The organism is Pseudomonas sp. RIT-562, assembly GCF_026241895.1.
GTDB lineage: Bacteria > Pseudomonadota > Gammaproteobacteria > Pseudomonadales > Pseudomonadaceae > Aquipseudomonas > Aquipseudomonas mandelii_F.
Genome location: NZ_JAPJIV010000002.1, coordinates 1 through 114,386 on the forward strand (window position 1 = coordinate 1; position 114,386 = coordinate 114,386).

Consider the following 114,386-nt stretch of genomic DNA (forward strand, 5'->3'; position numbering starts at 1 on the left):
TCGAACCGCCTCGACCGCCGCCACCACTGGGCAGGATGCCGAGCATCTGGCAAACGAACACGGTCAGGATGAACAACATGACGAGGAATACAAAGACTCCGGGATGGCGTGACATAAAGTCACTGTCCTGATCCCCGCGGGGTTCATAGACCGTGGACGGCTCGTCCAGTGGATTGCCGCCCAGCACCACCAGCATGGCAGCAACGCCGTCGCTGATGCCTTTGCTGAAATTACCGGTCTTGAACGAAGGCGTGATCACCTGATTGATAATCACCGAACTCTGGGCATCGGTCAGGCGATCTTCCAGCCCGTAGCCGACTTCGATACGCAACCGTCGATCATCCCGCGCCACGATCAGCAGCGCGCCGTTGTTCTTGTCCTTCTGGCCAATGCCCCAATACCGACCCAGTTGATAGCCGAAATCGGCGATGTCCGTGCCTTGCAAGTCCGCGACAGTGACCACCACCAGCTGTTCACCGGTGGCTTTTTCATGGGCCTGGAGTTGCTGGGCCAGTTGCTCGCGAACCGTGGGCTCGATCATCTGGGCGTTATCGACCACCCGCCCGGTCAGCTGGGGAAACTTCAACTCGGCCTGGGCCGCCAGGGCAAATGCCCAAAGCAGCAGCACCAGGCCAACTCTCAACACGCGCATTGGCAACCTCATCCGTGGTAATGCAACTGGATCAGAACTTCACTTGAGGTGCTTTATCGGCGTCGGGGCTGGTCGCCTCGAAGGTTTCGCGCACGGGCAGATCGCTGTACATCACACTGTGCCAGAGACGTCCGGGGAATGTGCGGATCTCGGTGTTGTACTTCTGCACCGCCAGGATGAAATCGCGCCGCGCTACCGCGATACGGTTCTCGGTGCCCTCGAGTTGCGACTGCAGCGCCAGGAAATTCTGGTTGGCCTTGAGGTCTGGATAACGCTCGGACACCACCATCAGGCGACTCAACGCGCCGGTCAGTTGATCCTGGGCCTGCTGGAACTGCTTGAGCTTTTCCGGGTTGTCGAGGGTGCTCGCATCAACCTGGATAGAAGTCGCCTTGGCCCGGGCCTCGATGACCGCCGTGAGGGTTTCCTGCTCATGCTGGGCGTAACCCTTGACGGTCTCCACCAGGTTGGGGATCAGATCAGCGCGGCGTTGATACTGGTTCTGTACCTGGCCCCAGGCCGCCTTGGCCTGTTCGTCGAGGGTTGGAATATTATTGATGCCGCAGCCGGCCAAAAGCGAGGTCAGCAGCATCAAAGCGGCCACCTGCAGGCTCGACCGATAGTGGTGTCGTACGTTCATCTGGTTGACGCTCCCTTGCACATTCCGTTGAAAAAACAACCTGCGAACTTTGAACACAGCTCTTGGGGCATAATCGGCGCCGCTACTGGATTGCATCCTGCCGATGGGCTAAAAGATGCCCCAGGATTAAAACAGTTCAGAAGTTTGCTGCATTTACTTGAACAACAATAGTCGCTCCCTCAATTTTGGCTGACCGGCGCGAAGCACCCGCCGCTTAGGCTTTCGAGAAAACAATTCATGAAGAAGCTGTGTTTGCTGGGCCTGTTCGTCAGCCTGGCCAGTCATAACGTACTGGCCGCCACGACGCCCGCACCTCTGGAAAACAAGGATGCCTTCGTCAGTAACCTGATGAAGCAGATGACCCTCGATGAAAAAATCGGCCAGTTGCGCCTGATCAGCATCGGCCCGGAAATGCCCCGCGAGATGATCCGCAAGGAAATCGCCGCCGGCAATATCGGAGGCACGTTCAACTCGATCACTCGCCCGGAAAACCGTCCGATGCAGGACGCGGCGATGCGCAGCCGGTTGAAGATCCCGATGTTCTTCGCCTACGACGTGATCCACGGCCACCGGACGATCTTTCCGATCCCCCTGGCCCTGGCGTCGAGCTGGGACATGGACGCCATTGGCCTGTCCGGGCGCATTGCCGCCAAAGAGGCCGCCGCCGACAGCCTCGACATCACTTTCGCACCGATGGTCGATATCTCCCGTGACCCGCGTTGGGGCCGTACCTCCGAAGGCTTCGGCGAGGACACCTACCTGGTGTCGCGTATCGCCGGGGTGATGGTCAAGGCATTCCAGGGTGCAGGGGCGAACGCCGCCGACAGCATCATGGCCAGCGTCAAGCACTTCGCCCTGTACGGCGCGGTAGAGGGCGGTCGCGACTACAACGTAGTCGACATGAGCCCCGTCAAGATGTACCAGGACTACCTGCCACCCTACCGCGCGGCGATCGATGCCGGAGCTGGCGGAGTGATGGTAGCGTTGAACTCGATCAACGGCGTGCCGGCCACCGCCGATACCTGGCTGATGAATGATTTGCTGCGCAAAGACTGGGGCTTCAAGGGCCTGGCAGTCAGCGACCACGGGGCGATTTTCGAGCTGATCAAGCACGGCGTTGCTCGCGATGGCCGTGAAGCGGCGAAGCTGGCGATCAAGGCCGGCATCCACATGAGCATGAACGACACGCTCTATGGCAAGGAACTGCCGGGGCTGCTGAAGGCGGGCGAGATCGAGCAGAGCGACATCGACAACGCCGTGCGCGCAGTGCTCGATGCCAAGTACGACATGGGCCTGTTCAAGGACCCGTACCTGCGCATCGGCAAGGCCGAGGATGATCCGGTCGACACCTACGCTGAAAGCCGCCTGCACCGTGCCGAGGCCCGTGATGTGGCGCGTCGCAGCCTGGTGCTGCTGAAAAACCAGAGCGAGACCCTGCCGCTGAAGAAAACCGCGAAGATCGCCCTGGTCGGTCCGTTGGCCAAGGCGCCAATCGACATGATGGGCAGTTGGGCCGCTGCCGGTAAACCCGCGCAATCGGTGACCCTGTTCGACGGCATGAACGCTGCCATGGCCGACAAGGCAACCCTGGTCTATGCCCGCGGTGCCAACATCACCAGCGACAAAAAGGTTCTGGATTACCTGAACTTCCTCAACTTCGACGCCCCGGAAGTGGTGGATGACCCGCGCCCTGCCCAGGTGCTGATCGACGAAGCCGTCAAAGCAGCCAGGGATGCCGACGTGGTGGTTGCCGCAGTGGGCGAATCCCGTGGCATGTCCCACGAATCCTCCAGCCGCACCGACCTGAACATCCCAGCCAACCAGCGCGAGCTGATCAAAGCCTTGAAAGCCACTGGCAAGCCGTTGGTGCTGGTGTTGATGAACGGGCGTCCGCTGTCGATCCTTGAGGAAAAGGACCAGGCTGATGCGATTCTGGAAACCTGGTTCAGCGGCACCGAAGGTGGCAATGCCATTGCCGACGTGCTGTTCGGCGACTACAACCCGTCAGGCAAGCTGCCCCTGACCTTCCCGCGCTCGGTCGGGCAGATTCCGACTTATTACAACCACCTGAGCATTGGCCGGCCGTTCACCCCAGGCAAGCCGGGCAACTACACCTCGCAGTACTTCGACGACACCACGGGCCCTCTGTTTCCGTTCGGTTTCGGCCTGAGCTACACCGATTTCAGCTTGAGCGACATGGCCCTGTCGTCAACCACCCTGAACAAGACCGGCAAGCTCGACGCCAGTGTCGTGCTGAAGAACACCGGCAAGCGTGATGGCGAGACCGTGGTGCAGCTGTACATCCAGGACGTGACAGGCTCGATGATCCGCCCAGTGAAGGAGCTGAAGAACTTCCAGAAAATCATGCTCAAGGCCGGTGAACAGAAGGTTGTGCACTTCACCATCACCGAGGATGACCTGAAGTTCTTCAATACCCAGCTCAAGTACGCGGCAGAACCAGGCAAGTTCAACGTGCAGATCGGCCTGGATTCCCAGGATGTGACGCAGCAGAGTTTTGAGTTGCTGTAGCTGGGAGAAATTGGTTAGAAGCTGTAACGGCTAGCCCTGTGGGAGCAAGGCTTGCCCGCGATGAACGATGACGCGGTTTACCTAACTACCGCGTCGTCTGCATCGCGAGCAAGCTTTGCTCCCACAGTTGCTTTGCTCCCAAATTGGTTGACGGGGACCGACTAGCCCCTGCGATCCAGCAGATTCACCACCAACCGATCCACCCATCCCCAAACCCGCTGCTTCACCCGCCGCCACAGCGGCCTGCGCTGCCAGGCCTCCAGGCTGACTTCCTGACTCTGGGCAAAATCCTTTTCGAAACTGGCCACCACCGCGCGGGTCAACCCCGGGTCCAGGGCTTCCAGATTGGCCTCCAGATTAAATCGCAAGTTCCAGTGATCAAAATTGCACGAGCCGATGCTCACCCAGTCGTCGACCAGGACCATCTTCAAGTGCAGGAAACACGGTTGGTACTCGAAAATCTTCACCCCGGACTTGAGTAGCCGGGGGTAATAACGATGCCCGGCGTAGCGTACCGATGGATGATCCGTGCGCGGTCCGGTCAGCAGCAGGCGCACATCAACTCCCCGCGAAGCAGCTCGGCGCAGCGAACGACGGACTTTCCAGGTCGGCAGAAAATAGGGAGTGGCGAGCCAGATGCGTTTCTGCCCGCTGTTCAGCGCGCGCACCAGCGACTGCAGAATGTCGCGGTGCTGGCGTGCGTCGGCGTACGCCACCCGGCCCATGCCCTCGCCCGTGGAAGGCACTCGCGGCAGGCGCGGCAGGCCGAAGTGCGCGGCGGGTTTCCAGGCGCGGCGATGCCGGTTGGCGATCCATTGGCGGTCGAACAGCAACTGCCAGTCCAACACCAGGGGGCCGGTGATTTCCACCATCACCTCGTGCCACTCGCTGACGTCCTCGCCCGGGGTCCAGAACTCATCGGTGACGCCGGTACCACCGACCACCGCCAGGCTTTGGTCGATCAACAACAATTTGCGGTGGTCGCGATAGAAGTTGCCCACCCAGCGCCGCCAGCTCAAGCGGTTGTAGAAGCGCAACTCGACGCCTGCGGCCATCAGGCGCTGGCGCAGGGCCTGGGTAAATGCCAGGCTGCCGTAGTCATCGAACAGGCAGCGCACCCGCACTCCGCGCTCGCAGGCCTGGATCAACGCCTGGACCATGGCCTCGGCGCAGGCACCCGCCTCCACCAGATACAGTTCCAGCTCGACCTGCTCCTCGGCGCGGGCAATCGCCACCAGCATTCGCGGGAAGAACTGCGGGCCGTCGATCAGCAGCTCGAAGCTGTTGCCTTCACGCCAGGGAAAGATCGCACCGGCCATGGCGGTCAGCGCGCTGTAAAAATCAGTACCGCACCCACCGGTACCGACAGACTGATCGCCGACAGGCCGGCCACCTTGCGCAGGGCTTCAAGGCCTGGAGCCAGGTCGAAGTCCGCGGCATTGATAATCAATGGCTCGAGGGTTACCACCTGGAAGCGCCGATCATCCAGCCGGGTCGCCAGCAGCTCGGCGTTGTAGTCGTGGGTCTTGCCGTGCAGGTTGACGGTCACCGGCAAGCGCAATTCGAGTTGCGCACCGGGCGCGAGGTCGTTGATTGGGCGCAAGTCGATCTGCGCACTGATCAAGGCTTCGGGGAAGGTCTGGATCTCGAACAGCTCTTTGCGCATGCGCTCATCGCGCAGAGGAATGCCGCTGTTTACCGACTCCAGCTCGACTTCCACCTCGGCCAAACCCTTGGGGCTGACTTTGCCGTGCAACACCAGGAAGCGCTGCACTTCGGAAATGTTGGCGTTTTTGGTGCTGATGAACGACAGCCGCGAGGACTCGCCGTCGAGGTACCAGTTGGCCTGGGCGGACGCAGTCGCACCGGCCAGCAGCAGGAAGGCAAGGGTTTTGCAAAGGTGCGGCTTGAACATAAAGACTCGTGGGGCAGATAAACCTGAGCGAACCTTAACCGCCCCTGAGCGCATTGCAAACTGTGACGTCGAAACATCGCACCTGTCACGGCATCAGGCGACAGCCCTGACGCTCGCCCAACCATTGCGCGCTGCTGCTACGACCCATGCCGCTGGCGGTGACACGTTTGCCGACAGCGTCATCGGTAAAACCGCTGGTCGGCAGCCACTGTTTCACATAGCCGCGGCAATACTCTGCGGAATTGTTCATCACATATCGGCACGAGCAATATTCTTTCGCCGTGTAGGCGCTGATGATGCCTGGAAACGCCCACAACGCTACTCGCTCCTGCCAGCCCCAGCCAAGCAGCGCCACCAGCAGAATCAAGCAGAGCGTGGCAAGCGGACGGCGGCGCAGAAAACTGCGGCGGATCATGGCTGCACCTGCCCGGCGACGGCGTGGCGCACGAGCTTGAGCAACGTGTTGTGGTCATAGCTGCCATCGCGATCATCAGCGAAGCGCACGATGACCAGCTTCTCGCCGGGAATCACGTACATTGCCTGGCCCCAATGACCGAGTGCCGCGAAAGTGTCGGCAGGTGCATCCGGCCAGGGGGAAGCGGCACCGTCGACTGCGCGATTCAGCCACCAATGGCCGCCCGGGACCGTGGCATCCTGATGCGCCTTGTAGCCCGCGAATGGCTCGCGGTTGAAGGCTACCCACTCTTTGGGCAATAGCTGTCGATCCCCCCAGCGCCCGTTGCGCGCCATCAACAGACCGACCCGTGCCAGATCCCGCGCAGTGAGGTAGGCGTAGGAGGACGCAACAAAAGTCCCACTGGCATCGGCCTCCCAGGTCACGTGACGAATGCCCAGCGGCTCGAACAATGCGGTCCATGGGTAATCCGCGTAACGCGCTGACCCTACGATGCTTTTCAGCGCCGCAGACAGCAGGTTGCTGTCTCCACTGGAGTAACGAAACGCCAGGCCCGGCTCGGCATAGGTGTCATGGTCAGCCGTGAAAGCGGCCATGTCCGAGTGGCCACGGGTATACAGCATCGCTACCACCGAGGACTTCAGCGGGGCGTATTCGTAGTCTTCCTGCCAGTCGAGGCCGGACGCCCAGTGCAGCAGGTCGGCCATGGTCATCCGCGGATGGTCTGCCAGTGCCGGATAGAATTTCAGCGCCGGGTCCTGCAGCTTGAAGAGGCCTTCGCCATAGGCCACACCCAAAACCGTGGCCATGAGGCTCTTGCTGATCGACCAGGTCAGGTGCGGGGTGTTGGCGGTGGTCGGCGCGGCGTAGCGCTCATACACCAGTTGACCGTCGCGGATCACCAGCAACGCATCGGTGCGGATGCCTTTTCGGGAGGTGTCATCACGCAGTGGGAATGCGTAAGTTTCCAAGGCTTGCAGCGTTGAGCCGCCCAGGGTCGGCCCGGTAGACCATTGCTCGGCCGGCCAGGTTTCGGCGCGGGCAGCGACACTGAGCGTCAGCAGGAAACACAGGGACCAGCCTTTGAACATCGCAGGGGCTCGGAGAGTTGAATCTGCTGAGCCTAGTCGAGGTTGATGACAGTTTTTCAGACTCACCCGCGATGGGGCCGGTCAATCCAAAGAAGATCCCGCCAGTGCCTTGGCCAACCGCTTGCCCCGCGCCCCGGCCGCCAGATCCATCACCGCCTGATCGCGCTGCCACATCGCCGCCCAATGCTGTGGCCCATCCGCCAACGCCAGGCCGATTTCGGCCTTGAGCGCGTCGAACTGGGCGAACACGCCACCCAGCAACACATGTCCAACGGGATTGTTCGGCGCTTGCCGGCTGACTTCGGCACAGCCGGCGAGCAACCCGAGCAAACGCAGTTGCAGCGGCTGCGGCCAGTCACTGTCCTGCCCGACTCCGTACAGCCACGCGGTCATGGCGCTCAACACATAGATGTCTTCCAGGGTGCGGAACGGTTTGACGTACGCGTCCCAGCCATCCCCGGCGAGCAATTCGCACTGGGCGTTTTGCAGAAACAGCCGACAGTGGCTGATGTCCGGCATCAGCGGGATCGCAGGCAACTGTTCCAGGCGAACACCGGGCTCGCCGGGATACACCACCGCCAGACTCAGCCGAGGTTCTTCGCCTGGCTGCTCGCTGCGGGCGGCGACCAGCAGCCAGTCAGCGGCATTGCCCGCCGTAACGAAATCCTTGCGCCCACTCAGGCGTAGATCGACCAGGCGCGTTTGCATGTCCGCCACCCGCAGGCTGCGCTGCTCGGTCGCACATAGCGCGCCGAGGCTCAGTGGCGCACTCGGCCAGAGCATGCGCAACGCAGCCTGATACCCCACCAGGAACGCCAGCCCCGGGGTTGCCATCAACCGCCCGCCGGCCACCGCCAGTTCGAACGGCGTAACGCTCCCCAGCTGCTGCAGCAGGTTGGCAAAGCCTTCTGCCAGATCCGCACAGGCGGGCACTCGATCACCACGTTTCAACAGGTTCTGCCAGGGCATGGAGGGCTCCTCAAAGGCTGTCATACAAGCATCACCAAAGCTTCATGGCGATGACACCGGGGCTACATAGCCTGACTTTGCACAACACGGCCGCATAAAGAAAGTCGATCGACTGCCACCCAAGACGGGTGCACAGCCCGCACGGAGATTCGCCATGACTCAGATCGCCCGCATCCGCGACACCGGCAGTGAACGCCGCTTGCAAGCTGAACGCCTGATCGGCGCCGACGCGTTGCAGGAAGCCCAGGCTTTGCGCTTCAACGTGTTCAGCGGCGAATTCAACGCCAAGCTGAAAGGCGCGGAGTGGGGCCTGGACATGGATGACTACGACGTTCACTGCGCCCACATCGGTGTGCGCGACCTGAATACCGGGCGCCTGGTGGCGACTACCCGCTTGCTCGATCACGAGGCCGCGAGCAGCCTGGGCAAGTTTTACAGCGAAGAGGAATTCAGCCTGCATGGCCTGGTCCATCTGCAGGGCCCGATCCTGGAGATCGGTCGCACCTGCGTCGATCCCGCCTATCGCAACGGCGGCACCATCGCCGTGCTCTGGGGTGAACTGGCCGAAGTGTTGAACCAGGGCGGCTACAGCTACCTGATGGGCTGCGCGAGCATTCCGATGCAGGATGGCGGAATCCAGGCCCACGCGATCATGCAACGCCTGCGCGAACGTTACCTGTGCACCGAGCACCTGCGCGCCGAGCCGAAAAAACCGCTGCCGGCCCTCGCCATCCCCTCCAACGTCATCGCCGAAATGCCACCGCTGCTCAAGGCCTATATGCGCCTGGGAGCGAAGATTTGCGGCGAACCCTGCTGGGACGAAGACTTCCAGGTCGCCGACGTGTTTATCCTGCTCAAGCGTGATGAGCTGTGCCCGCGTTACGCCAAACACTTCAAGGCGGCCATGTGATGAGCCGGTTGCGGGTGTACGCGCGGATTGCACGGGTACTGGTAGTGGTCACGCTGGGATTGAGCATGGCGGGCGTGTTCGGGTTGTTCGAGCGCCTGGGCATAGCTCACTCCATGGCTCGCCGGCAACGCTGGTCGCGTTTTTTCATGGCGCGCCTGGCCAGCGCCCTACCCTTTCGGGTGACAGTCCACGGCGAGCTGCCGCAACAGCCAATGCTCTGGGTCAGCAACCACGTGTCCTGGACTGACATTCCGCTGCTGGGCATGCTCACGCCGCTGTCGTTCCTGTCCAAGGCCGAAGTGCGCACCTGGCCGGTGGCGGGTTGGCTGGCAGCCAAGGCCGGCAGCCTGTTTATCCGTCGCGGGTCGGGGGACAGCCAGTTGATCCGCAAGCAGATGACCCGCCATCTGCAGCAGGCCCATCCCCTGCTGATGTTTCCGGAAGGCACCACCACCGATGGCCGCTCGCTGCGCACCTTCCATGGTCGTCTGCTGTCAGCGGCGATTGATTCCCAGGTGAAGCTGCAACCGGTGGCGATTCGTTATCTGCGTGACGGGGAGCTGGATTCGCTCGCACCGTTCATTGGCGATGACGATCTGCTGTCGCACCTGATGCGTCTGTTTGCCAATGATCGCGGCGAGGTGGAAATTCACCTGCTCAAGCCAATCGCGTGCGAAGGTCGGGAGCGTGCAGCGCTGGCGTTTGATGCGCAGCAGGCGGTGCAGACGGCGTTGTTTGGGTTGACTGCGCAAGCACCACGGGTGCCGATGCGCCCAGCAATCGCTGCCTGATCTCCTGAAACAACAATCTCACTTTGTGGGAGCGGGCTTGCTCGCGAATGCGGTGGGACTGCTAGCATTGGTTTGACAGACACACCGCCTTCGCGAGCAAGCCCGCTCCCACAAGGGCCGGGTGTTGCAGCAAGTTCATGTCACCTGGCAGCCCCGGGCGAAATCCTGCAGCTGCGGATAAAACAAGCGGAAATCTTCGCTCAACGGCTCATATAGCCTGCGCAATTCCTGCATCGCGGCAGCAAGCTCCTCAGGCCGGGTCAGTCTGCGCGAAATCCCCCGCAACACTTGCTCCAGCACTTCGAACTCTCGATAGGAGCCCAACCAGTCATTGGCCACCATGTGCGGTGCAATCCGCGCCAGGCGTTCCGGCAATTGCCGCTCACTGGACAGCACCCGGTACACATCCGAAGTAAACAGCTCCAGCGGCTGCTCGGCATACAGCGCCCAGTCCCGGGCCAGGCAGTGATCGAAGAATACATCGAGCACGATCCCGGCATAACGCCGACGAGTCAGGGAAAAACGCGACAACGAAGCGTCTACCAACGGATGTCGGTCGGTGAACACATCAATGCTGCGATGCAGCTGGATGGCCGCTTCGACCTCCGGAGCAAACTGCCCTTGCAGCCGACCTTTGACGAAGTCGCCATACAGGCTGCCGAGCAATTGACCGGGGCGCTGGCCACCGAGGTGCAGATGTGCGAGATAATTCATGTCGCGCAGCTTAGCACTGCCCACTGAAATCGTTACAGCTCACGTATCGTTATAACCCGATATAGCGAATTATGCGGTCGTCAGACCGAAATCATATTTGTGTATCGCGAAATAACGATTTAAAGTTCGCTTCATCGCGATATAGCGTTTTACTCATCACGAGCCCAATACCATGCCTATCAATCTCGACGAAATAATAAAAGCCCTGGCACACCCAGTCCGGCGAGAAATCCTGCACTGGTTGAAAGACCCGACCGTCGAATTTCCCGATCAGACCCACAGCAACGAACACGGAGTCTGCGCCGGACAGATCGATCAACGCTGCGGCCTGTCGCAATCCACCGTCTCGGCGCACCTGGCGACCCTGCAGCGCGCCGGCCTGATCAGCAGCCGCAAAGTTGGCCAATGGCACTTTTTCAAACGCAACGAGGAAACCATCCAGGAATTCCTCAGCACCTTCAGTAAAGAGCTCTGACCCTTTCCGTCAGCCAGCCAACAAGGAATCAACATGCCCCTCTCGCTCCTCATCCTGGCCTTGAGCGCCTTCGCCATCGGCACCACCGAGTTCGTCATCATGGGCCTGCTGCCCGATGTGGCCGCCGACCTCGGGGTGTCGATTCCAGGCGCCGGCTGGCTGGTGACCGGTTACGCGCTGGGCGTGGCCATCGGTGCGCCCTTCATGGCACTGGCCACCGCCAAATTGCCGCGTAAAGCCGCATTGGTAGCGTTGATGGGCATTTTCATCGTCGGCAATCTGCTCTGTGCACTGGCCAGTGACTACAACGTGCTGATGTTCGCCCGTGTAGTGACCGCACTGTGTCATGGCGCCTTCTTCGGTATCGGTTCGGTAGTAGCCGCAGGCCTGGTCCCGGCCAACAAGCGGGCGTCTGCGGTGGCCCTGATGTTCACCGGCCTGACCCTGGCCAACGTCCTCGGTGTGCCGCTGGGCACCGCCCTCGGCCAGGAAGCCGGCTGGCGCTCGACCTTCTGGGCCGTCACCGTGATTGGCGTGATCGCGCTGATCGGGTTGATCCGCTTCCTGCCGGCCAAGCGCGATGAGGAGAAACTCGACATGCGCGCCGAATTGCGAGCACTCAAGGGCGCCGGTATCTGGCTGTCCCTGAGCATGACCGCGCTGTTCGCCGCCTCGATGTTCACCTTGTTCACCTACGTCGCGCCGCTGCTCGGCGACGTCACCGGCGTGTCGCCCAATGGCGTGACCTGGACCCTGCTGCTGATTGGCCTGGGCCTGACCGTGGGCAACATCATCGGCGGCAAGCTGGCAGACAAGCGCCTGGCAGCGACCTTGATCGGCGTCTTCATCTCGATGGCCGTGGTCTCGACCGTATTGACCTGGACCAGCGTCGCGCTGATCCCTACTGAGATCACCCTGTTCCTCTGGGCCACCGCCTCGTTCGCCGCCGTTCCGGCGCTGCAGATCAACGTGGTGACCTTCGGCAAGGCCGCCCCCAACCTGGTGTCGACCTTGAACATCGGCGCCTTCAACGTCGGCAATGCGCTGGGCGCCTGGGTCGGCGGCAGCGTTATCGCCCATGGCTTCGGCCTGACCCGCGTGCCACTGGCGGCTGCCGCCCTGGCCGTGCTCGCCCTGCTGGTGACCCTGATTACTTTCCGTCAGAGCGGCAATGCCGAACTGGCCCCCGCTACCCACTGATCTCCCACGAGGCTTGTATTTCATGACGACTATTTTCGATCCGATCAAACTGGGCGACGTCGAACTCGCCAACCGCATCATCATGGCGCCACTCACTCGCTGCCGCGCCGACGAAGGCCGGGTGCCGAATGCGCTGATGGCCGAGTACTACGTGCAACGGGCCTCCGCTGGCCTGATCCTCAGCGAGGCCACCTCGGTCACGCCGATGGGCGTCGGCTACCCGGACACCCCGGGCATCTGGTCCAACGACCAGGTGCGCGGCTGGAGCAACGTGACCAAGGCCATTCACGGCGCGGGGGGCAAGATCTTCCTGCAACTGTGGCACGTGGGCCGGATCTCCCACGAGTCGTACCTGGACGGTGAACTGCCTGTCGCGCCAAGCGCCATCCAGCCAAAGGGCCACGTCAGCCTAGTGCGCCCGATGGCCGACTACCCGACTCCACGCGCCCTGGAAACTGCGGAAATCGCCGACATCGTCGACGCTTACCGCACCGGTGCTGAAAACGCCAAGGCCGCCGGCTTCGACGGCGTGGAAATTCACGGCGCCAACGGCTACCTGCTCGACCAGTTCCTGCAAAGCAGCACTAACCAGCGCACCGACAACTACGGCGGCTCCCTGGAAAACCGCGCGCGCCTGTTGCTGGAAGTGACCGACGCCGCCATTGAAGTCTGGGGCGCTGGCCGCGTAGGTGTGCACCTGGCACCCCGCGCCGATTCTCACGACATGGGCGACGACAACCTGGCGGAAACCTTCACTTACGTCGCTCGTGAGCTGGGCAAACGCGGTATCGCGTTCATCTGCTCCCGGGAAAAAGAAGGCGCCGACAGCCTCGGCCCGCAACTGAAAGAAGCGTTCGGCGGCCCTTACATTGCCAACGAACGTTTCACCAAGGACAGCGCCAACGCCTGGTTGGCTGCCGGCAAGGCTGATGCAGTGGCGTTCGGTGTGCCATTCATTGCCAACCCGGACCTGCCGGCTCGCTTGAAGGCGGATGCACCGTTGAATGAAGCGCGCCCTGAACTGTTTTACGCCAAGGGCCCGGTGGGTTATATCGACTACCCGGTGATGTAACTTTCACTGATTCAGACTGAAAGCCCCGACTTGCAAAAGTCGGGGCTTTTTTTTATTCACAAGTTCAGATTAAACATACAGAAATCAACATTAACTTTCGCAATCAACGCCCCTTAGACAAACTGCACACTCCACGCAAAACTCCAACCGTAAACTTATCGAAAGGATTCTAATATGCATGACAATGAAATGTCCGACAGCGAAACCGACAGCTCCGACGAGGATCTATTATCCCTGTTCAATGCCACCTCCATCGGGATGCTTTACAATTTTGCCTACCATTTTGCCAGTGAAGAGAGTCGAGAGATATTGGACGCCCTGACCGGCAAGGCTAAAGTGGAATTTATAAATTTTCTCGATCGTAGCAGGCTTGAGATTGCGTTAAGCCAACAGATCGAACGATGGAGGGAGCACAAGGCGTCGAAACTGACGGGTGTCATAATAAAGATAATCAACAACACCCCCCATACATTTAATATATCCCAGACAAGTCTGCCCCTGAGCAAATCCGAACGCGAAAGTTTCCAGATTAATCCCCACGAGCCGACGGCATTTTTTACCAGGTATGAATACACATTCGCCTACCCCTGGAAAAAGAGAGACATGTTCAATCATTTCGTGGATTTTATCGACGGGGACGTTGGAGTTCGATTTGAGCTTGGTCTGTTCATGGGCATAACGTATGGAATACTGTCGCCAACACATACACCAAAGATAAAAAATAAAACTGCATCGACGGGTAGGTCCAGCGTCAAATGCAAATCCGCTGTCACCCGCGTGAGTGACGATGCCCCCTTCAACTTCGAGATTCAGCTGACTCTAGGCTGAGGATCACCCTCCGAATGGGAGCGGCTCTGGTTCTGGTGCCAGGTCGCTCACACTTGCTCATCGCCACGACACAAATTTCCTACAAAATACAATGGCTGCTACCTGTCATCCCAAAGCTCACAGGTATATAAAAACCCGCCTCTGCAAAAAGCGCCGACAAAAAGCTGATCTTGGCCCGCATCTGTTGACAGGCTCGGAGCGAACTACGCATTTTGTTTCATTTGCGCAGGCTGGGGCTGAAGCGCAGCATGTCCAACCCTGTATCGGCCCAGCGTTCGGCCTCGACGTGCAGCTCGAAGCTGTCCGGAGCCAGCAGCCACTGATACAGGATGCCGTCGATGTAGGCATGCAGGCTGATGGCGGCACGGACGGTGTCGAGGTCCTCCGGCAATTGCCCACGGTTCACTGCGTTGCGCAAAGCGAGGCCTATGCGCACGTTGCAATCCAGACTGGCGGCCTGACGCTGCTGACGCAGGTCGCACATCTCATCGGTGAATTCGCACTTGTGAAACAAGATCTCATTAATGCGCCGGGTTTTCGGGTCCAGGGCAATCTGATGAAACAAATGAATCAGCAGCTGGCGCATGCAGCCCAGGGGGTCGAGCTCGTCTTCGCTCTCGCTGGCCTTGGCCATGTCATCCAGCGGCTCGTGCAAGGTATCGAGCATCGCCTGCACCACATCAGCCTTGTTGCTGAAATGCCAATAAATGGCGCCACGGGTCACGCCGGCCAACGTCGCGATGTCAGCCAGTGTCGTGCGCGCCACGCCCCGCTCGTAAAAGGCTTTTTCCGCCGCTTCGAGTATCTGGCTACGGGTTTCCTGGGCTTCCTCTTTGGTACGACGGACCATGGGCAGTACAACCTCAATCAGGATGCTTCAGCGACGTCTGAATATGCGCTGAATAAAAGTGCAGCGAGCGCTCTTGGGACTCGTCTGCGGCCTACAATCACACCTTTGTGGAGCATTTGTAACGGGATGAGTACAAAGCCAAAGGTATTTACAAACAACCATGAACGTAAGTATATTACTTAGCAAGCTACATATCCACTCAGCACTGATTTTTTAATTTCCACCCTTTCTGGTGTGCCACTGGTGCGCCTGACCCGAGGATTTTCATGCAATTCAAGCCAGCTGTTACCGCTCTGGTCACTGCCGTCGCCCTTGCATCGCTGCTTAGCGGATGCAAAAAGGAAGAGACGGCACAGGCCGCACCACCCCCTCAGGTCGGCGTAGTCACCTTGCAACCACAGTCCTTCACCCTGACTTCCGAGCTCCCGGGCCGCACCAGTGCGTTCCGTATTGCCGAGGTTCGCCCGCAGGTCAACGGCATCATCCTCAAGCGTCTGTTCAAGGAAGGCGCTGATGTCAAAGCCGGCCAGCAGCTGTACCAGATTGATCCGGCTGTTTATGAAGCCACGCTGAAAAGCGCCGAGGCCAACCTGCAGCAGACCAAGTCGATTTCCGATCGATACAAATTGCTGGTGAAAGAACAGGCCGTGAGCCGTCAGGAATACGACACCGCCCTGGCCAACCGCCTGCAGTCGGAAGCGTCGATGCAGACTGCCCAGATCAACGTGCGCTACACCAAAGTCTACGCGCCAATCACCGGTCGAATCGGTCGCTCGAATGTGACTGAAGGTGCCTTGGTGACGAACGGCCAGGCCGATGCCATGGCCGTGATCCAGCAACTCGATCCGATCTACGTCGACGTCACCCAGTCATCCGTGGAGCTGCTTGAGCTGCGCCGCGAACTGGAAAGCGGGCGCCTGCAAAAGGCTGGTGACACCGCCGCTGCGGTCAAGCTGACCCTGGAAGACGGCAGCCAGTACAAGCTGGACGGCAAGCTTGAATTCTCCGAAGTCTCGGTCGACCAGACTACCGGCTCCGTGACCTTGCGCGCCGTGTTCCCCAACCCTGACCACACCCTGCTGCCAGGCATGTTCGTGCACGCCCAGTTACAAGCCGGGGTGAACAGCGCAGCGATCCTGGCGCCCCAGCAAGGCGTGACTCGCGACCTCAAAGGCGCGCCGACCGCACTGGTCGTCGGCCCGGACAACAAGGTCGAGCTGCGCCAACTCAAGGCCAGTCGCACTGTCGGCAGCCAGTGGCTGATCGAGGACGGCCTGAAGGCCGGCGATCGCCTGATCACCGAAGGGCTGCAATACGTCAAACCTGGCGTCGAAGTAAAAGCCAGTGAAGCGACCAACGTAGGCGCCAAGAACCCGGTCCCCGCACAGGCAGCTGACAAGGCTTCCAGCGGCAAAGGGGAGTAACCCATGTCGAAATTTTTTATCGACCGTCCGATTTTCGCCTGGGTAATCGCCCTGGTGATCATGCTGGTCGGGGCTCTATCGATCCTCAAACTCCCGATCAACCAATACCCGAGCATTGCGCCACCGGCCATTGCGATCCAGGTAACCTACCCAGGCGCTTCCGCACAAACCGTGCAGGACACCGTGGTCCAGGTGATCGAGCAACAACTCAACGGTATCGATAACCTGCGTTATGTTTCCTCGGAAAGTAACTCCGACGGCAGCATGACCATTACCGCGACCTTCGAGCAGGGCACCAACTCCGACACCGCGCAGGTCCAGGTGCAGAACAAGCTGAACCTGGCCACCCCGCTGCTGCCGCAAGAAGTGCAGCAACAGGGGATCCGTGTCACCAAGGCAGTGAAAAACTTCCTGTTGGTGATCGGTGTGGTGTCGCGCGACGGCAGCATGACCAAGGACGACCTGTCCAACTACATCGTGTCGAACATGCAGGATCCGATCTCGCGGACCGCCGGTGTCGGTGACTTCCAGGTCTTCGGCTCCCAGTATGCGATGCGCGTCTGGCTCGACCCCGCCAAGCTGAACAACTTCAACCTGACCCCGGTGGACGTCAAGGCCGCCATCGCTGCGCAGAACATCCAGGTGTCTTCCGGGCAACTGGGTGGTTTGCCAGCGGCGCCGAACCAGCAGTTGAACGCGACCATCATCGGCAAGACTCGTCTGCAGACCGCCGAGCAGTTCAACAAGATCCTGCTCAAGGTCAACAAGGACGGTTCGCAAGTGCGCTTGTCCGATGTCGCCGACGTCGGCCTGGGTGGTGAGAACTACAGCATCAACGCTCAGTTCAACGGCGCACCGGCTTCCGGTCTGGCGGTGAAACTGGCCAACGGTGCCAACGCCCTCGACACCGCAAAAGCGTTGCGCAACACCATCGAGACGCTCAAGCCATTCTTTCCCCAAGGGATGGAAGTGGTGTTCCCGTACGACACTACCCCGGTGGTGACCGAGTCGATCAAGGGCGTGGTTGAAACCCTGGTCGAAGCGATCGTGCTGGTGTTCCTGGTGATGTTCCTGTTCCTGCAGAACTTCCGCGCCACTGTCATCACCACGATGACTGTGCCCGTGGTACTGCTGGGTACCTTCGGCATCCTCGCGGCGTTCGGCTTCAGCATCAACACCCTGACTATGTTCGGCATGGTGCTGGCCATCGGCTTGCTGGTGGACGATGCCATCGTTGTGGTGGAGAACGTCGAACGGGTCATGAGCGAAGAGGGCCTGTCACCCAAGGAGGCCACCAAGAAATCCATGGGGCAGATCCAGGGTGCGCTGGTCGGTATCGCCCTGGTGCTCTCGGCGGTACTGCTGCCGATGGCGTTCTTCAGCGGTTCCACCGGGGTGATCTACAAGCAGTTCTCGATCACTATCGTCTCGGCCATGGCCCTGTCGGTTCTGGTCGCCCTGATCTTCACTCCGGCGCTTTGCGCGACCATGCTCAAGGCGATTCCGAAAGGCGAGCACGGCACACCGAAACGCGGCTTCTTCGGCTGGTTCAACCGCAGCTTCGACCGCGGAGTCAGAAGCTACGAGCGCGGCGTTGGCAACATGCTCACGCACAAGGCCCCGTACCTGTTGGCCTACGTGATCATCGTGGTCGGCATGATCTGGTTGTTCACCCGTATCCCAACGGCGTTCCTGCCGGAAGAAGACCAGGGCGTACTGTTCGCCCAGGTGCAGACCCCGGCCGGTTCCAGCGCCCAGCGGACCCAGGTGGTGATCGACGAAATGCGCGAGTTCCTGCTGCGTCCGACCAAGGACGGCGGTGAAGGCGATGCGGTAGCGTCGGTGTTTACCGTTAACGGCTTCAACTTCGCCGGTCGCGGCCAGAGTTCGGGCATGGCCTTCATCATGCTCAAGCCCTGGGACCAGCGGAACGCCGATAACAGCGTGTTCAACCTGGCGACCCGCGCCCAGCAGCACTTCTTCTCATTCCGTGACGCGATGGTGTTCGCCTTCGCGCCGCCTGCGGTACTGGAGCTGGGTAACGCCACGGGCTTCGACGTATTCCTCCAGGATCGTGCCGGTATCGGCCACGAAAAACTGATGGAAGCGCGTAACCAGTTCCTCGGCATGGCGGCGCAAAGCAAGGTGCTGACGCAGGTACGCCCCAACGGCCTGAACGACGAGCCGCAATACCAGCTGGAAATCGATGACGAGAAAGCCAGTGCCCTGGGCATCACGCTCAGCGACATCAACACCACCTTGTCGATTGCCTTGGGCAGTAGCTACGTCAACGACTTCATCGACCGCGGTCGGGTGAAGAAGGTTTACGTGCAAGGCCAGCCCGATTCGCGGATGAGCCCGGAAGACATCAAGAAATGGTTCGTGCGTAACTCCGAAGGAACCATGGTGCCCTTCTCGGCTTTCGCCAAGGGTCAGTGGATCTACGGCGCGCCGAAGCTGTCGCGTTACAACGGCGTAGAGGCGATGGAGATTCTCGGCGCCCCGGCACCGGGTTATTCCACCGGTGAGGCCATGGCCGAAGTCGAAGCGCTGGCGAAAAAACTGCCGGCAGGTGTGGGGATTTCCTGGACCGGCCTGTCCTATGAGGAGCGGTTGTCTGGCTCCCAGGCTCCGGCGCTGTACGCGTTGTCGCTGCTGATGGTGTTCCTGTGCCTGGCAGCACTGTATGAAAGCTGGTCGATTCCGATCGCGGTGATGCTGGTGGTTCCTCTGGGGATCATCGGGGCACTGCTGGCGACCAGCCTGCGTGGCCTGTCCAACGATGTGTACTTCCAGGTAGGCCTGTTGACGACCATCGGCCTGGCGGCGAAAAACGCCATTCTGATCGTCGAGTTCGCCAAGGAACTGCATGAACAGGGCAAGAGCCTGCGCGAGGCGGCGATCGAAGCCTGTCGCATGCGTCTGCGCCCGATCATCATGACCTCGCTGGCCTTTGTCCTGGGCGTGGTGCCCCTGGCGATTTCCACCGGCGCCGGTTCAGGTAGCCAACATGCGATCGGTACAGGCGTTATTGGCGGTATGATCACGGCCACGGTCCTGGCAATCTTCTGGGTCCCACTGTTCTTCGTTACCGTGTCGTCCATTGGTCAGCGGAAAAAAACCGACCAGGATGACACTATTGAAACTCCTAAAGAGGCTGGCCAATGAGCAAGTCGCTACTCTCCCTAGCGGTCGCCGCGTTCGTCCTCGGTGGCTGCTCGCTGATACCTGATTATCAGCAGCCCGAAGCACCGGTGGCGAGCCAGTACCCGCAAGGCCCGGCGTATTCGCCGGCCCAGGCGCCAGGTCAGGCCGCCGCAGAACAGGGCTGGAAGCAGTTTTTCCATGACCCGGTGCTGCAACAGCTGATCCAGGTCGCCCTGGAAAACAACCGGGACCTGCGAGTCGCCGCGTTGAACATCGACGCCTTTGCCGCGCAGTACCGCATCCAGCGTGCGGACCTGTTCCCGGCAGTGTCGGCCAACGGCACTGGCAGCCGCCAGCGCCTTCCGGCCAACGCTTCGCAAACCGGCGAAGCTGGTATCACCAGTTCCTACTCCGCGACTGTCGGCATCAGCGCTTATGAACTCGACCTGTTCGGTCGGGTTCGCAGCCTCAGCGAAGAAGCCCTGCAGCAGTACTTCGCTACTGAAGAAGGGCGTCGCAGCACGCAGATCAGCCTGGTGGCCAACGTGGCCAATGCCTACCTGACCTGGCAAGCCGACAAGGAACTGCTCAAGCTGACCCAGGACACCCTGGGTGCGTTCGAGGAGAGCTACAAGCTCACCTCGCGCAGCAACGAAGTGGGTGTAGCCTCGGCACTGGACCTGGCCCAGTCACGCACCTCGGTGGAAAACGCCCGGGCGCAACTGGCCAAGTACACTCGCCAGGTCGCCCAGGATGAAAACAGCCTGGTGTTGCTGCTCGGCACTGGCCTCCCGGCCAACCTGCAGCCCACCCGGCCCCTGGCTGACGACCTGCTGAGCGATGTACCGCCCGGCTTGCCGTCGGACCTGCTGCAACGGCGCCCGGACATCCTCCAGGCGGAGCACAACCTCAAGGCTGCCAACGCCAACATCGGCGCCGCACGGGCTGCGTTCTTCCCGAGCATCAGCCTGACCGCCAACGCCGGCTCCCTCAGCCCGGACCTGTCCGGTCTGTTCAAGGGCGGCTCGGGCACCTGGTTGTTCCAGCCGCAGATCAACCTGCCGATCTTCAACGCCGGTAGCCTGCGTGCCAGCCTGGATTACTCGAAAATCCAGAAAGACATCGGCGTGGCGAACTACGAGAAGTCCATTCAAACGGCCTTCCAGGAAGTCGCCGACGGCCTGGCCGCACGCCAGACCTACACCCAGCAGTTGCAAGCCCAGCGTGATTTCGTCACCGCCAACCAGGACTACTACCGTCTGGCCGAGCGGCGTTATCGCATTGGCGTCGACAGCAACCTGACCTTCCTCGATGCCCAGCGTCAGTTGTTCAGCGCCCAACAGGTACTGATCACCGATCGCCTGGCTCAGTTGGTGAGTGCAGTGAACCTGTACAAGGCACTGGGTGGCGGCTGGAATGCGCAAACTGCGCAGAACGAGCCAGTGAAGGAAGAAGCGCCGAAGCTGAAGTTGTTCTGATAGCGTTTTTTGCGACATCGAAGCCCACCTCAATGGTGGGCTTTTTGTTGCGGTTCAAAATCAAAGGGTTCGATAACCGCACAAAACCCTTAACGACAGATTGAACTATCTAGTACATTCCCCGCACCATTTGCTCCACAAGACCAATAACACCAGGTTCGACCATGTCCCAGCGCCCTGCCCTGTCCGGCTGATCCCGTTCCGCACCACCCCATTCAAATCGTTCACTGCAGCCTCTGGTTGCGGCATCACTGCGTTGCATCCCCAAGAATTAGAGAGACCCTCGCCCATGACGCCTTCCACTGCGCATTATTTCGTTCCGAGCCTGATCGCCATTGCCATGGCGGCAGCGACCACCACCGCAACCGCCGAGGAATCGGGATTCGTCGAAGGCGCCAAGGTCAACCTGAACCTGCGCAACTTCTACATCAACCGCAACTTCACCAACCCGACCAAGACCCAGGGCAAGGCCGAAGAGTGGACGCAGAGCTTTATCCTCGATGCCAAATCCGGGTTCACCCAAGGTACCGTCGGTTTTGGCATGGATGTGCTGGGGCTGTACTCGGTGAAGCTTGATGGCGGCAAGGGCACCGGTGGCACGCAGCTGCTGCCGCTGGATCACGATGGCCGACCGGCTGACAACTTCGGTCGCACCAACGTGGCCTTCAAGGCGAAGCTGTCGCAGACCGAAGTGAAGGTCGGCGAATGGATGCCGGTGCTGCCGATCTTGCGCTCGGACGACGGTCGTTCGCTGCCGCAGACGTTCCGTGGCGGACAGATCACCTCGAAGGAAATCGCCGGCCTGACCCTGTACGGAGGCCAGTTCCGCGCCAACAGCCCGCGCGACGACAGCAGTATGAGCGACATGTCGATGACCGGAAAGACGGCGTTCACCTCGGATAGATTCAACTTCCAGGGCGGCGAATATGTGTTCAACGAAAAACGCACGCAACTTGCCTTGTGGAACGCCGAGTTGAAGGACATCTACAGCCAGCAATTCGTCAATCTGATCCATAGCCAGCCCGTCGGTGACTGGACCCTGGGCGCCAACCTCGGCTTCTTCTACGGCAAAGACGACGGCGCTGCCCGCGCGGGCGACCTGGACAACAAGACCTGGTCCGGCCTGCTCTCGGCGAAACATGGCGGCCATACTTTCTACATCGGCCTGCAGAAACTCACCGGTGACAGCGCCTGGATGCGGGTCAACGGCACCAGCGGCGGCACCCTGGCCAACGACAGCTACAACTCGAGCTACGACAATGCCAAGGAAAAATCCTGGCAAGTGCGCCACGACTACAATTTCGTCGCTATTGGCATTCCCGGCCTGACCTTGATGAACCGCTACATCAGCGGCAGCAACGTGCAAACCGGCACGATCACCGATGGCAAGGAATGGGGACGCGAAAGTGAATTGGGCTACACCGTGCAGAGCGGTGCGCTGAAGGATCTGAACGTTAAATGGCGCAACTCGAGCATGCGCCGGGATTACAGCAACAACGAGTTCGACGAGAACCGGTTGATCGTCAGCTATCCGATCAGCCTGTTATAAAAACACACCCTGTAGGAGTGAGCCTGCTCGCGATGGCGGTCTGTCAGTGACATAGATGTTGAATGAGCCGCCGCCATCGCGAGCAGGCTCACTCCTACAGGGGAATATCGGAGCGGCCTACTCCCGGGATTCCACGCCCAATTCATCCCAAACCGACTCGGCCAGGTGGAAGGTCGCATTGGCCGCCGGAATGCCGCAGTAGATCGCGCTCTGCATGATCACTTCCTTGATCTCGCCACGGCTCACGCCGTTGTTGGCGGCGGCGCGCAGGTGCAGTTTGAGTTCACCCTCGCGGTTCATGCCGATCAGCATGGCAATGGTGATCAGGCTGCGAGTGTGGCGCGGCAGGCCAGGGCGAGTCCAGATGTCACCCCAGGCGTGGCGGGTGATCATTTCCTGGAACTCCGAGTTGAACTCGGTCAGGGTGGTCAGGCTGCGGTCGACATGGGCGTCGCCCAGTACTGCGCGACGGACTTGCATGCCCTCGTCGTAACGTTGTTTCTCGTCCACAACAATCCCCTTAATCAGCCAACAAAAACGCCAGTACCCGCTCGCTGAACGCGACATCGGCCTGGACGTTGGACAGGTGTGCGGCATGGAATTCGGCATACTCGGCGCCGGCCACACGTTCCTGGATGAAGTGGCTGCCAGCTGGCGGAGTAACCGCATCTTCGGTGCCGGCAATCACCAGCAATGGCACCTTGATCGAGGCCAGTTGATCACGGAAATCGGCATCGCGCACTGCCGCGCAGTTGGCGGCATAACCTTCAGGCGAAGTGGCAGCGAGCATGTCGGTGATGCGGTTGGCGACAGCAGGATTGGCGGCGGCAAAATCCGCGGTAAACCAGCGCGCTATCGACGCATCCCGCAGCGCCACCATGGCCGCTGCACGATCGCGCAAGACCGTTTCAATGCGTGGGTTCCACACCGATGGATCGCCGATTTTCGCTGCGGTATTGCACACCACCAGCTTGAGCAGGCGATCGCCGGCGTTGATCCCCAGCCACTGGCCAATCAGGCCGCCCATGGACAAACCGCAGAAGTGCGCGCGTTCGATGTGCAAGGCATCCAGCAGCGCCAGGACGTCACGCCCCAGCTGCTCGATGCTATACGGTCCCGGGGTCACCAGGGATTTGCCGTGGCCACGGGTATCGAACCGCAGGACCCGGAAATGTTTGGTGAACGCGTCAATCTGCGCGTCCCACATATGCAGGTCGGTGCCCAGGGAGTTGGAGAGCACCAGGACCGGCGCATCCGATGGACCATCGAGTTGGTAATGCAGTTCGCCCTCGGCGAGTTGTACAAAAGCCACAGCTATCTCCTTCAGGCAGTCAATGCAGAATGTTCAGCCACCGCTCGCGCGACCCAGGTCTGGGCCTGGCCGAGGTAGTGGGCAGGGTTCAACAGATGATCGAGTTCAGCGGCGGACAACTCGGCAGTCACTTGCGGTTCTTCGCCGAGGACCGCCCGCAGGTGCCGTTGCTCGGCGACCGCACGTTTGCAGCATTGCTCCAGCACATGGTGCGCGGTGTCACGCCCCACGCGCTGAGCGAGCACAATGCTCACGGCTTCGGCGAGCACCAGGCCTTGGGTCAGGTCGAGATTGCGCGCCATACGCTCGGCGTCCACTTCCAGCCCGTCCGCCATCAGCAGCGCCTGTTTCAGGCTGCCCGATACCAGGCAGCAAATCTCTGGCAGGGTTTCCCATTCGGCATGCCACAGACCGAGGCTGCGTTCGTGCTCCTGGGGCATGGCGCTGAACAGGGTCGAGAGCAGGCCGGGGACTCGCGTCGCGGCTCCGATCAGCACCGCAGCGCCGACCGGATTACGTTTGTGCGGCATGGTCGACGAGCCACCTTTGCCAGGCGCCGAGGGCTCGAAAACCTCCCCTGCTTCGGTCTGCATCAGCAGGCTGACATCGCGCCCCAGTTTACCGAGGCTGCCGGCGATCAAACCGAGCACCGAGCCGAACTCCACCAGGCGATCTCGCTGGGTGTGCCAAGGCTGCTCCGGCAAGCTCAGTTGCAGTTCCGCGGCCAGCGCTTGCGCAATCGGCAGCGCGTGTTCGCCCAAGGCCGCCAGGGTGCCTGAGGCACCACCGAACTGCAGCACCAACAGGCGTGGCTTGAGTTCTTGCAGGCGTTGACGGCTGCGGGTCACCGCCCCCAGCCAGCCGGCGATTTTCATGCCTAAAGTGACCGGGGTTGCGTGTTGCAGCCAGGTCCGCCCAGCCAGCGGCGTGGCGACATGACGTTCGGCTTGGGTCGCAAGGGTCGCGCCCAGCCGGGCCAAGTCGCTTTCAATCAGCTCCAGTGCCCGGCGCAGTTGCAGTACCAGGCCCGTGTCCATCACGTCCTGGCTGGTGGCGCCGAGATGTACATAACGTTCGGCTTCGGCATCGACAGCCGCAATCTGTTTGCCCAGGGCTTTTACCAGCGGGATCGCCGAATTACCCGCCGTGGCGATGGCCTCGCCCAGCGCAGCAAAGTCGTAGTGCTCGGCCCGGCAAGCGACCTGGATCGGTGCTACGGCGGTCTGCGGGATCAGCCCGACTTGCGCCTCGGCCCGGGCCAGTGCCGCCTCGAAATCGAGCATTGCCTGGACGCGGCCCTGATCGCAGAACACTTCACGCATGTCGCGGGCAGTGAAATAGGCATCGAACAACTGATTGCCCGGTCGCTCGTTCATAAACAATCCCTGGAAAGCGTGGGCCGTTAAGGCCCACGGGTTGAATCAAAGGTCGTGATGCAGGTATTTCGCCTGCTTCGGTAGACGCAGGCTGAACAGGAACGCCACTGCCATCATCACCGTCACGTACCAGTAGAATGAGTTTTCCATGCCCACGGCTTTGAGGCTCAGCGCCACGTACTCGGCCGAACCACCGAAAATCGCATTCGCCACCGCATACGCCAGGCCTACGCCCAATGCACGCACTTCCGGCGGGAACATCTCGGCTTTCACCAGGCCGCTGATGGAGGTGTAGAAACTCACGATCGCCAGCGCCAGGGTAATCAGCACGAATGCCAGGAATGGACTGCTGACGCTTTTCAGGCTGAGCAGGATCGGCACGGTGCACAGGGTGCCGAGGGCGCCGAACCAGAGCATCGAATTACGCCGGCCGATCTTGTCCGCGAGCATGCCGAACAGAGGCTGCATGCACATGTAGAGGAACAGTGCGCCGGTCATGATGTAGCTGGCAGTCTTGGCGTGCATGCCCGCGGTGTTGACCAGGTATTTCTGCATGTACGTGGTGAAGGTGTAGAAAATCAGCGAACCCCCGGCGGTGTAGCCGAGTACGGTGATAAACGCGGCCTTATGATCGCGGAACAGCGCACGGATACTGCCGGCGTCCTTGTTCTCGCGCATTTCCTTGCTGGTGGTTTCCTTCAGCGAACGCCGCAGGAACAACGAGATCAACGCGGCCACTGCACCGACCACAAACGGGATCCGCCAGCCATAGGCACGCAAGTCGTCCTCAGTGAGAAATTGCTGCAGGACCACCACCAGCGACACTGCGAGCAGCTGGCCGCCAATCAGCGTGACGTACTGGAACGAAGCGAAAAATCCGCGCTGGCCCTTGAGCGCGACTTCGCTCATGTAGGTGGCGGTGGTGCCGTATTCGCCGCCGACCGACAGGCCCTGCAGCAAACGGGCGAACAGCAGCATGATCGGCGCCCAGACGCCAATGTCCTTGTAGGTCGGCAGGCAGGCAATCAGCAAGGAGCCAAAGCACATCATCAGAATCGATATCAGCATCGAATTCTTGCGTCCGTGCTTGTCCGCAACTCGCCCGAAGATCCAGCCGCCGATAGGGCGCATCAGGAACCCGGCAGCGAACACGCCCGCCGTATTGACCAATTGTACGGTCGGGTTGTCGGACGGGAAGAACGCCGGGGCGAAGTAGATGGCGCAGAAGGCGTAGACGTAGAAGTCGAACCATTCAACGAGGTTGCCGGATGAAGCGCCGACAATCGCGAAGATGCGTTTTTTACGCTCTTCGCCCGTGTAGTGCGCTGTAGTAGCGGTGGGGGTTGTCATTGGTTTTCACTCTTTGGGGACAGTGACAGTCTAGACATACTTTGCAACAGTCCCGTTCCGCAGAAGCTTTGGCAAGGCGAATCCACAAGGTCTGACACAGAAGCTAGATTCACCCTGTAGGAGTGAGCCTGCTCGCGATGACTGTGTGTCAGTAGATACATCTGCCGACAGGTATACAGCTATCGCGAGCAGGCTCACTCCCACATGTGTTGCCTGCCCCGCCCAGGTGATATTTTTTGCAGGGAAGGCTGTGGTGTTTTCAATAATCGAAGAACACCGTCTCCGCCTCAGAGCCCTGCAAAATCACATTCCACTGGTAAACCCCCGCCGCATCCTGCTTCGCCAGCAAAGTGCTGCGACGCTCGGCCGGTACGCACTCCAGCAGCGGATCATCGACATTCGCCGGCTCGCCATCGAAGTAAATCCGGGTCAGCAGATGCTTCACCAGCCCCCGCGCGAAGACCAGCACAACCAGGTGCGGCGCCTGGGTCGTGCCTTTCAGCCCCTGCACGGTACCCGGCTTGATCGTGGTAAAGCGAAAGCGCCCTTGTGCATCCACCGGCACCCGGCCAAAACCTTCGAAGTTCGGGTCCAGGGCCTTGGCCTGGTCATCTTCCGGGTGGTCATACTTGCCGGCGGCATTGGCTTGCCAGATTTCCAGCATGGCGTCGTTGACGAAGTCGCCGTTGCCGTCCACCACCTGGCCGCTGATCGCGACGCGCTGGCCCAGGGTCTGTTCGACGGTCAGGTCTTCGCGGTTCAGCCAGGTCAGGCCGATGTGGTAATAGGGTCCGACGGTGTGGGACGTGGTCGCGTTGAGCGTCATCTTATTTCTCCATCGGCGTGGCTTCACGGCCGCGCAGAACGATGTCCCAGCGGTAACCGAGGGCATAGGAAGGGATGGTTTTCTCCAGATCGAAACTGGCGATCAAACGCTCTTTGGCGCTGGTATCCGGCACGCAGTTGTAGATCGGGTCGTACGCCAAAAGCGGGTCGCCCGGGAAGTACATCTGGGTGACCAGGCGCGTCAGGATGCTCGGCCCGAACAGCGAAAAATGGATATGCGCAGGCCGCCAGGCATTGTGGTGGTTGCCCCACGGATAAGCACCCGGCTTGATGGTCTGGAACTGGTACCAGCCATCGGCATCGGTCACGGTGCGACCGGTGCCGGTGAAGTTCGGGTCCAGCGGCGCGTCATGCAGGTCGCGCGGATGGTTGTAGCGCCCGGCGGCATTGGCCTGCCAGATTTCTACCAGGATACCCGGCACCGGCAGACCGTCTTCATCCAGCACGCGGCCATGAACGATGATCCGCTCGCCCTGGGGTTCGCCCGAGTGCTGGGCGGTCAGGTCATTGTCCTGCTCCTGGAGACGCTCGGCACCGATGGTCGGGCCAGTGATTTCCGACAGCGAATGCGGTAAAAACACCAGCGGCTGCGACGGCGCGCGCAGGTTGGTGGATTGATAGGCAGGGTGCAGGTAGTCCGGCTGAGTGCCCGCTTGCGGGCGGCGGTAACCAGGCTTGTCAGTCATTATGTTTTCCTCTGTTCTTGTTAGCTGACGCGTTCAATCGCCAGGGCCAGGCCTTGGCCAACGCCGACACACATGGTCGCCAGGCCTTTGCTGCCGCCGGTTTTTTCCAGCTGATGCAGGGCCGTCAGCACCAGGCGCGCGCCGCTCATGCCCAACGGATGACCGAGGGCGATGGCGCCGCCATTCGGGTTGACCTGAGGGGCGTCGTCCGCCAGCCCCAGCTCGCGCAATACCGCCAGGCCCTGGCTGGCAAACGCTTCATTGAGTTCGATCACGTCGAAGTCGCTGACCGCCAGCCCCAGGCGTTCGGTCAACTTGCGCACGGCCGGTACCGGGCCGATGCCCATGACCCGCGGGGCAACACCGGCACTCGACATCCCCAGCACCTTCGCGCGCGCGGTCAGACCGTGCTTTTTCACCGCCTCGGCCGAGGCCAGGATCAGTGCCGCAGCGCCGTCGTTTACGCCAGAAGCGTTGCCGGCGGTGACCGTTTTGTCTGCACCGTTGACTGGTTTTAATCTGGCCAGGGTTTCCAGCGTGGTGTCAGCGCGTGGATGCTCGTCCTGGCTGACCACGGTTTCGCCCTTCTTGTGAGCGATGCGCACTTCGACGATTTCTTCGGCGAAATAACCCGCAGCCTGGGCCGCAGCAGTGCGCTGCTGGCTACGCAGGGCGAATGCATCCTGGTCCTCGCGGGAGACTTCATAGTCGTCGGCGACGTTGTCGGCGGTCTGCGGCATCGCATCCACACCGTACTGCGCTTTCATCAACGGGTTGATGAAACGCCAGCCGATGGTGGTGTCTTCCAGCTTCATGTTGCGCGAGAACGCAGCATCGGCCTTGCCCATCACGAATGGCGCGCGGGACATCGACTCCACCCCACCGGCAATCGCCAGTTCCATCTCGCCGCTGGCGATCGCCCGGAACGCGGTGCCGATGGCGTCCATGCCCGAAGCGCAGAGACGGTTGAGCGTGACGCCTGGAATGGATTCCGGCAGCCCCGCCAACAGCAAGGCCATGCGCGCGACGTTGCGATTGTCTTCGCCAGCCTGGTTGGCGCAGCCGAGGAACACCTCGTCCACCGCGTTCCAGTCGACCGATGGATTACGCTCCATCAAGGCCTTGATCGGCACGGCGGCCAAATCATCGGCACGGACCGCCGCCAGGCCACCGCCAAACCGGCCGATGGGGGTGCGAATCGCGTCACAAATATAAACTTCACGCATCAGGCTTCTCCGGGTGCTTGGCCGTGGGCGGCGGCGGTACGGGCTTCCAGATCTCTCAGGGCCTTGAGTTCCACTTCGGTCGGCTCGGCGGTGTGCTCAACCGTGTCAGCGAAGCGAATTGCCCAGCCAGTGGCAGCAACCACTTGCTCGCGGGTCACGCCTGGGTGCAATGCAGTGACCACGAACTCATGGGTGCCGGCTTCCGGCTCCATGATGCACAGGTCGGTAATAATTCCTACGGGACCTGCGCCCGGCAAGCCCAGGCGCTTACGCGAATCACCGCCCTCGCCGTGGCCCACGGAGGTAATGAAATCCAGCTTGTCGACGAAAGAACGCGACGACTGCTTGAGGATAATCAGCACGCTCTTGGCCGAGCCGGCGATTTCCGGAGCGCCGCCGGCACCCGGCAGGCGGACCTTTGGCGAGTGGTAGTCACCGACCACTGTGGTGTTGATGTTGCCGAAGCGGTCAACTTGCGCAGCGCCGAGGAACCCGACGTCGATGCGCCCGCCCTGCAGCCAGTAGCGGAAGATCTCACCGGTCGGGACTACAGTGTCAGCGGTTTCCGCCAGCTCACCGTCACCGATCGACAGTGGCAGGACGCTCGGCTTGGCGCCGATCGGACCCGATTCGTAGATCAGCACCACGTCAGGTGAGGAAGTCAGGCGCGCCAGGTTGGCGGCTTTCGACGGCAGGCCGATGCCGACGAAACACACCGAACCGTTTTTCAGGCGGCGAGCGGCAGCGACGGTCATCATTTCATTGGTGGTGTAAGTCATTACTTGGCCTCCGAAGCAGCGGCCAGCTTGGCCTGGAACTCGCTGAAGTCAGCGCTACCGTGGATGTATTCGTTGATCCACGCGGTAAAGGTGTCACGATCGCGGGCGATCGGATCCCAGGCCTGGTAAAAGCGGTTGTCCCGCTCGTTGTACCCGTGGGCGTAGGACGGATGAGCACCGCCAGGTACGTGGCAGACCGCGCTGAGCGCCCAGGTCGGCAATACGCAGGAATTCATCGGCGCGTTCAGGTCGTCGACTATTTCTTCGACGGTGACGATGCAACGCTTGGCCGCCAGCGCCGCCTCTTTCTGTACGCCAAGGATGCCCCAGAGCAAAACGTTACCCTTGCGATCGGCTTTCTGCGCATGGATCACGGTGATGTCAGGGCGAACCGAAGGCACTGCCGCCAGGACTTCGCCAGTGAACGGGCAAGTCACAGTCTTGATCAGCGGATTGACCTTGGGCAGGTCGGAACCAGCGTAGGCGCGCAGTACCGCGAACGGTAGTCCGGAGGCGCCGGCAACGTAGGCATTAGCCAGGTCGGCATGACTGTGCTCTTCGATTTCCAGTGGATGCGGCCACTGTTTCTCGACGGCATCACGCAGACGATGCAGAGAGCCCACCCCAGGGTTGCCGCCCCAGGAGAAAATCAGCTTGCGCGCGCACCCGGCTCCGATCAGCTGGTCGTAGATCAGGTCAGGCGTCATCCGTACCAGCGTCAGGTCTTTCTTGCCCTGACGAATGATTTCGTGACCCGCCGCCGTAGGGATCAGGTGGGTGAAGCCTTCGAGCGCGACGGTATCGCCGTCATTTACGAATTGCTTCACCGCTTCGTGCAGCGAAAGGATTTCAGCCATGGGGCAGGCTCCCGTTTTGTTATGAACTGACAGTGGATAAAAGGGCGCGATGCGCAGCGCCGGAGTGACTGAAGAGTAAGCCGCAGCCACTGGCCAAACAATCCGATAATCGACTGAGTGTTCGTTTATCGAACAGATTGTTGTTTGGCTATCGTTCTTCCCGACCGCGAATCAGGTCGCATCCGCATGACTGACCATGCCTTTGATTAGCACCGCCGCCGTCGCCAGCGCCGCCGGGATCACCAGTGCTGTCAGCACCTGTTCAAAGTTCCAGCCCAGGCCCAGCAACGTCGCGCCCATCCACGCGCCGAGAATGGCCCCGAAACGCCCAATCCCCAGCATCCACGAGACGCCTGTCGCCCGTCCCTGAGTGGGATAAAACCGTGCCGCCAGTGACGGCATCGCCGACTGCGCGCCGTTGACACACATCCCGGCCACCAGTACCAACGTCGCCAATAGCGTGATGTTGCCCAGGCTCTGCCCCACCGCGTAGGCAAACACCCCGGCCAACAGGTAGAAAGTGCCGATGACCTTGTGCGGGTTGAAGCGATCCATCGCCCAGCCCACACCCACGGCACTCAATACCCCACCAAACTGGAACAGCGCCCCGATAAAGGCTGCCTGCTCCATGCTGGCGCCGCTGTCGCGCATCAGGGTCGGCAACCAGCTGGTCAGCAGGTAGACAATCACCAGCCCCATGAAATAGGTGAGCCACAGCAGCAACGTGCCGGTGCTGTAGGTGCCGGAGAAGATTACTGCGAACACGTTGCGGGCCTTCACGGTTTTCTGCTCCGGCACGCTGAAGCTGGCAGCCTGGGCGACGATCACCGGGTCGATAGGCGCGAGGGTCTGGCGCACTTTATCGGTGCCGCGATTGCGCACCACCAGATAACGCGCCGATTCCGGCAGCCAGAAGAATAGGACCACGGCGAGGATCAGCGGCAGGATCCCGCCAATCAGCAGCAGACTGTGCCAGCCGAACATGGGAATCAGCTTGGCCGAGATGAACCCGCCGCCAGCCATGCCGAGGTTGAAGCCGCAGAACATGCTGGTCACCAGCAGGGATTTCTTGCGCTCCGGGGTGTATTCCGACAGCAGAGTGGTGGCGTTGGGCATCCCCGCCCCCAGGCCCAGGCCGGTAAGGAAACGCAACACCAGTAATTGGTCGACGTTGGTGCTGTAGGCAGAGGCGAGACTGAATGCGCCAAACAGTACCACCGCACCGACCAGCACGACTTTGCGCCCGAAGCGGTCAGCCAGCGGACCGGAGCCGAGAGCGCCGAACACCATGCCGATCAATGCGGCACTCATGACCGGCCCCAGGCTGGCCCGATCGATCCCCCAATCCTGGGACAGTGCAGGTGCAATGAAGCCCATGGCCGCAGTGTCGAGGCCATCGAGAAACACAATCAGGAAACACAGAATCACCACTCGCCACTGATAGCGCGAAATGGGTTGGGCATTGATGAAGGACTGCACGTCGAGGCAGTTACCTACAGCAGACTGAGGCTGGTTCATTATTTTTATTCCACACAAGAACGCAGTCGAACACGTGCCAGCCTTGTGCTGGCGCTGCGGCGACATTAATGATCCTGGGGAAACAGCGTCAATTCGATAAACGCGACTCTGTGCGTTTATCGAACACTTCGCAGCGTGGCGCTAGGCGAAAAGCTGGCTGCTGAGGTCGCGACTGGCGCTGAGCAACCCCGGCAGGAACCGTTGTTCGAGCTCGTTACGGCTGACTCGGCCGGCATGGGTGCTGACATTCAACGCTGCCACCACTTGCCCGGAAGCGTCATACACCGGGACGGCAATCGAACGCAGGCCCTGTTCGAGCTCCTGGTCAACTATGCACCAGCCCTGTTGCCGCACCTCTTGCAGGCACTCCAGCAGTGCTTCGGGGGTGTGCAAGGTGCGACTGGTCTTGGCCTGCAGATCCGCATGGTCGAGATACTCGCGCAACGAGGTGTCGTCCAGCGCGGCCAAGAGGATCCGCCCCATCGAAGTGCAATACGCCGGAAGCCGCCCGCCTACCGAAAGGTCGACGGAGATTAGGCGCTGGGTGGTAGCCGAGCGAGCGATATAGAGTATGTCGTCACCTTCCAGCGTGGCCATGTTGCAGGCCTCGTGCAGCTGTTCGCTCATCCGGTCCAGGTACGGCTGGGCTGAGACCGCCAGCGGGGTCGATGACAGGTAGGCATGGCCGAGCGTCAGGACCTTGGGCAGCAATGAATAGGTGCGACCGTCCGTAGTGGCATAGCCGAGCTTGATCAGCGTGTGCAGGCAACGGCGTACTGCGGCGCGAGGGATTTCCGTGCGATGGCTGATTTGGGCGATGGTCAGGTGGCGCTTGCGCTCCTGGAAGGCCTGGACCACCGCCAGGCCGCGGGCCAGCGAGGTCATGAAATCCGGGTCACCGGTCAGCGCCTGGATCCGCTTCGCGGGTGAGGCGACTATCGGCGGCGCCACCGACGCGAAAGAGTTGCGCAATTGGTCATTCATATCAGGTCCTTTTCCCACACGAATCGGTAGCCATTACAAGCGGCTCCGGTACGGCGCACAAGAGACGCCGGCCAACACCGTGCGATTATCGAACCATCAACCGATTATCGCAAACCCCTGCCTAACCGTGCGACCGCCAGATTTTTGTAAACCGGGACTTGCGTGCAACTAAGGGTTGGCGATTGGCCGCGAACTTGCCTGCCATAATCGCGTCAGAAAGACAGCGTCACAAAATACATACCCTAAATGGCCTAGTTCAGGGTAAAACTTATGCGCCCTTAAACAAGCGCTGCTTAATATCTTGTTTTAACGGTTTGGAGATAGTGTTCTACGAAACGACCGCTATAATACAATTCAATGGCGACTCGGCTATTCACCTGCCGAGTCCACCATTCGGGAGCGCAATGTTCCATTGTCGCTGCCAGCAGCAAGCGCCTGCCGCTGATCACTTGATGCTTCGCCAACGCGCTCGCTGAAAACTGGAGACTGATGCTACGTCAGCTGTTTATCTCTGGTGCCGTGGCCGCCTGTAACCTGTATTGAATGTGTCTCGCGAACGAAACCTTCCCGGGTTGTCGCCGACCGCAGTCGATACCGCTGTGCAGTGCGTTTCACCAGAATCAATTCCAACTCATACAGGTAGCACTGTGACGAAAGACGAACTGCGCGCGGAACTTGAGCGCCAGGAACAACGTTACAAGGAAGTTTACGGCGGGGAAGTCACCACCTACGCCGCACAGCCCGAACCGGAACGTAAACCCTGGCGTAAACGCGCCACCGTTCAGGATCAGGCGTTCAGCCAGGAACTGCAGAAGATGGAAAAGGAACTCAAAGCCGAAGAGCCGTGAATTGCAGGGCTTTGATCATTCCAAGGGTCTGGATGCCAGCCTGCTAAAAGCGGGTTGAATCGATGATGCCTTCGCGCCCGCTACGAGCGGGCAGCGGCTGCCTTGTCCTGTGGATAAGGTGCCAGGTTCATTTCTGACCCTCTTTTCAGAAATTTCCCACGGGCGTTAACGCCTCTCCAGTTTGTCGGAGAACCCCCCGTGCGTGCAGGCTTTGCCTTTAGATTCAACGACCTGCGGAATCAGTCGAGGTACCGTTGATCTGGCGCTGCCCGCAAACTAATTCGTTGAAGAATGTTACCGATGAGCAGCTAGTGCATCGATTTCCATCCTTTTCTGGCATAATCGCGCCCCCTTACGACCGGGTCAGAAAACCTTCATGATCGATTTATTCAGCGGACTGGATGCTTGGGTGCTTGTGAGCCTCTTGCTCGCCCTGGCCTTTGTCCTCGCCTTCGAGTTCATCAACGGCTTTCATGACACCGCTAACGCGGTGGCCACCGTTATCTACACCAAAGCCATGCCGCCCCATCTGGCGGTGTTCTTTTCCGGTGTGTTCAACTTTCTCGGCGTGCTGCTGGGCGGTGTCGGCGTGGCATATGCCATCGTCCACCTGCTACCGGTAGAGCTGCTGATTAACGTGAACACCGGTCACGGGCTGGCCATGGTGTTCTCGCTGCTTGCCGCGGCCATCACCTGGAACCTGGGCACCTGGTACTTCGGTATCCCGGCGTCGAGCTCCCACACGCTGATCGGCTCGATCCTCGGAGTCGGCCTGGCCAACGCCCTGATCAACGACATCCCACTGGCTGATGGCGTGAACTGGCAGAAAGCGATCGATATCGCCGCCTCCCTGGTGTTCTCGCCGATGGCCGGCTTCCTGATCGCCGCGCTGATCCTGATCGGCCTTAAATGGTGGCGCCCGCTGTCGAAGATGCACAAGACGCCGGAACAGCGCCGCAAGATCGACGACAAGAAGCATCCGCCGTTCTGGAATCGCCTGGTCCTGGTTATTTCGGCCATGGCCGTGAGCTTCGTGCACGGCTCCAACGACGGCCAGAAAGGTATCGGCCTGATCATGCTGGTACTGATCGGTATCGTCCCGGCACAATTCGTACTCGACCTGGGCAGCACCACTTACCAGATCGAACGGACTCGCGATGCGACCCTGCACTTGAGCCAGTTCTACAAGCGTAACGCCGACACCCTGGGTGAGTTCCTCGCACTGGGTAAAAGTGTGGAAGGCGATCTGCCGGAGAAATTCCGTTGCAACCCGCAACAGACCGAACCGACCATTACCGCCCTGCTCGGCACGCTGAAAGGCGTTTCCGACTATCACTCGCTGCCGTCGGACAGCCGCATCGAAGTGCGTCGCTACCTGCTCTGCCTGGATGACACGGCGAAGAAAGTCAGCAAGCTGCCTGGCCTCGATGCCCGTGAAAAAGCCGACCTGGACAAGCTGCGCAAGGACCTGACGACTACCACTGAATACGCGCCGTTCTGGGTGATCCTGGCGGTCGCCCTGGCACTGGGCCTGGGTACCATGGTGGGCTGGAAACGCGTAGTGCTGACGATTGGCGAGAAAATCGGCAAGCAAGGCATGACCTACTCCCAAGGCATGTCGGCACAGATCACCACGGCGAGCCTGATCGGCATGGCGAACATCTTCAGCCTGCCGGTTTCCACCACCCACGTACTGTCCTCTGGCGTGGCCGGTACCATGGTCGCGAACAAAAGTGGCCTGCAAGGCGGCACGGTGAGAACCATCCTGCTGGCCTGGGTGTTGACCCTGCCGGCAACGGTAGCCTTGTCGGCCGGCCTGTTCTGGCTGGCGTCGAAGGCGCTGGGTAGCTGATACCCGGCAGCACAAAAAAAGGCGCGTTCCGTGAGGTTCGCGCCTTTTTTATTTAATGCGGGAATGTGAACAACCAAAAATTTCGCAGGCAAAAAAAAAGGGCAACCGAAGTTGCCCAAAATGCCTTGCGTGCTCATTGCTTCCAGAAAGAACTACGGTTTTTTCCGCTTGTGCGCGTCTTTCCAGATAAAAAATCCAAACCCTGCGAAAAACAGAACCATGAGGCCGACTGTCAGCACTCCGGCGATCACCACGTTGTCGAAAAACATGACTGGCCTCCTGCACTTGCCCTGTTGCGATAGGGCTAAGTTAACCAATCGGGCGGGAGAGAAAATTGACCAGGATCAATGCCGCCCGAGACTGGGCGTAAAGGAGGGAGAAAAACTGACCTGCATCAATCGATGCAGGGGGATTAACGCTTTTTCGGTTTGTTCTTCGGCTTTTTCTTCGGTTTGCCCAACGGCATGGCCTGTTCGAATGCGTTGCGCACTTCGTTCAGGCGCTTCTCATTGAGGTCATGCACCCGCTTGGCGCGTTCCGTGGTGAGATCGATCAGCTTGTCGTCCTGGCTCATGTCTTTATACATCGCATCGTTTAAGGGTGCTGCGCTTGCGCGCATGGTTGCGCCAATGATGGAGCCTAACGCTGGCGCTGACCAGTCGCGGGCTTCAGATCTCTATATCGACCCACAACCCCTGGCGCGGCTCGTCTTCGATCAAAGGCGCCACTGGCACGGTGTTGTCCGCGTTCAGCTCATAGCCGGGAACCGGCAGATGCTGAGCAGGTTCACCATCGGCTTCACGCCGACGCTTGTCCCGCTGGTGCTGGCGGCGCTGCTCCTCACGCAGCTGGAACGCCGCTTCCTCGGGATCGCGCTGCTGCAGGTCAATCGTGCTGTCACTGGACGTTTCCTGCACCGGCGTGACGGGGGCGATATCCGGACGCTGGCGGACCGGATCCTGCTGGGAAGTGATCGGCACGGCACTCAAGGGGAGCATCGGTGGCAGCATGATTTTTGTTCTCCTGTCAGCAGGCTGTCGGCTGCACGGATCGCGACTTGAGCCATTGCACGCAAACTGTGACCCGGTTGGCAACTTGCGCGATGGCGGCTCGGTTGGGAATTGGACTGTCATTTATCGGACAACGTCTGACCGAGTCGTTCCACCAGGAGCAAAAGATCGCAGCCTGTGGCAGCTCCTGCACGCGTTATCCTTTGGCCTGGAGCCCTCATTCCGTTAAGATAGCCCGCTTTTTCAAGGTGGGAGTCAGGCAGCATGGCGCAGCAGTATCAACCGGGGCAACGCTGGATTAGTGACAGCGAAGCCGAGCTGGGTTTGGGCACCGTTCTGGCACAGGACGGCCGCTTGTTGACCGTGCTCTATCCGGCCACTGGCGATACCCGCCAGTACGCGCTACGGAATGCGCCCCTCACCCGCGTGAGGTTTTCGCCGGGTGACTCGATCACTCATTTCGAAGGCTGGAAACTGACCGTACAGGAAGTCGACGACGTCGACGGCCTGCTGGTTTACCACGGCCTTAACGCGCAGAACGAAACCGTCACCCTGCCGGAAACCCAGCTGTCGAACTTCATTCAGTTCCGCCTGGCCAGCGACCGCCTGTTCGCCGGGCAGATCGACCCGTTGGCCTGGTTCTCCCTGCGCTACCACACGCTGGAGCACACCAGCCGCCAGCTGCAGTCCTCGTTGTGGGGCCTGGGCGGCGTTCGCGCCCAACCGATCGCCCACCAGTTGCACATCGCCCGCGAAGTCGCCGACCGCATTGCGCCTCGGGTTTTGCTGGCCGACGAAGTAGGTTTGGGTAAAACCATCGAAGCCGGCCTGGTGATCCATCGCCAGTTGCTCTCGGGTCGCGCCAGCCGAGTGCTGATCCTGGTTCCGGAAAACCTGCAGCACCAGTGGCTGGTGGAGATGCGCCGGCGTTTCAACCTTCAGGTCGCGCTGTTCGACGAAGAACGCTTCATCGAAAGCGATGCGACCAACCCGTTCGAAGACACCCAGCTGGCACTGGTTGCCCTTGAATGGCTGGTGGCCGACGAAAAGGCCCAGGACGCGTTGTTTGCTGCAGGCTGGGACCTATTGGTGGTCGATGAAGCGCATCACCTGGTGTGGCATGAGGAAAAGGCCAGCCCTGAGTATTCCCTGGTGGAACAGCTGGCCGAAGTCATTCCCGGCGTCCTGTTGCTGACCGCCACCCCGGAGCAGCTCGGCCAGGACAGCCACTTTGCGCGCCTGCGCCTGCTCGATCCAAACCGTTTCCACGACCTGCACGCCTTCCGCGCAGAGAGCGAGAACTACCGCCCGGTGGCCGAAGCCGTTCAGGAGTTGCTGGACCAGGGCCGCCTGTCGCCTGAAGCGCACAAGACCATCCACGGCTTCCTCGGCAATGAAGGCGAAGCCTTGTTGGCTGCGGTCAACGATGGCGATACCGAAGCCAGTGCGCGCCTGGTTCGCGAGTTGCTGGATCGCCATGGCACCGGACGCGTGCTGTTCCGTAACACCCGCGCTGCCGTGCAAGGTTTCCCGGAACGTAAACTGCACCCGTATCCCCTGCCGTGCCCGGATGAGTATCTCGAGTTGCCGCTGGGCGATCACGCCGAGCTGTATCCGGAAGTGAGCTTCCAGGCTCAGCCGGATGCCAACGAAGAAGAACGCTGGTGGAAATTCGACCCCCGTGTCGAGTGGCTGATCGATCAGCTGAAAATGCTCAAGCGCACCAAGGTCCTGGTGATCTGCGCCCATGCCGAAACCGCGATGGACCTGGAAGACGCCCTGCGCGTGCGTTCCGGCATCCCCGCGACAGTGTTCCACGAAGGCATGAACATCCTTGAGCGCGACCGCGCCGCCGCCTACTTCGCCGACGAAGAATTTGGCGCACAAGTGCTGATCTGCTCGGAAATCGGCAGCGAAGGTCGCAACTTCCAGTTCTCGCATCACCTGGTGCTGTTCGACCTGCCGTCGCACCCGGATCTGCTGGAACAACGTATCGGTCGTCTGGACCGGATCGGCCAGAAGCACATTATCGAGCTGCACGTGCCGTACCTGGAAACCAGTCCGCAGGAGCGGTTGTTCCAGTGGTACCACGAAGCACTCAACGCCTTCCTCAATACCTGCCCGACCGGCAACGCATTGCAGCATCAGTTCGGCTCGCGCCTGCTGCCGCTGCTGGAAAATGCCGACGACGGCGAATGGCAAGCGCTGATCGATGAAGCACGCGCCGAGCGTGAGCGTCTGGAAGCCGAGCTGCACACCGGCCGTGACCGCCTGCTGGAACTCAATTCCGGTGGTGCTGGCGAAGGCGATGCACTGGTCGAGGACATTCTTGAGCAAGACGATCAGTTTGCCCTGCCGATCTACATGGAAACCCTGTTCGACGCCTTCGGCATCGACAGTGAAGACCATTCGGAAAACGCGCTGATCCTCAAGCCGAGCGAGAAAATGCTCGACGCCAGCTTCCCGCTGGGTGACGACGAAGGCGTAACCATCACTTACGACCGCAATCAGGCGCTGTCTCGCGAAGACATGCAGTTCATCACCTGGGAACACCCGATGGTTCAGGGTGGCATGGACCTGGTGTTGTCCGGCTCGATGGGTAACACCGCCGTGGCGCTGATCAAGAACAAGGCGCTGAAACCTGGCACCGTGTTGCTGGAACTGCTCTACGTCAGCGAAGTGGTCGCCCCGCGCTCACTGCAGTTGGGGCGTTATCTGCCGCCAGCCGCCCTGCGCTGCCTGCTCGATGCCAACGGCAACGACCTGTCGGCCCGGGTAGCGTTCGAGACGCTCAATGACCAGCTCGAAAGCGTGCCTCGGGCCAGCGCCAACAAGTTCATCCAGGCCCAGCGTGATCAGCTGACGCCTCGGATCAACGCCGGTGAAGAGAAGATCTTCCCGCGTCATGCCGAGCGCGTCGCCGAGGCCCAGCGCCGCCTGGCCGCCGACACCGACGAAGAACTGGCACGCCTGACCGCCTTGCAAGCGGTCAACCCGACCGTGCGCGACAGCGAACTGGTTGCTTTGCGTAAACAACGCGAGCAAGGCCTGGCCATGCTCGACAAGGCTGCGTTGCGACTGGAAGCGATTCGGGTGTTGGTGGCGGGTTAAGCCTGCCCTGTTCTACCGGTAAAACGAAAAGGCCCGCAGAGATGCGGGCCTTTTTTTTCTTGGGTTATTGGGTGCTGCTGATGGCTTCATCGCGAGCAGGCTCACTCCTACAGGGGGTCTGCGGTGCTCACAAATCCTCTGTAGGAGTGAGCCTGCTCGCGATGGCAATCATGCGGTCGCCACCTCAATCCCTGGCTGACTGACAGCCACCAAACCATCCTTCATCCGCTGCGCATCCCGTACAAAACACCGTGAAGCCATGAACAGAAACACCATGGTAAAGAACAGCGCCACCGGTATCAGGTACATCGCGTCATGCAGGCCCACCGCCTTGAACGCTTCGGTCATCTGCTCGGCACCCGCCGCCAGCATCGCGGTATGGGCGAAGTGATCGGACAGCGCACCCACTACCACCGGCCCCAACCCCCCACCCAGCAGATACAACCCGGCAAAAAACAGCGCCATGGCCGTGGCCCGCAGGCGTGGCTCAACCACATCCTGGATAGCGGTGTAGACGCAGGTGTAGAAGTTGTAGGCGAACAACCAGCCCAGGCTGAACACCCCGACGAACAGTCCGATCTCGATCCGCCCGGCGTGCAGGGCCCAGGCCGTGCACACAGTCGAGACAATCAGGCTGAAGGCGGCAAACAGCAACCGGCCATTGGCGACTCGCTGGTGGATCTTGTCAGCGACCAGTCCGCCCAACGTCAGGCCGAACAAACCTGTCACACCTACGATCACCCCGGTCGCCACCGCGGCCTCATGCAATGGCATCAGGAAGTAACGTTGCAGCATCGGCACAAGAAAGGAGTTGCAGGCGTAAGTCGCGAAGTTGAAGCACAACCCGGCCATCACCAGCCACAGGAAGGTCGGCACCGCCAACACCCGGCGGATCGGCCGATCGACGCGTTCCTGGGATACCTGCACGCTTTCTGCTGCACCGCGCTTGGGTTCCTTGATGAAAAACATGAACACCGCCAGGATCAGGCCCGGCACTGCAGCAATGAAAAACGGTGCACGCCAGCTGTCGAAAGTCTTGACCATCCAGCCGATGGTGAAGAACGCCAGCAACAGGCCCAGGGGCAGGCCCAGCATGAAGATACCCATGGCGCGGGCGCGTCGGTGGGCCGGGAACAGATCGCCGATCAATGAGTTGGCGGCGGGCGCATAACTGGCTTCGCCGATGCCGATGCCCATGCGCACGAGCAGGAAAGTCCAGAAACTGCCGACCAGGCCATTGACCGCCGTCAGCCCGCTCCAGGCAGCCAGCCCCCAGCCCATCAACTTCGCCCGCGATCCGGTATCGGCCATCCTCCCAAGGGGCAGGCCGGCAATCGCATAGACGATGGTGAACGCGGTACCGATGATCCCCAGCTGAAAATCACTCAGGCTCCACTCCATGCGGATGGGCTCGATGATGATCGCCGGAATGGTACGGTCGAAAAAGTTGAACAGATTGGCCAGGAACAACAGGAACAGAATGCGCCAGGCATTCGCCGCTTGGGTCGAGTTCTGCATGTTTCCGTCTCTTTTATTGTTATGGGGCGTCACTGCCCCCGGAACATGCAATCTAGTCACGCGTGCACCAGCTGTCTGTAATTATTCGTTAAGCTGATAGGGCGCCATGAAAAGCCATATTCTGATTATCGCCAAATGCTCTAAAGCTCATTCCAAATCGGTTGACGCCAAACTGCCACCACGGCTTGCGGTTCGTCCCTGCGCTCTATACTCCAAGCCAATGCGCCAGTATTCATGGCGGCAGCCAGGATGACGAAAACGGGAAATGCTATGGAATGGCTTGGATTGCCTTTCATTACCGGCCTACCAGATAGCGGACAGGTAATCCTCAGTTGCACCCACAATCCGTTTCTCGTACTGCTGGCTTATCTGGTCGCCTGCGTCGGCAGCTTCGCCATGCTGGACATGGCCGAACGTGTGGATCATGCGCAAAAAGCACAATCGCGACGCATCTGGCGCCTGGTTGGCACCGCGTGCCTGGCGGGCGGTATCTGGGTCATGCATTTCATTGGGATGCTGGCTTTCGAAGCGCCTGTCGAGATTCATTACGCCCTGCCGATCACCCTCGTCTCGCTGTTGATCGCCCTGCTTGCCTCGTGGCTGGTAATGCTTACGCTCAGCCAGCCGCAGCAGACGCTGTGGCGCTACGTGAAGGCCTCGGTTTGCATCGGCCTGGGCATTGCAGCCATGCATTACGTCGGCATGGGCGCCATGCATTCCAAGGCCGCCGCGTACTTCGACACGACGCTGTTCACCCTGTCTATCGTGATCGCCATGCTGGCCGGGCTGACAGCCCTGTTGATCGCCCGGCATTTACGCAGCAGCACCGGGGTGGTCCATCAGCTGAAGAAGTACACCGCCAGCCTGGTGCTTGGCGCGGGCCTCTTCAGCATGCACTTCACCGGTATGGCCGCCTTCAACCTGGTGCTGCCAGCCGGCAGTGTCCTGACACCACCAAGCGCCAACGATCACCTGCAACTGGGCCTGACCCTGGGCGTCATGACCCTGTTGATCATCGGCAGCAGCATCAGCGCGGCATTGGCTGACAAGAAGCTGCAACACAAGGATCACGACCTGCAACGGGTCAACGCCCTGCTCAGCCAACTCGACCAGGCACGCATGTCGTTGCAACAGGTTGCCCACTACGACCCGCTGACCAATCTGGTCAACCGTCGCGGCTTCAATCAGTTGTTCGCCGAGAAACTCATCGAAAAGACCAGTGACGGCGGCATGCTCGCCGTGATGTTCCTGGACATCGATCACTTCAAACGCATCAACGACAGCCTCGGCCATGACGCCGGTGACGAATTGCTCAAGGTCCTGGCCAGTCACATCAAGGGTTCGGTACGCAGCCATGAAGATGTGGTTGCACGTTTTGGCGGTGACGAGTTCTGCATCCTCATCGGCTTGCACGACCGGGAAGAAGCGAGACATATGGCCCAACGCATCATGACGAAGATGAAGGAGCCCATCGAGCTGTCAGGCCGGCGCATGGTGATGACCACCAGTATTGGTATCAGCGTGTTTCCCGAAGACGGCAGAACCTGCGAAGAACTGTTGAAAAACGCCGACCTGGCGCTCTACCAGTCCAAGGGCAATGGCCGCAACGGCCTGAACTTCTTTAGCGCCAGCCTGAAAACCCGGGCGACCCTGGAACTGCAACTGGAGGAAGAACTGCGCCATGCCCTGCGCGAGAACAGCGGCCTGATGCTGTACTACCAGCCGATCTTCGACCTCAAGACCGGCCTGGTGAGCAAGCTTGAAGCCCTGGTGCGCTGGCAGCATCCGGTGCATGGGCTGCTCGCGCCGGATCGGTTCATTGCCATCGCCGAAGCCAATGGCCTGATTGCCGAGCTCGATCATTGGGTGCTGCGCAAGGCCTGCGAGGATTTGAGTGAACTGTCCCGCCAGGGCTGCGAAGCGCTGAGGATTGCGGTGAACTGTTCGCCGCTGAACCTGGGACGCGAAGAGCTCGCCGATGAGATCGAACAAGCGTTGCGGATGGCCGGGGTGGCACCCCATCGGCTGGAACTGGAAGTCACCGAAAATGCGCTGATGGGCAATATCGCCAATACTCTGGTATTGCTGCGCCAGATTCGCGCGCTGGGCGTATCGCTGTCGATCGACGACTTCGGCACCGGGTATTCATCGCTGGCCTACCTCAAGCGCCTGCCGCTGAACACCTTGAAGATCGATCGCTCGTTCATCCAGGATATTCCCCAGTCGGCCCAGGACATGGAAATCGTCCAGGCGATCATCGTCATGGCGCATACCCTGCATTTGCAGGTCGTCACCGAGGGCGTCGAAACGCTGGAGCAGTACGACTTCCTGCAGCGCTACGACTGTGATTTCGTCCAGGGCTACTTGCTCAGCCGGCCAGTTCCGCTGGCTGAATTGCGCCCCGTGCTCAACGAAATCAACCAGCGCAACTATTCGAGCCCGGTCATTGCGTCGGGTCAGGCTCGCGGTACATCTGCACCAGTGTCGAAGGATCCTTTTCCAGGAAGCCCTTACTCCCGTGCAACCGCATCAATTGCGCGGCCAGTGCGCTAAGGGGCGTTGCCGCACCCTGCTCGCGGGATAATTTCACCGCAGTGTCGAGATCCTTGAGCAGTGTGCGAACGTGCCACTTCACTGGCTCGAAGCAACTGTCGGCCATTTGCGGCGCGAGGATCTGCAACGGCTTCGAATCGGCAAAGCCTCCCGCCAGCGCCTCGGCAATCAGGCTGGCATTGACGCCAGACCGCTCGGCCAGGGCCACGACTTCGGCAATGACCAATGCATTGCAGGCGACAATCATCTGATTGCAGGCCTTGGTCACCTGCCCTGCGCCAACACCGCCCATATGGGTGACGCGCTGGCCGATGCTCAGCAACGCCGGTCTGACTCGCTCAAGGTCTGCCTCCGCGCCGCCGACCATGATCGCCAGGGAGCCCGCCTCAGCCCCCACGACACCACCAGACACCGGCGCATCCAGCCAATGCATGCCACGTGTTTCGTTCAGTACTCCAGCCATTTCCCGGGTGGCCGCAGGCTCCAGGCTGGAAAAATCCACCAACAGTTGGCCAGATTGCGCGCCCTCGGCGATGCCAGCGGCACCAAATACCACCTCGCGCACCACGGCAGTATCGGCCAGGCAAAGCATGACCACATCCGCGTGCGCGCACAGCTGCGCGGGGCTCGATACTTGGCGCGCCCCGGCCTCGACCAGTGGCGCGCACTTGCCCGGATTGCGATTCCACACGGTCAATGGAAAACCAGCAGCCAGCAGTCGCTGGCACATCGGCAGGCCCATGAGGCCAATTCCGGCGAATCCCAGGGAAGGTAACGTTGCCATGGTCTGGTTTGCTCCAATTAAACACGGGATAAACAAGCTCTCCGCGAGCCCAGTAAACATCAACATCTGGAAACAATTAAACCGACCAACCAAGGGTCAACCAACTGTTCCCGTTACGTGCACTTCACCCTGGCCAGAACCTCGATGTGGCCTTTCTCCACGGCAACCTGCCATCACGCTACGGGCCTACACACTTTACGTTAATCAGCCTTGGCACCAAATCGGTGCAGACGGTTATTCCGCCGCCCTTTCCTGGATCAGAATCCACGGCGAAACCACCACCGCCCACAGCTGCGGATCACGCTCGAAAAGATCCAGCGCCCGCGATTCAGAGAGCTTGGCGAGCTTGTCATCGGCCAGCCAGGCAGCCACTTTCTCACCTTCGTCAGACGCCACCGCTTCGGCTGCTGCGATCAAATCCAGCGCCGGGTCGACCCATAACAGGGCACCCTTGGCAAAGAACGGCTCAAGCTCCTTCCAGGTAATAGATGCGGTCTCACCAAGCAGCTTGGCATAGAGGGTGCTAGGTTCTTGATTCATGGGTTCTGTCCGGAAAAGAAATCGACGCGAATGATAAACGTCGATGGTCCGCCAGCAAAACCCGGATGTAATTTGCGACACCCGATTGAAAACCGCAGGAAAGCCAGGGAATGCAGGTGAATCAAGCTAATAGCCAGCTAACATCCCGCCGTGATTCTGTATTTTTCTTTCAATAAAGCGACACCCCCTGGTTTTGCCCCCCGGCGCTGCCTTCCCAGGCTGACAATCGGCGCTCTACACTGTACCGGTACAGTTGCCGGGGGCATTTCCGGAGGATATCGAAAAATATCTGACCCGGTTCTGCTGCTACGGCGCCAGGACTATAAAAACTACAACAGTAAGAGTGGAGCACTATGACTAAGGCTACTAAGCAGATTTCCAAACTGTTTGCCGCTATGGTTCTGGCCGGGGTTGCCAGCCATTCGTTCGCAGCTGACACCATCAAGATCGGCATTGCCGGCCCTAAAACCGGCCCTGTAGCCCAGTACGGCGACATGCAGTTCAGTGGCGCCAAGATGGCCATCGAGCAAATCAACGCCAAGGGCGGCGTAGACGGCAAGAAACTCGAAGCCGTTGAATACGATGACGCCTGTGATCCAAAACAAGCGGTAGCGGTCGCGAACAAGGTCGTCAACGACGGCGTCAAGTTCGTGGTCGGTCACCTGTGCTCCAGCTCCACCCAGCCGGCTTCGGACATTTACGAAGACGAAGGCGTGATCATGATCACTCCTGCCGCCACCAGCCCGGACATCACTTCCCGTGGTTACAAGATGGTGTTCCGTACCATCGGTCTCGACAGTGCCCAGGGCCCTGCAGCCGGCAACTACATTGCCGATCACGTGAAGCCGAAAATCGTCGCGGTCCTGCACGACAAACAGCAATACGGTGAAGGCATCGCCACTGCCGTGAAACAAACCCTTGAGAAGAAAGGCACCAAGGTTGCCGTGTTCGAAGGCATCAACGCCGGCGACAAAGACTTCTCCTCGATGATCGCCAAGCTCAAGCAAGCCAACGTCGACTTCGTCTACTACGGCGGCTACCACCCGGAGCTGGGCCTGATCCTGCGTCAAGCCTCGGAAAAAGGCCTGAAAGCCAAGTTCATGGGTCCGGAAGGCGTGGGTAACGACTCCATTTCGCAGATCGCCAAGGACGCTTCCGAAGGCCTGCTGGTAACCCTGCCGAAATCCTTCGACCAGGACCCGGCCAACGTTGCCCTGGCTGACGCGTTCAAAGCCAAGAAAGAAGATCCGAGCGGTCCGTTCGTGTTCCCTTCCTACTCGGCTGTTGAAGTCATCGTCGGCGGCATCACTGCAGCCAAGAGCGAAGACCCGGCAAAAGTGGCTGAAGCCATCCACGCCGGCACTTTCAAAACCCCGACTGGCGACCTGAGCTTCGACGCCAAGGGCGACCTGAAAGACTTCAAGTTCGTGGTTTACGAGTGGCACTTCGGCAAACCTAAAACTGAAGCTTCGCCTCAGTAAGGCCTTGCCTGACTGACTGCCCACAAAGCCCACGGCGTGCCGTGGGCTTTGTTTTACGAATGTATTGGGCCGCGCTTGCGTGATCCGCAAGTCTCCCCACCTGAAAATCTCAAAACCGTCATCAGCGGTTCGCTGGCAAACCCCGAATTCGAAGTGGATGCAGATCCGCGGGGCTCGGGCGGGAAAATGACTCCACCAGTGAAATGCGTATCAGGTTTTTAGGAGCGCTGTAATGCCTGACATCTATCACTTTTTCCAACAGCTGGTTAACGGCCTGACCGTTGGCAGCACGTATGCCCTGATCGCCATCGGCTATACGATGGTTTACGGCATCATTGGAATGATCAACTTCGCCCACGGCGAGGTGTACATGATTGGTTCCTACGTGGCGTTCATCGCCATCGCGGGCCTGGCCATGATGGGACTCGACAGTGTCCCGCTCCTGATGACCGCGGGTTTCATCGCGAGCATCGTCGTCTGCAGTGCCTACGGCTACAGCATCGAACGGATTGCCTACCGCCCCTTGCGTGGCAGCAACCGTCTGATTCCGCTGATCTCGGCCATCGGCATGTCGATCTTCCTGCAGAACACCGTTCTGCTGGCGCAAGACTCCAAGGACAAATCCATCCCCAACCTGATCCCCGGGAATCTCTCCTTCGGGCCAGGTGGTGCACATGAAGTGCTGATTTCGTACATGCAGATCGTGGTGTTCGTGGTGACCCTGGTCGCCATGCTCGGCCTGACGATGTTCATCTCCCGTTCTCGCCTGGGCCGCGCCTGCCGCGCCTGTGCCGAAGACATCAAGATGGCCAACCTGCTTGGCATCAACACCAACAACATCATTGCCCTGACCTTCGTCATCGGTGCAGCGCTGGCAGCCATTGCAGCAGTGTTGTTGAGCATGCAATACGGCGTGATCAACCCGAACGCCGGCTTCCTCGTTGGCCTCAAGGCCTTTACCGCTGCAGTACTCGGCGGCATCGGCAGCATCCCCGGCGCCATGCTCGGCGGGTTGGTGCTCGGGGTGGCGGAAGCCTTTGGTGCCGATATCTTCGGCGACCAGTACAAGGACGTCGTGGCTTTCGGCTTGTTGGTTCTGGTGCTGTTGTTCCGGCCGACCGGCATCCTGGGCCGTCCGGAGGTTGAGAAGGTATGACTAAGAATCTTAAGCAAGCGCTCTTCAGTGCGCTCCTGGTCTGGGCAGTTGCCTATCCGGTACTCGGCCTGAAACTGACCATCGTCGGTATCAACCTGGAAGTTCATGGCACCAGCAACATGACCCTGGCAATCATTGCGATCTGCTCGGTGCTCATGTTCCTGCGGGTGCTGTTCGACGAGCCAATCAGCAAGGCCTGGAAGTCTTCGCCGTCCATGCCGTTGATCCCGGCCAAGGCGAGCAACTTCCTGACCCTGCCGACCACCCAGCGCTGGATCATCATCGCGTTGATCATTGGCGCCCTGGTATGGCCGTTCTTCGGCTCCCGCGGCGCGGTGGACATCGCGACCCTGATCCTGATCTACGTGATGCTGGGCCTGGGCCTGAACATCGTGGTCGGTCTCGCTGGCCTGCTCGACCTGGGTTACGTCGGTTTCTATGCCGTCGGTGCCTACAGCTATGCGCTGTTGTCGCACTACCTGGGCTGGAGTTTCTGGGTCTGCCTGCCGGTCGCCGGCCTGATGGCGGCCACTTTCGGCTTCCTGCTCGGCTTCCCGGTACTGCGCTTGCGTGGTGACTACCTGGCGATCGTGACCCTGGGCTTCGGTGAAATCATCCGACTGTTCCTGCGTAACCTCACCGACATCACGGGTGGCCCGAACGGCATCAGCAACATCGAGAAGCCTACGTTCTTCGGCCTGACCTTCGAGCGCAAAGCGGCCGAGGGCATGCAGACGTTCCATGAGTACTTCGGGCTGCAGTACAACTCGATCAACAAGGTGATATTCCTCTACCTGGTTGCGCTGTTGCTGGCCCTGGGGGCCTTGTTCGTCATCAATCGCCTGCTGCGCATGCCGATCGGCCGTGCCTGGGAAGCGTTGCGTGAAGACGAAATCGCCTGCCGTGCGCTGGGCCTCAATCCGACCGTGATCAAGCTGTCGGCCTTCACCCTGGGCGCCAGCTTCGCCGGTTTTGCCGGCAGCTTCTTCGCCGCCCGCCAAGGCCTGGTCACGCCCGAGTCGTTCACCTTCATCGAGTCGGCGATCATCCTCGCCATCGTCGTTCTGGGTGGCATGGGCTCGCAGCTGGGTGTGATCCTCGCCGCCGTGGTGATGATCCTGCTCCCGGAAATGATGCGTGAGTTCAGCGAATACCGCATGTTGATGTTCGGCGCCTTGATGGTGCTGATGATGATCTGGCGTCCCCAGGGTCTGCTGCCCATGCAACGTCCTCACATGGAGCTGCGCAAATGAGCCGCGAGATCCTGAAAGTCGAAAATCTGAGCATGCGCTTCGGCGGCCTGCTGGCGGTCAACGGCGTGGCCCTGACCGTCAAGGAAAAACAGGTCGTCGCCCTGATCGGCCCCAACGGCGCCGGCAAGACCACGGTGTTCAACTGCCTCACCGGCTTTTACAAGCCAAGCGGTGGCAGCATCCTGCTCGATGGCCAGGCGATCGAAGGCCTGGCTGGGCATGAAATCGCCCGTAAAGGCGTGGTACGCACTTTCCAGAACGTGCGGTTGTTCAAGGATATGACGGCGGTCGAGAACCTCTTGATCGCCCAGCACCGACACCTGAACACCAACTTCCTGGCCGGCCTGTTCAAGACCCCGGCGTTCCGCAAAAGCGAGCGCGAGGCCATGGAATTTGCCGAGTACTGGCTGGACAAGGTCAACCTCAAGGAATTCGCCAACCGTACCGCCGGCACACTGGCCTACGGTCAGCAACGTCGCCTGGAAATCGCCCGTTGCATGATGACCCGCCCGCGGATCCTCATGCTCGACGAACCGGCCGCCGGCCTGAACCCCAAGGAAACCGAGGACCTCAAGGCGCTGATCAGCGTGTTGCGTGAAGAGCACAACGTTACCGTGCTGTTGATCGAACATGACATGAAACTGGTGATGAGCATTTCCGACCACATCGTCGTCATCAACCAGGGCACGCCCCTGGCCGACGGCACACCGGAACAGATCCGCGACAATCCTGAAGTGATCAAAGCCTACCTGGGGGAAGCGTAATGCTGCAGTTCGAAAACGTTTCCACCTTCTACGGCAAAATCCAGGCCCTGCACGGCGTCAACGTGGAAATCCGCCAGGGCGAGATCGTCACCCTGATCGGTGCCAACGGTGCCGGCAAGTCCACGTTGCTGATGACCCTGTGCGGCTCGCCTCAAGCTCATAGTGGCAGTATTCGCTACATGGGCGAGGAACTGGTCGGGCAAACTTCGGCGCAGATCATGCGCAAAAGCATTGCCGTGGTGCCGGAAGGCCGCCGGGTGTTCGCTCGCCTGACCGTGGAAGAGAACCTCGCGATGGGCGGGTTCTTCACCGACAAGGGCGATTATCAGGAACAGATGGACAAGGTCCTCGGGCTTTTCCCGCGCCTGAAAGAGCGTTTCAGTCAACGCGGCGGCACCATGTCCGGCGGTGAACAGCAAATGCTCGCCATCGGCCGTGCGCTGATGAGCAAGCCCAAGCTGCTGCTGCTCGACGAGCCGTCACTGGGTCTGGCACCGATCATCATCCAGCAGATCTTCGATATCATCGAACAGCTGCGCAAGGATGGCGTGACGGTGTTCCTGGTGGAGCAGAATGCCAACCAGGCGCTGAAAATCGCTGACCGTGCGTACGTTCTGGAGAACGGCCGGGTGGTGATGCAAGGCACAGGTGAAGCGCTGCTGACTGATCCGAAGGTGCGCGAGGCGTACCTGGGCGGTTAAACAAAAAAACGGCCTTCGGGCCGTTTTTTTCTGACGGCGATCTCACCAACCATGAAGATCCCTGTGGGAGCGGGCTTGCTCGCGAATGAGGTGTGACAGGCAAATCATTGCTGACTGACACTCCGCTTTCGCGAGCAAGCCCGCTCCCACAGGGGAACCGTATCGTGTAAAAAATTCCAGCTACAACCGATCCAGCGCCTCGCCACTGCGCTTGAACCAACCCATCAGATAATCCGCCAGGACCTGCGTACGCTTGGGCAAACCACCCTGATACGGATGCACCAGGTACATCGGCATCCTGCGGGTCTGATAATCGCGCAACAGCCAGCGCAAGCGCCCGTCTGCCAACTCCGTTTGCAGCAGATATGAAGGCAAACGCGCAATCCCCGCTCCCGCCAACGCGGCTTTTTTCAGCAGGCTGTAATGATTGCTGGCGAACGGCCCCATCACTCGCACCCGCAGTAACTCGTGCTGTTGGTGATACAACCATTCTTCGCGACCGCTGTAATGACTGTTGAGCAGACAGCGGTGCTCTGCGAGTGCCTGTGGCGTTGACGGCTCGCCATATTGTTCGAGGTAAGCCGGGCTGGCGCAGGTCATCTCATGCCAGGCCAACAGCGGGCGGGCCACCAGTCGCTCGTCGTTACCGACCTCGGAGCGGACTGCCAGGTCAAAACCGTCCCGGGACAAATCGCGAAAATTGTTACTCAGGTCCAGCTCGATTTGCACCTCGGGGTATTGCTGGGAGAATTCCAGCAACAACCCGTCGAAGAACGTTTCGCCCAGTGACACCGGCACGGTCATGCGCACCGGCCCGGCCATGTCGTCCTTCAACCGCGCCAGAGCCTGGCGCGCCCGCTCCACTTGCACAACTAATGCCTGAGCCTGGGGCAATAGGGCAGCGCCCGCTGCGGTCAAACTCAGACGGCGCGTGGTGCGTTGCAGCAGAACTACAGAAAATCGAGTCTCCAGCAGACTGATGCGCTTGGACAGTTGCCCCTTACTGCACCCCAGCTGCTGCGCTGCCAGAGTGAAACTCCCCGCCTCGATCAGCACCGCGAACGCCGCAAGGTCGTCCATTTCACTCATGGATTGTTTCCATTTGAAAACCAAAGGTTGCCTATTAGCACGCTTATCAACAGAAAACACCAGCCCTAGACTGGAACCTCGTTTAAACCATCCGAGGATCAGGGCATGAAAATTCTGTTGATAGGCGCAGGCGGCACCATCGGTTCAGCGGTCGACAAGGAGTTGTCGCAACGTCACGAGGTCATTCGCATCGGCCGTACCAGCGGTGATTTGCAGGTGGATATCAGTGACAGCGCGTCGATTCGCCAGCTATTCGAACAGACCGGCAAGTTCGACGCCCTGGTCTGTGCCGCTGGTAACGTAACGTTTGCTCCATTGGGCGAAATGTCCGAGGAAAGTTTTGCACTGGGCCTGAAGGACAAGTTGATGGGCCAGGTCAACTTGCTGCTGATCGGCCGTGAATTCGCCAACGATGGCGCCTCTTTCACCTTTACCACCGGCGTACTCAGCCATGATCCGATCCGCAGCGGCGCTTCGGCCGCCCTGGTCAACGGCGCGCTGGACAGCTTCGTGCGTGCGGCGGCCATCGAATTGCCTCGCGGGTTGCGCGTGAACTCCATCAGCCCGACCGTGCTGCTTGAAGCGATGGGCAGCTATGCACCGTATTTCCGGGGCTACAAACCGGTGCCGGCAGCCGATGTGGCTTTGGCCTACGCGAAAAGCGTAGAAGGCTTGCAGACCGGGCAGACTTTTCACGTGGGCTGAGCTTGAGGAAATCTGTAGGAGGCTTGCCAGTGATCTCTGAAGCCTTGCCAGTAATCTGTGGGACTTTGCCAGTGATCTGTGGGAGCAAGGCTTGCCCGCGATGGCGCCCTTGAGACCGCCATCGCGAGCAAGCTTTGCTCCCACAGTCGATCCAGGTTCAGGGAGTAGAAACCAGGGTGAGGTCCAACCTGTGATCCTGGTTCAGGCAGTGGGGTCAGGGTGCGCCAAAAGAATCGTCGGGGTTGTGATGAGCGGTCAGGCTGCGTAACGTGGCGGCACTTGTCTGGAGAACCAAAGATGCGTGTTGCCCGTTCCCTTGTCCTCGTTGCTCTGCTCCCACTGTTCGCCGCGTGCCAGTTGTTCGACGGTCCGCGGCAAAGCGCTTCCCATGTGGGCCAGACCCGCATGCAAGGCCAGTTGACGGCGGCGGATGGCAAACTGGTGTTCCAGCCGTGCAATCAATCGAACAGCCTGGTGGTCAAGGACACCGGTGGCACCAGCGTGCTGCAGGAGGCCGCGACCCTGGCCGATAATCAGGGCAAGTTGTTTGCAGATGTGCGCGGGCGCGTTAACGGCAGTCAACTCGAGCTGGAGCAGCTGTACCGCGTCGAGCGCTCGGGCACGGCCTGTGATGATCCGAACTTCAAGTTGCTGATCCTGCGCGCCGCCGGCCATACGCCGGAGTGGAACGTCAAGGTCAGCGGCAAGGGCATGGTCATCGATCGTGCCGGCCAACCGCCCCTGGCGCTGCCCTATGTCGAGGAACAGCTGGGCGACGGCCGATTCAACCTGAGCACCGAAGCCAACGACCAACACATCGAGCTGTGGGTCGCGCCGCAACGTTGCGTCGACGCCACCACCGGCGCGGTCCAGCACATGAGCGCAGAGCTGCGCATCAATGGCCAGGTCCAGCGCGGCTGCGGGTATTTCGGCGGAGCGCGTGACGACTGATCGTTTTAGCCTCACTGATTCCGGTCTTTGGGGCTTATAATCACCGGTTTGTGCTATTCCGCCCTGGCGCAGTCAAGCGCCCCGCGAACCGGATCCTGTCATGTTACGAATCACCGAACTCAAGCTGCCGATCGACCATCCCGAAGAAGACCTGCGCCCTGCCATCGTGCAGCGCCTGGGCATTGCCAGTGATGATCTGCTCGACTTCACCTTGTTCAAGCGCAGCTACGATGCGCGTAAAAAGTCCTCCGAGCTGTGCTTCATCTACACCATCGACCTCAACGTGCGCGATGAGGCGGTGGTGCTGAACAGGTTCGTTGATGACCGTAACGTCAACGTGGCGCCGGATGTCAGCTACAAAGTCGTCGGCCAGGCGCCGGCTGATCTTGAGCAGCGCCCGGTGGTCGTCGGTTTTGGCCCGTGCGGGATTTTCGCCGGCCTGCTGCTCGCCCAGATGGGCTTCAAGCCGATCATCCTGGAACGCGGCACCGAAGTCCGCCAGCGGACCAAGGACACCTGGGGCCTGTGGCGTAAAAGCGTGCTCAATCCCGAGTCCAACGTGCAGTTCGGCGAAGGCGGCGCCGGGACGTTCTCCGATGGCAAGCTCTACAGCCAGATCAAGGATCCGAAGTTCATCGGGCGCAAGGTCTTGCACGAGTTCGTCAAGGCCGGCGCGCCGGATGAAATTCTCTACGTCAGCAAACCGCACATCGGCACCTTCCGCTTGACCGGGGTGGTGGAGAACATGCGCGAACAGATTCGTGCCCTGGGTGGCGAAGTTCGCTTCCAGCAGCGCGTCACTGACGTGCTGATCGAAGACGGACAACTGACCGGCGTCGAACTCGATGGCGGCGAACAGATTCATTCGAAACACGTGATCCTCGCCCTCGGCCATAGCGCCCGGGACACTTTCCGCATGCTGCACGGTCGTGGCGTGTTTATGGAAGCCAAGCCGTTCTCTGTCGGTTTTCGCATCGAACACCCGCAATCACTGATCGATCGTGCGCGCCTGGGCAAGTATGCCGGCCACCCGAAACTCGGTGCCGCCGACTATAAATTGGTGCACCACGCCAAGAACGGCCGGTCGGTCTACAGCTTCTGCATGTGCCCGGGCGGCACCGTGGTCGCCGCGACCTCCGAACCGAACCGGGTAGTGACCAATGGCATGAGCCAGTACTCGCGTAACGAGCGCAATGCCAACTCCGGTATCGTCGTGGGCATCACCCCGGAAGTCGATTACCCAGGTGGCCCGCTGGCCGGGATCGAGCTGCAGGAGCGCCTGGAATCCCACGCCTTTGTGCTGGGCGGCAGCAACTACGAGGCCCCGGCGCAGCTGGTCGGCGACTTCATTGCTGGCAAACCTTCCACGGCACTGGGCAGTGTCGAGCCGTCCTACAAGCCCGGGGTTGCCCTGGGAGACCTGGCGCTGGCGCTGCCGGCATTTGCCATCGAGGCGATTCGTGAAGCGCTGCCTGCGTTCGAAAAGCAGATCCGCGGCTACTCGCTGCATGACGCAGTACTGACCGGAATCGAAACCCGTACTTCTTCGCCGTTGCGCATTACCCGCGACGAGTCGATGCAGAGCCTGAACGTCAAGGGTCTGTTTCCGGCAGGTGAAGGTGCCGGTTATGCGGGCGGAATTCTGTCGGCGGGCGTGGACGGGATTCGAATTGCCGAAGCCGTGGCTCGCGACATTCTCGGCCTCAAGGCCTGATACACGGTTTTGTAGGAGTGAGCCTGCTCGCGATAGCGGATTAACATTTAACAAAATGTTGAATGATCTGACGCTATCGCGAGCAGGCTCGCTCCTACAACAGCTCTCCAGTGTCGCTGAGATTCAGATATTCGCGCGCAGCACGCTCGCCGGCAACGGCTCCCCACGCTCGGCACTCGCCGCAACCGCATCGATCAAACCACTTAACTCATACCCCTGCGCCTTGAGCCAGGCCGGATCGTAATAGGTGTCGGCATAACGTTCGCCGCCATCACACAAAATCGCCACGATCGACCCCGCCTCCCCCGCCGCCGTCATCTGCTGGGCTGCCATCAACGCGCCAATCAGGTTGGTCCCGCTCGATCCGCCGACATGTCGTCCCAAACGCCCGGCCAGGTAATGCATGGCCGCCAGTGACAGCGCGTCCGGCACCTTAACCATCGCATCGATCACCTTGGGCAGGAACGACGCTTCTACCCGCGGTCGACCAATGCCTTCGATCCTCGAACCGTGGTCTAGGCGCAGGCTCGCGTCGCCGGTCTGGTAGAAATCGAAGAACACCGAACGCTCGGCATCCGCGCACAGCACCCGGGTGCAGTGTTGTCGGTAACGGACATAGCGCCCCAGCGTTGCGGTGGTACCGCCAGTGCCAGGGCTGGAAATCAGCCAACTTGGCTCCGGGTGCTTTTCGTAGCGCATCTGATGGAAGATCGATTCGGCGATGTTGTTATTGGCGCGCCAGTCGGTCGCCCGTTCGGCGTAGGTGAACTGGTCAATGAAGTGACCATCATGTTCCCGCGCCAGGCGCTCGGATTCGGCGTAGATCTGCGTGGGATCGTCCACCAGGTGGCTCTTGCCGCCGTAGAAAGCGATCTGCGCAATCTTCTCCCGGGACGTGGTCGCCGGCATCACGGCAATGAACGGCAGGCCCAGCATGCGGGCGAAATAGGCTTCGGAGATCGCCGTAGAACCACTGGATGCCTCGATCACGGGCGCCCCCGGCTTGAGCCAGCCGTTGCACAACGCATAGAGAAACAACGAGCGCGCCAGGCGATGTTTGAGACTGCCCGTGGGGTGGCTCGACTCATCCTTGAAATACAGTTCGATGCCGGCAAAACCGGGCAACGGCAAAGGGATCAGGTGAGTGTCGGCACTACGCTGGAAGTCCGCTTCAATAATCCGGATGGCTTCCCGGGCCCACTGTCGGTTGTCGCTCATGGAGGTTTTCTCGTCGGATCGGGCGTCGGTTGGCCTTTTTTCAGGCTCAGCACACAAGCTTAGGAAAAAACCTACATCACGCACAGATACAGCTGAGGTTCAATACGCCTGGCAACTGCTAGGCTCAGCCTCGAGTCCAGCGCCCGAGCTGTAACGGTATATAACAAAAAAGAATATAACTTTTGTTTTAACAACTAACGGTACGGGTTAGGGTGTGCCACCTTCGAACCCCTCAATGGAGAGAGACCTTGCCTTTGCGTAGCACTTTCACGCGTTTCTTCCAGCTGGAAGCGGCCAGCGGTCTGTTACTGATCGCCGCTGCAGTCCTGGCCCTGATCATCAACAACTCGCCGCTGTCGTGGCTGTACACCAGCTTCCTCGACACTCCGGTGGTGGCGCAGATCGGTGCGCTGCAAATCGCCAAGCCGGCGCTGCTTTGGATCAACGACGGCCTGATGGCGCTGTTTTTCCTGCTGATCGGCCTGGAAGTGAAGCGCGAGGTACTCGACGGCCAGCTGTCGAAACCGTCACAGGTCGTCTTGCCCGGCGCCGCAGCGATTGGCGGCATGGTCATTCCGGCCCTGGTCTACTGGTTTTTCAACCGGGACAACGCCGCAGCCCTCGATGGCTGGGCCATCCCGATGGCCACCGACATCGCTTTTGCCCTGGGCGTGCTGGCATTGCTGGGCAAACGTGTACCGGTGTCGCTGAAACTGTTCCTGATGACTTTGGCGATCATCGATGACCTGGGGGCAATCATCGTCATTGCGATTTTCTACTCCGGCACCTTGTCGACGTTGTCCCTGGCGCTCGCAGGGACCTGCATAGCGGCGCTCATTGCGATGAATCGGCTGGGGGTGGTCAAGCTCGGGCCCTACATGATCATCGGCCTGATCCTCTGGGTTTGCGTGCTGAAGAGCGGCGTCCACGCCACGCTGGCGGGCGTGACCCTGGCATTCTGCATCCCGCTGCGCACAAAAAACGCCGAGCCTTCACCGCTGCTGTCCCTCGAACACGCCCTGCATCCGTGGGTGGCCTACGGCATCCTGCCGCTGTTCGCCTTCGCCAACGCCGGCCTGTCGCTGAGCGGCGTGACCGTCGAAAGCTTCACCCATCACGTACCAATGGGCATCGCCATCGGCTTGCTGCTGGGCAAGACCGTCGGGGTGTTCGGCCTGACCTGGCTGGCGGTCAAGATCGGCATTGCCGCCCTGCCCCAGGGGGCCAATTGGGGCCAGGTGCTAGGCGTTGCGATTCTCTGCGGCATCGGCTTCACCATGAGCCTGTTCGTTGGCTCGCTGGCGTTTGAGCCGGGTGTTAGTGAATACGCAGGAATGGACCGGATGGGTATCTTGACCGGTTCGATCCTGGCGGCGTTGATTGGTTATGCGGTGACAGCGGCGGCGAGTCGCAAGGGCACCACCACAGCGCGGGCATAAATCAACTGCTGCAAATGAAAAACCCCGACCAGTCACCTGATCGGGGTTTTCGTTTATCCGGTAACGCTTAGTGCGAAACGCGGCTCGTGCCGTCCACTGTGGCGATGCGAACACGTTCGCCGACACGGAACACTTCGTTTTCCTGAACCTGTTGTACGTAGGCGCGCATGCTGCCGTCGTCTTCACGAACGGTGATTTCCACGCCCTGGGTGCGGGTCAGGCCTTCTTCGGTGGCCGAACCCAGCAGGCCGCCGGCAACTGCACCGATCACGGCGGCAACGATACTGCCGCGACCACCACCAATGGCGCTACCGCCTACACCACCGACCACAGCACCAGCGGCGCCGCCGATCGGGGTCTTCGTGCCTTCGATTTTTACCGGACGCAGTGCTTCGATGGTGCCCATGCGAATCGTCTGCACGCGACGCGCTTCGTCACGGGAATAGGAGTCACCGGTCAGGCTCGATTGGCAGCCAGTGAGCAACATCGCCATCGTGGAAAAGGAAGCAACCAACAAAACAGACTTACGCATAGCATCAACTCCAAAGGACAGGTATTCATTAAACTCCGCAGCATGACGCCTGTCACGGCATCGCCGGGATTAAAGTGGTTTGATTCAGGACATGTACAGGCGCCCTGCAAATTCACCACACAGTAGCGTCAAATTACGAGATCTGCGCCACCGACCCAAGGATTTTCATGGATTACTTCATCATTGTCGTCACCACTGCCGCCGGTTTGTACTTCCACTGGTGGTTGTACGTGCGGATCAAACGCTGGATGGACCGTGACCTGGCGTTAGCCCTGGCGGATGGCGACGAAGCGAAAAAAGCCTTCATGCTCCAGCAACTGGCGAGCGCTAAAGCGCAGGGGATCAAGCGTCGAGACTTGCCGCAGTGGCTCAAGGCCGCTGCGGCGAGCTATCCCGCTCGGTAGACTGCTCAGGGTGCCAGACGTTCAAGAATCCAGTCAGCGCCCTGCAGGCGGTAGTTGAGGCGATCGTGCAGACGGCTCGGGCGGCCCTGCCAGAATTCGATGCGCTCAGGCAACAGCCGGTAACCACCCCAGTGCTCGGGGCAATGCGGCTGGGTATCGCTGAAACGGTGCTCGGTGTTCTTGAGCAGCGCTTCCAGTTCGGCACGGTCGGCGATCACCCGGCTTTGCGGTGAAGCCCAGGCGCCGAGACGGCTGCCCAACGGCCGGACCTGATAATAGGCGTCTGACTCTTGCGCAGTCACCTTCACCACCCGCCCCTCGATCCGCACCTGACGCTCCAGTGCCGGCCAGAAGAAGGTCATGGCAGCGAAAGGATTCGCCGCCAGATGCTGTCCCTTGGCGCTCTCGTAGTTGGTGAAAAACGTGAACCCCTGCTCGTCCAGTCCCTTGAGCAGGAGGATGCGGCAATGCGGTCGCCCGTCCGGATCGACGGTGGCCAGGGTCATGGCATTGGCTTCCACCGGCGCCTGTTCGGTTTTCACCGCCTCGGCAAACCATTGATGGAACAACCCGAACGGCTCAGCCGGGGCTTGCGCCTCGGTCAGGCCGTCCCGGGTGTAGTCGCGACGCATATCAGCCAGGCCCTGGGTCATGGCGCATTCCTTGTGGTTAACGAATCACTTTTTTGCAGCGTCAGCCGCCGCGACTTTCTTGTCAGTGGCTGTGGCCTTGGCTTTAGCTGGCGCAGTCTTCTTGGCCGGCGTAGCGGTTTTGGCCGGGGTTTTCTTGGCGGGTGCCTTAGCAGCAGCTTTCTTGGCCGGGGCTTTTTTCGCGGCCGGTACATCGGCTTTCTTCGCCGCTGGCACTGGTGCGACTGGCGCTACGGCTGGCTTGGCGTCCTGGGCGGCAACCATACGCACCGGAGCTGGGGCCGGCATGTTGTACTTGCTCAACAAGGCGACCATGGTGTTTTGCGGAGTGACCAGCAGCTCCACTCGACGGTTCAAGGCGCGGCCCTCAACACTGTCGTTGGCAGCACGCGGCGCTTCGCTACCCATGCCGCGCAGCATCAGGCGATCGCGCTGCAGGCCGCTGAGACGGAAAATCGCCGCAACGGCCTGCGCCCGCTCCTGGCTCAACTTGACGTTGGCTGGATTGGCGCCGGAGGTATCGCTGTGGCCGAGTACCAGTACCGCAGTCTTCGGATCGACTTCGAGAATTTTCGCCACGCGAGTGAACGGGCCGAGGGTGACTGGCAACAGCATGGCCGGACGGTCCGGGTTGAACGAGCCTTCGACCGGAGCGGTGACTACCAGCACGTTCTCACGGCGCTCAAGTTGCAGGTTGCTGTCCTTGATCGCAGTGCGCAGGCGCGGTTCGTAGTCGTCGAGCCAGGCTTGAGTGACTTTCGGATCAGGCATCGGTACGGCCTTGGCCACCGGCTGATCCTTACCACCGAACGGCCACCACCATTTGCCACCTGCATCGGCTTCGGCCTTGGCCACTTCGACAGGTTTGGCTTCAGGCTTCACTTCCGGCTTCTTGTCCAGGACTTCTTCCGAACCGAACGGCCAGTACCATGGGTTGGAGCTCTCAGCCTTGGCGACCGGTGCACTGGCTGCAGGCTTGAGCGGGGCTGGGGCTGGAGCCGACGCTGGAGACGGCTCTTTCGCCGCCACTTTGTCGGAGGAGCCGAATGGCCACCAGCTACCGCCATCTGCGTCATTCTGTGGAGTCTGTGCGCAACCGGTTATGGCGAAGCACAGGGCCAGGGCGAAAGTTTTATTGGACGACATTGGATATCCACAAAATGAAGTAATAAGTAAATCAGGCCAGGCTGGCCCGCATAAACAGACGCTTTGAAACTAAAAAGGCTGTCAGGTTCCGCCCTGGAAGCCTGACGGCAGGGTTTACAGACAAGTGGCCAGTACTCGCACAAGGTTTTGTGCGCGTGGATCCATCAAGACGTACGGCCCCAGTGTATTTGTCACAAATCCGAAGGCAACATCGTGTTCCGGGTCAGCAAAACCGATGGAACCGCCGGCACCCGGATGCCCGAACGCGCGAGGGCCGAGGCCATAGGTGGCGTTGGCAACGTCCGGTTGATCGAGCATGCAGCCCAGACCGAAACGGGTCCGGGTCAATAGAGTCTTGTCGTCGCCGACACTGTGTTCGCGGGTCAGCTCGTCGAGCATCTCGCTTTCGAGCAGGCTGCCGTCCAGCAGGCCGGCGTAGAACCCCGCCAGGCTGCGCGCATTGCCATGGCCATTGGCCGCTGGTTGCTGCATCCGACGCCACTCCGGCTTGTTGGTGCTGGTCAGGACCGACGGCGGATTGGTGAACGCGCGAGTGCTCATCGCCGTGGGCTCGCGCATCGTCACCTGCAGCAGGCGCTGGGCTGCGGCATCGCCAGCATTGCCCTTGCCACGGGCAATATGCGCCACCCGATGGAACTCTGCGTCGGCCAGGCCAACATGAAAATCCAGCCCTAACGGCTTGGCCACTCGCGCCACAATCGATTCCCCGGGGCCCCGACCGTCGGCCCGGCGCAGCAATTCGCCAACCAGCCAGCCATAGGTAATCGCGGCATAACCATGCCCGGTCCCCGGTTCCCACCAGGGTGCCTCGGCGGCCAGGGCATCGACCATGATCTGCCAGTCGTAGAGGGCTTGCGGTTCAAGCACCTCGCGCAAGGCCGGCAAGCCTGCCTGATGGCACAGCAGTTGGCGCAGGGTTACCGATTCCTTGCCCGCCGCAGCGAATTCGGGCCAGTAGCGAGCAACCGGAGCGTCCAGTTGCAACTTGCCTTCGGCGACCAGTTGCAGGGCAGTAACAGCGGTGAAGGTCTTGGTGCAGGAGAACAGGTTGGCAATGGTGTCGCTGTGCCAGGCCTCGCTGCCGTCCTTGTCAGCCGTACCGGCCCACAGATCGATAACAGTTTCCCCGCCAACCTGGATACACAATGCTGCACCACGTTCCTGGGGATCGTCGAACAACGCCGCGAATGCCTCGCGCACGGCTTCGAACCTGAGCTCGTAATGACCCTGAATCTGCACCCGCAATTCCCCTGACTCATGCTCTACAAAGTGGCCGCATTGTTCCAGCCATTGACGGTTTTGGGAACAGGTGCGGGCTGGGCGGTCGGTTACTTCGCGGCTTTGCCGGCCTCGCCCTTGCGTCCACCTTCGGCATCATGGCCGGCTTTCTCCACTGCGAGCCGGGCCTTTTCGGCCTCCTTGGCCAGCTGATCGACGGTGGCCAAGTTGCTCTTGCGCACGCTGTCGACAAACCCCTGGAACGGCAGATCGGTGATCCCCACCAAGCCGAAGTGGCCATTCTCGCCATCCAGCAAACGCCCGGTAACCGGCTGATCCAGGTACTGGAACCAGTGGACTCCGACAATCGACGGTTCGCTCAGCGCCTGCTTGAGGAAGTTCGCATAAGCTGGCCCGCGGTCCTCCTCTTTCGCCAGCTGCGTCACGCCGCCCCAGAACGGGCCGCGATCAGCCGAGCCGAAGTTGAATTCGCTGATCAGCACCGGTTTGTCCAGGCTTCGCAGTTTCTCGAAGTCATAACCATCCTGGGGTTGCAGCGTGTACATGTTGAAACTCAACACATCGCAATACTGGGCGCAGGATTCGACCGCTTCCGCTGTGCTGACCGCAAACCGGCCGCCCAGCAACAGCTGATTGGGCGCGTGCCACTTCAACGAATCGGAGATGGTCTTGAAATAGGTGTCGGCGAATACTTTCTGGAAGTATTTGAAGTCAGCTTCGATCTCGGGGTGCTCCGCGCTCGGTTGCGGGGGCACGAAACCCGGGTCTTCCATCAATTCCCAGGCCGGCAGGTCGATACCCCAGGCTTTGGACAGGCCAGCCTGGTTGCGATATTTGTCACGCAGTTGCTTGAGGAATGCACGTTTGGCCGGGACATCAGTGGTCATTTTCAAGGTGCCGTACGCCAGCGCATAACGGGCTTGCGGATCATCGCCGGGGCCGGCCCATGCCAGTTCGTTGTCGGCGAAATAGCCGATCAGCCATGGATCGTCACGGTGGTCGCGGGCGGCGATGGCCACGGCGCGCTCGGTGGCCATGGCAAAACGTGGGTCAAATGGGTCGGGCATGCCGCCCCACCAGTCCGTACCTGTGCTGATGCTCGCGTAATCACCAACGATCGACAACGGCACGGTGTACGGTACCCGCTCGGCATCACCGAGCATCGGCGCGCTCCAATTGCCCACCGTGTTGAAACCCCAGGCCTGCAGGCGATCCAGGGTGTGAGCCGTCCAGCGCTCGTCGTCGAAGACTTGCGGCGCGCAAGGTAGGGCTGCAGGTTGCTCGGCGGTTTCAGCGTCGGCCTTGGCGGCCTCGGCCACCCCGGCCTTGGTTTCGCTCGTCACGACGCACGGCTGGCCATACAGACGCTGCAGGTTGGCGCCGTAAAAATCGTACCAGCGTCCGGCGTTGTAGCCGCGCCCTTGGTCTGCACCATTGCCACCGCGGTTGTCGCCTTCACCGTAATGGTTGGCCAGCGGCTCATCGGGTTTTGGCAGGGACTCGAACATCCACTCGCGACCAGCGACGTAAGTCTGATCGGCATCCGGGGTCACGGCATTGACGCCAAGGGAGTAAAACGGATGACCTTCAGGCGTGACCAGGTACCAACGGCCCTCGTGCTTCTCGGTGCGGAAAAAGCCGCTAGCCTTGAATTGCGGTCCTTTGGTCCAGCCGCCGAACTTGTCCAGGGAGGACTTTTCACGCTCCGCCAACCAGGTTTTCAGCTGTTGCTGTTCCTTGGCGGCGGCGCTTTTCAACTGTTCATCGCCGGTAATCTTTTCCGGCCATTTGCCACGGGTCGACTGACCGTAGGCGTCCACCAGGCCGCCATAGGCAGCCTGCACCACGCCCTCGCCGTCCTGCACGCCAAAGCGTTCCAGCAAAATGCTCTGGGCGACTTTCGGTTGTTCCATCGACAAGGTCACCGAAACCACCTGGCTGCGATCCAGCTCACCGGCACTGCTCGCCAGCAACACGCGCTGACCATCGACAGTGATCGGCATCGGCGGCCCGGCTTTCATCCCCATGCCCAGCGGCGAGCTCGGTTGCAGCGGCACCAGCAGCGTTTGCGCAGGGCCAGCCGGCAGATCGACGCGGCTGACCAAGGTCTTGCCATCGTTGCTCTGGATTTTTACGTAGAGGGTCAGCGGCCAATTCATCGCGCTCTGGATGCGCAAGCTCATGACGCCCGACTGCGACCAGTCCCAGGCACCGCTTTGCGGGGTCAGGCGCAACGTCGGTTGTGCCACCGGGTTGAATGTCACCCGGCGCAGCACTTCGCCTTCGGCCGTTTGCTCCGCATTGGACTGCGGCAAGCTGGCGTCCTGGGTCGCTACCTGGACAACGTCCGCGGGGCGCACAAAGTTGAACAGTGTCTGCTGGCCGGCAGGGGCCGCCAGCAAAGGGGCTGCGAACATCAGGGCAAATACGGCTGGCAACGAACGGCGAATCATAAGAACGTGGTTCTCCCTAACGACCTTCAATGGGCCAGTGGAAAAGCGGTGGCAGAGAGATAGACAACGCGGCGGGCATAAATGCCCACCGAAGTATCAGGAAATTTCACGACGGAACGGCGGCAACGCATTGAGGATGGCCTTGCCGTAACGCTGGGTTACCAGACGTCGATCAAGCAAGGTGATGGTGCCGCGGTCTTCTTCGGTGCGCAGCAGGCGCCCGCAAGCCTGGACCAGTTTGAGCGAGGCGTCCGGCACCGAGATTTCCATGAACGGATTGCCGCCACGGGCTTCGATCCATTCAGCCAGCGCTGCTTCAACCGGGTCGTCGGGGACCGAGAACGGGATCTTCGCGATCACCACGTGCTCGCAATAAGCACCCGGCAAGTCAACACCCTCGGCGAAACTGGCGAGGCCGAACAACACGCTCGAATCCCCACCATCGACCCGCGCCTTGTGCTTGTTCAAGGTTTCCTGCTTGGACAGGTTGCCCTGGATAAACACCTGCTTGCGCCAGTCGCGGTCAAGCCCGTCGAACACGTCCTGCATCTGTTTGCGCGAGGAAAACAGTACGAGAGTGCCGCGTGAACCTTCGACCAACTGCGGCAGGTCGCGAATGATCGCCGCAGTGTGCGCCGGCGCGTCCCGTGGGTCGGCTTTCAGATCCGGAACTCGCAGCACGCCGGCATCGGCATGATGGAACGGACTCGGGACCACCGCCGTCACGGCCTTTTTCGGCAGCCCGGCGCGCATGCGGAAACGGTCGAACGTGCCCAGGGCGGTCAGGGTTGCCGAGGTTACCAGGGCACCGTACGCCACGTTCCAGAGGTTGCGCCGGAGCATTTCCGCCGCGAGGATCGGGCTGGCATTGACCTCGATGTCGAACAGCGAGCCGCTTTCGGCCAGGGTCAGCCAGCGGGCCATCGGCGGGTTATCTTCGGGGTCTTCAACGGTGAATGCCGTCCACAACTCCCAGTTGCCCGTACACCGCGACAGCAGGCTGCCGAACAGCGGATACCATTCTTCGGCCTGGTTGCTGGCGATGCCGATGTTGACTTCGCCGTCCATGCCCTCTTTCAACAATTCAGTGAGGCGAGTAAATACGTCATTCAGGCGGGCGAAGCCTTTCTTCAGCTCGATGCCCATTTCCCGCATGTGCTCGGGAATCACCCCGCCAACGAAGCGATGCCGTGGTCGTTCACGACCTTCGACGTCTTCGCCCGGTTTGAAATCGGCTACCTGCTCACAAGCGGTAAACATGAACTGCTGCTGGGTCTTGATCTCCCGCGCGAGCTCCGGAACCTGCTCGATCAGCTTGCCCAGGTCGCCTGGCAGCGGGTGTTGGGCCAGCAACTTGGTGAGATTCTTCGCGGTGGTCTCCAGCCAGTCGGCCGTGGACCGCAGGCGCGTGTAATGAGCGAAGTGACCGATTGCCTTGTCCGGCAGGTGGTGGCCTTCGTCGAACACGTAGATCGTATCGCGGGGGTCCGGCAGCACGGCGCCGCCACCCAGTGCCAGGTCGGCCAGCACCATGTCGTGGTTGGTTACGATGACGTCGACCTTGCCCATGCCTTCGCGAGCCTTGTAGAAGGCACACTGGCCGAAATTGGGGCAATGGCGGTTGGTGCACTGGCTGTGATCGGTCGTCAGGCGCGCCCAGTCGGCGTCTTCCAGTGCCGTAGACCAGCTGTCGCGATCGCCATCCCACTTATTGCCGGCGAGTTTCTCGATCATGCTGGTGAACAGCTTCTGGCTGGCCTCGTCGACCTCGATGCGGAAGCCTTCTTCTTCGAACAATTGCGCCGTGGCGGTTTGTGCGTGACCTTCCTGCAACAGCATGTCGAGCTTGGACAGGCACATGTAGCGCCCGCGGCCCTTGGCCAGGGCAAAGCTGAAATTCAGCCCGCTGTTGCGCATCAGGTCGGGCAGGTCCTTGTAGACGATCTGCTCTTGCAGGGCGACGGTCGCCGTGGCGATCACCAGGCGTTTGCCGGCGGCCTTGGCCGTCGGGATCGCCGCCAGGCTGTAGGCCACGGTTTTACCGGTACCGGTGCCGGCTTCCACCGCAACAATCGCGGGGTCGCCACTGCGCCGGCCCTCGTCGTCGGTGTCGATATCCCCGAGGACTTTGGCAATTTCGGCGATCATCAGGCGTTGACCGTAACGCGGCTTGAGGCTCTTGGCCTCGAGAAAACGCGAGTAGGCGCCCTGGATCGTGGTTTTGAGTTCGGTGCTGATCATGGATTGTCGGGCGCAAAAAACGCTGGATAAATTTTCAGTGGTTCGGTTCGGCCGCTATCATACCCCGCTAATTAATCCCGCGCAGAACGGAGTACCCAAATGACACTTTTTGCCATCGTTTACAGCCTGCATGTTTTGTCGGCCCTAGTGTGGGTCGGCGGCATGTTTTTCGCCTGGATGGTGTTGCGTCCGGCGGCCATGAAGGCACTGGAAGGCCCGGCCCGACTGAAACTGTGGGTCGAGGTGTTTTCAGGTTTTTTCCGTTGGGTCTGGGTCGCGGTGGTGGTATTGCCGGTCAGCGGCGTGGGCATGATTCATCTGCAATACAGCGGTTTTGAAACCGCGCCGCGTTATGTGCAGGTGATGATGGGGCTGTATGTGGTGATGACCGCGCTGTTTATCCGGATCCAGGCGCTGATGTTGCCTGAACTGCGCACCGCAGTTGCCGCTCAGGACTGGCCGGCGGGCGCTGCGGTGTTGGGGAAAATTCGGCGACTGGTAGGGATCAACCTGCTGGTGGGGCTGCTGCTGGTGGCGATTGCGGCGGCCCGGCCGATGTTCTGAGTCCGCAGGACGGACGCCATCGCGGGCAAGCCTTGCTCCCACAGGTGCCCATCAATCCTGCAGAAAGCCCAGCACCTGCTTGGGCAAGCCTTGCTCCGACTGCTTCCCCATCAATCCTGGGGGAAGCCAACATGTGTGGGAGCAAAGCTTGCTCGCGATGACAATCGCAAGGCCATAACGGGTTTTACATCCGCTGCACGGTCACCGAACCCGCCGCCCCTGCAGGACCTGGCTGGCCATCGACGCCAGGGCGACCGGCTTTGCCGCCATCGGCGCGATAGACAATGCAGCCCTTGGATTTGCCGCCGGCGCCCGGCTTGCCACCGGGGCCCGCAAGACCGCCGACACCGCCTGCCACCTCGACCTTGATCTGCTCCACGGGATAATCCCGTGGCACTTCCAACCTCACCAGCGCACCGGGCGCACCGGCCTGGCCGTCGCTGCCATCACTGCCATCCGCTCCGCGACCGGCCTGGCCCCAGGTGCAACCCGGCGCTTGGCCGTTGGCACCGTCAAGCCCGACAAAACCTGGCGCTCCGGCACCACCACGGGCGTCCACCGCCAACTGCGGGGCATCCAATGCCTTGATCTGCAAGTTCAGGTTGCGGCCCGAACGGGCGGCCTTGAGATAAGTGCCCGGCGCACCGCGGGCAGTAATCTGGCTGCCTTGCGACAACTCGGCGCGACTGACCTTCAAGTCGAGCGCCTGCTCGCTTGGCACGATGGCAATCCGCGCTTCACGCCCCAGGCGCAGTTCGCCAACCGTGACTTCAGTGACGTTCGACGGGATCAGCAAGGTGCCGTAGTCGGCAACTTCCAGGCGCTCCAGGTACAAAGTGCTCGCGGTGTTGGGCAAGCGCATCAACGAGTTGGTTTCAACGCTCACCACCTGGGCACAAGCCAGTGGACTGACAAATGCGGCGAGCAGACAGAGATTACGCATGGGAAGCCTTCGATACGGTAGGAGCCGGAATGGTTTGCAGGTGGAATACGCCAAAAAACACAATCTTCAAGCGGTCACGCCACGGATGGGGGCGCCCCTTGAGGCTGCGGTTGCACAGCAGCACTTCCAGAAGATGAAGAATTGCCAGCAGGCCGCCGGCGGCGGGGACCAGCAGGTTCAGCGGGAAGACAAACGGCATGAGCCAGTTGACGGCCACCACCGCCCAGAACAACAGGGTCAGCAGCTTCCATAGCCCCCAGAACACCTTCATACGCTCCCCCGATGAGAATTATTCTTTGCGCGCACAGTAACGGCTTCCGCGCGGGATAAGCCAGAGGGCAATCGAAATTTCTTCATGAAGGCCGCCGAATGGGCCGTCCTGCCGCTGGTTTTTATCGGCGGACGGCTCTGTTTCGGGCGTTAGCGGTTGATGTGCAGTTCCACGCGACGGTTTTTCGCGCGGCCTTCGTCAGTATCGTTATCGGCAACCGGCTCACGCTCTCCGCGCCCTTCACTGGTGAGTTTGTTCGGCGCCAGGCCCTGGGTCAGAAGATAATCGGCGACGCTGCTGGCGCGACGTTCCGAGAGTCCCTGGTTGTAGCTGTCAGATCCTACGCTGTCGGTATGACCTATGACCTTGATGCTGACCACGTCGGCGTTCTGCAATTTGCTCATCAGCGAATCCAGTTCGCTGCGGGCGGCCGGCGTCAGGTCGGACTTGTTGAAGGCGAACAGAACGTCGTTGGCATCGCTCAGGGTCACGACTTCAGTCGGAGTCGGAGCGGGCTCGACCGGTTTCACGCTGGCCGGGTATTGCGGCAACGGACAACCATGGTGTTCGACAGGGGTATTGGCGGGCGTGTCCGGGCAGCGATCACGGCGGTCGAATACTCCGTCGTCATCTTCATCGCCATCCTGGGAGTAGCAGATCAGGCCCCCGGTCAGGATGCCTAGCGCTGCTCCACCACCAGCCCAGCCGGCACTTTCAATTGCGCCCAGACCTCCGCCGACCAGTCCACCGAGCAGGCTGCAGATTGGCCAGGTACGTTGATTCAGGGGGGCAGTGCCATCGCTGTGGGTCGCGCAACCGGTCAGCAAGCTGCCAAGCAGCAGAACCGGCAAGACGGTCCTTGTGAGAACACTCATTGTGAAAGCTCCTGTGTTACCGGCCCATACCGGTTACACAGGAGTAAAGACCCGCATCCGCGACTGCACAAGCCGCGGAGTGCGAGGGCGCCTCAACGATTGATTTTGATTTCCGTGCGACGGTTCATCGCGCGGCCGTCCGCAGTTTTGTTGTCGGCCACTGGCTGACTCTCGCCGGCACCGGCTACAGACACGAAGCTGCTGCGAGGTATGCCACTCGAAATCAGGTACTCAACCACCGAGTGCGCACGTTTATCCGACAGTTTCTGGTTGTAGGCATCGCTGCCCACGCTGTCGGTGTGACCGGTCACGGTCAGTTGCGCGGTGGAAGACTCCTGTTTCAGGCGAGTAGCGATTTTGTCGAGTACCAGTTTATCCGCTGGAGTCAGCGTTGCCTTGTCGAACTGGAAGTGCACATCACGTACGACGATCACCTCTTCCTTGACTACCACCGCCTCTTCGACCACAGGCGCAGGCACCGGTGGCGGGCAACCGTCAGCATCGACCTGCACGCCTCTAGGCGTACCCGGGCACTTGTCGCGACTGTCCGGCACGCCATCACCGTCTTCGTCGCCATCACCGTGAACCCAGCAATAGGCCGCCGCCGTACCACCGATCAACAGCGCGCCATAGCCTGCCCACGCCGAGCTCTCGGTTGCACCAAGACCTGCACCGACGACACCACCGACCGCCGCACAGGTCGGCCAGTCGGTTTTCTGCAAACCTGCGCAACCAGTCAACACACTGGTTAGCAGAACCAAGGGTAATGCTGTCCGAACTATGCTCATCTAGTTTTCTCCTGAGGGATCGGCTTAGAACCGATTCAGGGAGTAAAGACCGGAGTTTTAATCTCCGCCAGCAATAGGCCACGCCTGTTTTACCCCATGATCACTGTGGATCGATGCATTTGCCGCAATAGAGCGCTAGGCCCGGACCTTTGGGCAGGCTAGTCTTGGCAGACGCTGATTGAGGATCCTTGATGATTGCCGGTATTTCTTCGCGCACCCCGCAACAGGCGCTGGCCGCCTTGCTTGATCGATACGCTCCTGCGCGCCTGCTATTGATAGGTGCCAGTGAGTTTCCTGCGCTCGAAGCGTTCAAGCTCGCGCACCCCGACAGCTGTGTGGCCCACGCCGCCCCTGGGCTACTGCCGGCGGAACTGGCGGCGCGCCGGTTCGACCTGGCGCTGGTGGTCGATTGCCTGGAACACCTGCCCAAGCGCGATGGTCTGAATTTGCTCGGAGGCATCCGTAATCTCAACGCCAGCCGTATTGCGGTCCTGGCTGACCTGCCTGCCAGCGGCTGGCAGGAAACCGATTTTTTCTCCCTGGCCCTGCAAGCCAGCGAACGGTTCCAGCGTGACGATCAGGTGCTGACCCTGTTCACCTATGATCTGCTTGACTACAAACAGGTACCTGACTGGCTCAACTCGAGGTTCTGGGCCAATCCGGAGAACTTCGGGAAATATTGGTGGTAACGCAATGAGTACATCCATTTGCCCTTGCGGCAGCGGCACCCTGCTTGACGCCTGCTGCGGTCATTATCATTCAGGCCACCCCGCCCCATGCGCCGAGGCGCTGATGCGTTCGCGCTACAGCGCCTATGTGCTGGGCCTGATCGATTATCTGGTGGGCACCACCCTGCCCGCGCAACGGGATGGGCTGGATCGCCAGTCCATCAGCAACTGGAGCGCCAACAGCACCTGGCTAGGTCTTGAGGTGGAGAGTTCGGAAGTCTTTGGCGGGCAGCCGGAACACGCGTTCGTGACCTTTACCGCACGTTGGCATGACAGCTCCGGGGAACATAGCCATCGCGAGCGCTCCTCGTTTGTACAGAACGCCGGGCACTGGTATTTCATCGATCCGACCGTGCAACTCAAGGCCGGCCGCAACGATGCCTGTCCCTGTGCCAGTGGCCAGAAATTCAAGAAGTGCTGCGCGAGTTATTTCGGCAGTTGAGGCAGCGCGGTTGTGCAGCAGCTGCCGAACGCTGCGGTTACAAGGGAAATGGTCTTAGGGAATTATCATGATCACCAGACGCATCGTTCTCCACCTGCTGACCCTGAGCCTCGCGCTCGGGCTCGGCGGCTGTGCGTCATGGTTCTCCAGCGAGGGGCCGGAGCCACAACTGCACCTGGTCAAGGTGGAAGTCATCCGCGCCAAACTGCTGGAGCAGAAATTCCTCCTGCATTTTCGTGTGGATAACCCGCACGACAGCGACTTGACCATCCGCGGCCTCGAGTACCGCATTCACCTGGGCGACATGCTGCTGACCGAGGGTGAGCACGAACACTGGTTTACCGTAGGGCCCAAGCGCAGCGCATATTTCAAGGTGCCGATCCGAACCAATCTATGGCCGAAGATCCGCGACCTGGTGAAATTACTGCAAAAGCCTGACCACCCCATCCCTTACCGCCTGGAAGCAGAGATGGAAACCGGATTATTCATCGCTCACTACGTGCACGTGGCGCGCAATGGCGTGATAATCCCTGCCGATTTAATTCCGGAGTAAACCTGATGACCCAGCAACCCCATGTCCATGGCCCTGACTGCAACCACGAGCATGACCATCACGAGCACCATGATCACGACCACGGCCATGTCCACGGCCCGAACTGCGGCCACGCCCACCAGGAGCCGGTGCGCAATGCCTTGAAAGACGTCGGCCGCAACGACCCTTGCCCATGCGGCAATGGCAAAAAATTCAAGAAGTGCCACGGCGCTTGATCCCGTGAGAGCAAATCTTCTGTAGGAGCAAGGCTTCTGTGGGAGCAAGGCTTCTGTGGGAGCAAGGCTTGCCCGCGATGAACGATAACGCGGTCAACCTGAATGACCACAGCACCTCAAGCTTTGCTCCCACAGTCGATTTGCGAATCCGCCTAAATCCTGATGGCAGGCTGCGATCTTCCCCGCTAATCAGACAAATCCGCAAATAACCTGACACCCCGCTTGCGCGCCCCTCTCCTGCTCACTAACGTAGCGACTTTATTGCGTTACTACCCCCGCAGGAGCTTTGCCATGGCCTCGCCAGCCCTCAATCATTTTCTTCCCCGGTTCGGCGTTGCCGCAGCAGTGGCCGGTGTTCTGGGCCTGACCGGTTGTCAGAGCCTGAACACCCAGGACACCCTCCCGCCCACCACCGGCGTGCAGCCGCTCAAGGGCCTGGCGCAAAACGTCTCGGTGCGGCGCAACGCCATGGGCATGCCGCTCATCGAAAGCAACAGCTTCCATGACGCGCTGTTCGCGCTCGGGTATGTGCATGCCAGCGATCGGATCACGCAAATGGTCACCCTGCGCCTGTTGGCTCAAGGCCGTCTGGCAGAAATGTCCGGTGCCGACTTGCTCGACGCCGACCGTTATATGCGTGCGGTCAACCTGAAAAAAAGCGCAGGCGAGCTATACAAGGCATCCTCCCCGCGCCTCAAGCGCTTCTTTGAAGTCTATGCCCGGGGCGTCAACGCCTACCTGTTCCGCTACCGCGACAAGCTGCCTGCAGACCTGGTGGCCACCGGCTACAAACCCGAATATTGGCAGCCTGAAGACTCAGCGCTGATTTTCTGCCTGCTGAACTTCAGTCAGTCAGCCAACCTGCCGGAAGAAATTTCCTCGCTGATGCTGGCGCAGACCGTCACCACCGACAAACTCCCGTGGCTGACCCCGTCCGCTCCCGACGAAAAACTGCCGGTGGCCGAGGCCGAGAAACTCCAGGGCATCAAGCTCAACGGGCAGATTCCGGGACTGGTCGACATCAGTAAAGCCGCCAGCCAACTGTCTGACCTGAATATGCTCGGCGCCACTTCCTCCAATAACTGGGCGATTGCACCGCAGCGCAGCCGCAGCGGCAAGAGCTTGCTGGCCAGCGACAGTCATGGCCCGCTCGGCGTACCGTCGCTGTTCAGCTACGTGCAGATTCGCGCACCGAAATACCAGGCCTCGGGCGTGACCATCGCCGGCCTGCCGATGGTGCTGGGCGGCTTCAACGGCAAAGTGGCGTGGAGCATGACCACGGTCATGGGCGACAACCAGGACCTGTTCCTGGAAAAGATCAAACGCCAGGGCAACGGCCTGACTTATGAGGCTGGCGGCAAGTGGCAGCCGGTCATGGTCCGTAACGAAACCTACTTCGTCAAAGGCCAGCGCCCGACTCGCGAGGCGGTGTATGAAACCCGTCATGGCCCGCTGCTCAACAGCGCCCAGGGCACAGCGTTGGCCAACGGTCTTGGCCTGGCACTGCAGTCGCCGAGCTTTACCGACGACAAAACCCTGGACGCGTTTTTTGACCTGTCCCGGGCGCAGAACGTCGAGAAGGCTTCGGATGCCAGTCGTGAAATCCGCGCGATTGCCCTGAACCTGGTATTCGCCGATGCCAGCAACATTGGCTGGCAGGTCACCGGTCGCTATCCGAACCGGCGCGAAGGCGAAGGCCTGTTGCCCTCGCCGGGCTGGGAGGGTCGCTATGACTGGGACGGTTACGCCGACCCGATGCTGCACCCCTACGACCAGGACCCCGCCCAAGGCTGGCTCGGCACCGCCAACCAGCGAGTCATTCCCCACGGGTATGGCATGCAGTTGTCCAACTCCTGGTCGGCGCCGGAGCGCGGCGAACGCATGGCTGAACTTGCCGGCAGCGGCAAGCACGATACGCGCAGCGTGATCGCCATGCAGTACGACCAGACCACTACCTTCGCGGCCAAGCTGAAGAAAATGTTTGCGGCGCCGGGCATGGCCCAGCCGCTCAAGCAAGCCATCGAAGCGCTTCCGCCAGCTGACCAGGTCAAGGCTCGCGAGGCCCATGCCCGCCTGATGGCGTTCGACGGCAAACTCAGCCCGACTTCCGCCGACGCGGCGATCTATCAACTGTTCCTGCAGGAAAGCACTCGGCAGATTTTCCTCGATGAGTTAGGGCCGCAAGGCAGTCCCGCGTGGAAAACCTTTATTGCCAACGGCAAACTCTCCTACGCTGCCCAGGCCGATCACCTGCTGGGACGCGAGGACAGTCCGTTCTGGGACGACACCCGCACTGCGCAAAAAGAGGATAAGGCAGTGATCCTGGCCCGCAGCCTGGCCGCCGCCATCACCGCCGGCGACAGCCTGTTGGGTGCCGATCACAAGGCCTGGCAATGGGGCAAACTGCACCGCTATGAATGGAAAAACGCCAGCGGCCAGACCGTGCGCGGTCCGCTCGCAGCCGGCGGCGATCACACCACGCTGAACACCGCAGCGTTTGCCTGGGGCGAGGATTTCAACACCACCCTGGCACCGTCCATGCGTTTCATCGTCGATTTCGGCCAGGCGGAACCACTGATGGGCCAGAACGCAAGCGGCCAGTCCGGCAACCCGGCCAGCCCCAATTACCTCAACAGCATCGATCCTTGGCTGAAAGGGCAATACATGAGCCTGCCGATGCAACCGCAGAACTTCGACAAGGTGTACGGGAAAACCCGGCTGACGCTGACTCCCGGAAAATAACACCTCGATCGCTTGTAGGAGCCTGCTTGCTGGCGATGGCATCTCCCCGGTGCATCTGAAACACCGGGCAGTCCATATCGCCAGCAAGCAGGCTCCTACACAAGCGTCGGCCGCGCTCGATACCGGGGAAAATCAATAGAACTTCTGCCCCCGCGCCATCCTCATAGCTAACAAGTCCCCCTGTCTGGTCACCCTCATGGACCTTGTTATCGCTCGCCCCGAAGGCCTGTACTGCCCCGCCGGGGATTTCTATATCGACCCCTGGCGTCCGGTCGAGCGCTCGGTCATCACCCATGCCCATGGCGACCATGCCCGCACCGGCAATCAACACTACCTCGCGGCCGCACCTGGCGAAGGAATCCTGCGCTCGCGGCTGGGCCAGGACATCAATTTGCAGACCTTGGCCTACGGTGAACGCCTGCTGCATCACGGCGTAACCTTGAGCTTTCACCCGGCCGGGCATGTCCTCGGCTCGGCACAGGTACGCCTGGAATACGGCGGCGAAGTCTGGGTGGCTTCAGGCGATTACAAGATCGAACCCGATGGCACCTGCGCGCCGTTCGAACCGGTGCGCTGCCATACCTTTATCACCGAATCGACGTTCGGCCTGCCGATCTATCGCTGGCAACCCCAGGCGGAGATATTTGCCGAGATCAATCAGTGGTGGCAGGCCAACGCCGCACAGGACAAAACCAGCGTGCTGTTCTGTTACTCCTTCGGCAAGGCCCAGCGCATCCTGCATGGCATCGACGCCAGCCTCGGCCCGATCTTGACCCATGGCGCGGTGGAGCCGCTGAACCGCGTCTACCGCGAGAGCGGCGTGTACATCCCGCCGACGATTTACGCCGGGGATGTGAAAAAAAGCGACCCCATCATGCGCAAGGCCCTGGTGATCGCCCCGCCTTCAGCCGGTGGCAGCACCTGGATGCGCCGGTTTGGCGACTACAGTGACGGCTTCGCCAGCGGCTGGATGCGCCTGCGCGGCACCCGGCGCCGGCGCGGCGTCGATCGCGGGTTTATCCTCTCCGACCACGCCGACTGGCCGGGCTTGCTCTGGGCCATCGGCCAGACCGGTGCCGAGCGGGTCATGGTGACCCACGGCTCGGTCGCCGTACTGGTGCGCCATCTGCGCGAGCAAGGCCTGGATGCCCAGGGCTTCAGTACTGAATACGGTGATGACGAAGAGGAACTGGCCGGCGCCGAGTCACAAAGCGAAGAGGTCACCGCATGAAAGCTTTCGCCGAACTCTACGCCGAACTCGATGCGACCACCTCCAGCAACGCCAAATTGGCCGCCATGCAGAACTATTTTGCCCAGGCGGCACCGCAAGATGCGGCATGGGCGGTGTACTTCCTGTCGGGCGGACGCCCTCGGCAATTGGTCCCGGTACGCATGTTGCGCGAGCTGGCCGTGGCGTACTCCGGCCTGTCACCCTGGTTGTTCGAGGAGAGCTACCAGGCTGTGGGCGATATGGCGGAGACGATTTCCCTTGTCTTGCCCGAATCCAGCCACAGTTCCAGCGACGGCCTGGCAGTATGGATCGAGGAAAAGCTGTTGCCCCTGCGTGGGGAATCCCCTGAGGCACTGGCCCAGGCGCTGCCTGCACTCTGGTCGCAACTCGACCGCTCCAGCCTGATGCTGTGCATCAAGTTAATTACCGGAAGCTTTCGCGTGGGCGTTTCCAAATTACTGGTGACGCGGGCTTTGGCCGCCATGGCGGGGTTGGACAGCAAACGGGTGGCCCAGCGCCTGGTGGGGTACACCGACCTGTCCAACCGCCCGAGCGCCGCCAGTTACCTGAAACTGATCGCTGCGGAATCAACCGACGAGCATGCCCAGCGCGGCGGCCAGCCCTACCCGTTTTTCCTGGCCCATGCGTTGTCACAACCGGTGGACCAGTTTGAAGCACTGCTCGGCCCTGCCAGCCAGTGGCAAATCGAATGGAAGTGGGACGGTATTCGCGCCCAGGTGGTTAAACGCGAGGGTCGCCTGTGGATCTGGTCGCGCGGGGAAGAATTGGTAACCGAGCGTTTCCCGGAACTGGAGAGCCTGGTGCATGGCCTGCCCGATGGCACCGTGATCGATGGCGAGATCGTCGCTTGGAAAGCCGCGCCAGCCCGCACCGAAGATGCCTTTGAACCGCAGGCGCCCTCGACTCCGTCAGTGCAGCCTTTCGCTTTGCTGCAACAGCGCATCGGCCGCAAGACCCTGGGCAAGAAAATCCTCGATGACGTGCCCGTCGTGGTACTTGCCTATGACTTGCTGGAATGGAATGGCGAAGACTGGCGCAATCAGCCTCAGGCCAAGCGGCGCGAACAGCTGGAGCAGGTCCTCGGCGCGTGCAACAACCCGGTGTTGCTGGCCTCGCCGGTGCTCACCGGCGAAGACTGGTTCGACCTCGCCCGCCAGCGCGAAGCCTCGCGCAGCCTGGGCGTCGAGGGCATGATGCTCAAGGCGAAGGATGCGTTGTACGGCGTCGGCCGGACCAAGGACATGGGCGTTTGGTGGAAATGGAAAGTCGACCCCTATAGCGTCGATGCGGTGCTGATCTACGCCCAGCGCGGCCACGGGCGGCGCGCCAGCCTGTACAGCGATTACACCTTCGCCGTATGGGACGGCCCGGCAGACTCCAGCGAACGCACCCTGGTGCCGTTCGCCAAGGCGTACTCCGGCTTGACCGATGAAGAAATGCGCCAGGTCGATAGCATCGTGCGCAAGACCACGGTAGAGAAATTCGGCCCAGTCAGCAGCGTGAAGCCCAGCCTGGTGTTCGAATTGGGTTTCGAGGGCATCGCGCTGTCCAAACGTCACAAGAGCGGGATCGCCGTAAGGTTCCCGCGCATGTTGCGCTGGCGCCGTGACAAGTCGGTGGATGAAGCGGACAACCTGGCAACATTGCAGGACCTGTTGGGCTGAAACGAACTGCTTTGGTGCGCCCGTCCGCTCGTGCCCGCTTGTGGGCACAAACACCTCCCCGCTGTTTCTCAAAGCACTTTTAAAACGCTTGTTCGGGACTATGGTTCAGAAATTGCTACTTTATTCAGGTCTTACGCTTTCCAGTAACAAATTTTACGCGCCACAAGCGCTCAAATTGGTTTTTAGGGATTGAATAATGAAAAAAGCATTGCTGACCCTTTCTGCACTGGCGTTGTGCATGGCTGCCGGCTCCGCGGTGGCGAAGGAATACAAGGAATTGCGTTTTGGCGTTGACCCTTCCTACGCACCGTTCGAGTCGAAAGCGGCTGACGGCAACCTCGTGGGCTTCGACATCGATCTGGGGAACGCGATTTGCGCCGAGTTGAAGGTCAAGTGCAAATGGGTCGAAAGTGATTTCGACGGCATGATTCCTGGCCTCAAGGCCAACAAATTCGACGGCGTGATCTCGTCGATGACCGTTACCCCGGCCCGTGAAAAGGTCATCGACTTCTCCGGCGAGCTGTTTTCCGGCCCTACTGCCTACGTGTTCAAGAAAGGCTCCGGCTTGAGCGAAGACGTCGCGTCGCTCAAGGGCAAGACCATCGGCTACGAGCAGGGCACCATTCAGGAAGCCTACGCCAAGGCCGTACTGGACAAGGCTGGCGTTAAAACCCAGGCCTACCAGAACCAGGACCAGGTGTATTCCGACCTGACTTCCGGTCGTCTCGACGGCGCCATCCAGGACATGCTGCAAGCCGAACTGGGCTTCCTCAAGTCGCCAAAAGGCGAAGGCTACGACATCAGCAAGCCGGTCGACAGCGAACTGCTGCCAGCCAAAACAGCGGTCGGTATTAAGAAAGGTAACACCGAGCTGAAAGCACTTTTGGATAAAGGTATCAAAGCGTTACACGACGATGGCACCTACGCCACCATTCAGAAGAAACACTTCGGCGATCTGAATCTGTACAGCGGCAAATAATGCCCGGCGCCCATCTTTTAATGGGCGCTTTTTTCATCCGATCAGGTTGCTGATTTATGTTCGAAAACCTCCTGCAAACTCTGGGGCTCTCCGCCTTCAGCCTCCAGGGCTTCGGCCCGTTGCTGTTGGAAGGCACCTGGATGACCATCAAATTATCGGCGTTGTCGCTGCTGGTGGCCGTGTTGCTCGGCCTGCTCGGCGCCACGGCCAAGCTGTCAAAACTCAAACTGCTGCGGATTCCGGCGCAGGTCTATACCACGCTGATTCGCGGCGTGCCGGACCTGGTGCTGATGCTGCTGATCTTCTACAGCCTGCAGACCTGGCTGACGTCGTTCACCGACTTCATGGAATGGGAATACATCGAGATCAACCCGTTCAGTGCCGGGGTCATTACCCTGGGCTTCATCTATGGCGCGTACTTCACCGAAACCTTTCGTGGCGCGATCCTCGCGGTCCCCCGGGGTCAGGTCGAAGCCGCCACCGCCTATGGGCTCAAACGCGGGCAACGCTTTCGCATCGTGGTGTTTCCGCAAATGATGCGCTTTGCCTTGCCAGGCATCGGCAACAACTGGATGGTGATGCTCAAGGCCACTGCGCTGGTGTCGATCATCGGCCTCGCCGACCTGGTCAAGGCCGCCCAGGACGCCGGTAAAAGCACCTATCAGCTGTTCTATTTCCTGGTCCTGGCGGCACTGATCTACCTGCTGATCACCAGTGCGTCAAACTTTGTCCTGCGCTGGCTCGAACGCCGCTACGCCGCCGGTTCCCGGGAGGCCGTACGATGATCGAACTCCTGCAGGAATACTGGAAACCCTTCCTTTATACCGACGGCTACAACATCACCGGCCTGGCCATGACCCTGTGGCTGCTCAGTGCGTCGATCTGCATTGGTTTCGTGGTGTCTATCCCACTGTCGATTGCCCGGGTTTCGCCCAAGGTCTACGTGCGCTGGCCAGTGCAGTTCTACACCTACCTGTTTCGCGGGACACCGCTCTATATCCAGCTGCTGATTTGCTACACCGGGATCTACAGCCTGGCGGCGGTGCGTGAGCAACCGGTGCTGGATGCGTTCTTTCGCGATGCTATGAATTGCACGATCCTGGCATTTGCCCTGAACACCTGTGCCTACACCACGGAGATTTTCGCCGGGGCCATCCGCAGCATGAACCACGGCGAAGTCGAAGCGGCCAAAGCCTATGGCCTGACCGGCTGGAAGCTCTATGCCTACGTGATCATGCCTTCGGCCCTGCGCCGTTCGTTGCCTTATTACAGCAACGAAGTGATCCTGATGCTGCACTCGACCACGGTGGCGTTCACCGCGACCATCCCCGATGTGCTGAAAGTCGCTCGGGACGCCAACTCGGCGACTTTCCTGACCTTTCAGTCGTTCGGCATTGCCGCGCTGATCTACCTGACCGTTACCTTTGCACTGGTCGGCCTGTTCCGCCTCGCTGAACGCCGCTGGCTGGCCTTCCTCGGGCCGACCCACTAGGACTTTGCACCATGCGCCACCAGATCCATGACTTGCTGGCCCCGCTGCCGGGGACCGCACGGCAGATTCACAGCTTCCACTTCGGCCCCTCGAAGGCCAGCGGCAAGATCTACATCCAGTCATCCCTGCACGCCGATGAAATGCCCGGCATGCTGGTGGCCTGGCACCTCAAGCAGCGCCTGCGGGAACTGGAAGCCGCTGGCCGCCTGCGCAGCGAAATTGTCCTGGTACCGGTGGCCAACCCGGTCGGCCTGGAGCAGGTACTGATGGATGTACCGCTGGGACGTTACGAGCTTGAAAGTGGGCAGAATTTCAACCGCTGGTTCGTCGACCTGAGTGAAGAAGTCGGCAACGAAATCGAAGGCCAGCTGGGCGATGACCCACAGCACAACCTGCAGGTTATCCGCAGCAGCCTGCGCCAGGCGCTGGCACGGCACACGGCGACCACCCAGTTGCAATCCCAGCGCCTGACCCTGCAACGGCTGGCTTGCGACGCCGATATGGTGCTGGATTTGCATTGCGATTTCGAAGCCGTCGCGCACCTTTACACCACACCCGAGGCCTGGCCTCAGGTGGAGCCGCTGGCGCGCTACATCGGCGCCGAAGCCAGCCTGCTGGCCACCGATTCCGGCGGCCAGTCGTTCGACGAATGCTTCACGCTGCTCTGGTGGCAGTTGAAGGAGCGCTTCGGCGAACACTTCGACATCCCTCTGGGCAGCTTCTCGGTGACCGTCGAATTGCGCGGCCAGGGCGACGTCAATCATCCGCTGGCCAGTCTCGATTGCCAGGCATTGCTCGATTACCTGATGCACTTCGGCGCCATCGTGGGCACGCCGCCGCCCCTGCCGGAACTGCCCTACCCCGCGACCCCGCTGGCCGGTGTGGAGCCTGTAGCGACGTCGGTTGGCGGGTTGCTGGTGTTCGCCGCGCTGCCGGGGGAATACCTGGAAGCGGGCCAGTTGGTGGCTGAAATCATTGACCCGGTGCTCGATCACGTCACCCCGGTCCATTGCACCGCCGCCGGGTTGATGTACGCCCGCTCGCTGCGACGCATGGCCACTGCCGGCATGGTGATCGCCCATGTCGCGGGCACAGAAGCCTATCGCAGCGGCTACCTACTTTCGCCTTGAGGATGCATTGCCCCATGTACAAACTGACCATTGAAGGCCTGCACAAAAGCTATGGCGATCATGAAGTGCTCAAGGGTGTTTCGCTCAAGGCCAACACCGGCGACGTCATCAGCCTGATCGGCGCCAGCGGCTCGGGCAAAAGCACATTTCTGCGTTGCATCAATTTTCTCGAACAACCCAATGACGGGGCGATGAGCCTCGACGGCCAGAGCATTCGCATGATCAAGGACCGTCACGGCATGCACGTGGCCGATCCCGATGAACTGCAGAGGATCCGCACGCGCCTGGCGATGGTGTTCCAGCACTTCAATTTGTGGAGCCACATGACGGTGCTGGAGAACATCACAATGGCGCCGCGGCGGGTGCTGGGCTGTGACAAAAAAGAAGCCGAGGACCGCGCCCGACGTTACCTGGACAAGGTTGGCCTGGCGGCCCGGGTGGCCGATCAGTACCCGGCCTTTCTTTCCGGCGGCCAGCAGCAGCGCGTCGCCATCGCCCGCGCGTTGGCCATGGAACCGGAGGTGATGTTGTTCGACGAACCCACTTCGGCCCTGGACCCGGAGTTGGTGGGTGAAGTGCTGAAGGTGATCCAGGGCCTGGCTGAAGAGGGCCGCACGATGATCATGGTGACCCACGAGATGAGCTTTGCGCGCAAGGTGTCGAACCAGGTGCTGTTTCTGCATCAGGGGTTGGTGGAAGAGGAAGGTGCGCCTGAAGATGTGTTGGGCAACCCGCGCAGTGAGCGGTTGAAGCAGTTTCTTAGTGGGAATTTGAAGTAACGCGGGCTCGATTGCCTGGCCCACAGATCCCATCGGTGGGGGGGTGTGGCCTGGGTAGGAGCTGTCGAGTGAAACGAGGCTGCGATCTTTTGAACTAGTCACCTAGAGGCCAGATCGAAAGATCGCAGCCTCGTTTCACTCGACAGCTCCTACCTAGCTTCTACAGGGCCACTCAGCCGGCATGGGAACCTCTCCAGACTTTGCAAAAAAATGGTTCGGCGCTCGCGGCTGGAAGCCGTTCGCTTTTCAGAAACAGGTCTGGGCCGCCGTCAAGCAAGGCCAGTCCGGACTGCTCCATGCCAGCACCGGCGCAGGTAAAACCTATGCGGTCTGGTTCGGTGCACTGAACCGCTATGCCACCACGCTCGCCCCCGTTGACACACCGCGCAAGCGCAAACCTGTTGCCGAACCCCTGACCGTTTTGTGGATAACTCCAATGCGCGCGCTGGCGGCCGACACCGCGCGCGCACTGGAGGCGCCGTTGCAGGACCTGCAGATACCCTGGAGCGTCGGCCTGCGGACCGGTGACACCAGCAGCAGCGAGCGGGCCCGGCAAAGCAGGCGCCTGCCCACCACCCTGATCACCACCCCGGAAAGCCTCACGTTGCTGTTGGCGCGTGCCGATGCGCAAAGCGCCTTGTCGACCTTGCGCATGATAGTGGTGGATGAATGGCACGAACTGCTCGGCAACAAACGCGGGGTGCAACTGCAACTGGCCCTCGCCCGTCTGCGCCGCTGGCAGCCGGAGCTGGTGGTGTGGGGCGTTTCCGCGACCTTGGGCAATCAGGCGCACGCCGAGCAAGTGCTGATCCCCCAAGGCGGCGGCATTAGCGTGCTAGGCCAGAGCGCCAAAGATCTACGGGTCGATTCATTGCGTCCTCCCGCCATCGAACGCTTTCCCTGGGCCGGGCACATCGGCCTGAAAATGTTGCCGCAAGTAGTCGCGGAGCTTGAGTCCAGCCCCAGCACCCTGGTGTTCACCAATACCCGCGCGCAATCGGAGATCTGGTATCAGGCGCTGCTCGAAGCACGGCCGGACTGGGCCGGATTGATTGCCCTGCATCACAGTTCATTGTCGCGGGACACCCGGGACTGGGTCGAACGGGCGCTCAAGGATGGGCAGCTTAAAGCGGTGGTCTGCACTTCCAGTCTCGACCTGGGGGTGGATTTCCTGCCGGTGGAACGGGTACTGCAAATCGGCTCGGCCAAAGGAGTTGCGCGCCTGATGCAGCGTGCCGGCCGCTCCGGGCACGCGCCGGGGCGAGTGTCGCGGGTGACGTTGGTGCCGACTCACAGCCTGGAGTTGATAGAGGCGATTGCAGCTCAGGACGCGGTGGCACAGCGTCGCATCGAGCCCCGGGAATCTCCGCACAAGCCCCTGGATGTGCTGGTGCAACATCTGGTTAGCATGGCCCTGGGTGGAGGCTTCATTCCCGAGGAGCTGTACGAAGAAGTGCGCGGCGCATGGGCCTATCGCGATCTCAGCCCGGCGGATTGGGTGTGGGCGCTGGCTTTCGTGCGCCACGGTGGGCTGTCCCTGACAGCTTATCCGGATTACCGCCGGGTCGAGCCCGATGAACACGGAGTGTGGCGGGTGCCCGACGCACGCTTGGCGCGCCGCCACCGCATGAGCATCGGCACCATTGTCAGTGATGCGAGCATTCAGTTGAAATTCTGGAGCAAGGGCGGCGGCGGCAAGCAGTTGGGCAGCGTCGAGGAAGGTTTTATTGCCCGGCTCAAGCCCGGCGACGGCTTTCTGTTCGCCGGGCGCTTGCTGGAGTTGGTGCGAGTGGAAAACATGACGGCCTACGTCAAGCGCAGCACAGCGAAAAAAGCTGCGGTGCCGCGCTGGAATGGCGGGCGCATGCCGCTCTCAAACGAGCTTGCCACCGCAGTCGTTGCACGTTTCAGCGCAGCCGCAGCTGGCGAATTCGTAGGCCCGGAAATGAAGGCTTTGCGCCCCTTGCTGGAGGTGCAACAACAGTGGTCCGGCCTGCCAACGAATACCAGCCTGCTGGCCGAATCCCTGAAATCCCGTGAGGGCTGGCACCTGTTCCTTTACCCGTTCGCCGGACGCCAAGTGCACCTGGGCCTGGCAAGCCTGCTGGCGTGGCGGGTCAGTCAACGACTGGCGGTGACGTTCTCCATTGCAGTGAATGATTATGGACTGGAGCTGCTGAGCGCCACTCATGTCAACTGGTCCGAGCATCTCGACCCGCAATTGCTCAGCCATGAACACTTGATGGCTGATGTGCTCGCCAGCCTGAATGCCGGCGAACTGGCCCTGCGCCGCTTTCGCGAAATTGCCCGCATTGCCGGCCTGGTGTTTGCCGGATATCCCGGCGCACCAAAGAGTACCCGTCAGGTCCAGGCGTCCAGTGGGCTCTTCTTCGAAGTGTTCAAGCAATATGACGCCGACAACCTGCTGCTGGCCCAGGCCGGGGAAGAAGTCCTGCGCGAAGAGCTCGACATTCGGCGCCTGGAACAGACGCTGGAGCGAGTCGGCCGAATGCAGCTCGACCTGCATCCGATCAAACGTCCTACACCGCTGGCCTTTCCACTGCTGGTGGAGCGCATGCGCGAAAGCATGAGTTCGGAAAAACTCGCCGACCGCATCCGCCGCATGGTCAGCGACCTGGAAACCACCGCAGAGACAGGGAAAGCCTGATGAGTACACCCTACCCCGTTCGGCTCGCGGGAGAAGAGCTGTGGCTGCTGCCGGAAAAAGCCATCTACTGGCCAGCGCAACAGGCGTTACTGATAGCCGATGTGCATTTTGGCAAGGCCGCCGCGTATCGGCGCCTGGGGCAACCCGTCCCGCAGGGCACCACCACGCAAAACATCAGCGTCCTGGACGGGCTGCTGGCCCGACTGCCGTGTCGCCAGCTGATATTCCTCGGCGACTTCCTGCACGGTCCCGGCTCCCACGCACCAGCCACCTTGAGTGCCCTGGCCCAGTGGCGTGCACGGCACAGCAACCTGCCCATGACCCTGATTCGCGGCAATCACGACAAGCGCGCCGGCGATCCGCCAGCCTCATTGAACATTCGCGTAGTGCCCGAACCGCTTTTGCTCGGGCCATTCGCCTTGCAGCACGAACCCGACGAGCACCCGGACAGGCACGTCTTGGCCGGCCACGTCCATCCGGTCTATCGGTTGCACGGTCGAGGGCGCCAGAGCTTGCGCCTGGCCTGCTTCAGGCTTGGGGAGGCGGTCAGCCTGCTCCCCGCTTTCGGCGCATTTACCGGCGGGTATCAGGTGGAGCGGAATGACAGCTGCAGGTTATTTGTCATTGGCGACAACGAAATATGGCCGGTGTAGGAGCTTTCGCCCCCACACAGCATCGCCAGCGGCTCACGCGACAGGCGCTGGAGGCGGCTCATCCGGCAAAGTGGGTTCACCCGGTTCGGTGGGTTGTTCGTTAGGGGTATCAGGATCAGGCTGGCCGGGGATGCCCCCCGCCATGCTGAGTGGCGGGTGCGCCAGCAATGACCAGGCCAGTACGCCGACCTGATTGGGCTCAAGCCTTGCCAGTTCGGCACTTATTCGCGGATCGATCTTCATAGAGCACTCCTGAGCAGTGGCCCGGTCCACTGTGCGCGAACCGGGCAGTACACCCAATAGAGTGCCTTCCCGCCGAAGAATTCCCACGACCCGTCGAATGGATGACTCAGGTGCGTGGCAGGGTAACGCCGCGTTGGCCCTGATACTTGCCGCCACGGTCCTTGTAGGAGACTTCGCACTCTTCGTCGGATTCAAGGAACAGCATCTGCGCCACGCCTTCGTTGGCATAGATTTTCGCCGGCAGGTTGGTGGTGTTCGAAAACTCCAGGGTCACGTGCCCCTCCCACTCAGGCTCAAGCGGGGTGACGTTGACGATGATGCCGCAGCGGGCGTAGGTGCTCTTGCCCAGGCAGATGGTCAATACGTTGCGCGGAATACGGAAGTATTCGACGGTGCTGGCCAAGGCGAAAGAGTTCGGCGGGATGATGCAGACGTCGCTGTGGATGTCGACGAAGCTGCCGGCGTCGAAATTTTTCGGGTCGACGATGGCCGAATTGATGTTGGTAAACACCTTGAAATGATTAGTGCAACGAACGTCGTAGCCGTAACTCGACACGCCGTAGGAGATCACACGGTTATCGTCGTTGCCGCGCACCTGGCGCTCGACGAAAGGTTCGATCATGCCGTGCTCTTGCGCCATGCGGCGAATCCACTTGTCCGATTTGATGCTCATGGCGGGTGTCCTGAATAGCGAGGTGGAGAAAATCTGTCCGGCATCTTACCGGGGGCGCGTCGTCGGTTCAAAGTCCGCAATACAATTCTCTCAGGCAGGCCCCCGAATTCCCGGGGTTTCACACTATTTCGATGCACCGTCAGTCACGAAATAAGAGAAACCTTCGCAAGAAGCATTGGCACGTTCCGGAAAAAGGGTTAAGGTGGCGCCACTGTGCTGCTTGTGTCACTGAGAATCTCTACACGATATGTTGAATTTCGATCCAACCATCTACAAGAATTTTTCCTGCTCTTTGCACTCAGTCTCGGCCAGGGTTCTTCCTGCGTCGCAGTTATCTTTGTTCAAGGAGTTACACCATGTCTAATCGCCAAACCGGTACCGTTAAGTGGTTCAACGATGAAAAAGGCTTCGGCTTCATCACTCCACAATCCGGTGACGACCTGTTCGTTCACTTCAAAGCTATCCAATCCGACGGCTTCAAAAGCCTGAAAGAAGGCCAACAGGTTTCTTTCATCGCTACCCGCGGTCAGAAAGGCATGCAAGCTGAAGAAGTTCAAGTTATCTAACTTGTACTTGCTTTAGTAAAAGGCCCCGCCCTCAAAAGCGGGGCTTTTTTGTGCCTGTGTACTTTGTATGGCGACAAAAAAGATCGCAGCCTGCGGCAGCTCCTACAGGGTGAATGCAAAACCCCTGTAGGAGCTGCCGAAGGCTCGGGCCGCGATCGGACGATCTTTTGATCTTAAGCTTTAACGCATATCACCAGGCCACACCGAACCCAGCGGTATAACGGGTCTTCTCCAGATCAGCATCATTAGTACCACTAATGACATCACGCTCAGCCTTGAGGTTAAGCGAAGCCCACTCGGTGACTTTGTAACGCAAGCCAATCTCGGCATCCAGCGCGTAATCCGCCACGCCCGACAACGGCTTGCCTACCTCGCCGTTAGTGAAGAACTCGACCGTCTTGCCAATCAAATAGCGGTTGTAGTCCCACTTCATGGCCAGGGAATAGAAGTTCTCCTTGCCGCCGTCCGAGTATTCATAGTCCGTGCGGTTGACCAGCGAGCCGAGCGAGAATGCGCCCAGCTCATCATCCCAGAACTGGTAACCCGGGCCGGTACCGACGGTGCGCTGGCGGGACAGATCCTCGACCTTGTCACGCTTATAAACAGCGCGCCCCTGCCAGAACCACTTCTCGGTCAGGAACCGATCGAGCGAGTACTCGGCACGCCAGTTATCCGTGGTGACCTCTTCGTCCTGGAATTCGCGGTTGTATTCACCTTCAGCCGTGTGCCGCCATCTGCCATGGCGCGCGGTAGTCTTGAAGTCGATATCGTAGTCATCGGTATCTTTCTCGGCGCGCTCATAGTCCAGCGCCATGTCGACATTACCCTTCCACACCAGATCCTCGACCACCGGCTTGGGCTTGAGGATTTGCTGGATGCTGGCAAGCTCCACGGTCTTCGGCGCATCGCCGTTGGCCAGCGTAACCTTGCCATCGTCTGCCGCATGCAGGGACTTGGCCTTTTCCCCGGTATAGGCATCCTGCTTGACCAACAACTCCTGATCGCTTTCCAGAGTCTTGACCTGCTTCCAGTCGATCGGAATCGCGCCGGCGTACTCGGTCTGGATCAACAGCTTGCCGCCGTCGAACAGGGTGATCTTGCCGCTCAGCTTGTCACCGTTCTTCAACCAGACGGTGTCGGCGAGCAAGGGTGTGGAAGCACTTAGAACAGCGAGGCACAGCAGAGATCTGGACACCATAAGCAAAGACAGGCTCAAGTTTGCGAAAAAAAGTCGGCATTATCCGTATGAATAAGACCCTAGCAAGCACTGACACAACTATTTGTATTGAGTTCATTTCTCAATTGGCGATTCTGGACTTACTCTGATGACAGTAATTAGCGCCCACCGCAGGAACTGCGTACGTGACAGACCCGCACAATGAAATCGACAGCGCCGCGCAAATCCGACGCACGGCGCTCTACCTGACGCTGGCTCAAGTGCCGCCGGGCAAAGTCGTCAGTTATGGTCAGTTGGCGGAGCTGGCCGGGCTCGGTCGCGCCGCCCGTTATGTCGGCCGCACTCTCAGCCAGCTACCCGGCGATAGCAAATTGCCGTGGCACCGAGTGCTGGGCGCGGGCGGCCGTCTGAGCCTGCCTGTCGGCAGCGCTTCCGGGGACGAACAACGCGCGCGATTACGCGAGGAAGGGGTCAGTATCCTGAATAATCGTGTTGATATTCAGCGCCATGGCTGGCGCCCGGTAGAGTACAGCGGTTAGAGTGCGCGCTTTGTTTCCGTAATCTTGAGGCAGACTCCAGCCCATGCCCCGTAAAACCTGGCGCGCCGCGCTCGCCGCCTATGCCAGCCCTTCAACACTCGTGCTGTTGCTGCTGGGTTTCGCCGCCGGCCTGCCGTACATGCTGGTGTTCTCAACACTTTCGGTCTGGCTGCGTGAAGCCGGTGTGGCTCGCGAAACCATTGGTTATGCAAGCCTGATCGGTCTGGCCTATGCCTTTAAATGGGTCTGGTCGCCGTTGCTCGACCAGTGGCGCCTGCCATTGCTCGGTAAGCTCGGGCGTCGACGCTCCTGGCTGGTCCTTTCCCAGGCACTGGTGATTCTCGGCTTGATCGGGATGGGTTTCTGCGACCCGCAAAAACACCTGTCCTGGTTGATCGCCATTGCCGTAGTCGTCGCGTTCGCTTCCGCAACGCAAGACATTGCGGTCGATGCCTATCGCCTGGAGATTGCTGACGACAGCCGCCAGGCAGCCCTGGCCGCCAGCTACATGTCCGGTTACCGAATTGCCGCGCTGCTGGCCACGGCCGGCGCGCTGTTCTTCGCCGAGGGCTTCGGTTCGACGGGTTTCAACTACCAGCACTCAGCCTGGGCCGGTACTTACATCCTGTTCGGCGCCCTGATGATCCCGGCGCTGCTCACGTCCTTCTTCATGCGCGAACCGCCGGTGCCGCTGCGCACGCAACTGCAGGCCGGGCGCTACACCTTCGTGCATCAACTGGCCTCGGTGTTCGTGCTGATCGTGCTGCTGGTGTCCGTGCCGGCCATGTTCACCCAGCTGTACAACACCGATTTCGCCAGCGTGCTGTTTGAAGGGCACAGCGTGCTCGATCTGCTGCTCGAAGACCGCGCCTTCCTGAGGGCGATTCTCTACACCACGCTGACCGTCATGTGCCTGTCGGCCATGGGTCGTCGCGGGCTGGCGCCGGTGCTGACGCCGGTCAACGACTTCATCCTGCGCTACCGCTGGCAGGCGTTGTTGCTGCTGGGCCTGATCGCGACTTACCGGATGTCTGATACGGTCATGGGCGTGATGGCCAACGTCTTCTACATCGACCAGGGCTTTACCAAGGACCAGATCGCCAGCGTCAGCAAGATCTTCGGCCTGATCATGACTCTGGTCGGCGCAGGCATGGGCGGCCTGCTGATCGTGCGCTTCGGCATCCTGCCGATCCTGCTGATTGGCGGCATTGCCTCAGCGGGCACCAACCTGCTGTTCCTGATGCTCGCCGACATGGGCGCCAACCTGAACATGCTGATCGTCACCATCTCCCTGGACAATTTCAGTTCCGGCCTGGCGACTTCGGCGTTCGTCGCGTACCTGTCGAGCCTGACCAACCTCAAGTTCTCCGCCACCCAGTACGCCCTGCTGAGCTCGATCATGCTCCTGCTGCCACGCCTGATTGGCGGCTACTCGGGGGTCATGGTAGAGAAATTCGGTTATCACAACTTCTTCCTGATCACCGCCCTGCTGGGAGTGCCGACCTTGCTCCTGATCATGCTGCACTGGTATCAGGAAAGCCGCCGCGCGGGGCCAACACCGACCCCGGAACCCATTCCCGCACCTGCGGCGGAAGAACCTCTTTAGCAGGAAAGCGCGCAGGAGCGGGCTAATACCCGCCCTGCTGCGACACCACCGACCGCACGCCTGTACGCCGGCAGATCTCGCCCGTACAATGCTCCGTCATTTCTCGTCATCAGCAACCGACAACGGCCAACCATGCGCACCAGTCAATTTTTGCTCGCCACACAGAAAGAAACGCCTTCCGATGCGGTCGTTATCAGCCATCAGCTGATGCTGCGCGCCGGCATGATCCGCAAACTCGCCTCGGGCCTGTACACCTGGCTGCCCATGGGCCTGCGAGTGATGCGCAAGGTTGAAGCGGTCGTTCGCGAAGAAATGAACGCTGCCGGCTCTCTCGAAGTGTTGATGCCGAGCACGCAACCGGCTGAGCTGTGGCAGGAATCCGGTCGCTGGGAAGAGTACGGCCCGGAATTGCTGCGCTTCAAGGATCGCCATGGTCGCGATTTCTGCGCCGGCCCGACCCACGAAGAAGTCATCACCGACCTGATGCGCAATGAGCTGAGCAGCTACAAGCAGCTGCCGATCAACCTGTATCAGATCCAGACCAAATTCCGTGACGAAATTCGTCCACGCTTCGGCTTGATGCGCGGCCGCGAATTCATCATGAAGGATGCCTATTCCTTCCACGCCGACCAGGCTTCGCTGCAGGTCACCTACGACCGCATGCACCAGGCCTACTGCAACGTATTCACCCGCCTGGGCCTGAAATTCCGCCCTGTTGAAGCCGACAACGGCTCCATCGGCGGTGCCGGCTCCCACGAGTTTCACGTCCTGGCTGAATCCGGTGAAGACGATATCGCCTTCAGCAACGGTTCCGACTACGCGGCGAACATCGAGAAAGCCGAAGCCGTGCCGCGGGAAACTTCGCGTCCAGCGCCGGCTGAAGAGCTGCGCCTGGTCGACACCCCGGACACCAAGACAATTGCCGCGCTGGTGGAAAAATTCAATCTGCCGATTGAAAAGACCATCAAGACCCTGATCGTGCGTGCCGAAGAAGAAGGCAAGCTGATCGCCCTGGTTATCCGCGGCGACCACGAACTCAATGAGATCAAGGCGGCCCAACAACCTGGCGTCGCCAGCCCGCTGGTCATGGCCACCGACTCCGAACTGCGCGACGCCATTGGCGCCGGCGCGGGTTCGCTGGGCCCGCTGAACCTGCCGCTGCCGATCATCATCGACCGTTCGGTCGAGCTGATGAGCGACTTCGGCATCGGCGCCAACATCGACGACAAGCACTACTTCGGCGTGAACTGGGAGCGCGACCTGCCAATTCCGACCGTTGCCGACCTGCGTAACGTAGTGACCGGCGACCCAAGCCCGGACGGCAAGGGCACCCTGGAAATCAAGCGTGGCATCGAAGTCGGGCACATCTTCCAGCTGGGCAACAAGTACAGCAAAGCGATGAAGTGCGAAGTGCTGGGCGAGAACGGCAAGCCGGTGACCCTGGAAATGGGCTGCTATGGTATTGGCGTGTCCCGTGTGGTGGCTGCCGCCATCGAACAGAACAACGACGCCAACGGGATCATCTGGAGCGACACGCTCGCTCCGTTCCAGATCGCGCTGGTACCGCTGCGCTACGACAACGAACAGGTTCGCGAAGCCACCGACAAACTGTACGCAGAACTGACTGCGGCCGGTTTCGAAGTGCTGCTGGACGATCGTGACAAGAAAACCAGCCCGGGCATCAAGTTCGCGGACATGGAACTGATCGGCATCCCTCACCGGATCGTGGTCAGCGACCGCGGTCTCGCCGATGGCAACCTGGAATACAAGAGCCGCACCGAACCTGAAGCGCAGGCATTGCCGGTCGCTGACGTGCTGTCCTTCCTCCAGGCCCGTATCCGCCGCTGACACCAGATAGAGAAGTCATGTTCAAGCGAAACACCTTAGGCCTCGGTGGTGCCGCCCTGTGCGGCACCCTGCTGGTCAGCGGCTGTGCCAATCACATGTCACAACGCAGCGAGCACGAGGAACGTGTCGAGCGCAAATTGCTCGATCACAGCCTGCAGGTCGATGTCGGCGAGCCGAAGGTGCTTGAGCTGCCGCAACGGCGGGTGAAAATCCACGAGCAGAAGACCTTCGAAGTCACCGAGTTCGAGGTCACTCGCCACTACGATCGCTACACGCCCTACCAACCCTGGCGGGAGACTTACGAGATTCCGCTGGGCGCGGTGGCCGTGGTGGCCGGTGTCGGCGCGAACGTGGTGAATGTGTTCGCCCTGGGCAATCTACCCGACAGCGTGACCAAGGACTGGCTGAGCTACGGTTTCGCCGGGCTCAACCCGTTCATGAACGTGCAGTCCCACGGTCGTGCGCAGCAGAATCTGGCGGGTATCGACGAGGTCCAGCTCGACAAGCGCACCGAGTACTCGAGCCTGCCCTGGAGCGAGCGCCCGGTGCAGGTCAAGGCCGGCAAGGAAACCTTCGAGCTGACCACCGACAAGAATGGCGTCCTGCGCCTGAATCTGCTGGACAGCCCGTTCGCCGAACATGACATCAATCATCTGACCCGCTTGCTGATCAGTGTCGCCGACGCTCAGGACGACGTGCACGTCGATTCGTCCCTGGCCGTCAGCAGCTCACTGCGCGGCAAACTGCTCGAGGCCCACGGGCTGATCTACGACGACCTCGAAGATGATGAAGTGAGCCAGTGGGTGCACCGGGTCAAGCGCCTGTCCGAGCTGGGACTGGAAGAAGAAGCCACGGAACTGGAGCAGAGCCTGATTGAACTGACTCGCAATGATCCGGAGCTGCAGACCGAATTCCTCAAGTCATTGACCAAGGATGCCGGGCGACTGGTGGCGGATCCGGGACCCAATTAACACCTCTTGAAAGCATCGCGGGCAAGCCTTGCTCCCACAAGTACAGTTCAGCACCTGTGGGAGCAAGGCTTGCCCGCGATGAGGCCCTCATAGCCACTGCAAAATTACCGCTCAAACAACTCCATCTGCTCAAACCCGCCGCGCAAATCCTCCAGCCGCACCCCAACCCCCAACAACCGCACTGGCTTCCCGCCGCGATTGAACGCCTGGGTCAGCAACAGCTGGTAACTCCCCAGATCCCGCCCTGCCCCGGCCTGCTCCAAGGTGGTCTGGGTGAAATCGTGAAACTTCACTTTAACGAACGGCTTGCCCGGTCGGTAGCTGCTGTCGATCCGCGCCATGCGCCCGGCCAGCGTCTCTAACAATTCCGGGAGCTTGTCCAGGCAGCTCTGCAGATCCGGCAAGTCCACGTCGTAGGTGTTTTCGACGCTGATGGACTGGCGCCGACTGTCGTTGTGAACCACCCGATCATCGATCCCACGGGCCAGGCTCCACAATCGCTCGCCAAAACTGCCGAATTCACGCACCAGCGCCAACTTGTCCCACTCGCGCAGATGCGAGCAGTCGACAATTCCCAGTCGCCCCAGCTTGTCCGCTGTGACCTTGCCCACCCCATGCAACTTGCTCACTGGCAAGCCACTGACAAAATCCTCGACCTGATCCGGAGTAATGACAAACAGTCCGTTGGGTTTCTTCCAGTCGCTGGCGATCTTCGCCAGGAATTTGTTGGGCGCCACCCCGGCCGAGACCGTGATGTGCAACTGATTGGAGACTCGCCGGCGGATTTCCTGGGCGACCCGGGTCGCACTGCCGGCAAAATGCGTACTGTCCGACACGTCCAGATAGGCCTCATCCAGGGACAGGGGCTCGATCAGGTCGGTGTAGTCGCGGAAGATCGTGTGAATTTCCTTTGATGCTTCCCTATAAGCGTCCATGCGTGGTTTGACGATAGTGAGATCCGGACACAGCTTCAGCGCGTGCCCTGAAGACATGGCCGAACGCACACCGTAGGCCCGCGCCTCATAGTTACAGGTCGCGATCACCCCGCGCCGATCCGCAGAGCCGCCCACGGCCAGGGGTTTACCGGCCAGCCGCGGGTCGTCACGCATCTCGATGGCAGCGTAGAAGCAGTCACAATCGACGTGGATGATTTTGCGCTGGGTCATAAAGAAGCGGCATTCATTGTGCGAATAAGGATTTGGACGAGTCGGATCAACAGTATCTCATCGACACCTGTATATAGCACCAGTAGTGGGAAGGTTCTTTTCCAAACGTAGGAGAAAAGATGAATTTATTTTCTCAATCGAAAAGCTCTCCACAATAGAGCTGCAACCCTTGCCACGCCTGAGCTGCAGCCATTTCCAGGCCGGCGTTTTAGCGCTAAGCGATTGAACAGGAACAGTTTTCCGCTTGAATGACGGTTGACAGCCCCGCCATCCTCTGTAGAATGCCGACACACAGACGCGGGATGGAGCAGTCTGGTAGCTCGTCGGGCTCATAACCCGAAGGTCGTCGGTTCAAATCCGGCTCCCGCAACCAAACATCAAAAAAGGCTACTCGAAAGAGTGGCCTTTTTTGTGCCTGTTAGTTTTGTAGATATGGAAGGCTATTGATCGCACGCTCAACCCCTGCGAAAAATAGAAATCGTTCTGATTCCGAGGCTTAGCGCTGCAGCGCCGCCGCGCATCACTCTTTTACGCTTATTTGGCTTGTTTCAGGATTAACGGTTGACACCTCGGCGTTCCTCTGTAGAATGCCGCCACACAGACGCGGGATGGAGCAGTCTGGTAGCTCGTCGGGCTCATAACCCGAAGGTCGTCGGTTCAAATCCGGCTCCCGCAACCAAACATCAAAAAAGGCTACTCGAAAGAGTGGCCTTTTTTGTATCTGTCGAAAAAGTCCTTTCGCAACAATGATCTGCCACCCTGTGGCGGGCTGATTGGAATCACTCGAACCTTGAGTTCGGTCTATGCTGGTGCGAAGCATTTTGCGCAACGGTCCATGGCGTGCCTGCACCTGATGAGGGTGAGTGACGTTAATATTTGTGATTATTTTTTTCTACAGGGATTGGTAACTTGGCTGGATACCCCCATCCTGTCGCGCACAATCCAAGAGGTGATTGATGCGCGCCAACTCGTCTGATCCACAAGACTCCGTCACAGCGACACAACCAATCAAGCCGGGTCGTTTGCGCCTGCTGGAGCTGGTCAGCAAATACCGCCAGCCGATCGGCCTGGCCGTGACTTTGTTGCTGTTCGCCATCGCGCTGATTGCCTGTCGTCACCTGTTGAGCGAGCTGGACCTGGACGCTCTGCACGACTCGATCCTCGAAGTACCCAAGCCTGCCCTGCTCGGCGCGCTGGCAGCGACTGTGGTCGGCTTCATTATTCTGCTGGGCTATGAATGGTCGGCCAGCCGCTATGCCGGCGTGACACTGGCGCCGCGGATTCTCGCCCTGGGTGGTTTCACCGCGTTTGCGATCGGCAACGCCATCGGCCTGTCGATGCTTTCCGGTGGCTCGGTGCGCTACCGTCTATATGCACGGCATGGCCTGGGAGCCTCGGAAGTCGCGCACATGACGCTGTTCGCCAGCCTTTCGCTCGGCTGCGCCCTGCCGCCCCTCGCAGCGCTGGCAACCCTCAGTGACCTGCCGGCGGCCGCGACTGCCCTCGGTCTGTCCGAGCTGTTACTCGGCAGCGTTGCCGTTGCTGTATTGCTGCTGTTCAGTGTGCTGGCAATCGGCATCTATCGCCGGCGCCTGCCGGAGCAACCTTATCCGGACAACCTCCTGGTCAAGGCCGGGCGTCGCACATTGCGCCTGCCAGGACGGCGCCTGACGTTCCTGCAACTGATCATTACCGCGCTGGATGTCGCCGCAGCAGCCACCGTGCTGTACCTGCTGTTGCCCGAGGCGCCACCCTTTGGTGCCTTCCTGCTGGTGTACCTGCTGGCGCTGGCTGCCGGGGTGCTCAGCCATGTGCCCGGCGGTGTCGGGGTGTTCGAAGCGATCCTGTTGGCCGCCTTCGCAGACAAGCTCGGCGCCGCACCGCTGGCCGCCGCCCTGCTCCTGTATCGACTGATCTATGTTGTGCTGCCATTGCTGGTGGCTTGCGTGTTCCTGCTGATCAACGAAGGTCAGCGCCTGTTCCAGAGCCGTCAGTCCCTGCGCGCCGCCTCCGGCCTGGCTGCGCCGATCCTGGCGGTGCTGGTGTTCCTGTCCGGCGTGGTGCTGCTGTTCTCCGGAGTAACACCGGAAATCGACACACGTCTGGAGCACATCGGCTTTCTGATCCCCCATCGCCTGGTCGACGCCTCGCACTTCGGCGCCAGCCTGATCGGCGTGCTGTGCCTGCTGCTGGCCCAGGGCCTCCGTCGGCGCCTGTCGGCGGCCTGGATGCTGACCACCATCCTGTTGCTGGTAGGCGCCCTGCTCTCCCTGCTCAAGGGCTTCGACTGGGAGGAAGCCTGCCTGTTGACCCTGACCGCCAGCCTGCTGGGGGTCTTCCGTCGTTCGTTCTATCGGCCGAGCCGCCTGACCGAGCTGCCGTTCTCGCCGCTGTATCTGGTGTCGAGCCTGTGCGTACTTGGCGCATCCATCTGGCTGCTGCTGTTTGCCTATCAGGATGTGCCCTACAGCCATCAACTCTGGTGGCAGTTCACCCTTGACGCCGACGCGCCCCGAGGCCTGCGCTCGCTGCTCGGCGCCGCCGTTTTGCTGTTGGTGGTGTCGTTGACCTGGCTGCTGCGCACCGCACGTCCGGTGATTCACTTGCCGACACCTGAAGAGCTGGACCGGGCGGTGAAGATTCTCATGGCGTCCGCCCAGCCAGACGGTGGCCTGGCGCTGACCGGGGACAAGGCGCTGCTGTTCCACCCTGACGAGCAGGCCTTCCTGATGTACGCCCGTCGCGGTCGCAGCCTGGTGGCCTTGTACGACCCGATCGGCCCGGCCCAGCAGCGGGCGGAAATGATCTGGCAATTCCGTGACCTGTGCGACATCCACCACGCCCGCCCCGTGTTCTATCAGGTACGCGCCGAGAACCTGCCGTACTACATGGACATCGGCTTGACTGCGATCAAGCTGGGCGAGGAAGCGCGGGTCGATCTGCAGCGCTTCGACCTGGAGGCCAAGGGCAAGGAGATGAAGGACCTGCGCTACACCTGGAACCGCGGCACCCGCGACGGTCTGTCGCTGGAGATCTTCGAGCCGGGACAGGCGCCGATGGACGAGCTCAAGGTGATTTCCGATGCCTGGCTGACCGGCAAGAATGTCCGCGAGAAAGGCTTCTCTCTTGGCCGTTTCAGCCAGGACTACCTCAAGCATTTCCGCATCGCGGTGATCCGCTTCGAAGGCCGCCCGGTGGCATTCGCCAATCTGCTCGAGACCTTCGGCCACGACCTGGCCAGCCTCGACCTGATGCGCGCGCACCCCGAAGCGCCAAAGCTGACCATGGAATTCATGATGGTCGGCCTGATTCAACATTATAAGAGTCACGGATACGCGCGCTTCAGCCTGGGCATGGTGCCGTTATCGGGGTTGCAACCTCGTCGCGGGGCACCACTGACCCAGCGCCTGGGCTCGATGGTCTTCCGCCGTGGTGAGCAGCTCTACAACTTCCAAGGCTTGCGCCGCTTCAAAGACAAGTTCCAGCCTGACTGGGAACCCCGTTATATGGCCGTGCCCGCCGGACTCGATCCGCTGGTGGCGCTGGCCGACACTGCCGCCCTGATTGCAGGCGGCTTGACTGGATTGGTGAAACGCTGATGATTCAACGCTCCCTGCGGTACGTACTGGCCACACTGGTAGTGCTGGCCCTGATTCTCGGTGGCGGTTACTGGTACCTCAACCGCCCGGCCCCGGAACCGACCCTCGAATCGCTGAAGCCGGCAGATGGCGCGGCGATGACCCGGGTCATTCCCGGCACTACCCCGCGCGCCCAGGTGCTGGTGGCGGTGACTGAAGAACAAAAGCTCAGCGACAAACAGTTGTTGACCCTGAGCCGCAGCGGTTCGGCGCAGATCGTCCAGGTGATCCTGCCCAAGGACTGCCCGCTGCAAAGCCGCGCCTTGCAATCGGGCCTGCGCGAACTGCACGGCCCGGCAACCCTGGTCAGCGGCATCGGCCCCGGCGCCGTGCTGGCCTGGCGCTGGTTGTCCGAACAGAAAGACGACAAGGCCCAGGCCGTCTCGGTGGACCTGGCCCTGGAAAAACCCGGTTGCACCCACCTGCTGCCAAAAAGCGCAGCCCATGGCCACTGGCTGGTCGCCTGGAACGATAACCCGGACGACAGCAGCGCCGGCTTTGTGCGTGACCAGCCCAACGCCGAAACCAGCATCAGCGACTACGACATCAATCTGCCGCAAGTCTTGAACAACGAGCTGCGCAAAATCCTGGTGGGCGGCGACAAGGCCGCTGGCGGCCTGCAGATTCCGGTAGTCGAAGTGCCCGCAGGCCAGGCCAAGGACACCGTGACCCTGTTTCTCTCCGGAGATGGCGGCTGGCGCGACCTTGACCGCGACGTCGCGGGCGAGATGGCGAAAATCGGTTATCCGGTCGTCGGCGTCGACACCCTGCGCTACTACTGGCAGCACAAAAGCCCCGAACAAAGTGCCCTCGACCTGGCCGAGCTGATGCAGCACTACCGGCAGAAATGGGGCACCAAGCGCTTCGTCCTGACCGGTTACTCATTCGGCGCCGATGTCCTGCCAGCGATCTACAACCGCCTGGAGCCCGCCGAGCAGCAACGCGTCGACGCCATCATCCTGCTGGCCTTCGCCCGCACCGGCAGCTTCGAAATCGAAGTCGAGGGCTGGCTGGGCAACGCCGGCAAGGAAGCCGCCACTGGCCCGGAAATGGCCAAGCTGCCACCAGAGAAGGTGGTGTGCATCTACGGTGAAGAGGAAGCCGATGAAAGCGGCTGCACTGACAAGACCGCCGTGGGTGAAGCGCTGAAGTTGCCGGGTGGGCATCACTTTGACGAGAACTATCCGAAACTCGCCCAGCAGCTGGTGGACGTGATCGAGAAGCGCCAGAGCAAGGACAAGGTGGCGGAGGAGTAATCTGCGGCGCCGTACAAAAAAGCCCCCGCTGCCTTACGGTAGCGGGGGCTTTGTCATCCTGAAGGTCATGCCGGGATCCCTGTGGGAGCGGGCTTGCTCGCGAAGGCGGAGCTCCAGTCGACATCAATGTCGAATGTCAGAAGGCTTTCGCGAGCAAGCCCGCTCCCACAGGCTTTTTTGATCGGCCTTACATCTCCACCTGCGTCCCCAGCTCAATCACCCGATTCAACGGCAGATTGAAGAACCGCAAATTGCCATTGGCGTTCTGCAACATGAACGCGAACAGCGCTTCACGCCAGCGAGCCATGCCTTCGAGTTTGGAGGCAATCACCGTTTCGCGGCTGAGGAAGTAAGTGGTGCGCATCGGGCTGAAGTCGAGGTCATCGAGATGACACAGCTTCAGCGCTTGCGGCACGTCCGGCTCGTCGACGAAGCCAAAGTGCAGGATCACCCGGAAGAAGCCTTCGCCGTGGGATTCAACCTCGAAACGCCGTGATGCCGGCACCCGCGGGATGTCTTCGTACACCACTGTCAGCAGCACCACTTGCTCGTGCAGCACCTGGTTATGCAGCAGGTTGTGCAGCAGCGCATGGGGCACGGCGTCCGGGCGCGCCGTCAGGAACACGGCAGTACCCTGAACGCGATGCGGCGGTTGCACGGCGATGCTGCTGATGAAGATCGGCAGCGGCAACCCACCCTCGTCGAGACGATCGACCAGCAGTTGCTTGCCGCGTTTCCAGGTGGTCATCAGCACAAACAGCACGATACCGGCGATCACCGGGAACGCCCCACCCTGAATGATTTTCGGCACGTTGGCAGCGAAGTACAGACCGTCTACCAGCAGGAAACCGAGCAACAGCGGAACCGCGAGGACCGGTGGCCATTTCCACAGCAGCAGTATCACCGCCGACACCAGAATGGTGGTCATCAGCATCGTGCCTGTCACCGCCACGCCGTAAGCCGAAGCCAGGGCGCCGGAAGACTCGAAGCCCAGCACCAGCAGAATCACCCCGACCATCAGCGACCAATTTACCGCGCCGATGTAGATCTGGCCCTGCTCGGCACTGGAGGTGTGCTGGATGTGCATGCGCGGGATGTAACCCAATTGGATCGCCTGACGCGTCAGCGAGAAAGCCCCGGAAATTACCGCCTGGGAAGCGATCACCGTCGCCATGGTCGACAAGCCCACCAACGGGATCAACGCCCAGCTGGGTGCCAGCAGATAGAACGGGTTACGCGCCGCCTCGGGATCGCCGAGCAGCAGCGCGCCCTGGCCGAAGTAGTTCAGCACCAGTGCCGGCAGTACCAGGATGAACCAGGCGCGGGCGATCGGCTTGCGGCCGAAATGTCCCATATCCGCGTATAAGGCTTCGGCGCCGGTCAAGGCCAGCACCACGGCACCGAGGATCGCCACGCCCATGCCCGGATGCACGACGAAGAAACGCACGCCCCACATCGGGTTCATCGCGTGCAGCACTTCGGGGTGCTGCAGGATGCCATACACGCCCAGGGCCCCCAGTACCAGAAACCAGGTGACCATGATCGGCCCGAACAGAATGCCGATGCGCGCCGTGCCGTGGCGCTGAATCAGGAACAGCGCCACCAGCACCACCAATGACAGCGGCACCACCCAGTGGTCGATACCATCGAAGGCCAGGCCGAGGCCCTCGATCGCCGACAGTACGGAAATCGCCGGGGTAATCATGCTATCGCCGTAGAACAGCGCGGCGCCGATCAAGCCGCAAACCACCAACAGACTGCGCAACCGCGCATGTCCTGCAGCAGCCCGTCGAGCCAGGGCCGTGAGCGCCATGATGCCGCCCTCACCCTGGTTGTCGGCGCGCAGCACGAACATCATGTATTTGATCGAGACCACCCAGATCAGCGACCAGAAGATCAGCGCCAGAATCCCCAGCACCCCGTCGTGAGTGACCGGCACGCCATACCCACCGGAAAAGACTTCCTTGAGGGTGTACAACGGGCTGGTGCCGATATCGCCGTAAACTACCCCCACTGCCGCGACCAGCATCCCGATCGGTTTTGCCGCCGAATGCCCGCTGCCCGCCGCCTGACTACTTGCCTGACCCATCCACCACTCCCACACCCAGACCCGGACTGCCTTGAAAAAGCACTATGCTTTGGCTTGCAGCATGCGCTGATTTACTTGCTGTTACAGACGTTTTATTGACTATAAAAAATCGATACAGCGTTACGGCGCGAAGCATAGCGCAGCACTCGTCGTATTTCCCTGCATAAAGCTGGTCAAGTGCGTCTCCCATCGCTAGAATTGCGCACTTTTTGATCAGAGACGCCATAAAGCGTCCGTCAGCCGCCTCGCCCTTCCCGGCCGCAGGCGTCACAAATACCGAGGTTAGACATGTCCACCACTCCTGCGCCGGCCAATCCAAAGGTTGGCTTCGTATCCCTGGGTTGCCCCAAAGCACTGGTCGACTCCGAGCGCATCCTTACCCAGCTGCGCATGGAAGGTTATGACGTGGTGTCCACTTATCAGGACGCCGACGTCGTTGTGGTCAACACCTGCGGCTTTATCGACTCGGCCAAGGCCGAATCGCTTGAAGTGATCGGCGAAGCCATCAAGGAAAACGGCAAGGTCATCGTCACCGGCTGCATGGGCGTCGAAGAAGGCAACATTCGCAATATTCACCCAAGCGTGTTGTCCGTGACGGGCCCGCAGCAATACGAACAAGTGGTCAACGCCGTGCACGACGCCGTGCCGCCGCGCCAGGATCACAACCCGCTGATCGACCTGGTGCCGCCACAAGGGATCAAGCTGACCCCGCGCCACTACGCCTACCTGAAGATTTCCGAAGGCTGCAACCACAGCTGCAGCTTCTGCATCATCCCCTCGATGCGCGGCAAGCTGGTCAGCCGTCCGATCGGTGATGTGCTCGACGAAGCCCAGCGCCTGGTCAAGGCCGGCGTCAAGGAGCTGCTGGTGATCTCCCAGGACACCAGCGCCTACGGCGTCGACGTGAAGTACCGCACCGGTTTCTGGAACGGCGCCCCGGTTAAAACCCGTATGACCGAACTTTGCGAAGCCCTCGGCTCCATGGGCGTGTGGGTTCGCCTGCACTACGTGTACCCGTACCCGCACGTCGATGAGTTGATCCCGTTGATGGCCGCCGGGAAAATCCTGCCGTACCTCGACATCCCGTTCCAGCACGCCAGCCCGAAAGTCCTGAAGTCGATGAAACGTCCGGCCTTCGAAGACAAGACCCTGGCGCGCATCAAGAACTGGCGCGAAATCTGCCCGGACCTGATCATCCGCTCGACCTTCATCGTCGGCTTCCCTGGCGAAACCGAAGAAGACTTCCAGTACCTGCTGAACTGGCTGACCGAAGCCCAGCTCGATCGCGTGGGCTGCTTCCAGTACTCGCCGGTCGATGGCGCTCCGGCCAACGACATGGACCTGGAAATCGTTCCGGATGACGTCAAGCAGGACCGTTGGGACCGTTTCATGGCGCACCAGCAGGCCATCAGCTCGGCTCGCCTGCAAATGCGTGTCGGCCGTGAAATCGAAGTCCTGGTCGATGAAGTCGACGAGCAAGGCGCCGTTGGCCGCTGCTTCTTCGATGCTCCGGAAATCGACGGTAACGTGTTCATCGACAACGGCAGCAACCTGAAGCCGGGCGACAAAGTCTGGTGCAAAGTGACCGACGCCGACGAATACGACCTGTGGGCTGAACAGATCTAAAGCGAAAAATCGAAAAGCCCTGCTCTCCTGACGAGATGCGGGGCTTTTTTACGTCTATCGTTTTGTGAGGAAAGGATTCGTCTCGTTTACTACCCAAGGGGCACAGGGCCATGCGCCATCATTCGGTCATCCATACACCGAAACTCAGTGACTACGCAGAACTCACCCAAGTCTGGGAAGCCTCTGTTCGCGCGACCCATGACTTTCTGCCGGAGAGCTACATCGAACTGCTGAAAAATCTGGTGCTGACCCGCTATCTGGATGCGGTCATGCTGATCTGCACCAGGGATGCAAACCAGCGCATCACCGGTTTTGCCGGAGTCGCGGCGGGCAAGATCGAAATGCTCTTCATCGACCCGGCTCACCGTGGCCAGGGCCTTGGCAAGCAGTTGCTACGCTATGCGATGGAACACCTGAATGCCGATGAACTGGACGTCAACGAACAGAACCCGCAGGCGCTGGGGTTCTACTTCAAGCAGGGCTTCGAGGTGATTGGTCGCACGGAGCATGACGGGATGGGGCAGCCCTATCCGTTGTTGCACATGCGCCTGCGCCAGACACAACAAAAGACTCGCAATGGCTGACACAGCATGAACCACCACATTAAAAGCATCTGCGGCAAATGGAGCCGGGATTAACCGGCGCCCAGCAGGTACAATGCCCACCCCTTTTTTGTTACGGCCCTGTCATGACTGACCCGATTCGTCTCTCCAAACGCCTCATCGAACTCGTCGGCTGCTCCCGTCGGGAGGCTGAGCTGTTCATCGAGGGCGGCTGGGTCACCGTGGACGGTGAAGTCATCGACGAGCCGCAATTCAAGGTCGACACCCAGAAAGTCGAGCTGGATCCAGAGGCCAAGGCGACTGCGCCGGAGCCGGTGACCATTCTGTTCAACGTCCCGGCCGGCATGGACGCGGAAACGGCCATGAGCACCCTCAGCGCCGAAACCCTGAGCGAAGAGCACCGCTTCAGCAAACGCCCGCTCAAGGGCCACTTCCTGCGCCTGACCGCCAGCACCGACCTGCAGGCCAATGCCAGCGGCCTGCTGGTGTTCACCCAGGACTGGAAGATCCTGCGCAAGCTGACTGCTGACTCCGCCAAGATCGAGCAAGAGTACGTAGTCGAGGTTGAAGGCGACATGGTCGCTCACGGTCTTAACCGCCTCAATCACGGCCTGACTTACAAGGGCAAGGAGCTGCCAGCGGTGAAGGCCAGCTGGCAGAACGAAAACCGCCTGCGCTTCGCGATGAAGAATCCACAACCGGGTGTGATCGCCCTGTTCTGCCAGGCTGTCGGCCTGAAGGTCGTTGCCATCCGCCGCATCCGTATCGGCGGAGTGTCTATTGGCAAGGTGCCATTGGGGCAATGGCGCTACCTGTCCGGCAAAGAGAAGTTCTAAGACTTTTCACGCCGCCCTACATTTTGGCGCCGCAACTTGAGCGGCGCCCACTGCTGAATATCAGGACTGCACACCATGATCCACAATGACGTACTGCGCAGCGTGCGCTACATGCTCGACATCAGCGACAAGAAAGTCATCGAGATCATCAAGCTCGGCGGCATGGACGTGAGCCTGGAAGATCTGCTGACTTACCTGGACAAGAAAGAGGAAGACGAAGAAGGCTTCGTGCGCTGCCCGGATGAAGTCATGGCGCATTTCCTCGATGGCCTGGTGATCTTCAAGCGCGGCAAGGACGACAGCCGTCCGCCGCAGCCAATCGAAACGCCAGTGACCAACAACATCATCCTGAAGAAGCTGCGCGTGGCCTTCGAGCTGAAGGAAGACGACATGCACGCCATTCTCAAAGCTGCGGAGTTCCCGGTGTCCAAGCCCGAGCTGAGCGCCCTGTTCCGCAAGTTCGGTCACACCAACTACCGCGCATGCGGCGACCAGTTGCTGCGCAACTTCCTCAAGGGCCTGACCCTGCGCGTGCGTCCGCAATAATCGCGCCCCCAAAACCATGACCTACAGCGTTTCCCCCATCGGCTTCGTGCGCTCCTGCTTCAAGGAGAAATTCGCCATCCCGCGCCAACCGCAACTGGCACCCGCCGCGCGCGGTGTGCTGGAGTTGGTGACGCCGTTCGATCAGGGTGATGCGGTGCAGGGCTTGGAGCAGGTCAGCCACGTCTGGCTGCTGTTCCTGTTCCACCAGGCGCTGGAGGACAAGCCGCGGCTGAAAGTCCGCCCGCCTCGCCTTGGCGGCAACAAATCCATGGGCGTGTTTGCCACTCGGGCGACGCATCGACCGAACGGAATTGGCCAATCGGTGGTGAAGCTGGACAAAGTCGAGGCCAACCGTCTGTTCATTTCCGGCATCGATCTGCTGGATGGCACACCGGTCCTCGACATCAAGCCCTACGTGCCCTACGCCGACATCATCGACACGGCCTCCAACAGCATCGCCAGCGCTGCGCCGCTGTTGATTCCCGTGCTGTGGACGGACACAGCGCTGCAGCAGGCCTATGGCCATGCCCAGCGCCTTGAGGAGCCCTTGGTCGCGCTGATCGAGCAGTGCCTGGCACAGGATCCGCGCCCGGCCTACCAGACTCCTGCACCTGAGCGGGAGTATGGCGCGCAGTTCTGGGATGTGGATGTGCGCTGGCATTATCCCGAGGCGGGCGTGATCCGCGTCCTGGAAGTCATCCTCGCATCCAACTCGTAGGAGCTGCCGAAGGCTGCGATCTTTTGACCTTGATTTTCTTTTCCGAATTTTAAGATCAAAAGATCGCAGCCTTCGGCAGCTCCTACCCGAAATATGGCGGACATAAAAATGCCCCCATCACCTGATCAAGCGATGGGGGCACTCTGGTGCTGCGAATTGCTTATTTTTCCACGAACGCTCGCTCGATCAGGTAATCACCCGGCTCGCGCATCCGCGGCGAAACTTTCAGGCCGAAGCTGTTCAACACTTCGCTGGTCTCGTCGAGCATGCTCGGGCTGCCGCAGAGCATGGCGCGGTCGTCCTGCGGGTTGATCGGTGGCAGGCCGATATCGCTGAACAGCTTGCCGCTGCGCATCAGGTCGGTCAGGCGACCTTCGTTCTCGAATGGCTCGCGGGTCACGGTTGGGTAGTAGATCAACTTGTCACGCAGGGCATCGCCGAAGAATTCGTTCTGCGGCAGGTGCTCGGTGATGAATTCGCGGTAAGCGACTTCGTTGACGTAACGTACGCCGTGGCACAGGATCACTTTTTCGAAACGCTCGTAGGTTTCCGGATCCTGGATGACGCTCATAAATGGCGCCAGGCCAGTACCCGTGCTGAGCAGGTACAGGTGTTTGCCAGGTTTCAGGTCGTCCAGCACCAGCGTGCCCGTAGGCTTCTTGCTGATGATGATCTCGTCGCCTTCCTTCAGGTGCTGCAACTGGGAAGTCAGCGGGCCATCTGGCACCTTGATGCTGAAGAACTCGAGATGCTCTTCCCAGTTCGGGCTGGCAATCGAGTACGCGCGCATGAGCGGCCGGCCGTTGGGCTGTTGCAGGCCGATCATCACGAACTGACCGTTCTCGAAGCGCAGACCCGGGTCGCGGGTGCACTTGAAGCTGAACAGAGTGTCGTTCCAGTGATGAACACTGAGGACACGCTCGTGGTTCATGTTGCTCATGTACGTGGGACTCCTGGAGATATTGCCTGCGCCTGTGATGTGCGCAATTGCATCGCATTCTAATGGCAGCGACAATATCTGTTAAATGGATTATTAAGATAAGGGTTATCGGTTATATAGATATGCGATTTACTCTCCGTCAACTGCAAGTCTTCGTCGCTGTCGCCCAGCAGGAAAGCGTATCCCGTGCTGCGGGACTGCTCAACCTCTCACAATCGGCGGCCAGCACTTCGATCACCGAACTGGAGCGCCAGTCCAGTTGCCAGCTGTTTGACCGCGCGGGCAAACGGCTGAGCCTCAACGCCCTGGGTAAACAGCTACTGCCCCAAGCCGTCGCCCTGCTCGATCAGGCCAAGGAAATCGAAGACCTGCTCAACGGCAAGTCCGGTTTTGGCTCTTTGGCTGTCGGCGCCACCCTGACGATCGGCAATTACCTCGCCACCCTGCTGATCGGCAGCTTCATGCAGCGTCACCCGGAAAGCCAGGTGAAACTGCACGTGCAGAACACTGCCAACATCGTGCAACAAGTCGCGCATTATGAAATTGACCTGGGTCTGATCGAAGGCGATTGCAGCCATCCGGACATCGAAGTGCAGAGCTGGGTCGAGGATGAGCTGGTGGTGTTCTGCGCGCCGCAGCATCCCTTGGCCGTACGTGGCACGGCGAGTATGGAGGAGTTGGCGCAAGAGGCCTGGATCCTGCGCGAACAGGGTTCCGGTACGCGCCTGACGTTTGACCAGGCCATGCGTCATCACCGCAGCGCGCTGAACATTCGCCTGGAGCTGGAACACACCGAGGCGATCAAGCGCGCGGTCGAGTCAGGCCTGGGGATAGGTTGCATCTCGCGGCTGGCGCTGCGCGATGCATTCCGCCGCGGCAGCCTGGTAGCAGTGGAAACGCCAGACCTGGACTTGGCGCGGCAGTTCTATTTCATCTGGCACAAACAGAAATACCAGACCTCGGCGATGCGCGAATTCCTCGACTTGTGCCGCGCCTTCACCGCCGGGGTCCAGCGCAGCGACGAGATCGTCCTGCCCACCATCGCTTAAAGCAGGATGACCGCCCAGACCAGCGCAATCATGGTCAGTGCCACGAACTGCGCGGCACTGCCCATGTCCTTGGCATTCTTGGACAAGGGGTGCAATTCAAGGGAGATGCGGTCGATGGCTGCTTCGACTGCGGAATTGAGCAGCTCGACGATCAGCGCCAGCAGGCACACGGCGATCAACAACGCCTGCTCCACCCGGCTGACATTCAGGAAGAACGACAGCGGTACCAGGATCACGTTCAGCAACACCAACTGGCGGAAAGCGGCCTCGCCGGTGAAGGCGGCGCGCAGCCCATCCAGTGAATAACCCGAAGCATTGAGGATGCGTTTGAGGCCGGTCTGGCCTTTGAAAGGGGACATAGAGTAAGCAACTGCACCAAAAAGGAGTGGGAAAGCTAGACCAGTAAAAGTCAAAAAAGCGTGAATGTGCCGAGTTTAATGGCTCGAAATTGACTCAAGTTGTTGCAAGAGCAAAGCCGCCTGGGTACGAGTGCGCACATTCAGCTTGCGAAAGATGGCGGTCACATGGGCCTTGATGGTGGCTTCCGACACGCTCAGCTCATAAGCAATCTGCTTGTTCAGCAAGCCTTCACACACCATGGTCAATACCCGGAACTGCTGGGGCGTGAGACTTGCCAGGCCTTGACTGGCCGCCTTGGCTTCATCGGACACACTGACCGCCTCGAAAGCCTGTGGGGGCCAGAACACATCGCCATCCAACACCGCCCGAACGGCCTTCTGAATGACACTCAGGTCGCTGGACTTGGGAATAAAACCACTGGCGCCGAACTCGCGGGACTTGACCATGATCGAGGCTTCTTCCTGGGCCGACACCATCACCACCGGAATCTGTGGGTACTGCCCGCGCAACAGCACCAGGCCGGAAAATCCGTACGCTCCGGGCATGTTCAAGTCGAGCAGCACCAGATCCCAGTCGGACTTTTCGTCCAGGCGAGTCTCCAGTTCGGCAATGCTCGCGACCTCCACTAAGCGGACTTCCGGGCCGAGACCCAGGGTCAACGCCTGATGCAATGCGCTACGAAAAAGTGGGTGGTCATCGGCAATCAGGATTTCGTATGTGGCCATTTTTCAAATGATCCTGTTTTTCAAACAACTGAGGTACAGCCACTGAGCTGCACCAACAGGGCACGTTCAACGCCAATTACCCGATAAAACGGCGTTTCAAACCTTGGCCGCGCCCCAATCGGCGCCAAGCATGCCCAGCGAAGCCGGGGTGGTCAAGGTGCATGGCCAGTACAGATCTTTACAGTATGGGCGACAATCAGCACGAGGCCGCAGTGTCGTTGTGCACAAAGGGCATCAACTCGGCATGTGCGGGGGTTGTAACGTTCATATCCAGCTGGTGCTTGGCATCCAAGTAGTGCTGGCTGAACACATCAAAATAAGCGTCAAGCGCCGACGCAGCCTCGACATCCCCCGCCAGATCAAGGCACAGCGCCGCGACCTCGGCGGTGCACAGATGCTCGCTGCGGGTCGAGCGGCGCAGTCGATAGCGCGATAGTTTTTCAGGCAGCAGGCTCAGGATCGGCAGCGCGTCGAAATAAGGACTTTTACGGAAAATCTTCCGTGCTTCGGTCCAGGTGGCATCCAGCAGAATAAACAACGGGCGCTTGGCGCTATCGACTTCGACGGTGTTGGTCACCCGCTCAGGTTCGACGTACTCGCCCGGAAACACCAGGTAGGGTTGCCATTGCGGATCGCAGAGCAATGCGAGCAACTGCGGGTCGGTTTCGGTGCGGGACCAGATGAACGCATGGTTGTCGGGTACCACATCGGCAATCAGCCACCCGGTATTGCTGGGCTTGAACACTTCCTTGTTGGTCATGATCAGGCACACCCCTGAGCGCGCCTCCACCTGCGGACGCCAGGCACACAGGCAATGGCTCTCGATCACGCGACAGGCACGGCAGCGGGTCGCCCTCCAGCCGCGGGCCTGAATCGGCTTGATACCCTCCTCCTCACGCTGATCGCGCAAACGGGCAACGGCGTTCGCCGCAAAGTGGGGGGCAGAAGGGATTATCGACACGAACAAGACTCGGCTGGGCATAAAGTAGTCGCAGTTTATCAGAGCAGGCCGCGCAAGCCTGTACCGTCCAGGCCTCGCCCTCTATAATTCGCCGCCACTGAACGCACAGTCATGTGACGGGTCGAACCACCAGTCACTGAACCAGGAGAGTTTCATGCTGCGCCTTATCGTTCCCACCGCTGCCATTTTGCTGGCGTCGTCTTTCAGCGCTCAGGCTGCGTCCTTGAGTGAGCAGAATCTCAACCGAGAACTGCGAAACGTCGCCGCACAAAGCAGTGTTGGCACTCCACGGGCGATCAACGAAGACATTCTTGATCAAGGCTATACCGTCGAAGGCAATACGCTGATCAACCACTTGAGCGTACAAAGCAGCCACGCCGACAAGATGCGCTCCGACCCCAAAGCCGTGTATTTCCAGCTGGGCGCCTCAGTTTGCAACAATCCAGCGTTCCGCAAACTTATGGCCAAGGGTGCGGTGATGCGTTATGACTTCACTGAAACCAAGAGCAACCGCTCGGTCGGTTCCGCCAGCTATCAGGAGTCGGATTGCCCGAAAGCGGGTCCGACCAAGAAGAAGTAGTCATCGGGAATTGGCGCGCCGCTGTTCATCTTCGGCGCGCAGTTCCGCTACCAGCGCCTGCAGGTAACGCGAACGCCGCTCGCCGCCCTCTAGACGGCGGCAACACTCTTCCTCAAGACTCAAATGATTGGTCTCGGCTGATACTTTCAGCAATCGATACAGCTGCGTATCGATTTCCAGAATGACCCTGGTCATAGCCTCCCGCCTCCTTGCCCTTTCGCCCTGACTGCGCGACTAATTCCCTGTGCACCGTGCGTCTTGCCTTTGCGTACAGCGCTCGCGTTACGCCTGTAAGTAAGTAAATCAGAGCGCACAATTCTCGGACCAAGTTCAGACGAGCGGTGAAATCACTTTTCGAATCGTCAATAAGCGATTGCCAGGAAAGACTTTGCGGCGCAATGATCAAGCCTGCGTAATTCATCGCCAAGGGCTAGATTTAGAGTACACACCATTACATTTGTGGGTCGGGAAGGAGCCGCCCGTTATGGATTTTGATGTTGCGACCGTTTTTTTCATCCACCGAAAAAAACCAGAGCCCGCACGCAAGGAGAAGTTGAATGCCTTACCAACCGAATGACCTCCTTAGCCGTCATTTTGCAGAAAGCGGCCACGACCTCACCAGCAAGGTCGAAGAACTACTCAACCTGGTTTCCCCTGCCAGCCCGAATGCCCCGATTTACCGCGACATGATCCTCACCGTGCTGCGCATGGCGCAGGAAGACCACAACCGCTGGAACGCCAAGATCACCCTGCAGGCCCTGCGCGAACTGGAACACGCCTTCCGCGTGCTGGAACAGTTCAAGGGTCGGCGCAAAGTCACGGTTTACGGCTCTGCCCGTACGCCGGTCGAACATCCCCTTTACGGACTGGCCAGAGAGCTGGGCGCTGCCCTGGCGCGCTCAGACCTGATGGTAATCACCGGTGCCGGTGGCGGGATCATGGCGGCAGCCCACGAAGGCGCCGGCCTTGAACACAGCCTTGGGTTCAATATCACACTGCCCTTCGAGCAACACGCCAACCCTACCGTCCAGGGCACGGCCAACCTGCTGTCGTTTCACTTCTTCTTCACGCGCAAGCTGTTTTTCGTCAAGGAAGCCAACGCACTGGTGCTCTGCCCAGGCGGTTTCGGCACCCTGGATGAAGCGCTGGAAGTGCTGACATTGATCCAGACCGGTAAGAGCCCACTGGTCCCGGTCATCTTGCTGGATGCCCCAGGCGGCACTTTCTGGCAGGGTGCGCTGGACTTCATCCATCACCAACTCGAAGAAAATCGTTACATCCTGCCCACCGACATGAAGCTCGTCAGCCTGGTCTACAGTGCCGAAGAGGCGGTAGAGCAGATCAACCAGTTCTACAGCAACTTCCACTCAAGTCGCTGGCTCAAGCACCAGTTCATCATTCGCATGAACCACCAGTTGAGCGAGCAGGCGCTGGAGCACATGCAGGAAGCATTCGCCGATCTGTGCCTGAGCGACCATTTCCATCAACATGTCTACAGCGGTGAAGAACACGACGACGCACAGTTCAGCCACCTGGCACGACTGGCCTTCACCTTCAACGCGCGCGACCATGGGCGCCTGCGGCAACTGGTGGATTACATCAATATGCCGGAAAACTGGGCGCAATCCAGGCCCCAGGCGCAACAGCGCACGCGAGAACCTTCCAAGGTCACCTGACGCGCATAAAAAAAGGCCCGCTATCACTAGCGGGCCTTTTCATTTAATCGTCCATCCCTCGACCGCTGAACAGCCGGCTGATCATTTCCATTGAATATCCGCGATAACTCAGGAAACGGCCCTGCTTGGCCCGCTCCCTGGCATCTATCGGTAGATGCCCGGCAAACTTGCGCCGCCAGGTCTCTTCCAGCTGCTCCTGCCAACTGATCCCGCTCTCGCGCAGGGCCAGCTCGATATCAGTGCGTTGCAGGCCGCGCTGACTCAGCTCTTCACGAATACGCAACGGCCCATAACCCGAGCGGGCACGGTAGGAAACGAAGCTTTCAAGGTAACGGGATTCGGACAGCAGGCCCTCTTCCGTAAGACGGTCGAGTGCAGTGTCGATCATTTCAGGGAGAGCGCCGCGCTGACGCAGTTTACGCGTCAGCTCGACTCGACCGTGCTCGCGTCGTGCGAGCAGGTCCATTGCGGTTCGTCGCACTGCGACGAGTGTATCGAGTACGGCGGTCATTGGATCAATCAAACATCTACATCGACCAGATCGTCCGCTTTCACTCGATCTGCCAGCGCTTTAACGTCTGGTGCCGGGCTCAGCAGCTTGTCGCGCAGCTGCTTCTCAAGTTTCGCGGCAATTTCCGGGTTATCCGCCAGGAACTTGGCCGAGTTAGCCTTGCCCTGACCAATCTTGGTGCCTTCATAGGCATACCAGGCACCGGACTTCTCAACGAAACCATGCAGCACGCCCAGGTCGATCATCTCGCCATTGAGGTAGATGCCCTTGCCGTAAAGAATCTGGAACTCTGCCTGACGGAACGGCGAAGCCACCTTGTTCTTCACAACCTTGACGCGGGTCTCACTACCAACGACTTCATCACCTTCTTTCACCGCGCCAGTACGGCGGATATCCAGACGAACCGAAGCGTAGAACTTCAGCGCGTTACCACCGGTAGTGGTTTCCGGGCTGCCAAACATGACGCCGATTTTCATCCGGATCTGGTTGATGAAGATAACCAGGCAGTTGGCGTTCTTGATGTTACCGGTGATTTTGCGCAGGGCCTGGGACATCAGACGGGCTTGCAGGCCAACGTGCATGTCGCCCATTTCGCCTTCGATCTCGGCCTTTGGAACCAGGGCTGCCACGGAGTCGACGATGATCACGTCAACCGCGTTGGAACGCACCAGCATGTCGGTGATTTCCAGGGCCTGCTCGCCAGTGTCCGGCTGGGACACCAGCAGGTCGTCGACATTGACGCCCAGCTTGCCGGCGTACTCAGGGTCGAGTGCGTGTTCGGCGTCGACGAATGCGCAGGTCGCACCGGCTTTTTGCGCCTGGGCGATGACCGACAGCGTCAGTGTGGTTTTACCCGAGGATTCAGGACCGTAGATTTCAACGATACGACCTTTTGGCAGACCGCCAATGCCGAGCGCGATGTCCAGACCCAGAGAGCCAGTAGAGATAGCCGGGATCGCCTGACGGTCTTGATCGCCCATACGCATTACGGCACCCTTGCCGAATTGACGTTCGATCTGACCCAGGGCCGCAGCCAAGGCTTTCTTCTTGTTGTCGTCCATTAAAGTCCTCACGTAATCAATAAGGCCTGACGGCCAACACCTGTATAAGTAGACAGTATTATTCCACAGCGCTTCAGGATCGCCTACCCCTGATTTGAGATTTCTGAAGCGGCATGCCGTAGCAGCCCCTCTAGCGCGGCCTTCACCGTTTGTCGGCGGACCTCGTCGCGATTGCCCGGGAAGTGCTGGACCTCGCTGAACACCTGTTCGCCGACGCCCCAGGCCAGCCAGACCGTCCCCACCGGCTTGCTTGGGGAGCCGCCATCCGGGCCGGCGACTCCACTGACCGCCACGGCAAACGTCGCGCGGCTTTTTTCCTGGGCGCCCCTGACCATGGCCTCGACCACCTCGCGGCTGACCGCCCCGACCGTGGCAAACAGCGGCTCGGGAACATTCAACTGTGCGGTTTTCTGCCGGTTGGAATAGGTGACATACCCGGCCTCGAACCACGCCGAACTCCCCGGGATCCGGGTAATCGCCTCCGCGATCCCGCCACCGGTGCACGACTCGGCCGTGGTGACATGAGCATTGAGAACCTGCAGGCGTCTGCCAAGTTCAGCGGCAAGCTGGGTGATTTCTTTCACGGTCATCTCCTTGTCGGGCGGGATGAGAACTACCGTACACGAGCCGATAGCGCTTGCAAGGCACGGCCCACTTCAAAATGTGAGGAGCGCGCGCAAGCAAATGCATTCCAAGGCTTTCACTCCTGCGGCAGGCGGACCGCCCATGGTAATCTTGCGCCCATCGCGGAAAAGCCGGGCCGACGTC

106 protein-coding genes and 2 tRNA genes are annotated in these 114,386 nt (G+C 60.4%); 57 read left to right on the top strand and 51 right to left on the bottom strand.

All coding sequences use genetic code 11. The annotated features are described in order from the left end of the window. Together ORL50_RS02735 and ORL50_RS02740 are read right to left on the bottom strand one after the other, a co-directional pair. Positions 1–652: TPM domain-containing protein (locus tag ORL50_RS02735; RefSeq protein ID WP_266009697.1), on the bottom strand; the 652-nt coding region annotated here is incomplete at its 3' end. Between the two features lie 31 nt (positions 653–683). Continuing rightward, positions 684–1,292, bottom strand: coding sequence for a LemA family protein (locus ORL50_RS02740; RefSeq protein ID WP_266009698.1), 609 nt, complete (start codon positions 1,290–1,292; stop codon positions 684–686). A 237-nt stretch (positions 1,293–1,529) separates the two neighbouring features. Here ORL50_RS02740 and bglX point away from each other — a divergent pair, with 237 nt between their 5' ends. Then, positions 1,530–3,821 carry a beta-glucosidase BglX gene (gene bglX / locus ORL50_RS02745; protein ID WP_266009699.1) on the top strand — a complete coding sequence of 764 codons (2,292 nt, stop codon included), beginning with the start codon at positions 1,530–1,532 and terminating at the stop codon, positions 3,819–3,821. A gap of 161 nt (positions 3,822–3,982) precedes the next feature. Here bglX and ORL50_RS02750 read toward each other — a convergent pair whose 3' ends face one another. From ORL50_RS02750 to ORL50_RS02770, 5 genes are all read right to left on the bottom strand, one after another. Then, positions 3,983–5,140 carry a phospholipase D-like domain-containing protein gene (locus tag ORL50_RS02750; protein WP_266009700.1) on the bottom strand — a complete coding sequence of 386 codons (1,158 nt, stop codon included), beginning with the start codon at positions 5,138–5,140 and terminating at the stop codon, positions 3,983–3,985. 5 nt (positions 5,141–5,145) lie between these two features. Next, a complete protein-coding gene (locus tag ORL50_RS02755; RefSeq protein WP_266009701.1) occupies positions 5,146–5,736 on the bottom strand; it encodes a YceI family protein in 591 nt (196 codons plus the stop codon). A gap of 85 nt (positions 5,737–5,821) precedes the next feature. After that, positions 5,822–6,151 (bottom strand): amidase, encoded by a 330-nt coding sequence (locus ORL50_RS02760; protein WP_266009702.1) that lies wholly within the window; start codon positions 6,149–6,151, stop codon positions 5,822–5,824. Continuing rightward, a complete protein-coding gene (locus ORL50_RS02765) occupies positions 6,148–7,242 on the bottom strand; it encodes a serine hydrolase domain-containing protein (RefSeq protein WP_266009703.1) in 1,095 nt (364 codons plus the stop codon). Before ORL50_RS02765 ends, ORL50_RS02760 begins: the two co-directional genes overlap by 4 nt. A gap of 81 nt (positions 7,243–7,323) precedes the next feature. Continuing rightward, the gene (locus ORL50_RS02770; RefSeq protein WP_266009704.1) at positions 7,324–8,211 is read right to left on the bottom strand and encodes an acyl-CoA dehydrogenase middle domain-containing protein; all 888 of its coding nucleotides are present in this window, start codon (positions 8,209–8,211) and stop codon (positions 7,324–7,326) included. Between the two features lie 154 nt (positions 8,212–8,365). On the opposite strand from ORL50_RS02770, the gene olsB reads away from it, so the two are divergent. Then, positions 8,366–9,121, top strand: coding sequence for an L-ornithine N(alpha)-acyltransferase (gene olsB, locus ORL50_RS02775; protein ID WP_266009705.1), 756 nt, complete (start codon positions 8,366–8,368; stop codon positions 9,119–9,121). Beyond that, positions 9,121–9,912 (top strand): lysophospholipid acyltransferase family protein, encoded by a 792-nt coding sequence (locus ORL50_RS02780; RefSeq protein ID WP_266009706.1) that lies wholly within the window; start codon positions 9,121–9,123, stop codon positions 9,910–9,912. The genes olsB and ORL50_RS02780 overlap by 1 nt, the downstream gene beginning before the upstream one ends. 135 nt (positions 9,913–10,047) lie before the next feature. On the opposite strand, the gene ORL50_RS02785 is transcribed toward ORL50_RS02780, so the two are convergent. Next, on the bottom strand, positions 10,048–10,626 hold the full coding sequence (locus ORL50_RS02785; RefSeq protein ID WP_266009707.1) for an acyl carrier protein phosphodiesterase: 579 nt from the start codon (positions 10,624–10,626) through the stop codon (positions 10,048–10,050). A 172-nt stretch (positions 10,627–10,798) separates the two neighbouring features. On the opposite strand from ORL50_RS02785, the gene ORL50_RS02790 reads away from it, so the two are divergent. The 4 genes from ORL50_RS02790 (at position 10,799) to ORL50_RS02805 (ending at position 14,201) form a co-directional block, all read left to right on the top strand. Next, positions 10,799–11,101 (top strand): ArsR/SmtB family transcription factor, encoded by a 303-nt coding sequence (locus ORL50_RS02790; protein ID WP_122837770.1) that lies wholly within the window; start codon positions 10,799–10,801, stop codon positions 11,099–11,101. Between the two features lie 33 nt (positions 11,102–11,134). Continuing rightward, positions 11,135–12,301, top strand: a complete 1,167-nt coding sequence (locus ORL50_RS02795; protein ID WP_266009708.1) for an MFS transporter — start codon at positions 11,135–11,137, stop codon at positions 12,299–12,301. Positions 12,302–12,323: 22 nt separating this feature from the next. Beyond that, a complete protein-coding gene (locus tag ORL50_RS02800; RefSeq protein ID WP_266009709.1) occupies positions 12,324–13,373 on the top strand; it encodes an alkene reductase in 1,050 nt (349 codons plus the stop codon). A 174-nt stretch (positions 13,374–13,547) separates the two neighbouring features. Continuing rightward, positions 13,548–14,201: a hypothetical protein gene (locus ORL50_RS02805; protein WP_266009710.1), complete on the top strand. Its 654-nt coding sequence runs from the start codon at positions 13,548–13,550 to the stop codon at positions 14,199–14,201. Positions 14,202–14,418: 217 nt separating this feature from the next. Here the strand turns inward: ORL50_RS02805 and emhR are convergent, their stop codons facing one another. After that, on the bottom strand, positions 14,419–15,051 hold the full coding sequence (gene emhR / locus ORL50_RS02810) for an efflux system transcriptional repressor EmhR (protein WP_266009711.1): 633 nt from the start codon (positions 15,049–15,051) through the stop codon (positions 14,419–14,421). Positions 15,052–15,317: 266 nt separating this feature from the next. Here emhR and emhA point away from each other — a divergent pair, with 266 nt between their 5' ends. The 4 genes from emhA (at position 15,318) to ORL50_RS02830 (ending at position 22,649) form a co-directional block, all read left to right on the top strand. Continuing rightward, positions 15,318–16,475 carry an efflux RND transporter periplasmic adaptor subunit EmhA gene (gene emhA, locus ORL50_RS02815; protein ID WP_266009712.1) on the top strand — a complete coding sequence of 386 codons (1,158 nt, stop codon included), beginning with the start codon at positions 15,318–15,320 and terminating at the stop codon, positions 16,473–16,475. Positions 16,476–16,478: 3 nt separating this feature from the next. After that, entirely contained in the window at positions 16,479–19,643 is a 3,165-nt protein-coding gene (gene emhB / locus ORL50_RS02820; protein ID WP_266009713.1) for an efflux RND transporter permease subunit EmhB, read from the top strand. Further along, positions 19,640–21,100, top strand: a complete 1,461-nt coding sequence (gene emhC / locus ORL50_RS02825; protein ID WP_266009714.1) for an efflux RND transporter outer membrane subunit EmhC — start codon at positions 19,640–19,642, stop codon at positions 21,098–21,100. Before emhB ends, emhC begins: the two co-directional genes overlap by 4 nt. Before the next feature lie 289 nt (positions 21,101–21,389). After that, positions 21,390–22,649 (top strand): OprD family porin, encoded by a 1,260-nt coding sequence (locus ORL50_RS02830; RefSeq protein ID WP_266009715.1) that lies wholly within the window; start codon positions 21,390–21,392, stop codon positions 22,647–22,649. 117 nt (positions 22,650–22,766) lie between these two features. On the opposite strand, the gene pcaC is transcribed toward ORL50_RS02830, so the two are convergent. From pcaC to pcaR, 11 genes are all read right to left on the bottom strand, one after another. Beyond that, positions 22,767–23,159, bottom strand: a complete 393-nt coding sequence (gene pcaC / locus ORL50_RS02835; RefSeq protein WP_007917093.1) for a 4-carboxymuconolactone decarboxylase — start codon at positions 23,157–23,159, stop codon at positions 22,767–22,769. Positions 23,160–23,169: 10 nt separating this feature from the next. Continuing rightward, positions 23,170–23,961 (bottom strand): 3-oxoadipate enol-lactonase, encoded by a 792-nt coding sequence (gene pcaD / locus ORL50_RS02840; protein WP_266009717.1) that lies wholly within the window; start codon positions 23,959–23,961, stop codon positions 23,170–23,172. A gap of 11 nt (positions 23,962–23,972) precedes the next feature. Next, positions 23,973–25,337: a 3-carboxy-cis,cis-muconate cycloisomerase gene (locus tag ORL50_RS02845; protein ID WP_266009718.1), complete on the bottom strand. Its 1,365-nt coding sequence runs from the start codon at positions 25,335–25,337 to the stop codon at positions 23,973–23,975. Between the two features lie 45 nt (positions 25,338–25,382). Then, on the bottom strand, positions 25,383–26,687 hold the full coding sequence (locus ORL50_RS02850) for an MFS family transporter (RefSeq protein WP_266009719.1): 1,305 nt from the start codon (positions 26,685–26,687) through the stop codon (positions 25,383–25,385). A gap of 259 nt (positions 26,688–26,946) precedes the next feature. Next, complete coding sequence (pcaG, locus tag ORL50_RS02855; protein WP_266009720.1) at positions 26,947–27,513, bottom strand: protocatechuate 3,4-dioxygenase subunit alpha; 567 nt, start codon at positions 27,511–27,513, stop codon at positions 26,947–26,949. A 1-nt stretch (position 27,514) separates the two neighbouring features. Further along, a complete protein-coding gene (gene pcaH, locus ORL50_RS02860) occupies positions 27,515–28,219 on the bottom strand; it encodes a protocatechuate 3,4-dioxygenase subunit beta (RefSeq protein ID WP_266009721.1) in 705 nt (234 codons plus the stop codon). Positions 28,220–28,239: 20 nt separating this feature from the next. Next, entirely contained in the window at positions 28,240–29,448 is a 1,209-nt protein-coding gene (pcaF, locus tag ORL50_RS02865; protein WP_266010588.1) for a 3-oxoadipyl-CoA thiolase, read from the bottom strand. Continuing rightward, positions 29,445–30,224, bottom strand: coding sequence for a CoA-transferase subunit beta (locus ORL50_RS02870; RefSeq protein WP_266009722.1), 780 nt, complete (start codon positions 30,222–30,224; stop codon positions 29,445–29,447). Before ORL50_RS02870 ends, pcaF begins: the two co-directional genes overlap by 4 nt. Beyond that, on the bottom strand, positions 30,224–31,081 hold the full coding sequence (locus tag ORL50_RS02875; protein WP_266009723.1) for a CoA transferase subunit A: 858 nt from the start codon (positions 31,079–31,081) through the stop codon (positions 30,224–30,226). The genes ORL50_RS02870 and ORL50_RS02875 overlap by 1 nt, the downstream gene beginning before the upstream one ends. 171 nt (positions 31,082–31,252) lie before the next feature. After that, complete coding sequence (pcaK, locus tag ORL50_RS02880) at positions 31,253–32,599, bottom strand: 4-hydroxybenzoate transporter PcaK (RefSeq protein ID WP_266009724.1); 1,347 nt, start codon at positions 32,597–32,599, stop codon at positions 31,253–31,255. A gap of 141 nt (positions 32,600–32,740) precedes the next feature. Next, on the bottom strand, positions 32,741–33,583 hold the full coding sequence (gene pcaR / locus ORL50_RS02885; RefSeq protein ID WP_266009725.1) for a pca regulon transcriptional regulator PcaR: 843 nt from the start codon (positions 33,581–33,583) through the stop codon (positions 32,741–32,743). 647 nt (positions 33,584–34,230) lie between these two features. On the opposite strand from pcaR, the gene ORL50_RS02890 reads away from it, so the two are divergent. Continuing rightward, complete coding sequence (locus ORL50_RS02890; RefSeq protein WP_007903846.1) at positions 34,231–34,431, top strand: hypothetical protein; 201 nt, start codon at positions 34,231–34,233, stop codon at positions 34,429–34,431. Positions 34,432–34,807: 376 nt separating this feature from the next. Beyond that, the gene (locus ORL50_RS02895) at positions 34,808–36,283 is read left to right on the top strand and encodes an inorganic phosphate transporter (RefSeq protein WP_266009726.1); all 1,476 of its coding nucleotides are present in this window, start codon (positions 34,808–34,810) and stop codon (positions 36,281–36,283) included. 152 nt (positions 36,284–36,435) lie between these two features. Here ORL50_RS02895 and ccoM read toward each other — a convergent pair whose 3' ends face one another. From ccoM to ORL50_RS02905, 3 genes are all read right to left on the bottom strand, one after another. Further along, the gene (ccoM, locus tag ORL50_RS28945; protein ID WP_007926603.1) at positions 36,436–36,552 is read right to left on the bottom strand and encodes a cytochrome c oxidase subunit CcoM; all 117 of its coding nucleotides are present in this window, start codon (positions 36,550–36,552) and stop codon (positions 36,436–36,438) included. A 143-nt stretch (positions 36,553–36,695) separates the two neighbouring features. After that, the gene (locus ORL50_RS02900; RefSeq protein WP_266009727.1) at positions 36,696–36,857 is read right to left on the bottom strand and encodes a hypothetical protein; all 162 of its coding nucleotides are present in this window, start codon (positions 36,855–36,857) and stop codon (positions 36,696–36,698) included. A 94-nt stretch (positions 36,858–36,951) separates the two neighbouring features. After that, a complete protein-coding gene (locus ORL50_RS02905) occupies positions 36,952–37,293 on the bottom strand; it encodes an aspartate-semialdehyde dehydrogenase (RefSeq protein ID WP_266009728.1) in 342 nt (113 codons plus the stop codon). 264 nt (positions 37,294–37,557) lie between these two features. Here ORL50_RS02905 and rapA point away from each other — a divergent pair, with 264 nt between their 5' ends. Further along, the gene (gene rapA / locus ORL50_RS02910) at positions 37,558–40,404 is read left to right on the top strand and encodes an RNA polymerase-associated protein RapA (protein ID WP_266009729.1); all 2,847 of its coding nucleotides are present in this window, start codon (positions 37,558–37,560) and stop codon (positions 40,402–40,404) included. Between the two features lie 168 nt (positions 40,405–40,572). On the opposite strand, the gene ORL50_RS02915 is transcribed toward rapA, so the two are convergent. Next, positions 40,573–41,922: an MFS transporter gene (locus tag ORL50_RS02915; protein ID WP_266009730.1), complete on the bottom strand. Its 1,350-nt coding sequence runs from the start codon at positions 41,920–41,922 to the stop codon at positions 40,573–40,575. A 270-nt stretch (positions 41,923–42,192) separates the two neighbouring features. On the opposite strand from ORL50_RS02915, the gene ORL50_RS02920 reads away from it, so the two are divergent. Beyond that, entirely contained in the window at positions 42,193–44,475 is a 2,283-nt protein-coding gene (locus ORL50_RS02920; RefSeq protein WP_266009731.1) for a putative bifunctional diguanylate cyclase/phosphodiesterase, read from the top strand. Here ORL50_RS02920 and ORL50_RS02925 read toward each other — a convergent pair. Continuing rightward, positions 44,366–45,259 (bottom strand): NAD(P)-dependent oxidoreductase, encoded by an 894-nt coding sequence (locus ORL50_RS02925; RefSeq protein ID WP_266009732.1) that lies wholly within the window; start codon positions 45,257–45,259, stop codon positions 44,366–44,368. The genes ORL50_RS02920 and ORL50_RS02925 overlap by 110 nt on opposite strands. Before the next feature lie 234 nt (positions 45,260–45,493). Continuing rightward, positions 45,494–45,799, bottom strand: coding sequence for a DUF2288 domain-containing protein (locus tag ORL50_RS02930; RefSeq protein ID WP_266009733.1), 306 nt, complete (start codon positions 45,797–45,799; stop codon positions 45,494–45,496). Between the two features lie 353 nt (positions 45,800–46,152). On the opposite strand from ORL50_RS02930, the gene ORL50_RS02935 reads away from it, so the two are divergent. The 5 genes from ORL50_RS02935 (at position 46,153) to ORL50_RS02955 (ending at position 51,154) form a co-directional block, all read left to right on the top strand. Beyond that, positions 46,153–47,280, top strand: coding sequence for a branched-chain amino acid ABC transporter substrate-binding protein (locus ORL50_RS02935; protein WP_266009734.1), 1,128 nt, complete (start codon positions 46,153–46,155; stop codon positions 47,278–47,280). A gap of 232 nt (positions 47,281–47,512) precedes the next feature. Then, the gene (gene livH, locus ORL50_RS02940) at positions 47,513–48,436 is read left to right on the top strand and encodes a high-affinity branched-chain amino acid ABC transporter permease LivH (protein ID WP_266009735.1); all 924 of its coding nucleotides are present in this window, start codon (positions 47,513–47,515) and stop codon (positions 48,434–48,436) included. Then, the gene (locus ORL50_RS02945) at positions 48,433–49,689 is read left to right on the top strand and encodes a high-affinity branched-chain amino acid ABC transporter permease LivM (protein ID WP_266009736.1); all 1,257 of its coding nucleotides are present in this window, start codon (positions 48,433–48,435) and stop codon (positions 49,687–49,689) included. The genes livH and ORL50_RS02945 overlap by 4 nt, the downstream gene beginning before the upstream one ends. Then, entirely contained in the window at positions 49,686–50,453 is a 768-nt protein-coding gene (gene livG / locus ORL50_RS02950) for a high-affinity branched-chain amino acid ABC transporter ATP-binding protein LivG (protein WP_266009737.1), read from the top strand. The genes ORL50_RS02945 and livG overlap by 4 nt, the downstream gene beginning before the upstream one ends. Next, positions 50,453–51,154 (top strand): ABC transporter ATP-binding protein, encoded by a 702-nt coding sequence (locus ORL50_RS02955; RefSeq protein WP_122837748.1) that lies wholly within the window; start codon positions 50,453–50,455, stop codon positions 51,152–51,154. The genes livG and ORL50_RS02955 overlap by 1 nt, the downstream gene beginning before the upstream one ends. A 180-nt stretch (positions 51,155–51,334) precedes the next feature. On the opposite strand, the gene ORL50_RS02960 is transcribed toward ORL50_RS02955, so the two are convergent. Further along, the gene (locus ORL50_RS02960; protein WP_266009738.1) at positions 51,335–52,243 is read right to left on the bottom strand and encodes a LysR family transcriptional regulator; all 909 of its coding nucleotides are present in this window, start codon (positions 52,241–52,243) and stop codon (positions 51,335–51,337) included. 105 nt (positions 52,244–52,348) lie between these two features. Here ORL50_RS02960 and ORL50_RS02965 point away from each other — a divergent pair, with 105 nt between their 5' ends. From ORL50_RS02965 to ORL50_RS02975, 3 genes are all read left to right on the top strand, one after another. Continuing rightward, positions 52,349–52,948, top strand: a complete 600-nt coding sequence (locus tag ORL50_RS02965) for a short chain dehydrogenase (protein ID WP_266009739.1) — start codon at positions 52,349–52,351, stop codon at positions 52,946–52,948. Positions 52,949–53,245: 297 nt separating this feature from the next. After that, entirely contained in the window at positions 53,246–53,899 is a 654-nt protein-coding gene (locus ORL50_RS02970) for a COG3650 family protein (RefSeq protein ID WP_266009740.1), read from the top strand. Between the two features lie 100 nt (positions 53,900–53,999). Further along, a complete protein-coding gene (locus ORL50_RS02975) occupies positions 54,000–55,613 on the top strand; it encodes an NAD(P)/FAD-dependent oxidoreductase (protein ID WP_266009741.1) in 1,614 nt (537 codons plus the stop codon). 123 nt (positions 55,614–55,736) lie between these two features. Here ORL50_RS02975 and ORL50_RS02980 read toward each other — a convergent pair whose 3' ends face one another. Next, positions 55,737–56,831 (bottom strand): PLP-dependent cysteine synthase family protein, encoded by a 1,095-nt coding sequence (locus tag ORL50_RS02980; RefSeq protein WP_266009742.1) that lies wholly within the window; start codon positions 56,829–56,831, stop codon positions 55,737–55,739. A 248-nt stretch (positions 56,832–57,079) separates the two neighbouring features. On the opposite strand from ORL50_RS02980, the gene nhaA reads away from it, so the two are divergent. Then, positions 57,080–58,270, top strand: coding sequence for a Na+/H+ antiporter NhaA (gene nhaA, locus ORL50_RS02985; RefSeq protein WP_266009743.1), 1,191 nt, complete (start codon positions 57,080–57,082; stop codon positions 58,268–58,270). A gap of 67 nt (positions 58,271–58,337) precedes the next feature. Here nhaA and ORL50_RS02990 read toward each other — a convergent pair whose 3' ends face one another. Continuing rightward, the gene (locus ORL50_RS02990) at positions 58,338–58,802 is read right to left on the bottom strand and encodes an outer membrane lipoprotein (protein WP_020798113.1); all 465 of its coding nucleotides are present in this window, start codon (positions 58,800–58,802) and stop codon (positions 58,338–58,340) included. Between the two features lie 167 nt (positions 58,803–58,969). Here ORL50_RS02990 and ORL50_RS02995 point away from each other — a divergent pair, with 167 nt between their 5' ends. After that, entirely contained in the window at positions 58,970–59,206 is a 237-nt protein-coding gene (locus ORL50_RS02995) for a hypothetical protein (protein WP_266009744.1), read from the top strand. A gap of 5 nt (positions 59,207–59,211) precedes the next feature. Here ORL50_RS02995 and pdxH read toward each other — a convergent pair whose 3' ends face one another. From pdxH to dinG, 5 genes are all read right to left on the bottom strand, one after another. After that, a complete protein-coding gene (pdxH, locus tag ORL50_RS03000) occupies positions 59,212–59,859 on the bottom strand; it encodes a pyridoxamine 5'-phosphate oxidase (protein ID WP_266009745.1) in 648 nt (215 codons plus the stop codon). Positions 59,860–59,883: 24 nt separating this feature from the next. After that, complete coding sequence (locus tag ORL50_RS03005; RefSeq protein WP_266009746.1) at positions 59,884–61,002, bottom strand: OmpA family protein; 1,119 nt, start codon at positions 61,000–61,002, stop codon at positions 59,884–59,886. Positions 61,003–61,116: 114 nt separating this feature from the next. After that, positions 61,117–62,262, bottom strand: a complete 1,146-nt coding sequence (locus tag ORL50_RS03010; RefSeq protein ID WP_266009747.1) for a serine hydrolase domain-containing protein — start codon at positions 62,260–62,262, stop codon at positions 61,117–61,119. Positions 62,263–62,351: 89 nt separating this feature from the next. Beyond that, on the bottom strand, positions 62,352–64,715 hold the full coding sequence (locus tag ORL50_RS03015) for a beta-galactosidase (RefSeq protein WP_266009748.1): 2,364 nt from the start codon (positions 64,713–64,715) through the stop codon (positions 62,352–62,354). 96 nt (positions 64,716–64,811) lie between these two features. Continuing rightward, complete coding sequence (gene dinG, locus ORL50_RS03020; protein WP_205893111.1) at positions 64,812–66,956, bottom strand: ATP-dependent DNA helicase DinG; 2,145 nt, start codon at positions 66,954–66,956, stop codon at positions 64,812–64,814. Positions 66,957–67,055: 99 nt separating this feature from the next. Between dinG and ORL50_RS03025 the strand changes: the two genes are divergently transcribed. Then, entirely contained in the window at positions 67,056–67,520 is a 465-nt protein-coding gene (locus tag ORL50_RS03025; RefSeq protein WP_266009749.1) for a CopD family protein, read from the top strand. 184 nt (positions 67,521–67,704) lie between these two features. Here the strand turns inward: ORL50_RS03025 and ORL50_RS03030 are convergent, their stop codons facing one another. The 4 genes from ORL50_RS03030 to ORL50_RS03045 all read right to left on the bottom strand — a co-directional run bounded on the left by ORL50_RS03030 (position 67,705) and on the right by ORL50_RS03045 (position 70,397). Further along, complete coding sequence (locus ORL50_RS03030; protein WP_266009750.1) at positions 67,705–68,463, bottom strand: collagen-like protein; 759 nt, start codon at positions 68,461–68,463, stop codon at positions 67,705–67,707. Then, a complete protein-coding gene (locus ORL50_RS03035) occupies positions 68,456–68,734 on the bottom strand; it encodes a DUF1145 domain-containing protein (RefSeq protein ID WP_266009751.1) in 279 nt (92 codons plus the stop codon). The genes ORL50_RS03030 and ORL50_RS03035 overlap by 8 nt, the downstream gene beginning before the upstream one ends. Before the next feature lie 149 nt (positions 68,735–68,883). Next, entirely contained in the window at positions 68,884–69,609 is a 726-nt protein-coding gene (locus ORL50_RS03040; protein WP_266009752.1) for a PA1041 family peptidoglycan-binding anchor lipoprotein, read from the bottom strand. Positions 69,610–69,701: 92 nt separating this feature from the next. After that, complete coding sequence (locus tag ORL50_RS03045) at positions 69,702–70,397, bottom strand: PA1041 family peptidoglycan-binding anchor lipoprotein (RefSeq protein ID WP_266009753.1); 696 nt, start codon at positions 70,395–70,397, stop codon at positions 69,702–69,704. Between the two features lie 191 nt (positions 70,398–70,588). Between ORL50_RS03045 and ORL50_RS03050 the strand changes: the two genes are divergently transcribed. The 14 genes from ORL50_RS03050 to pdeM all read left to right on the top strand — a co-directional run bounded on the left by ORL50_RS03050 (position 70,589) and on the right by pdeM (position 85,694). After that, positions 70,589–71,086, top strand: coding sequence for a DUF6231 family protein (locus ORL50_RS03050; RefSeq protein WP_266009754.1), 498 nt, complete (start codon positions 70,589–70,591; stop codon positions 71,084–71,086). A 4-nt stretch (positions 71,087–71,090) separates the two neighbouring features. Continuing rightward, positions 71,091–71,567: a YchJ family protein gene (locus tag ORL50_RS03055; protein WP_266009755.1), complete on the top strand. Its 477-nt coding sequence runs from the start codon at positions 71,091–71,093 to the stop codon at positions 71,565–71,567. A gap of 67 nt (positions 71,568–71,634) precedes the next feature. Then, positions 71,635–72,120, top strand: a complete 486-nt coding sequence (locus ORL50_RS03060; RefSeq protein ID WP_266009756.1) for an LEA/WHy family protein — start codon at positions 71,635–71,637, stop codon at positions 72,118–72,120. 5 nt (positions 72,121–72,125) lie between these two features. Beyond that, entirely contained in the window at positions 72,126–72,335 is a 210-nt protein-coding gene (locus ORL50_RS03065; protein WP_266009757.1) for an SEC-C metal-binding domain-containing protein, read from the top strand. A 291-nt stretch (positions 72,336–72,626) separates the two neighbouring features. Then, a complete protein-coding gene (locus ORL50_RS03070) occupies positions 72,627–75,077 on the top strand; it encodes a penicillin acylase family protein (protein ID WP_266009758.1) in 2,451 nt (816 codons plus the stop codon). Between the two features lie 196 nt (positions 75,078–75,273). After that, entirely contained in the window at positions 75,274–76,308 is a 1,035-nt protein-coding gene (locus ORL50_RS03075; protein ID WP_266009759.1) for a ligase-associated DNA damage response exonuclease, read from the top strand. Continuing rightward, positions 76,305–77,993 carry an ATP-dependent DNA ligase gene (locus ORL50_RS03080; protein WP_266009760.1) on the top strand — a complete coding sequence of 563 codons (1,689 nt, stop codon included), beginning with the start codon at positions 76,305–76,307 and terminating at the stop codon, positions 77,991–77,993. Before ORL50_RS03075 ends, ORL50_RS03080 begins: the two co-directional genes overlap by 4 nt. Before the next feature lie 196 nt (positions 77,994–78,189). Continuing rightward, entirely contained in the window at positions 78,190–78,972 is a 783-nt protein-coding gene (locus ORL50_RS03085) for a transporter substrate-binding domain-containing protein (protein ID WP_266009761.1), read from the top strand. A gap of 56 nt (positions 78,973–79,028) precedes the next feature. Further along, positions 79,029–79,757, top strand: coding sequence for an ABC transporter permease (locus ORL50_RS03090; protein WP_266009762.1), 729 nt, complete (start codon positions 79,029–79,031; stop codon positions 79,755–79,757). Next, the gene (locus tag ORL50_RS03095) at positions 79,754–80,464 is read left to right on the top strand and encodes an ABC transporter permease (RefSeq protein ID WP_266009763.1); all 711 of its coding nucleotides are present in this window, start codon (positions 79,754–79,756) and stop codon (positions 80,462–80,464) included. The genes ORL50_RS03090 and ORL50_RS03095 overlap by 4 nt, the downstream gene beginning before the upstream one ends. Positions 80,465–80,475: 11 nt before the next feature. Beyond that, on the top strand, positions 80,476–81,594 hold the full coding sequence (locus ORL50_RS03100; protein ID WP_266009764.1) for a succinylglutamate desuccinylase/aspartoacylase family protein: 1,119 nt from the start codon (positions 80,476–80,478) through the stop codon (positions 81,592–81,594). A gap of 14 nt (positions 81,595–81,608) precedes the next feature. Further along, positions 81,609–82,373: an ABC transporter ATP-binding protein gene (locus ORL50_RS03105; RefSeq protein WP_266009765.1), complete on the top strand. Its 765-nt coding sequence runs from the start codon at positions 81,609–81,611 to the stop codon at positions 82,371–82,373. A gap of 181 nt (positions 82,374–82,554) precedes the next feature. Beyond that, complete coding sequence (locus ORL50_RS03110; protein WP_266009766.1) at positions 82,555–85,041, top strand: ligase-associated DNA damage response DEXH box helicase; 2,487 nt, start codon at positions 82,555–82,557, stop codon at positions 85,039–85,041. Beyond that, positions 85,041–85,694, top strand: coding sequence for a ligase-associated DNA damage response endonuclease PdeM (pdeM, locus tag ORL50_RS03115; RefSeq protein ID WP_266009767.1), 654 nt, complete (start codon positions 85,041–85,043; stop codon positions 85,692–85,694). The genes ORL50_RS03110 and pdeM overlap by 1 nt, the downstream gene beginning before the upstream one ends. Positions 85,695–85,727: 33 nt before the next feature. On the opposite strand, the gene ORL50_RS03120 is transcribed toward pdeM, so the two are convergent. Both ORL50_RS03120 and dcd read right to left on the bottom strand, forming a co-directional pair. After that, entirely contained in the window at positions 85,728–85,937 is a 210-nt protein-coding gene (locus ORL50_RS03120; RefSeq protein ID WP_247288641.1) for a hypothetical protein, read from the bottom strand. Positions 85,938–86,043: 106 nt separating this feature from the next. Further along, positions 86,044–86,610, bottom strand: coding sequence for a dCTP deaminase (gene dcd / locus ORL50_RS03125; protein WP_150604965.1), 567 nt, complete (start codon positions 86,608–86,610; stop codon positions 86,044–86,046). 356 nt (positions 86,611–86,966) lie between these two features. Here dcd and ORL50_RS03130 point away from each other — a divergent pair, with 356 nt between their 5' ends. After that, on the top strand, positions 86,967–87,176 hold the full coding sequence (locus tag ORL50_RS03130) for a cold-shock protein (protein ID WP_002554837.1): 210 nt from the start codon (positions 86,967–86,969) through the stop codon (positions 87,174–87,176). A gap of 190 nt (positions 87,177–87,366) precedes the next feature. On the opposite strand, the gene ORL50_RS03135 is transcribed toward ORL50_RS03130, so the two are convergent. Continuing rightward, a complete protein-coding gene (locus tag ORL50_RS03135; RefSeq protein ID WP_266009768.1) occupies positions 87,367–88,374 on the bottom strand; it encodes a DUF481 domain-containing protein in 1,008 nt (335 codons plus the stop codon). 164 nt (positions 88,375–88,538) lie between these two features. Between ORL50_RS03135 and ORL50_RS03140 the strand changes: the two genes are divergently transcribed. From ORL50_RS03140 to ORL50_RS03155, 4 genes are all read left to right on the top strand, one after another. Next, positions 88,539–88,892, top strand: coding sequence for an MGMT family protein (locus ORL50_RS03140; protein ID WP_266009769.1), 354 nt, complete (start codon positions 88,539–88,541; stop codon positions 88,890–88,892). Positions 88,893–88,935: 43 nt separating this feature from the next. After that, entirely contained in the window at positions 88,936–90,498 is a 1,563-nt protein-coding gene (locus ORL50_RS03145; protein ID WP_266009770.1) for an AmpG family muropeptide MFS transporter, read from the top strand. Between the two features lie 132 nt (positions 90,499–90,630). Further along, entirely contained in the window at positions 90,631–92,346 is a 1,716-nt protein-coding gene (locus ORL50_RS03150; protein ID WP_266009771.1) for a proline--tRNA ligase, read from the top strand. 17 nt (positions 92,347–92,363) lie between these two features. Continuing rightward, the gene (locus tag ORL50_RS03155) at positions 92,364–93,317 is read left to right on the top strand and encodes a hypothetical protein (RefSeq protein WP_266009772.1); all 954 of its coding nucleotides are present in this window, start codon (positions 92,364–92,366) and stop codon (positions 93,315–93,317) included. A 104-nt stretch (positions 93,318–93,421) separates the two neighbouring features. On the opposite strand, the gene dinB is transcribed toward ORL50_RS03155, so the two are convergent. Further along, a complete protein-coding gene (gene dinB, locus ORL50_RS03160) occupies positions 93,422–94,483 on the bottom strand; it encodes a DNA polymerase IV (protein ID WP_266009773.1) in 1,062 nt (353 codons plus the stop codon). A 296-nt stretch (positions 94,484–94,779) separates the two neighbouring features. On the opposite strand from dinB, the gene ORL50_RS03165 reads away from it, so the two are divergent. The 4 genes from ORL50_RS03165 (at position 94,780) to ORL50_RS03180 (ending at position 99,377) form a co-directional block, all read left to right on the top strand. Further along, positions 94,780–94,856 (top strand) — tRNA-Met (locus ORL50_RS03165). 229 nt (positions 94,857–95,085) lie between these two features. After that, a tRNA-Met gene (locus ORL50_RS03170) sits at positions 95,086–95,162 on the top strand. 277 nt (positions 95,163–95,439) lie between these two features. Next, on the top strand, positions 95,440–98,082 hold the full coding sequence (gene mprF, locus ORL50_RS03175) for a bifunctional lysylphosphatidylglycerol flippase/synthetase MprF (RefSeq protein WP_266009774.1): 2,643 nt from the start codon (positions 95,440–95,442) through the stop codon (positions 98,080–98,082). Then, positions 98,082–99,377 (top strand): virulence factor family protein, encoded by a 1,296-nt coding sequence (locus tag ORL50_RS03180; protein ID WP_266009775.1) that lies wholly within the window; start codon positions 98,082–98,084, stop codon positions 99,375–99,377. Before mprF ends, ORL50_RS03180 begins: the two co-directional genes overlap by 1 nt. A 187-nt stretch (positions 99,378–99,564) precedes the next feature. Here ORL50_RS03180 and ORL50_RS03185 read toward each other — a convergent pair whose 3' ends face one another. Further along, complete coding sequence (locus ORL50_RS03185) at positions 99,565–101,466, bottom strand: potassium transporter Kup (protein ID WP_266009776.1); 1,902 nt, start codon at positions 101,464–101,466, stop codon at positions 99,565–99,567. A gap of 288 nt (positions 101,467–101,754) precedes the next feature. Between ORL50_RS03185 and rimO the strand changes: the two genes are divergently transcribed. The 5 genes from rimO to tsaA all read left to right on the top strand — a co-directional run bounded on the left by rimO (position 101,755) and on the right by tsaA (position 105,755). After that, a complete protein-coding gene (rimO, locus tag ORL50_RS03190) occupies positions 101,755–103,092 on the top strand; it encodes a 30S ribosomal protein S12 methylthiotransferase RimO (protein ID WP_266009777.1) in 1,338 nt (445 codons plus the stop codon). A 110-nt stretch (positions 103,093–103,202) separates the two neighbouring features. Further along, the gene (locus ORL50_RS03195; RefSeq protein ID WP_266009778.1) at positions 103,203–103,676 is read left to right on the top strand and encodes a GNAT family N-acetyltransferase; all 474 of its coding nucleotides are present in this window, start codon (positions 103,203–103,205) and stop codon (positions 103,674–103,676) included. Positions 103,677–103,780: 104 nt separating this feature from the next. Next, on the top strand, positions 103,781–104,491 hold the full coding sequence (locus ORL50_RS03200; RefSeq protein ID WP_266009779.1) for an rRNA pseudouridine synthase: 711 nt from the start codon (positions 103,781–103,783) through the stop codon (positions 104,489–104,491). A 75-nt stretch (positions 104,492–104,566) separates the two neighbouring features. Continuing rightward, the gene (locus tag ORL50_RS03205; protein WP_266009780.1) at positions 104,567–105,037 is read left to right on the top strand and encodes a YehS family protein; all 471 of its coding nucleotides are present in this window, start codon (positions 104,567–104,569) and stop codon (positions 105,035–105,037) included. 16 nt (positions 105,038–105,053) lie between these two features. Next, entirely contained in the window at positions 105,054–105,755 is a 702-nt protein-coding gene (gene tsaA, locus ORL50_RS03210) for a tRNA (N6-threonylcarbamoyladenosine(37)-N6)-methyltransferase TrmO (protein ID WP_266009781.1), read from the top strand. 160 nt (positions 105,756–105,915) lie between these two features. Here the strand turns inward: tsaA and fpr are convergent, their stop codons facing one another. Next, the gene (fpr, locus tag ORL50_RS03215) at positions 105,916–106,695 is read right to left on the bottom strand and encodes a ferredoxin-NADP reductase (RefSeq protein WP_008054100.1); all 780 of its coding nucleotides are present in this window, start codon (positions 106,693–106,695) and stop codon (positions 105,916–105,918) included. Positions 106,696–106,817: 122 nt separating this feature from the next. On the opposite strand from fpr, the gene ORL50_RS03220 reads away from it, so the two are divergent. After that, positions 106,818–107,744: a LysR family transcriptional regulator gene (locus ORL50_RS03220; protein ID WP_266009782.1), complete on the top strand. Its 927-nt coding sequence runs from the start codon at positions 106,818–106,820 to the stop codon at positions 107,742–107,744. Here ORL50_RS03220 and ORL50_RS03225 read toward each other — a convergent pair. The 3 genes from ORL50_RS03225 to ORL50_RS03235 all read right to left on the bottom strand — a co-directional run bounded on the left by ORL50_RS03225 (position 107,741) and on the right by ORL50_RS03235 (position 109,784). Next, a complete protein-coding gene (locus ORL50_RS03225; protein WP_247288596.1) occupies positions 107,741–108,103 on the bottom strand; it encodes a diacylglycerol kinase in 363 nt (120 codons plus the stop codon). The two genes, ORL50_RS03220 and ORL50_RS03225, sit on opposite strands and share 4 nt — an antisense overlap. Positions 108,104–108,178: 75 nt before the next feature. Next, positions 108,179–108,829 carry a response regulator transcription factor ErdR gene (gene erdR, locus ORL50_RS03230; RefSeq protein ID WP_266009783.1) on the bottom strand — a complete coding sequence of 217 codons (651 nt, stop codon included), beginning with the start codon at positions 108,827–108,829 and terminating at the stop codon, positions 108,179–108,181. 196 nt (positions 108,830–109,025) lie between these two features. After that, positions 109,026–109,784 carry a tRNA-uridine aminocarboxypropyltransferase gene (locus ORL50_RS03235; RefSeq protein WP_266010590.1) on the bottom strand — a complete coding sequence of 253 codons (759 nt, stop codon included), beginning with the start codon at positions 109,782–109,784 and terminating at the stop codon, positions 109,026–109,028. A 160-nt stretch (positions 109,785–109,944) separates the two neighbouring features. Here ORL50_RS03235 and ORL50_RS03240 point away from each other — a divergent pair, with 160 nt between their 5' ends. Then, the gene (locus ORL50_RS03240) at positions 109,945–110,370 is read left to right on the top strand and encodes a PA3611 family quorum-sensing-regulated virulence factor (RefSeq protein WP_266009784.1); all 426 of its coding nucleotides are present in this window, start codon (positions 109,945–109,947) and stop codon (positions 110,368–110,370) included. Here ORL50_RS03240 and ORL50_RS03245 read toward each other — a convergent pair whose 3' ends face one another. Next, positions 110,371–110,565 carry a hypothetical protein gene (locus tag ORL50_RS03245; RefSeq protein WP_266009785.1) on the bottom strand — a complete coding sequence of 65 codons (195 nt, stop codon included), beginning with the start codon at positions 110,563–110,565 and terminating at the stop codon, positions 110,371–110,373. Positions 110,566–110,927: 362 nt separating this feature from the next. Here ORL50_RS03245 and ORL50_RS03250 point away from each other — a divergent pair, with 362 nt between their 5' ends. Beyond that, on the top strand, positions 110,928–112,046 hold the full coding sequence (locus ORL50_RS03250; RefSeq protein WP_266009786.1) for an LOG family protein: 1,119 nt from the start codon (positions 110,928–110,930) through the stop codon (positions 112,044–112,046). Between the two features lie 43 nt (positions 112,047–112,089). Here the strand turns inward: ORL50_RS03250 and recX are convergent, their stop codons facing one another. The 3 genes from recX to ORL50_RS03265 all read right to left on the bottom strand — a co-directional run bounded on the left by recX (position 112,090) and on the right by ORL50_RS03265 (position 114,202). Beyond that, on the bottom strand, positions 112,090–112,557 hold the full coding sequence (gene recX, locus ORL50_RS03255; protein WP_266009787.1) for a recombination regulator RecX: 468 nt from the start codon (positions 112,555–112,557) through the stop codon (positions 112,090–112,092). An 8-nt stretch (positions 112,558–112,565) separates the two neighbouring features. Further along, on the bottom strand, positions 112,566–113,618 hold the full coding sequence (recA, locus tag ORL50_RS03260; protein ID WP_045057550.1) for a recombinase RecA: 1,053 nt from the start codon (positions 113,616–113,618) through the stop codon (positions 112,566–112,568). 83 nt (positions 113,619–113,701) lie between these two features. Further along, positions 113,702–114,202 carry a CinA family protein gene (locus ORL50_RS03265; RefSeq protein ID WP_266009789.1) on the bottom strand — a complete coding sequence of 167 codons (501 nt, stop codon included), beginning with the start codon at positions 114,200–114,202 and terminating at the stop codon, positions 113,702–113,704. Positions 114,203–114,386: the final 184 nt, after the last annotated feature.

Bases quoted from the DNA above. Each gene is read 5' to 3' on its own strand.
- ORL50_RS02740 (WP_266009698.1), bottom strand. From the start codon at position 1,292: ATGAACGTACGACACCACTATCGGTCGAGCCTGCAGGTGGCCGCTTTG.
- bglX (WP_266009699.1), top strand. From the start codon at position 1,530: ATGAAGAAGCTGTGTTTGCTGGGCCTGTTCGTCAGCCTGGCCAGTCAT.
- ORL50_RS02750 (WP_266009700.1), bottom strand. From the start codon at position 5,140: ATGGCCGGTGCGATCTTTCCCTGGCGTGAAGGCAACAGCTTCGAGCTG.
- ORL50_RS02755 (WP_266009701.1), bottom strand. From the start codon at position 5,736: ATGTTCAAGCCGCACCTTTGCAAAACCCTTGCCTTCCTGCTGCTGGCC.
- ORL50_RS02760 (WP_266009702.1), bottom strand. From the start codon at position 6,151: ATGATCCGCCGCAGTTTTCTGCGCCGCCGTCCGCTTGCCACGCTCTGC.
- ORL50_RS02765 (WP_266009703.1), bottom strand. From the start codon at position 7,242: ATGTTCAAAGGCTGGTCCCTGTGTTTCCTGCTGACGCTCAGTGTCGCT.
- ORL50_RS02770 (WP_266009704.1), bottom strand. From the start codon at position 8,211: ATGCCCTGGCAGAACCTGTTGAAACGTGGTGATCGAGTGCCCGCCTGT.
- olsB (WP_266009705.1), top strand. From the start codon at position 8,366: ATGACTCAGATCGCCCGCATCCGCGACACCGGCAGTGAACGCCGCTTG.
- ORL50_RS02780 (WP_266009706.1), top strand. From the start codon at position 9,121: ATGAGCCGGTTGCGGGTGTACGCGCGGATTGCACGGGTACTGGTAGTG.
- ORL50_RS02785 (WP_266009707.1), bottom strand. From the start codon at position 10,626: ATGAATTATCTCGCACATCTGCACCTCGGTGGCCAGCGCCCCGGTCAA.
- ORL50_RS02790 (WP_122837770.1), top strand. From the start codon at position 10,799: ATGCCTATCAATCTCGACGAAATAATAAAAGCCCTGGCACACCCAGTC.
- ORL50_RS02795 (WP_266009708.1), top strand. From the start codon at position 11,135: ATGCCCCTCTCGCTCCTCATCCTGGCCTTGAGCGCCTTCGCCATCGGC.
- ORL50_RS02800 (WP_266009709.1), top strand. From the start codon at position 12,324: ATGACGACTATTTTCGATCCGATCAAACTGGGCGACGTCGAACTCGCC.
- ORL50_RS02805 (WP_266009710.1), top strand. From the start codon at position 13,548: ATGCATGACAATGAAATGTCCGACAGCGAAACCGACAGCTCCGACGAG.
- emhR (WP_266009711.1), bottom strand. From the start codon at position 15,051: ATGGTCCGTCGTACCAAAGAGGAAGCCCAGGAAACCCGTAGCCAGATA.
- emhA (WP_266009712.1), top strand. From the start codon at position 15,318: ATGCAATTCAAGCCAGCTGTTACCGCTCTGGTCACTGCCGTCGCCCTT.
- emhB (WP_266009713.1), top strand. From the start codon at position 16,479: ATGTCGAAATTTTTTATCGACCGTCCGATTTTCGCCTGGGTAATCGCC.
- emhC (WP_266009714.1), top strand. From the start codon at position 19,640: ATGAGCAAGTCGCTACTCTCCCTAGCGGTCGCCGCGTTCGTCCTCGGT.
- ORL50_RS02830 (WP_266009715.1), top strand. From the start codon at position 21,390: ATGACGCCTTCCACTGCGCATTATTTCGTTCCGAGCCTGATCGCCATT.
- ORL50_RS02845 (WP_266009718.1), bottom strand. From the start codon at position 25,337: ATGAACGAGCGACCGGGCAATCAGTTGTTCGATGCCTATTTCACTGCC.
- ORL50_RS02850 (WP_266009719.1), bottom strand. From the start codon at position 26,687: ATGACAACCCCCACCGCTACTACAGCGCACTACACGGGCGAAGAGCGT.
- pcaG (WP_266009720.1), bottom strand. From the start codon at position 27,513: ATGACGCTCAACGCGACCACGTCCCACACCGTCGGACCCTATTACCAC.
- pcaH (WP_266009721.1), bottom strand. From the start codon at position 28,219: ATGACTGACAAGCCTGGTTACCGCCGCCCGCAAGCGGGCACTCAGCCG.
- ORL50_RS02870 (WP_266009722.1), bottom strand. From the start codon at position 30,224: ATGACTTACACCACCAATGAAATGATGACCGTCGCTGCCGCTCGCCGC.
- ORL50_RS02875 (WP_266009723.1), bottom strand. From the start codon at position 31,081: ATGGCTGAAATCCTTTCGCTGCACGAAGCGGTGAAGCAATTCGTAAAT.
- pcaK (WP_266009724.1), bottom strand. From the start codon at position 32,599: ATGAACCAGCCTCAGTCTGCTGTAGGTAACTGCCTCGACGTGCAGTCC.
- pcaR (WP_266009725.1), bottom strand. From the start codon at position 33,583: ATGAATGACCAATTGCGCAACTCTTTCGCGTCGGTGGCGCCGCCGATA.
- ORL50_RS02895 (WP_266009726.1), top strand. From the start codon at position 34,808: ATGATCGATTTATTCAGCGGACTGGATGCTTGGGTGCTTGTGAGCCTC.
- ccoM (WP_007926603.1), bottom strand. From the start codon at position 36,552: ATGTTTTTCGACAACGTGGTGATCGCCGGAGTGCTGACAGTCGGCCTC.
- ORL50_RS02900 (WP_266009727.1), bottom strand. From the start codon at position 36,857: ATGAGCCAGGACGACAAGCTGATCGATCTCACCACGGAACGCGCCAAG.
- ORL50_RS02905 (WP_266009728.1), bottom strand. From the start codon at position 37,293: ATGCTGCCACCGATGCTCCCCTTGAGTGCCGTGCCGATCACTTCCCAG.
- rapA (WP_266009729.1), top strand. From the start codon at position 37,558: ATGGCGCAGCAGTATCAACCGGGGCAACGCTGGATTAGTGACAGCGAA.
- ORL50_RS02915 (WP_266009730.1), bottom strand. From the start codon at position 41,922: ATGCAGAACTCGACCCAAGCGGCGAATGCCTGGCGCATTCTGTTCCTG.
- ORL50_RS02920 (WP_266009731.1), top strand. From the start codon at position 42,193: ATGGAATGGCTTGGATTGCCTTTCATTACCGGCCTACCAGATAGCGGA.
- ORL50_RS02925 (WP_266009732.1), bottom strand. From the start codon at position 45,259: ATGGCAACGTTACCTTCCCTGGGATTCGCCGGAATTGGCCTCATGGGC.
- ORL50_RS02930 (WP_266009733.1), bottom strand. From the start codon at position 45,799: ATGAATCAAGAACCTAGCACCCTCTATGCCAAGCTGCTTGGTGAGACC.
- ORL50_RS02935 (WP_266009734.1), top strand. From the start codon at position 46,153: ATGACTAAGGCTACTAAGCAGATTTCCAAACTGTTTGCCGCTATGGTT.
- livH (WP_266009735.1), top strand. From the start codon at position 47,513: ATGCCTGACATCTATCACTTTTTCCAACAGCTGGTTAACGGCCTGACC.
- ORL50_RS02945 (WP_266009736.1), top strand. From the start codon at position 48,433: ATGACTAAGAATCTTAAGCAAGCGCTCTTCAGTGCGCTCCTGGTCTGG.
- livG (WP_266009737.1), top strand. From the start codon at position 49,686: ATGAGCCGCGAGATCCTGAAAGTCGAAAATCTGAGCATGCGCTTCGGC.
- ORL50_RS02955 (WP_122837748.1), top strand. From the start codon at position 50,453: ATGCTGCAGTTCGAAAACGTTTCCACCTTCTACGGCAAAATCCAGGCC.
- ORL50_RS02960 (WP_266009738.1), bottom strand. From the start codon at position 52,243: ATGAGTGAAATGGACGACCTTGCGGCGTTCGCGGTGCTGATCGAGGCG.
- ORL50_RS02965 (WP_266009739.1), top strand. From the start codon at position 52,349: ATGAAAATTCTGTTGATAGGCGCAGGCGGCACCATCGGTTCAGCGGTC.
- ORL50_RS02970 (WP_266009740.1), top strand. From the start codon at position 53,246: ATGCGTGTTGCCCGTTCCCTTGTCCTCGTTGCTCTGCTCCCACTGTTC.
- ORL50_RS02975 (WP_266009741.1), top strand. From the start codon at position 54,000: ATGTTACGAATCACCGAACTCAAGCTGCCGATCGACCATCCCGAAGAA.
- ORL50_RS02980 (WP_266009742.1), bottom strand. From the start codon at position 56,831: ATGAGCGACAACCGACAGTGGGCCCGGGAAGCCATCCGGATTATTGAA.
- ORL50_RS02990 (WP_020798113.1), bottom strand. From the start codon at position 58,802: ATGCGTAAGTCTGTTTTGTTGGTTGCTTCCTTTTCCACGATGGCGATG.
- ORL50_RS02995 (WP_266009744.1), top strand. From the start codon at position 58,970: ATGGATTACTTCATCATTGTCGTCACCACTGCCGCCGGTTTGTACTTC.
- pdxH (WP_266009745.1), bottom strand. From the start codon at position 59,859: ATGACCCAGGGCCTGGCTGATATGCGTCGCGACTACACCCGGGACGGC.
- ORL50_RS03005 (WP_266009746.1), bottom strand. From the start codon at position 61,002: ATGTCGTCCAATAAAACTTTCGCCCTGGCCCTGTGCTTCGCCATAACC.
- ORL50_RS03015 (WP_266009748.1), bottom strand. From the start codon at position 64,715: ATGATTCGCCGTTCGTTGCCAGCCGTATTTGCCCTGATGTTCGCAGCC.
- dinG (WP_205893111.1), bottom strand. From the start codon at position 66,956: ATGATCAGCACCGAACTCAAAACCACGATCCAGGGCGCCTACTCGCGT.
- ORL50_RS03025 (WP_266009749.1), top strand. From the start codon at position 67,056: ATGACACTTTTTGCCATCGTTTACAGCCTGCATGTTTTGTCGGCCCTA.
- ORL50_RS03030 (WP_266009750.1), bottom strand. From the start codon at position 68,463: ATGCGTAATCTCTGTCTGCTCGCCGCATTTGTCAGTCCACTGGCTTGT.
- ORL50_RS03035 (WP_266009751.1), bottom strand. From the start codon at position 68,734: ATGAAGGTGTTCTGGGGGCTATGGAAGCTGCTGACCCTGTTGTTCTGG.
- ORL50_RS03040 (WP_266009752.1), bottom strand. From the start codon at position 69,609: ATGAGTGTTCTCACAAGGACCGTCTTGCCGGTTCTGCTGCTTGGCAGC.
- ORL50_RS03045 (WP_266009753.1), bottom strand. From the start codon at position 70,397: ATGAGCATAGTTCGGACAGCATTACCCTTGGTTCTGCTAACCAGTGTG.
- ORL50_RS03050 (WP_266009754.1), top strand. From the start codon at position 70,589: ATGATTGCCGGTATTTCTTCGCGCACCCCGCAACAGGCGCTGGCCGCC.
- ORL50_RS03055 (WP_266009755.1), top strand. From the start codon at position 71,091: ATGAGTACATCCATTTGCCCTTGCGGCAGCGGCACCCTGCTTGACGCC.
- ORL50_RS03060 (WP_266009756.1), top strand. From the start codon at position 71,635: ATGATCACCAGACGCATCGTTCTCCACCTGCTGACCCTGAGCCTCGCG.
- ORL50_RS03065 (WP_266009757.1), top strand. From the start codon at position 72,126: ATGACCCAGCAACCCCATGTCCATGGCCCTGACTGCAACCACGAGCAT.
- ORL50_RS03070 (WP_266009758.1), top strand. From the start codon at position 72,627: ATGGCCTCGCCAGCCCTCAATCATTTTCTTCCCCGGTTCGGCGTTGCC.
- ORL50_RS03075 (WP_266009759.1), top strand. From the start codon at position 75,274: ATGGACCTTGTTATCGCTCGCCCCGAAGGCCTGTACTGCCCCGCCGGG.
- ORL50_RS03080 (WP_266009760.1), top strand. From the start codon at position 76,305: ATGAAAGCTTTCGCCGAACTCTACGCCGAACTCGATGCGACCACCTCC.
- ORL50_RS03085 (WP_266009761.1), top strand. From the start codon at position 78,190: ATGAAAAAAGCATTGCTGACCCTTTCTGCACTGGCGTTGTGCATGGCT.
- ORL50_RS03090 (WP_266009762.1), top strand. From the start codon at position 79,029: ATGTTCGAAAACCTCCTGCAAACTCTGGGGCTCTCCGCCTTCAGCCTC.
- ORL50_RS03095 (WP_266009763.1), top strand. From the start codon at position 79,754: ATGATCGAACTCCTGCAGGAATACTGGAAACCCTTCCTTTATACCGAC.
- ORL50_RS03100 (WP_266009764.1), top strand. From the start codon at position 80,476: ATGCGCCACCAGATCCATGACTTGCTGGCCCCGCTGCCGGGGACCGCA.
- ORL50_RS03105 (WP_266009765.1), top strand. From the start codon at position 81,609: ATGTACAAACTGACCATTGAAGGCCTGCACAAAAGCTATGGCGATCAT.
- ORL50_RS03110 (WP_266009766.1), top strand. From the start codon at position 82,555: ATGGGAACCTCTCCAGACTTTGCAAAAAAATGGTTCGGCGCTCGCGGC.
- pdeM (WP_266009767.1), top strand. From the start codon at position 85,041: ATGAGTACACCCTACCCCGTTCGGCTCGCGGGAGAAGAGCTGTGGCTG.
- ORL50_RS03120 (WP_247288641.1), bottom strand. From the start codon at position 85,937: ATGAAGATCGATCCGCGAATAAGTGCCGAACTGGCAAGGCTTGAGCCC.
- dcd (WP_150604965.1), bottom strand. From the start codon at position 86,610: ATGAGCATCAAATCGGACAAGTGGATTCGCCGCATGGCGCAAGAGCAC.
- ORL50_RS03130 (WP_002554837.1), top strand. From the start codon at position 86,967: ATGTCTAATCGCCAAACCGGTACCGTTAAGTGGTTCAACGATGAAAAA.
- ORL50_RS03135 (WP_266009768.1), bottom strand. From the start codon at position 88,374: ATGGTGTCCAGATCTCTGCTGTGCCTCGCTGTTCTAAGTGCTTCCACA.
- ORL50_RS03145 (WP_266009770.1), top strand. From the start codon at position 88,936: ATGCCCCGTAAAACCTGGCGCGCCGCGCTCGCCGCCTATGCCAGCCCT.
- ORL50_RS03150 (WP_266009771.1), top strand. From the start codon at position 90,631: ATGCGCACCAGTCAATTTTTGCTCGCCACACAGAAAGAAACGCCTTCC.
- ORL50_RS03155 (WP_266009772.1), top strand. From the start codon at position 92,364: ATGTTCAAGCGAAACACCTTAGGCCTCGGTGGTGCCGCCCTGTGCGGC.
- dinB (WP_266009773.1), bottom strand. From the start codon at position 94,483: ATGACCCAGCGCAAAATCATCCACGTCGATTGTGACTGCTTCTACGCT.
- mprF (WP_266009774.1), top strand. From the start codon at position 95,440: ATGCGCGCCAACTCGTCTGATCCACAAGACTCCGTCACAGCGACACAA.
- ORL50_RS03180 (WP_266009775.1), top strand. From the start codon at position 98,082: ATGATTCAACGCTCCCTGCGGTACGTACTGGCCACACTGGTAGTGCTG.
- ORL50_RS03185 (WP_266009776.1), bottom strand. From the start codon at position 101,466: ATGGGTCAGGCAAGTAGTCAGGCGGCGGGCAGCGGGCATTCGGCGGCA.
- rimO (WP_266009777.1), top strand. From the start codon at position 101,755: ATGTCCACCACTCCTGCGCCGGCCAATCCAAAGGTTGGCTTCGTATCC.
- ORL50_RS03195 (WP_266009778.1), top strand. From the start codon at position 103,203: ATGCGCCATCATTCGGTCATCCATACACCGAAACTCAGTGACTACGCA.
- ORL50_RS03200 (WP_266009779.1), top strand. From the start codon at position 103,781: ATGACTGACCCGATTCGTCTCTCCAAACGCCTCATCGAACTCGTCGGC.
- ORL50_RS03205 (WP_266009780.1), top strand. From the start codon at position 104,567: ATGATCCACAATGACGTACTGCGCAGCGTGCGCTACATGCTCGACATC.
- tsaA (WP_266009781.1), top strand. From the start codon at position 105,054: ATGACCTACAGCGTTTCCCCCATCGGCTTCGTGCGCTCCTGCTTCAAG.
- fpr (WP_008054100.1), bottom strand. From the start codon at position 106,695: ATGAGCAACATGAACCACGAGCGTGTCCTCAGTGTTCATCACTGGAAC.
- ORL50_RS03220 (WP_266009782.1), top strand. From the start codon at position 106,818: ATGCGATTTACTCTCCGTCAACTGCAAGTCTTCGTCGCTGTCGCCCAG.
- ORL50_RS03225 (WP_247288596.1), bottom strand. From the start codon at position 108,103: ATGTCCCCTTTCAAAGGCCAGACCGGCCTCAAACGCATCCTCAATGCT.
- erdR (WP_266009783.1), bottom strand. From the start codon at position 108,829: ATGGCCACATACGAAATCCTGATTGCCGATGACCACCCACTTTTTCGT.
- ORL50_RS03240 (WP_266009784.1), top strand. From the start codon at position 109,945: ATGCTGCGCCTTATCGTTCCCACCGCTGCCATTTTGCTGGCGTCGTCT.
- ORL50_RS03245 (WP_266009785.1), bottom strand. From the start codon at position 110,565: ATGACCAGGGTCATTCTGGAAATCGATACGCAGCTGTATCGATTGCTG.
- ORL50_RS03250 (WP_266009786.1), top strand. From the start codon at position 110,928: ATGCCTTACCAACCGAATGACCTCCTTAGCCGTCATTTTGCAGAAAGC.
- recX (WP_266009787.1), bottom strand. From the start codon at position 112,557: ATGACCGCCGTACTCGATACACTCGTCGCAGTGCGACGAACCGCAATG.
- recA (WP_045057550.1), bottom strand. From the start codon at position 113,618: ATGGACGACAACAAGAAGAAAGCCTTGGCTGCGGCCCTGGGTCAGATC.